Raw genomic sequence first — 115,343 nt, 5'->3', positions numbered from 1 at the left:
GACCGTGCCACCCGCGTCGAATGGCGCCACCGCATCGAAGACCATGACGGCGATATCGGCAGCGAAGGCGGCATCGAACGCTGGATCAAGCTGACCGAAGGCCTCGGGCTCGATACGGCCTATGTGGAATCGACCGAAGGCATTTTGCCGGCGACGCGCTTTGCCGTCGAAGCCTATGTGCACTATTGCCGCGAGAAGAGCCCGCTGGAGGCGATCGCGTCCTCGCTGACGGAACTGTTCGCGCCGAACCTGCACGAAGAGCGCATCTCCGGCATGTTGCAGCACTATGATTTCGTCAACCCCGACATCATGAGCTACTTCAAGCGCCGCCTGACCCAGGCGCCGCGCGACGCCAATTTTGCGCTCGACTATGTCAAGACACATGCGAGAACGCCGGAGGAGCGCGCATCGGTCTGCAACGCGCTGATCTTCAAGACCAACGTGTTGTGGGTGCAGCTCGATGCGCTCTACCACGCCTATGTCGAAGGCCACATCCCGCCGGGCGCCTTCGTGCCCAAAGGAAATTAGGAACGGCTAGGAACAGATCATGGCAGCGCCGCGTCACATCAGCGTCAGCGAGGCAAGCCGGCCGGTGCTGCCGCGGCATGCCAAGCTGAAATACGACGAGACCCGCAAGGTCTGGGTGATCCTGGCGCCGGAACGGGTGCTGGCGCCGGACGAAATTGCCGTCGAGGTCTTGCAGCTTTGCGACGGTGCGCGCAATGTCGGCAACGTGGCGGATCTGCTCGCGGAGAAGTATGCTGCCCCGCGCGAGGCGATTTTGACCGACGTGGTCGCCATGCTCCAGGATCTCGCCGACAAGGGCTTTCTCACCGAGGCACGCGAGAAGACACCATGAGTAAGACACCATGAGTGACGTGCTCAGCGATCGCAGCGTTCCCCCCACCGCAAGCGACAGCCTCGCGGTGCTGGAGAAGCAGCGCTCGACGGCGGAAACCTTTGGCATTCCGCTCGCCGTGCTGCTCGAGATCACGCATCGCTGCCCGCTGCAATGCCCCTATTGCTCCAACCCCGTCGAGCTCGACCGCGCCGGCCGCGAGCTGACCACCGACGAGTGGAAGAAGGTGTTGAGCGAGCTCGCCGAGATCGGCGTGCTGCAGATCCATTTCTCCGGCGGCGAGCCGACCGCGCGCAAGGATCTGGTCGAACTGGTCAAGCACGCCAGCGACGTCGGCCTCTACACCAATCTGATCACCTCGGCCGTGCTGCTGACGCGCGACAAGCTCAGCGATCTCGCCGATGCCGGGCTCTGCCATGTGCAGATCAGTTTCCAGGGCACCGAAGACGGCCTTGCCGACCGCGTCGCCGGCTACAAGGGCGCGCATCACAAGAAGATCGAGGTCGCGAAATGGACGCGCGAGCTCGACCTGCCGCTCACCGTAAACGCGGTGATGCACCGCCAGAACCTGCACCAGCTCCCCGACATCATCCAGATGTCGCTCGATCTCGACGCCGACCGGCTGGAGGTCGCCAATGTGCAATATTACGGCTGGGCGCTGAAGAACCGCGCCGCGCTGATGCCGACGGTGGCGCAGCTCGATGAATGTACCCGCCTCGTCGAGGAGGCCCGCGAAACTCTGAAGGGCCGGTTGACCATCGACTACGTCGTACCGGACTATTACGCGCTGCGGCCGAAGAAATGCATGGGGGGCTGGGGCCGGCAGTTCTTCAACATCTCGCCCGCCGGCAAGGTGCTGCCCTGCCACGCCGCCGAGAGCATCACCGGCCTCGAATTCGAATCCGTGCGCTCCAACCATTCGATCGCCTGGATCTGGCAGAACTCGGAGGCCTTCAACCGCTATCGCGGCACGGGCTGGATGAAGGAGCCGTGCAAGTCGTGCGAGTTCCGCGAGATCGATTTCGGCGGCTGCCGCTGCCAGGCCTTTGCGCTGACGGGCGATGCCGCCAATACCGATCCGGCCTGCGCGCTGTCGCCGATGCACGAGACCATCTTCAAGCAGGCCGAGCGCGAGGCCGAAGGCGAGACCAACCGCTTCCTCTATCGCAACTTTGCCGGCGGGACCCTGGAATCCGAGAATGGCGCCTGACGCCGATGCGGCGAGATCGGCGAACCGCGCCGATCCCTTTGCGCCGCTGACCTCCGAGATGCTCGCCGTCACCAACGGCCACGAGATTTATGTCGAGAGCGTCGGGCGTCCCGACGGCATTCCCGCGGTCTATCTGCATGGCGGTCCCGGCAGCGGATGCCAGCCCGATCATCGCCGGCTGTTCGATCCCGAGCGCTTCTGCGCGGTGCTGCTCGACCAGCGCGGCTGCGGCCGCAGCCGGCCGAAGGGGTCGCGCGAGCACAACACGCTGCCGCATCTGATCGCCGACATGGAAGCGGTCCGCGAAAAGTTCGGCTTCGACCGCTGGTTGGTGGTCGGCGGCTCCTGGGGCGCGACATTGGCGCTGGCTTACGCCGAGGCACATCCCGAGCGCGTCTCGGGCATCGTGCTGCGCGCAACCTTTCTCGGCACACGGGCGGAAGTCGAGGCCGGCTTCACCGTGCGATTGCCGCAATTCTACCCCGCACTGAACGAGGATTTTCTGAGCTTGCTCCCTCCGGAGGAGCGCAACCGGCCGGTCGAGGCCTATTGGCGCCGCATCCTCGATCCCGATCCGGCCGTGCACGGTCCGGCCGCGCGGGCCTGGCACGACACCGAGCGCACGCTGTCGGAGCACAAGCCGGCGCGCACGCGGATCGATCAGGCCTTGCTGAATTCGACGCGGCCGCTGCCAGCGACGCCGTTCATGGAAGCGTATTACTTCTCCAACGACAGCTTCATGACGCCGGACCAACTGCTGCGCAACGCGGACAGGCTCGCCGGCATTCACGGCATCATCATCCAGGGCCGCTATGATCTGTTGTGCCCGCCCGAAACATCGCAAGCGCTGGCGAAGGTCTGGCCGGGTTCCGAGATTCGCATCGTGGAAGAAGCCGGCCATTCGCTCTATGATCCCGGCGTGAGGGACGCCGTGATGCGCGCGATCGCCGACCTCGCTTCCGGGACACCACGATAGACAGGAGCGCAAAATGCCGCTCGCCGGGAGGGGGATGCTGCTGACGTCGATGGACATCGACGCCGAGCACGAAGCCGATTTCAACCGCTGGTACGACCGCGAGCATCTCGAGGAGCGCGTCGCGATCGACGGATTTCTGGAGGCGCGGCGCTATGTCGCGCACGCGGCCAATCCAAAGTATCTCTTCCTGTATTCCACCGCGACGATCGACGTTCTCGACAGCCGTGCCTATCGGGCGCGGCTGCAAAACCCCACCGACTGGTCGCGCCGGACCATGGCGCGCTTTCACAACATGGTGCGCGTGGTGGCGCGGATCACGATCAGCCACGGCACCGGGCGCGGGGTTGCGCTCGGCGTGGTGCGGCTGCGGCCCACGACCGACGGCACGCGACATCTGCGTGATGCGCTGCGGCAGAAACTCACCCCGGAAAGGCTCGACGGAATCATTTCCATGCATCTGCTGGAGAGCGACGCCGCCCTTTCGCGACCGACGGCCGAGATTCCGGCAGCGCAGAATCCCGGCGCGAGCGATTGGTTCATCCTGATCGACGGCACGAGCGTGAGCGCGGTCTCGTCCGTGATCGCAGAGCGCTTCACCGGGCCCGCGGCCTCGCCCTCATCAGTGCCTGTCTCCGTCGGCACGTATTGCCTGATGTGGGACCTCGCCAAGAGCGACATCAACCGCGACATCAACCGCGACATCGCACGCGGCTGACATCGCTCACACGCTGCGCGGGATGCTGCACCGCCGCATAATTTCCGCGCCATTAATGCTGTCCGCGCGCAGCTCCCATGAAAGCTGGAGATCGCCGAAATTTGCCTTTGTGCGGGGTTCGGAATGGTTCTAATAAGGTAAGCCTATGATCCAATTCAAAAACCATATCGACGCGTCCTAGGCGTTCGCAAGCTCAAGAAGGCCGCAGGGGTCCTTGAGCCCGTGCGGACAGGGTAGGAATGAAACCGACCGATATTGCGGCCCCCGACTACTTTCACAAGGTAGTCGATTGTCAGTGGGCCTGTCCTGCACACACCCCTGTTCCCGAATACATCCGTTTGATCGCGCAAGGCCGCTACAGCGACGCCTACATGATCAATTGGAAATCGAATGTGTTCCCAGGAATTCTGGGACGCACCTGCGACCGTCCATGCGAGCCGGCCTGCCGCCGCGGCCGCGTCGAGGAAACGCCGGTCGCGATCTGCCGCCTCAAGCGCGTCGCCGCCGACTTCAAGGACGACATCAAGCAGCGCCTGCCGCACCCCGCAGCGAAGAACGGCAAGCGCATCGCGCTGGTCGGCGGCGGCCCGGCCTCGCTGACCGTGGCGCGCGACCTCGCGCCGCTCGGCTATCACTGCACCGTGTTCGATGGCGATCCGGAAGCGGGCGGCATGATGCGCACGCAGATCCCGAAGTTCCGCCTGCCCAATTCTGTCATCGACGAGGAGACCGGCTACATCCTCAATCTCGGCGTCGACTTCAAAGGCGGTCACCGCATCGAGAGCATGAAGGCGCTGCTCGCGGAGAAATACGACGCGATCTTCGTCGGCTCCGGCGCGCCGCGCGGCCGCGAGCTCGACATTCCCGGCCGCAAGGAAGCCGCCGCCAACATCCATATCGGAATCGAATGGCTGGCCAACGTGTCGTTCGGCCATGTCGGCAAGATCGGCAAACGCGTCATCGTGCTCGGCGGCGGCAACACCGCGATGGATTGCTGCCGCACCGCGCGCCGGCTCGGCGGCGAGAAAGTCACGGTGGTCGTGCGTTCCGGCTTCGAGGAGATGAAGGCCTCGCCGTGGGAGAAGGAAGACGCGATCCACGAGGATATTCCGATCCTCAACTACATGGTGCCGGTGGCATTCAAGCATGTCGCCGGCAAGCTCATCGGCGTCACCTTCCAGCACGTCAAAGCCGAATACGACGCCAAAGGCCGCCGCAACCTGGTGCCTTCGGGCGACCCCGATCAGACCATTCCCTGCGACGACGTGCTGGTCGCGGTCGGCCAGGAGAACGCCTTCCCCTGGATCGAGCGCGATTGCGGCATCGAGTTCGACAAGTGGAACATGCCCAAGGTCGATCAGAAGACCTTCGCCTCGACCAATCCAAAGGTGTTCTTCGGTGGCGACGCCGCCTTCGGTCCGAAGAACATCATCTGGGCGGTCGCGCACGGCCATGACGCCGCAATGTCGATCCACCGACTGCTGTCCGGCGAGGATATCAACGAGCGGCCGCTCCCGGATGTGCAAATCTCCTCGCAGAAGATGGGCATCCACGAGTGGAGCTACGACAACGACATCTCCAACGACAAGCGCTTCAAGGTGCCGCATCGGGACAAGGTCGTCGCGCTGAAGGACATCCGCGCCGAGGTCGAGCTCGGCTATGATGTCAAGCTCGCGCTCGGCGAAGCGCATCGCTGCCTGAACTGCGACGTGCAGACCGTGTTCTCGACATCGCTCTGCATCGAGTGCGACGCCTGCGCCGACATCTGCCCGATGGATTGCATCACCTTTACTGACAATGGCGAGGAAAGCGACCTGCGCACGCGCCTGAAGGCGCCCTCGCCGCGTCCCGACCAGGACCTCTACGTCTCCAGCGATCTGAAGACCGGGCGCGTGATGGTCAAGGACGAGGATGTCTGCCTGCATTGCGGGCTGTGCGCCGAACGCTGTCCCACCGGCGCCTGGGACATGCAGAAATATTTCATCGAAATGACTCACGCGGGATCATCATGTCCGACAAAAAGCCGATCAGCAGCGTAAACGACTTCGTCGTCCGCTTCGCCAACGTCAACGGCTCGGGCTCGGCTTCCGCGAACGAGATGTTCGCGCGTTCGATCCTGCGCCATGGCGTGCCCGTCTCCCCCCGCAACATCTTCCCGTCCAACATCCAGGGCCTACCGACCTGGTACGAGGTGCGGGTGACCGAGGACGGCCATCTCGGCGCCCGCGGCGGCGTCGACATGATGGTGGCGATGAATCCGCAGACCTGGGACAAGGACGTCGCCGGCATCGAGCCGGGCGGCTATCTGTTCTACGATTCCACCAAGCCGATGCCGTCGACGAAGTTCCGCGACGATATCACCGTGATCGGCGTTCCCCTCACCGCGATCACCAACTCCACCTATACCGATCCGCGCCAGCGCCAGCTGTTCAAGAACATCATCTATCTGGGCAGCCTCTCCGCGCTGCTCGACATGGATCCTAAGCTGATCGAGCAGCTCATCGGCGAGCAGTACAAGGGCAAGGAAAAGCTTCTGTCCTCCAACGTCCACGCGCTGCATCTCGGACGCGACTGGGCGCTGCAGAACCTGAAATGCCCGATCGGGTTGCGGGTGAAGAAGTCCGACAAGGTCGGCGACCGCATCTTCATCGAAGGCAACAGCGCCGCCGCGCTCGGCGCCGTCTATGGCGGTGCCACCGTCTGCGCCTGGTATCCGATCACGCCATCCTCGTCGGTGGCGGAAGCCTTCACGGCCCACTGCAAGAAGTATCGTCACGATCCCGCGACCGGGAAGGCGAACTACGCCATCGTCCAGGGCGAGGACGAGCTGGCCTCGATCGGCATGGTGATCGGTGCCGGCTGGAACGGCGCCCGCGCCTTCACCGCGACCTCCGGCCCCGGCATCTCGCTGATGACGGAGTTCATCGGCCTGTCCTATTTCGCCGAGATTCCGGCCGTCATCATGAACATCCAGCGCGCCGGCCCGTCGACGGGCATGCCGACGCGCACCCAGCAATGCGACATCATCGCCTGCGCCTATGCTTCGCATGGCGACACCAAGCACGTGCTGCTCTTCCCCGAAGATCCGGCCGAAGCCTTCGAGTTCGCGGCCGCCTCCTTCGATCTCGCGGAGCGGCTGCAGACCACGATCTTCCTGATGCTCGACCTCGACATCGGCATGAACCACCGCCTCTGCCGCCCGCTGAAATGGGACGACGCTCGGCAATATGACCGCGGCAAGGTGATGACCGCGGAGATGCTGGAAGAGGGCCGCGATTTCGGCCGCTACCTCGACGTCGACGGCGACGGCATTCCCTACCGCACCTATCCCGGCACGCATCCGACCAAGGGCTCCTATTTCACCCGCGGCACGTCGCGCGACCGTTACGCGCGCTATTCCGAGGAAGGCCCCGTCTATGCCGACAACATGCAGCGGCTCGTGCGCAAGTTCGAGACCGCGCAGGATCTGGTGCCGCGTCCGTTGCAGGCCAATGCGGAGCGGCCGACCAAATACGGCGTGATCTACTTTGGCTCGACGTCACCGGCGATGGACGAGGCGATCGGGCTGTTGGAGGCGCGCGGGCATCAGCTCGACCGCCTGCGCATCCGCGCCTTCCCGTTCCACTCCAGCGTCGCGAGCTTCCTGGCCGAGCACGACTTCGTCTACGTGGTCGAGCAGAACCGCGACGGCCAGCTCCGTCAGCTCATCGTCAACGAGAACGGCATCGATCCGGTGCGGCTCGTGCCGATCCTGCACTATGACGGCTCACCGATCACCGCCCGCTTCATCGCAAAAGCCATTGGCGACCACCAGGATCACCTCAAGGTGACCCCGCTCCGCAAGGCCGTGTCATGACCTACGCTTTGCTCTCTCCACCGTCATGCCCGGGCATAGCCGTCCAAAGGACGGCGTCGCTTCCGCTCGCCTATGCCCAGGCATCCACGCCTTCCTTCTCTCCGGCCAAGACGTGGATGGCCGGGACAAGCCCGGCCATGACGAGCCTGGGACCGCAGGTGCGCGCATGACCTACATTGCAAAGCCGAAATTCCATCACCCCGGGCTGAAGAAGAACGAGCTCGGCTACACGCACCGCGACTACGAGGGCAAGATCTCGACGCTGTGCGCCGGCTGCGGTCACGACTCGATCACGGCCTCGATCATCGAGGCCTGCTACGAGCTCTCGATCGAGCCGCACCGGGTGGCAAAGATCTCCGGCATCGGCTGCTCGTCGAAGACGCCGGACTATTTCCTCGGCAATTCGCACGGTTTCAACTCCGTGCATGGGCGCATGCCGTCGGTACTGACTGGTGCCAACCTCGCCAACCGCGACCTGATCTATCTCGGCGTGTCCGGCGACGGCGATTCCGCCTCGATCGGCTTCGGCCAGTTCGCGCATTCGATCCGGCGCGGCGTCAACATGACCTATATTGTCGAGAACAATGGCGTCTACGGCCTGACCAAGGGCCAGTTCTCGGCGACCGCCGACCGCGGCTCGAAGTCGAAGAAGGGCGTCACCAACACCGACAACGCCATCGACCTCGTCGCGATCGCCTTGCAGTTGGGGGCGACCTTCGTCGCGCGCTCCTTCTCCGGCGACAAGACCCAGCTCGTGCCGCTGATCGCGGCCGCGATCCGCCACAAGGGCGCGTCCTTCATCGACGTCGTCAGCCCCTGCATCGCCTTCAACAATCATGCCGGCTCGACCAAGAGCTTCGACTATGTCCGCGAGCACAACGACGCCGTGAACCGGCTCGACGTGCTGGTCGGGCGCGACCCGATCGCGGTCGACTACGCGCCCGGCACGGTGCAGGTGGTCGAGCAGCATGACGGCACCCGACTCGCGCTGCGCAAGCTGGACGCCGACTACGATCCGCATGATCGCCTGGGCGCGATGACCTTCCTGCAGAAGCACGCCGCCAAGGGCCAGATCGTGACAGGCCTGCTCTATGTCGATCCCGACGCCGACGATATGCACGAGCACCTCAACACGGTTGAGACGCCGCTGAACGCGCTGGAGGCTGATACCCTCTGTCCGGGCTCGGCCGTGCTGGACAAGATCAACGCCAGCCTGCGGTAAGGCGCCACCGCTTGAACGGGTCGCGCCGGGGGTGCGACTAAGGAGCATCGGCCCCGTCCCGCCAGCGGTGACGGGATCATCCGTCGCTCACGCGTTCGAGGCGGTCATGAAGTTCCCCTTGCTCGTTGCCCTCACCCTAGCGGTGCTCACGGGTGCTGCACGCGCCGAGGATGACAACTACATTCGCCAAGCCACCAAGGCCGAGGCCGAGACCTTCAGCGCCCGGGTGTTTTCCGGCCCGCCCGAGCAGAAGCGCTTTGCCTGCTTCGTCCGCCGCTACGATGCCGATCACCTGGCGCAGCATCCGAAGCAGAAGGTCGCCACCATGAAGCTCCTGATGTCGACGGAATACGACAAGGAGGACAAGGAGCTGCACTATTCGTTCCGCCTTGGGTTCAAGTACCGCCAGCGCTCCGCGAATTTCGACTCGGCCGGCTCGTGTCACCACGCCGTGTTCGAGGACACTGGCAACGAGGTGCGTTTCGGCTGCGGCGTCGAGTGCGACGGCGGCGGGATCGGCGTGGCGCTGTCGCAAGACGACAAATCGGCCATCGTGCGCCTCGAACGTGTGCGGGCCTGGCAGAGCGGCAAGCAGGATGACGAGGGCGACGAATCCCTCGTCGCCGGCTCCGACGACAAGATGTTCCGCCTCGACCGCGCGCCCAACAGCGATTGCGCCTCGCTCGTGACCGACCGCAAGGAACTCGCCGCGCTTCGCCACAAATGATGGATTCGGGCAAGGAGCCCATCAGGGACCGTCGCAACATTTGTTGCGGACGGCCCTACCTCACCCGTACCGTGATCTTGCTGGAGACCACGAGGGGATCAAACGGATAGTGCTTCGCATCGCCCAACACGAGTTGGAGCGTGTGGGTCCCCGGCGGAAGCTCGAGATAGGTCTCGGTCTGCCCGGCTCCGAAATGCAGGTGCGACTTGTCCTGCGGAATCGGCTCCTTCGGATCAATCGGGGCGTCGACGTCGACCAGCAAATGATGATGACCGGCGTTCTGATAATCGTCGCCGGCATGGGTCACACCCATGTTGCGCAACCCGAACCGGCACCAGAACCCGCCTCTGATTTTCTGCCCGTCGCGCGGCGTGATGAAATAGAGCTTTGCGTCCTTCGGCGCGGCCTTGCCTTGCGCGCAAGCCGAACCCGGAACCAGTGCGAGCACCACCGAGAGCGCAACCCAGCGAGCGATCTTCATCTAAGCTACTCCAGCATTGCTTAAGGGCTGAGCGCCACGCGGAGTCCATGCGTCGGATAGCGAACATTCGTATCGTAACTGTCGCGGTTGGCGGATCGCACATACCTGGCGTCGTTCTTCCACGACCCCGAGCGCAGCACATGCGAAGTGCAGTCTCCGCTCATCCACGCCGAACCATCGGCAGGCGCGCCCTGATAATTCTTGTGCCAGCAGTCCTCGACCCACTGATCGACACTGCCGCCCATATCGTAGAGCCCGTATGGATTTGGCTTGTAACTTCCGACCTTGACCGGCTGCTCGGTCCGGATGTCGCCGCAATCCTTGCAGGCGGCCATGCCGGGCTGAAGCCTGTCGCCCCACCAATATTTCGTCTGCGCTCCGCCGCGGGCCGCATACTCCCATTCGGACTCGCTCGGAAGCCTGTACGGTTTCCTGGTCGCCTGCGCGAGCCAGGCAACATATTGCTTTGCGTCCGTCCAGCTCACATTGGTGACGGGCGCATCATCCGGTCCGATGGCCGTGAACCCGCATGCCTTTGCGGCCGCGCATTCATTCCACTCCTGAACGGTGACGGGAAATTTGCCGATGGCGAACGGCTTGATCGTCACCTGGTGGGGCGGCCTTTCGGTCGGATCATCATTGCTTCCCATCGCAAAGCTACCGCCGCGAATGGGCACCATCTCGGGCTCCCGGACCGATGCCGTCGATGGGGTTGGCGCGGGCGCCGGCGGCGGGGCCATTGCCGGTGACGGAGCCGGCGCGGGCGTGGGTGACGGAGCCATTGCCGGCGATGGAGCCGGCGCGGGTGTGGGCGACGGGGCTGTTGCCGGCGATGGAGCCGCCGAAGGCAAAGGCTGCGGCGGCACGGCCTGCGTCGCCCGCTCCTTCGGAGCGGGCGCGGGCTGCGGCGAAGCGGATGGAGCAGCGGTCGGAGCAGCGGTTGGTGCAGCGGTTGGTGCCTTGGCCAGTTGACCGGGCCCGCGTGTCTGCGAGAGCAGATACCAGAGCACACCGGCCGCGATCACGAGAAGCGCGAGGCTCAGGAGAAAGATCAGAATACTTTCGCGCCGCCCGCGGGTCCTGCCAACCGCACTGGCGTCCGGCAGCACACGGTAGATCCGCACGGGATCGGTGATGTTCTTGACCTTGCGATCGCCGAGCGACTCGTAGCCACATACCAGCTTGTGCTTGATCTGCTCGTAGATCGCACCGGAAATGTAGACCTGGCCGGGTTCGGCTATACCCTCAATGCGCGTGGCAATGTTGACACCATCGCCGTAGATGTCGTCCGGCTCCACGATGACGTCGCCGAGATTAACGCCGATACGGTACGCGATGCGTGAGTCCTTCGAGACCGACGCGTTGCGACCGACCATATTCTGCTGAATGACGATGCTGCACCGGACGGCCTCGACAGGACTGTCGAAGATGGCGATGAAGCCGTCACCGGTCGTCTTGACCAGCCTTCCATGATGTTCGGCTATGCTTGGCTCGATCAGATCGCGCTCGATCCGCTTGACGCGGCTGTGCGTGCCTTCCTCGTCATGCTGCATCAACCGGCTGTAGGATGCGATATCGCCAACGATGATCGCAGCGAGACGGCGCGGCATCGCATTGCCCTGCGGCGGCTCACCCTGATTCCCGGATTTGAAGTTGCGAATTTCACCCATTGCTGGGCTCCACGGACTGCAATCGGCAGCGTGCGCGTTCGACCTCAAATGCTCTCGTGCGTCGTGAAGGCTACCACATCGACGAGGCAGGACAAGTGAAGCGCGACCGAGGCCCGATCCGGATTCATCGACAAAAGGGGGCGACTCTATTGAACTTTCGCGATGCTGCGAGCGACTAATGCCCGGCATGGAACTCAACCGTTCGACTGCGTCGCCGGTGAGCGCCCGAGGGGGAACTCGCAGCGCTTCGCCGCAGATGATAGGTTCGGGCTGAAAAGGAGCCCTGCATGAATCGACGCAGCATCTTGTGGAGTGCACTCTCCGCTTTGGGAGGCGCCTTCGCTGCCTCGCGCGCCAGCGCCGCAACCGAATCCCCGCCGGCCGGCAGGCTGAAGGTGGTTTATCACCTCAGCGACGCCGAGAAGGTCAACTTCGTGCTCGGCAACATCCAGAACCACATCGACGGCGTCGGCGGCCCCGAGCACGTGACGATCGCGCTGGTGATCCACGGCCCGGCGCTGAAGCCGTTTCACGCGGAGAAGGCCAACCCCGACATCAGCAAGCGTGTCGGCGAGTTTGCCAAGGACGGCGTCGAGCTGGCCGCCTGCGGCAACACCATGAAGGCGCAGAACGTTACGCTGACGGATCTCTTGCCCGGCTTCGTCAGCGCGGAAAAAGGCGGCGTGGTGCGCCTCGCGGAGCTGCAATCGCGGGGATATTTGTATTTGCGGCCGTGAGGAGATCGAGGCAAGCGCCGCACTCTCTTCCCTTCTCCCCTTGTGGGAGAAGGTGGCGCGAAGCGCCGGATGAGGGGTCTCTCGCCGCGAATAAGCCGTGAGAGGCTCGCTCTTCGGAGAGAGACCCCTCACCCGTCTCGCCGCTACGCGGCGAGCCACCCTCTCCCACAAGGGGAGAGGGGACACGCACCGCTCTTTGAATAGTTACGCCGCCGCCGGGATCGGTCGCGGGCTCACGACGTATTCCCGCAAGACCTTGTCGTTGGCATCGACCTCGATCAGTGACACGTCATAGGTCCAGAGGTCGGCGAGGTGTTGCAGCACGCGCTTGGCGTCGGTCTCGTTGAGCTGCGCGCCCTTGATCACGTGATGATGCAGGATCAGGCGGCGGTCACCGGAGAGATCGACGTCGACTACCTCGATATTGGCGTCGATGAAGCCGACATCGTGCTGGCGCGCCAGCTCGCGGCGCACGCGGCGGAAGCCGCGCTCGTCGTGGATGGCGTCGACCCGGATACCGGCGCGCTCCTCAGGATCGTCGTGCAGATGGAACATGCGCAAGTGCCGCATCAGCTTCGGGCTCAGGAACTGGCCGATGAAGCTCTCATCGCGATAGTTCGCCCAGACGTCGCGCAGCACGCCCATCACGTCGCCCTTGCCGGCGATATCCGGGAACCACTCGCGGTCCTCGGCTTCTGGGTTGGTGACGATGCGCTCGATGTCCTGCATCATCGCAAAGCCGAGCGCATAGGGATTGAAGCCCGAGAAGCGCGGATCGTCGAATTCGGGCTGGAACACCACACTGGTGTGCGAGTGCAGGAATTCGAGGAAGTTGCCGTCCGAGATCCGACCCTGCTGATGCAGCGCGTTCATGATGCGATAGTGGACGTAGGTTGCCGTCCCCTCGTTCATCACCTTGGTCTGGCTCTGCGGATAGAAATACTGCGCGATGTGGCGGACGACGCGCAGAAGCTCGCGCTGCCACGGCGCCAGCCGCGGCGCGCTCTTCTCGAGGAAGTAGAGCAGGTTCTCCTGCGGCAGGCCGAGCAGCTTGCGACGGCGCTCGATGCTCAGCACGGTCCGGCTCTTGCGAGGTCCGGTCGGAACGGTACGCCAGAGATCGTTGAAGACCTCTTCCTCATGCTGGCGGCGGCGCCCTGCCCGCTTTTCCTCGGCGCGCAGATCGAGCTTCTTCTTGCCGGGGTAGCGATCGATGCCGTGCGACATCAGCGCGTGCGCGGCGTCCAGCGTGCGCTCGACCTCGGCACGGCCGTAGCGCTCCTCGCACTGTGCGACGTAATTCTTGGCAAAATCCAGATAGTCGAGGATGCCGTCGGCATCGGTCCACTGCTTGAACAGATAGTTGTTCTTGAAGAAGTGGTTGTGACCGAAGGCGGCGTGCGCGATCACCAGCGTCTGCATGGTCGCGGTGTTCTCCTCCATCAAATAGGAGATGCAGGGCGACGAGTTGATCACGATCTCATAGGCGAGGCCCATCAGGCCCTTGCGGTAGGACGCCTCGTGAAAGGCAAAGTGCTTGCCGAACGACCAGTGCTTGTAGAACAAGGGCATGCCGACCGATGAGTAGGCATCCAGCATCTGCTCGGCGGTGATGACCTCGATCTGGTTCGGATAGACGTCGAGCCCGAGCTGTTTGGTCGCGACGGCCTCGCAGGCATCATGGATGCGCTGCAATGTATGGAAGTCCCAGTCGGCGCCCTCGAACAGTCGTCGGGTCGTTTCCGTCATGGAGCGGCCTTCTCCTGAGTTTCGCGGCGCTGGAACAGATCGTGGAATACGGGGAAAATCTCGCTGCGCTCGCTGACCTTGCGCATCGAGAGCGGTGCGCCGCCATTGCGCAGACGCTCATAGAGCGTCCAGAGCGAGGAGTCGGAAAGATCGAAGGCGCTGCCGCCGGATTCGCCGACCTCGAGATAGGCGAAGAACTGGCAGACCGGCAGGATCTTATCGGTCAGAAGCATGCCGGCGAGTTCGCCGTCGGAATAGGAATTGTCGCCGTCCGAGGCCTGGGCGGCATAGATGTTCCAGTCCGCGGGATTGAAGCGCTCGCGCACGATGTCGCTCATCGCCTGCAGCGCGCTCGAGACCAGCGTGCCGCCGGAGGCCGGGCCGTAGAAGAAAGTCTGCTCGTCGACCTCCTCGGCGCGGTCGGTGTGGCGGATGAAGACGATCTCGACATGCTTGTAGCGGCGCTTCAGGAACACATAGAGCAGCATGTAGAAGCGCTTGGCGAGATCCTTCATGTGCTCGGACATCGAGCCGGAGACGTCCATCAGGCAGAACATCACGGCTTGCGCGACCGGCTTCGGCACTGTCTCGAAGCGGCGGTAGCGGATGTCGATCGGATCGATGAACGGAATGCGTTTGGACTTTGCCTTGAGCTTCTCGAGCTTGGCCACCAGTCCGGCGCGCGTCTCCTCATCGGTGCATTCGGCGATCTCGGCTTCCAGCTCCTCCATCTCGCCTTTGCGCGGACGTCGCAGCGCGATGCGCCGCGCCAGCGCGAGCTGCACGGTGCGGCTGACGGAGATGTTGGCGGGCGAGCCGGACGTGGTATAGCCGGCGCGCTGGACGCCTTCGCTTTCGGTCTGCGCGATCTTGCGCTTGGCCAGATCGGGCAGCTCGAGGTCGTCGAGGAAGAGATCGACAAACTCGTCGCGGCTCAGCACGAAGCGGAAGGCGTCTTCGCTGTCGCCCTCGCCGGGACCGGAGTCCTTGGCGCTGCCCTGGCCCTGGCGCTGAAGATAATCGCCCTCGATGAACTTCTTGTTGCCGGGCAGCACCATGTCGCGCGTGCCGCCTTCCCTGCGGAAGCGCGGCTCGTGCATGCCGTCCAGCGGGATAGTGACCTCTCCACCCTCCAGGACGTCCTTGATGTCGCGTTCCTGCGAGGTCTTCTTGACGGCGCCCTGCACCAGGGACTTGGCCCGACGCAAGAACCGCTGCCGGTTCTCAAGACTCTTGCCGCCTGGATTCAGGCGCCTGTCAATAATATGAATGGCCACTTTCGCATCCGCCTCAACCGGCCTGCTTCACGCGCATGTACCACTCGACGAGCCGGCGAACCTGACGCTCGGTGTAGCCGCGCTCCACCATGCGTGCGACGAATTCGCCATGCTTCTTTTCGGTCTCGCCGTCCTTCTTCGACCCGAAGGAGATCACCGGAAGCAGGTCCTCGACCTGAGAGAATATCCGCTTTTCGATCACATCGCGAATCTTCTCGTAGGAGGTCCAGGTCGGATTCTTGCCACCATGCTGTGCCCTGGCGCGTAACGAGAATTTGACCACCTCGTTGCGGAAGTCCTTCGGGTTGGCGATGCCGGCCGGCTTCTCGATCTTGGTGAGCTCCTGGTTCAGGAGCTCGCGATCCAGCAGCTGTCCGGTGTCGGGATCCTTGAAGTCCTGGTCCTCGATCCAGGCGTCGGCATAGTCGACGTAGCGATCGAACAGGTTCTGGCCGTAATCGGTATAGGACTCCAGATAGGCCTTCTGGATCTCGTTGCCGATGAACTCGGCGTAGCGCGGCGCGAGCTCCGCCTTGATGAATTCGAGGTAGCGCTTCTCGACCTCCTCAGGAAGCTGCTCGCGGCGGATCGACTGTTCCAGCGCGTACATCAGGTGCACCGCGTCGGCGGCGACCTCCTGCGGATCGTGGTTGAAGGTCGCGGCCAGGATCTTGAAGGCAAAGCGCGTGGACACGCCGTCCATGCCCTCGTCGACGCCGGCAGCGTCGCGGTACTCCTGGACGCTGCGCGCCTTAGGATCGGATTCCTTCAGACTCTCGCCGTCATAGACCCGCATCTTGGCAAACAGCGTCGAGTTCTCGTGCTTGCGCAGACGCGACATCACCGAGAAGCGCGCCAGCGTCTCCAGCGTCGACGGCGCACAGGGCGCGGCGGCGAGCTCGGAGCCCTGGATCAGTTTCTCGTAGATCTTCTGCTCCTCGGTGTATCGCAGGCAGTAAGGCACCTTGATCACGCAGATGCGGTCGATGAAGGCCTCGTTGTTCTTGTTGGCCTTGAAGCTCGCCCACTCGGCCTCGTTGGAGTGCGCGAGGATGATGCCGCTGAAGGGAATCGCGCCGATATTCTCGGTCCCGATGTAATTGCCTTCCTGCGTCGCCGTGAGCAGCGGATGCAGCATCTTGATCGGCGCCTTGAACATCTCGACGAATTCGAGAATGCCCTGGTTGGAGCGGTTGAGGCCGCCCGAATAGCTGTAGGCGTCGGGGTCGTTCTGCGCGTAGGTCTCGAGCTTGCGGATGTCGACCTTGCCGACCAGCGAGGAGATGTCCTGGTTGTTCTCGTCACCCGGCTCGGTCTTGGAGATCGCGATCTGGCGCAGCCGCGACGGCTGGATCTTGGCGACGCGGAATTGCGAGATATCGCCGCCGAAAGCCTCGAGTCGCTTGAAGCACCACGGGCTCATCAGGCCGGTGAGACGTCGGCGCGGAATGCCGTACTTCTCTTCCAGCATCGGCCCGAGCTGGTCGGGGTCGAACAGGCTGAGCGGGCTTTCGAACACGGGGCTCAGCTCGTCGCCGGCCTTGAGCACGTAGATCGGCTGCACTTCCATCAGCGACTTCAGCCGCTCGGCGAGCGATGATTTGCCGCCACCGACCGGGCCGAGGAGATAGAGGATCTGCTTGCGTTCTTCGAGACCCTGGGCTGCGTGGCGGAAGAAACCAACGATGCGCTCGATCGTTTCCTCCATGCCGTAGAAGCCTGCGAAGGCAGGATAGGTACGGATGGTGCGGTTCAAAAAAATACGGCCAAGGCGTGGGTCCTTGGCCGTGTCAATCGTCTGTGGCTCGCCGATCGCCGCTAGTAGTCGTTCGGCTGCGTTAGCGTATTTCATCGGATCGCTTCGACACGATTCCAGATATTCCGCCATCGACATGTCGCTCTGGCTTCTGGCCTCGAACGACCGAGCGAAAGCGTTGAACAAAGAATCGTTGTACATGATCCCTCTCCACTTATCTCCGCCGAGGCAACGATCCGTCTTACGGGAGTGTTCCTCGGATGTTTCGCGAATCAGCGTGAGCACATACGCGACATTGGACACCGGGCGAGGCAGCCTGCGCAACGCACAACGCAGGCACTTATTGAATTACAAACAGGCACCTGCCTCTTTTCTTAGCTATGTCGACGAATCCGCTTTTTAAGGTGGCGAGTTTTTAGTTAATGTATCCTTAACGCAACATCCGGGCGATACCGGGGATTTTCGCTTTCCGGCACTGCAGCAAAGCGGACAGGCGACAGCGCGCCTATGACGTTTGTGAGGCCGTTGTGTGCTCACAATCGTGCCTCTGCTGCAATGCGGCGTGCGCATCGCTCGCCGCGTGACAAAGTCCGGCAGGCTTGCGACAGGGTCGCGAAGTCGCTGCGCACCTGCCTTGATGCAAGACCGCCGTCGCTGGAGCGCCGGAGTGAGCGTCAGCACGACGCCGGCGATGCCCGCGGTCGCCTGATGTTCGCCGATCCCGGTCCACCACCCGAAGGCAAGGCTTGCGCTGAGCAGGGGACGAAGCCGACGGCGATCAGCGCCCCGAGGCGGGACGTCGCATAGCCGATTTCGAGATCCTGAGATGCATCCGGTTCGGCAACCCTTGTGTCCGCTCGCGAACACCCGCCGACACCCCGAAGACCAATCCATCGGCAACGCCATCCGAACGTGCGGCCAAGTCCCCCGGTCCCCCGCGCCGCGGTTCGACGAACCGCGACATTCCCTGCGGACCCGGTTTGAGCCCGCCGAGCCCAACTCCGTTGAGCAGCCCGCCGACGTTACGCAACAAGCTCCGGCCAAATTTGTCCGGCCAAACAACCTTCACGCAACAATACGGCCGGCAAGCCGGATCGCTATGATCACCCCGGAGTTATGCCGAGAGTATGACCCACGTGCCCTTGATTGGTTCCCTTCCCTGGTCATGTTAACAGAGCATAACGCGTCAGGACCGGCGCTGGAACCCTTCGCGTACCGGCTTGGAGAGAAACAGAGATCATGAATCCCGTCAAAGAACTGGAAAAGCACGGACAGGCGGTCTGGCTGGACTTTTTGGCCCGCGGCTTCATCGCCAAGGGCGACCTGAAGCAGTTGATCGAGACCGACGGCGTCAAGGGCGTCACCTCCAATCCGGCGATCTTCGAAAAGGCGATCGGCAGCTCCGACGAGTATGACGCACCGGTCGGCAAGGCGCTGAAGCGCGGCGACCGGACGGTGGCCGAACTGTTCGAAAAACTCGCCGTCGAGGACATCCGGAACGCCGCCGATGTGCTGCGCCCGGTCTACAACCGCCTCAAGGGCCGGGACGGCTTCGTCAGCCTGGAGGTATCGCCCTATCTCGCCAACGACACCGAGGGCACGGTCGCCGAGGCCCGGCACCTCTGGAAGGACGTCGACCGCAAGAACCTGATGATCAAGGTCCCGGCCACACCGGAAGGCCTGCCGGCGATCGAGCAACTGATCGGCGAAGGCATCAGCGTCAATATCACGCTGCTGTTCGCGCAGCAGGTCTATCGAGAGGTGGCCGAGGCGTATCTGGCGGGACTCGAAAAATACGTCGCAGACGGCGGCGACCCGTCGCATGTGGCGAGCGTTGCGAGCTTCTTCGTCAGCCGGATCGACACCATGGTCGACAAGCAGCTCGACGAGAAGATCGCCCGCGCCAACGACCCGAGCGAAAAGGAGCGGCTGGCCGCGCTCAAGGGCAAGGTCGCGATCGCCAATGCAAAACTCGCCTATCAGGACTACAAGCGCCTGTACGCGGGTCCCCGCTGGGAAAAACTCGCCGCAAAGGGCGCCAAGCCGCAGCGGCTGCTGTGGGCGTCAACCGGCACCAAGAACAAGGACTACAGCGACGTCCTCTATGTCGAGGAATTGATCGGCCCCAATACCATCAACACCGTGCCGCCGGCGACGCTGGATGCGTTCCGCGACCATGGCAAGTTGCGCGACAGTCTGGAAGAGAATGTCGACCAGGCCCGGACCGTTCTCGACGAGCTGGCGCGATCCGGCATATCACTCGACGCGATCACCGAGGATCTCGTCAGGGACGGCGTGAAGCAGTTTGCGGATGCCGCCGACAAGCTCTACGGCGCGGTCGCCTCCAAGCGCGCGACCGTGCTTGGGAATGGCGTCAATCGCCAGCAGCTCGGGCTCGGTGACGGGCTCGGCAAGGCCGTGACCAAAGCGACCGAGGAGTGGCGCGCATCCGCCAAGATCCGCCGGCTGTGGCAGCGCGACAAATCGGTCTGGACCGGCGCTGACGAGGACAAGTGGCTCGGCTGGCTCGACAGCGCGGCCAAGGCCGACGTCGCCGATTACGCCGACTATGCCAACCGGGTGAAGGGCCAGAATTTCTCCGATGCCGTCGTGCTCGGCATGGGCGGCTCGAGCCTCGGGCCGGAGGTGCTTAGCGAGACCTTTGCTAGGAAGCCGGGCTTCCCCAAACTGCACGTCCTTGACTCCACCGACCCCGCGCAGGTGCGGGCGATGGAGCAGCAGATCGACATCGCCAACACCGTGTTCATCGTCTCCAGCAAGTCCGGCGGCACGACCGAGCCGAACGCGATGAAGGACTATTTCTACGACCGCGTCGCCAAGGCGGTTGGCCCGTCCGTGCGGACCGGCCACCGTTTCATTGCGGTCACCGATCCGGGCTCCTCGCTGGAGAAGGACGCCAAGAAGCTCAACTATGCGCGTATCTTCCACGGCGATCCCTCGATCGGCGGGCGCTATTCGGTGCTGTCGCCCTTCGGCCTCGTGCCGGCCGCGACCGCCGGCATCGACGTCTCCAGCTTCATCGGCCATGCGCTCACGATGATCCGCTCCTGCGGGCCTGACGTGCCGCCGCATGAAAATCCGGGCGTGCAGTTCGGCCTCGCGATGGGCCTCGCAGGCCTCGAAGGCCGCGACAAGGTGACGATCTTCTCATCGAAGAAGATTGCCGATTTCGGCGCCTGGGCCGAGCAGCTCATTGCCGAATCGACCGGCAAGGAAGGCAAGGGCCTGATCCCGATCGAGGGCGAGCCGCTCAACGACTACAGCGTTTATGGCAACGACCGTTTCTTCATCGACATCCGTACTGAGGGTGAAGCTGATACCGTCCATGACGGGATGCTTTCCGCGCTCGAGAAGGCCGGCCATCCCGTGGTGCGCATCCTCATGAAGTCGGTCGAGCATCTCGGCCAGGAATTCTTCCGCTTCGAGATGGCCACCGCGGTTGCGGGCGCGGTCCTCGGCATTAATCCGTTCGACCAGCCGGACGTGGAGGCTGCCAAGATCAAGACGCGCGAGCTCACCTCCGCCTTCGAGAAGACCGGCGCGCTGCCGGCCGAACGGCCCGTCGTCAGCACGGCCGACGCCGATCTCTACACCGACGAGGCCAACGCTGCCGCGTTGCGCGCCGCCGGTGCGAACGGCGATCTCGGCTCCTGGATCAAGGCGCATCTGTCGCGCTCGCAGGCCGGCGACTATGTCGCCCTGCTCGGCTACTTCGAGCGCGACAACGCCACCATCGGCGCGCTTCGGAAGATGAGGATCGCGGTGCTCGAAAAGCGCCATGTGGCGACCGCCGCCGAATTCGGGCCGCGCTTCCTGCATTCGACCGGCCAGGCCTACAAGGGCGGGCCCGACAGCGGCGTGTTCCTCCAGATTACCGCCGACGACGCCAAGGATCTGCCGGTGCCGGGCCAGAAGGCGAGCTTCGGCGTCATCAAGGCAGCGCAGGCGCGCGGCGATTTTGACGTGCTCACTGAGCGCGGGCGCCGTGCGCTCCGCGTGCACCTGAAGGGCGGGCTGAAGAAGGGCCTCGCGGCCCTGAACGCGGCGATCTCCGACGCGCTGAACTGAAGGGAACGCCGGCATGCAACTCGGGATGATCGGCCTCGGCCGGATGGGCGGCAACATCGTCCGCCGGCTGATGCGCCACGGCCATTCGGCCGTGGTCTATGACAAGGACGCCAAGGCCATCGCCGGCCTTGCGGCCGATGGTGCGGCCGGCGCGACCACGCTCGAAGAATTCGTCGCCAAACTGGAAAAGCCGCGCACGGCCTGGGTGATGCTGCCCGCGGGCCACATCACCGAGACGACGATCGACACGCTTGCGAAGCTGATGGAGGCCGGCGACGTCATCATCGATGGCGGCAACGCGTTCTGGCAGGACGACGTCCGCCGCGGCAAGGCGCTGAAGGAGCGCGGCATTTCCTATGTCGACGTCGGCACATCAGGCGGCGTCTGGGGGCTGGAGCGCGGCTATTGCATGATGATCGGCGGCGACAAGGCCGTCGTCGATCGGCTCGACCCGATTTTCAAGACGCTCGCGCCCGGCATTGGCGACATTCCGCGCACGCCGGGCCGCGAGGGCCGCGATCCCCGCATCGAGCAGGGCTACATCCATGCCGGCCCGGTCGGTGCCGGGCATTTCGTCAAGATGATCCATAACGGCATCGAATATGGCCTGATGCAGGCCTATGCCGAGGGCTTTGACATCCTGAAGAATGCCAATCTCGAGGCGCTGCCGCCGGATCACCGTTTCGATTTCGATCTCGCCGACATCGCCGAGGTCTGGCGTCGCGGCAGCGTGATTCCGTCCTGGCTGCTCGACCTCACCTCTACCGCGTTCGCCGACAGTCCGGCGCTGTCGGAATATTCCGGTTTCGTCGAGGATTCCGGCGAAGGCCGGTGGACCGTGAATGCTGCGATCGACGAAGCGGTGCCGGCGGAGGTGCTGACCGCGGCGCTGTTCGCCCGCTTCCGCTCGCGCAAGGTACACACCTTTGCCGAAAAGATTCTCTCGGCGATGCGCGCAGGCTTTGGCGGCCACAAGGAGCCGAAGAAGCCCTAGATTCTTAATTTGACGCGTTTTCCCGACGCGAACCGGCATCCACTTCGCTCGAAAACGCTTTGAAACGGAAGGCCTGCAATTCGTGAAAGACCCGCAACCGCAACGAAGACCTGAAAACTGCGCCTTCGTCATCTTCGGCGCCAGCGGCGACCTTACCCATCGGCTCGTGATTCCCTCGCTCTACAATCTCGCGGCGGAAAAACTGCTGCCGGAAAAGTTCTGCGTCGTCGGCGCCGCCCGCAAGTCGATGTCGAACGAGGGGCTGCGGGACAGCCTGATGAAGGGGCTGCGCCAGTTCGCCACCCGTCCGGTCGACGACGATGTGGCCCAGCAGCTCCTGCAATGCGTGACCTTCGTCGAGGCCGACCCGAAGGACCCTCCCTCCTTCGACGAATTGCGAAAACATCTCGACGCGCTCGAATGCTCGCGCGGCACCGGCGGCAACCGCCTGTTCTATCTGGCGACGCCGCCGGCCGCCTTCGCGCCGACCGCCCGCGAGCTCGGCCGCACCGGCTTGTTGAAGGAGGACAACGGCGCCTGGCGCCGGCTCGTAGTCGAAAAGCCTTTTGGCACCGATCTGGCTTCGGCGAAGGCACTGAATGCCGAGCTCTTGAAGATCATGGAGGAGCACCAGATCTACCGGATCGATCACTATCTCGGAAAAGAGACGGTGCAGAACATTTTGGTGCTGCGCTTTGCCAACGGCATGTTCGAACCGATCTGGAATCGCAACCACATCGACCACATCCAGATCACCGTGGAGGAGCGGCTCGGCGTCGGCCATCGCGGCGGCTTCTACGATGCGACCGGTGCGCTGCGCGACATGGTGCCGAACCATCTGTTCCAGTTGATGTCGCTGGTTGCGATGGAGCCGCCGACCCGTTTCGACGCCCATTCCGTGCGCTCCGAAAAGGCCGATGTGCTCTCCGCGATCCAGCAGCCGAGCGAAGCGGAAGCGCTGCACAGTTCGGTTCGCGCGCAATATCTCGCCGGCCGCATCGGCGACGACGAGATTCAGGACTATCGCAAGACCGCGGACGTCAAGCCCGGCAGCACCACCGAGACCTATGTCGCGCTCAAGCTGATGATCGACAATTGGCGCTGGGCCGGCGTCCCCTTCTACTTGCGCACCGGCAAGGCGCTGGCGCACAAGCGCACCGAGGTCGCGATCAAGTTCAAGCAGGCGCCGCTCGCCATGTTCAGCGGCACCACGATCGAACGCCTCTCGCAAAACTTTCTCACCATCGGCATCGCGCCGACCGAGACCATCGAGCTCCAGTTCAACGCAAAAATTCCGGGACCGAGCGTCACCATCGACGGCGTCGAGATGAAGTTCCGTTACGGCGACTATTTCAGAGCCGACCCGAGCACCGGCTATGAGACGCTGATCTACGACTGCATGATCGGGGACAACATCCTGTTTCAGCGTGCCGACGGCGTGGAAGCGGGCTGGCAGGCGGTTCAGCCGTTCCTCGATGCCTGGAAGAAAGCCGGCCCCAACGGCATCGAGACCTACCCGGCCGGCAGCGACGGTCCGGCCTGCGCCGACGAACTTTTGCGTCGCGACGGACGAAGCTGGCGGAAGTTCACCTGATGGCGCCGACGGACAAGCCACAGCTCATCGTCGCGCCCGATGCCGACACGCTTGCACGCATGGCGGCGGAGCGCGTGATGGCGCAGATCGCCGCCAACCCCGGCCGTATTGCGATCTGTCTCACCGGCGGATCGAGCCCAAGGCTCCTGTATCGGCTGCTCGGCTCCGAGGCCTATCGCGGCAAGATTCCGTGGGAGCGGGTACACTGGTTCATCGGCGACGAGCGCTTCGTGGCCGAGAGCGATCCCCTCAACAACATGACGGTTGCGCGCGAGGTCTTGCTGAACCGCAACGCTCCGCCGGCCAACGTCCATCCGATCCCGACCACGACCGAAGGTCCCGACGCGAGCGCGGAAGCATATGCGCGCGAGCTGCAGTCCTTCTACGGCGGCGCGGATCTCGATCCGGCGCGGCCGCTGTTCGACCTCGTGCTGATGGGCGCGGGACCCGACGGTCATACGGCCTCGCTCTTCCCTGACTATCCCGCGCTTGAGGAAACCGAACGCTGGGTCGTCGGCGTGCCAAAGGCCAATGTCGCGCCCTTTGTGCCGCGGGTCACGCTCACCCTGCCCGTGCTTGCCTCCTGCCGCGAAATGCTGTTCGAGATGGCGGGGCCGGAAAAGCGCGCGATCTTGACGCGCCTTCTCAATGGCGAGAACCTGCCGGCGGTGCGCGCGCGTTCGACCGGCGAGACGGTCTGGCTGGTCGATGAAGCGGCGCTTCCGGAGGGTTTTGGTGGCGGGCGCTAAGGCACCATGCGCGCTGATCGTGATGGGCGTATCGGGCTCAGGCAAGAGCACGGTCGCCGACGCGCTGGCGCGACGTCTCGGCTGGCGCTTCGAGGACGGCGACAGGTTTCATCCCGCCGCCAATGTCGCGAAGATGAGCGCCGGCCATCCGCTCACCGACGAGGACCGCTGGCCCTGGCTCAACGCCATCGCCGATGAGATCGAGCGGACCTGCAAGGCGGGCGCGCACATCATCATCGCCTGCTCCGCGCTCAAGCACAGCTATCGCGACGTGCTCTTGCGCGGCCGCGACGACGTCCGCTTCGTCTTCCTCAGGGGTACGCAGGAGCTGATCGCCGAACGGTTGGCCCGGCGCAAGGGACATTTCATGCCGCCCGGCCTGCTGACCAGCCAATTCAAGACGCTGGAGCCGCCGGATAGTGCCGAGCACGTCGTCACGGTCTCTATCGATGCCCCGGTCGAGGCTATCGTGAACGATGCCTTGCGGCAGCTGAACCTCAGGACCTCTTCATGACTCCCATCTCGCTCCTCGTATCCGACGTCGACGGCACCCTGCTCACCAAGGACAAGACCCTGACCGACCGCGCCAAGGCGTCGGTGCGGCGGCTGCACGAGGCCGGCATCGGCTTCACCATCACTTCGAGCCGCCCGACGATCGGCATGACGTTCTTGATCGAACCTCTTGCGATCACGCTGCCGGTCGGCGCCTTCAACGGCTCCTCGATCGTCGATCCCCGGCTCAATCCGATCGAGCAGCACCTGATCCCGCCGGCGGCCGCCGAACGGTCCCTGCAAATCCTGAACGAGTTCGGCGTAGACATCTGGCTCTTCACCAACGACAAATGGCTGACGCGCAATCCCGACGGCGACTATGTCCCGCATGAGAAGCGCGCGATCCGCGCCGATCCGACCATCGTGACGGACTTTGCGCCTTATCTGGCGAGCGCCTGCAAGATCGTCGGCGCGAGCGCGGACGCGCCGCATCTGGAGGCCTGCGAAAAGGTGATGCAGCAAGCGCTCGGCCGCGAGGCGACCGCGATCCGCTCGCAAACCTACTATCTCGACATCACCCCGCCCGGCCACGACAAGGGCACCTTCGTGCAGGCCATCGCACGGCGGCTCGGCCTTTCCACCGATGCGGTCGCGACCATCGGCGATATGCAGAATGACCTCGCGATGTTCCGCACGAGCGGATTGTCGATCGCGATGGGCAACGCAGCCGACAACGTCAAGCGAGAGGCGAGCTACGTGACCTCGACCAACGAGCAGGAAGGCTTTGCCAATGCGGTCGACATGATCCTGAAGCGGAACGGGATTTCCTGACAGCTATTTCGACCGCTGCACGGCCGGCTTCTCGCTGCGCTTCCGCGCGGTGGAGAGATTGTGCGCGGTGTTGATCAGCGCGATGTGGGTCAGCGCCTGCGGAAAATTTCCGGTCTGACGCTGCGCAACCGGATCGTACTCCTCGGCCAACAACCCGACGTCGTTGGCGATACCGCAGACGCGGTCGAACAGCACCTGCGCCTTGTCGAGATCGCCGGCGAGCACATGGGCATCCGCAAGCCACAGGCTGCAGGCCAGGAACGCGCCTTCAGCCGGCTGTTTCTCCTCGGAGACCTCGCGCGGATCGTGTCGCAGCACAAAACCGCCGCGCATCATCTCCCTCTCGACCGCCGCGATCGTTCCGCGCACGCGCGGATCGGATGGCGGCAGGAAGCCGACCGAAGGCAGCAGCAGCACGCTGGCATCGAGCAGTTTTGAGCCATAGGACTCGACGAAGCTGTTCGTCTCCGGATCAAAACCCTTCTCGCAGACGTCGCGGCAAATCGCATCGCGCAGGGTTCGCCAGTGCAGCAGCGGCGCCTTGAAGCCGAAGGTTTCGGCGCTCTTGATGCCGCGGTCGAAGGCGACCCAGGTCATCACCTTGGAGAAGACGTAATGCTTCGCCTCGCCTCGGCGCTCCCAGATGCCGTGGTCGGGGTGATCCCAGACCTCGGCCAGGTGCTGGAGTACGGCGCATTCCAACGCCCAACTCTCGTCGTCGAGCTTCAGCTTTGCCATGCGCGACTGGTGGAAGGCATCGATCAGCTCGCCATAGACGTCGAGCTGCAATTGCGCATGCGCGGCATTGCCGACGCGCACCGGCTGCGCGCCCTCGTAGCCGTCGAGCCAGCCGGCCTCCCATTCGAGCAGCCGCCGCTGGCCCCAGATGCCGTACATGATCTGCATCCGGGACGGCGCGCCGGCCGCAGCGCGCAGCAGCCAACTGTGCCAGGCCGAGGCCTCCTCGGTATAGCCGGAGTTCATCAGCGCCAGCAGCGTGAAGGTGGCATCGCGCAGCCAGCAGAAGCGATAATCCCAGTTCCTGGTGCCGCCGAGCTTTTCGGGCAGCGACGTGGTCGGCGCGGCCACGATGCCGCCGGTCGGTGCGAAGGTCAGCGCCTTCAGCGTGATCAGCGAGCGCATGACGAGATCGCGATACGGTCCGTCGCGCGTGGAGCGACTGCACCAGTCCTTCCAATACGCCTCCGTCTCCTGCAAGGCGGCGTCCGGATCGATCGGCCCCGGCGGATCGATATGCGAGGGGCCGTAGGTCAGCACGAACGGCACGGTCTCGCCGGCCGTCACCTCAAACGCGGCAACCGTGGTCAGATCCTTGCCGCGGGTCTCCACCGGCGACCGCAGCACGGTCATGTCCTGCCCGCAGATCGCGAGCAGCGCATTGTCTTCCGTCCGGCGCACCCAGGGAATGTCGACGCCAAAACCGAAGCGGATCACGAGCTCCATTTCGAGCTTCACGTGGCCCGTGAGGCCGCGAACGAGACGCACGATGTCGGAGGCCTTGCCGCGCGGCGGCATGAAGTCGATCAGCGCCACGCTGCCCTCAGCCGTCTCGAAGCGCGTCTCGAGGATCAGCGTGTTGCCGACATAGCGCCGCGAGATGCGGGTGACATCGCCGCTCGGCGCGATCAACCAGCGGCCATTCCGGTTGGTGCCGAGAATGGCGGAAAAGCAGGCGTCGGAATCGAAGGCCGGCCAGCACAGCCAGTCGATCGAGCCGTCGCGGCCGACAAGGGCCGCGGTCTCGCAATCGCCGATCAGCGCATAATCTTCGATCTTCTGTGACAATTCCGTGTGACCAAAATTGTCGACTTTAAAGCGTTAACCGCGCGAGCGTTCCCGCGTCGCCGCCTTCAAAGCTGCGAGATCGATCGTCGCGGCAATCTTCTCCAGCGCCACGGGCAACCGCTGGCGCCAGTTCGGATGCTCGTCGATCGTGCCGGGGATGTTGGGCTGATCGACCACGCCGAGCAGATCCTCGAGCGACACGGCGAGCAACCGCGAGGGCGTGCGCGACAGGAAGCGCAGCACCGAATAGAGATCGTTGGCGTGGATGGCGTTGTGCCGCAAAATCTCGTCGAGCATACCGAGCGCGTGCCAGCGCGCCTCGTCATTCTCGCCGGGATCGAGCCCGAGCGAAACCTTCATCTTGAGATCGCTGAAGGTCCGCCAGCCGGCATAGGTCGAGAGGTCGTGCGTGTTCAGCGTGACCAGCGCATTGGACCGGTAGTGGTCGACATTGCGGAAGCGGCCGGCATCGTCGCGCTCGAACATCATCACGAGGTACGACCAGATTCCCCAGTCCTGCATGGTCTCGCGAAAACCTTCCGGCACGGTGCCGAGGTCCTCGCCGATGACGATGCAGCGATGCCTGGCGCTCTCGCGCGCGACGGTGGCGAGCAGCGCATCGAACGGCATGTGCACATAGGCGCCGTTATCGGGCTTGAAGCCGCGGGGCACGAGATAGAGCCGCTTCAGGCCAAGCACATGGTCGAGCCTGATGGCGCCGGAGTGGCGCATCGACGCGCTCAGCATCTCCGCAAACGGCACAAAGGACTGCGCCTCCAGGCCGCCGGCGTTGAAGCCGGCGAGGCCCCAGTCCTGGCCAACGGTGTTGAGCACATCGGGCGGCGCGCCGACCGCGAGGTGGCGGGAGATCGCACCCTGCTCGTTCCAGGCATCGAACCCGTCGGACTGCACGCCGACCGCGACGTCGAGATAGAGCCCGACCTTCATGCCGAGCTGGCCGGCAAGGTCTTTCGCCGCGTGCAGCTGCGCCTCTGCAGTCCATTGCACGAATTCGACGAACTCGATCTCGCGCTTGTCGGGACCGGCGCGCAGCTCCGCACATCTCGCCTCGTCAGGCTGTCGCCATTCCGCGGGCCATTCCCACCAGGGACGTCCGGTGAAGCGATGGCGCAGCACCTCGAAACAGGCAAAACGCTGCAACAGCGGCGTGCGTTCAGCGCGGAAGGCGTCGAACTCCTTCCGGCGCGCCGCGCTGGCCTTGGCCATGAACGCATCGAAGGCGGCACGCAAGCCGCGCCATTTCAGCGGCGCCACGTCGCGATATCTGACGCGATCGCCTTCGCGCAAGGCCTTCGCGGCCGCGCGCGCATCGGGCAGCAGATCGGCAGAGAAATCCGGAATCGCCTCGATGTCGACATAGAGCGGGTTGAGGAACAGGCGGCTGTTCGGCGAATAGGGGCTGCAATCCGAGGGACGGTCGTCGAACAGCACGTGCAGGGGGTTGAGCCCGACACCGTCGGCGCCGAGCTCGTTTGCGAGCCGGACGAGATCGGCGAGATCGGTGAAATCGCCGATGCCCCAATTGCGCGCGGAGCTGATACTGTAGAGCTGCACGGCGAGCAGCCAGCCTCGGTCGAAATCGCCGGTGAAGGCGCGCTCGGGCGCGACGATCAGCGGCGCCTCTTCCTTCACGCCTTTGGCATCGGTCAAGCTCAGCCGAAAATAACCGGTCGGCAGGCCCGCGGGCCAGGCGATGGATCGCGCGTGTGTCTCGCCCTCACTGACTATTTTGGCGCCATCGAGAATCCGCCAGCGCAGCGGAAGCGCCGCGGCCCCGGTCAGCCCGGTGAGGGCATCCACGCCTGATCGAACCACGACAGCGCCACTGACAAAGCGATAGGCATGCTTGTCCGGCAGCGCGGCCAGGATCGATTGGAGCGCGTCAGGTGCGGTGACCCGGAGCTTTCCCAGGGCGTCGATGAATTCGGCCTGGATTCCCTTAGTTTTGGCTTGGGCTAGAAGTTCCATTCGGCACGCAGCTTGCACGCCACCTTCAATCGGGCGGCATCGGTTTTCATGAGGCGGAGGAATAAGATAGTCGGCTCTAACTCACTGACCGCCGCCGTCGTTCCAGAGCGGAACTAATGACACACAAGCGGCTTTCTATATAGGTACCAAGGGTCGGTTCCCCTTCAGGGGACACGAGACGCTGCTTTCTTGTCAATGGCATCACCGTGAACAAGACAATTCAAACTGTCGAGAGTGCCGCAACCGGCGGCGCTTTGATTATTGAAGACGTCTATCCGCTGGTCGACGGCGGCCGCTTCCCGGTCAAGCGGATCGCGGGCGAGCGCGTGGACGTCTGGGCCGACATCTTTCGCGGTGGCGATGACGTGATCGGCGCCAATCTGCTCTGGCGTCACGAGCCGGACCGGGACTGGCAGCGCGCGCCTATGACCCACCACGGCAATGACCGCTGGTTTGCGTCGTTCGTGCCATCAGAGCCGGGCCAGTACACCTATGCCATCGAAGCCTGGACCGACGAATTCGCGACCTGGCGCCACGAGCTGGAACTGCGGCGGCAAGCCGGCGCCGACGTGACGCTCGATGCGATCGAGGGAGCCGGCCTTTTGACCAAGGCCTATGGCGCACGGCAGGAGGCAGCGGCCGTCATCGCCAGGCAGTGCGAGGACTATCTCGAATCGGGCGACGTCGCCCCGCTGCTTGCGCATGAGCTCAGGGACGCCATGGCCGAGAGCCAGTTGCGGCCGGACCTGACCCGCTCGCCCCTGTTCCCGCTCGTTGCCGACCGCGACAAGGCGGGTTTTGGCGCCTGGTACCAGATGATGCCGCGCAGCCAGGGAAAGTTCGTAGGCGAGGTGGTGAGACAGCACGGCACGTTGCGCGATTGTATCGCGCGGGTGCCCGACATCGCCGCAATGGGATTTGACGTGCTCTGTTTCACGCCGATCCACCCCATCGGCCGCACCTACCGCAAGGGCCGCAACAATTCACCGGCCGCGGCAGCTAGCGACCCCGGCAGCCCCTATGCCATCGGCTCCGCCGAGGGCGGACACGACGCGCTGCATCCCGAGCTCGGCACCATCGAGGATTTTCGCGCGCTGGTCGCGACCTGCATGGAATATGGCCTCGAGCTCGCGCTCGACTTTGCGGTGCACTGCTCGCCCGACCATCCCTGGCTGCGCGAGCATCCCGAATGGTTCAAATGGCGGCCGGACGGCTCGATGCGCGCGGAAGGCCCGTCGGGGAAGTATCGGGACATCGTCACGCCGGACTTCGACTGCGTCGACCGCGCCGCGCTGTGGAACGCGTTGCGCGACGTCATGCTGTTCTGGATCGATCACGGCGTGACGATTTTTGCGCTCGACAACCACGACACCGCGCCGCTCGCCTTCTGGGAATGGCTGATCGCTGACATCCGCCGCCGGCATCCCGACGTGATCCTGTTCTCGAAGACCTTTGCCCGGCCGAAGTTGATGAAGGCCCTCGCCAAGCTCGGCTTCGCGCAGTCCTTCAGTTATTTCCCCTGGTGCACCCAGGCATGGGAGCTGGAGCAGCATCTGCGCGAGCTGACGCGCCATCCCGAGCGCGAGTTCTATCGGCCGAACCTGTTCGTCAACACGCCTGACGTCCTGCCCTATCATTTGCAGGGCGGCGAGCCCTGGATGTTCAAATCGCGCGTGGCGCTGGCGGCAACGCTGTCCGGCAATTACGGCATCTACAGCGGATTCGAGCTGCTCGAGCACGAGGCCGTGCCCGGCCGCGAAGAGTACCTCAACTCGGAGAAATACGAGATCAGGGTTCGCGACTGGGACCACGCCGGAAACATCAAGTCGTATATCAGCGCGCTCAATCGTATCCGTAGCGAGAACGGCGCGCTTCAACAAACGGCGAACCTGCGCTTCGTCGGTGTCGAAGACGGCGGAGTGATCGCCTTTGTGAAGGAGGCTCCCGATCGGGGCAACATGGTACTGATTGCAATTGCGCTGTCACGTAACGTGCATGAATTCTGGTTACCGCTCGGCGATATCACACGCGATGTCGATGGCGATCGCCGCCATGTCTCGGCGGTGGAAAACCTCGTGACCGGCGAGCAAACTTCAATCGAATGGGGCGGCATCCGCCTGCGGATCGACCCGTATCACGATCCCGCCCTGATCTTCCGCTGCCTGGCTTGAGGAGCGCGCCATGAACGTTCTCTCCTCTGTCGATGCCAAGAAGGCGCAGGCGGCCAATGTCGCGGACGAGCTTTGGTACAAGGACGCGATCATCTACCAGCTCCACGTCAAGGCCTTTGCCGACAGCAACAATGACGGCATCGGCGACTTCGTCGGATTGACGGAGAAGCTGCCCTATCTGCAGGATCTCGGCGTCACCGCGCTGTGGCTGTTGCCGTTCTACCCCTCGCCCGGCCGCGACGACGGCTACGACATCGCCGACTACGGTTCGGTCAATCCCGATTTCGGGACGATGAAGGACTTCAAGCGCTTCATCCAGGAGGCGCAGCGGCGCGGCTTGCGGGTCATCACCGAGCTCGTCGTCAACCACACCTCCGACCAGCACCGCTGGTTCAAGCGCGCGCGCCGCAGCCCGCCGGGCACCAGCGCCCGCAACTGGTATGTCTGGAGTGACACCGACCAGAAATATCAGGGCACGCGGATCATCTTCACCGATACCGAGAAATCGAACTGGACCTGGGATCCGGAGGCCGGCGCGTTCTACTGGCACCGCTTCTTCTCGCACCAGCCTGATCTCAACTTCGACAATCCGCGCGTCGTCAGCGCCCTCATCCAGGTGATGAAGCGCTGGCTGGACGCCGGCGTGGACGGCTTCCGCCTCGACGCCATCCCCTATCTCTGCGAGCGCGAGGGCACCTCCAACGAGAACCTTCCGGAGACGCATGCCATCATCAAGCGGCTGCGCCAGGAGCTCGATTCCTACTCCAAGGGCAAGCTGCTGCTGGCCGAAGCCAATCAATGGCCGGAGGACGTGCAGGAATATTTTGGCCGCGGCGACGAGTGCCACATGGCCTACCACTTCCCGCTGATGCCGCGCATCTACATGGCGATCGCGCAGGAGGACCGCTTCCCGATCACCGACATTTTGCGCCAGACGCCGGATATCCCGGCGAGCTGCCAATGGGCGCTGTTTTTGCGCAACCATGACGAGCTGACGCTGGAGATGGTGACCGACGTCGAGCGCGACTATCTGTGGTCGACCTATGCCAACGATCCGCGCGCCCGCATCAATGTCGGCATCCGCCGGCGCCTCGCGCCGCTGATGGACAACGACCGGCGCAAGATCGAGCTGATGAACTCGCTGCTATTGTCCTTCCCCGGCACACCGATCGTCTATTACGGCGACGAGATCGGCATGGGCGACAACATCTATCTCGGCGACCGCAACGGCGTGCGCACGCCGATGCAATGGAGCCCGGACCGCAATGGCGGCTTCTCGCGCGCCGATCCGGCACGTCTCTACGCGCCGCTGATCATGGACCCCGTCTACGGCTACGAGGCTGTCAACGTCGAGGCGCAGTCGCGCAGCCTGTCCTCGCTGCTGTCAGCCACCAAACGGCTGATCTCGGTGCGCAAATCGACGCTCGCCTTCGGCCGCGGCACCATGACCTTCATCCGCCCGGCCAACCGCTCCGTGCTCGCCTATATCAGGCAGTATCGCGACGAGATCATCCTCTGCGTCGCCAATCTGTCGCGCGCCGCGCAGGCGACCGAGCTCGATCTGTCGCCGTGGAAGGACCGGATTCCGCTGGAGATGCTCGGACGCACGCGCTTCCCCGCGATCGGCGAGCTGCCCTACATGATCACGCTCGGGCCCTACAGCTTCTACTGGTTCCAGCTTCAGGAGCGCGACAAGTCCGAGCCGGTGACGCCGCGGGCGGTGCCGGAATTCGAAACGCTGGTGGTGCCCGTCAACTCGACCTGGGTGTCGCTGGCGCGCGAGCGCAGCGTGTTCGAGCGCGACGTCCTGCCGGACTTCCTGTCGCGCATGCGCTGGTATCCGGAACGCAGCGCCAAGCAGATCCAGCCCAAGCTGACCTCGGCGGTGCCGTTCTGCGACATCGGCGACAACCGGCCATGGCTCGCCTTCTTCGAGGCGACGCAGCACGGCACCAGCGCGCGCTACGTCATGCCGATGCAGATCGAGTGGGTGCGCTTCGATCGCGAGCGCTTCAACCCGAAGGCGCTTGCCGCCGTACGCCAGGGCGCGCGCGAAGGCACGCTGCTCGACGTTGCGACCGACCAGATCTTTATCGGCCTGTTCTTGAGGAATCTCAGTCAATCGCTGGTCGTCGAGGAAAACGATTTGCGGCTCGACTTCAGGCCGACCAGCCGCTTTGCTGAATACGCGGTCAAGCAGCCGGAGCAGATCCGCGCGGTCGAGCAGGCCAACAGCACCGCGCTGGTCGACAATCTCTACGTGACCAAGATCTACCGGCAACTCGACGTCGGCACCAATCCCGAGATCGAGATCGGCCAATACCTCACCGAGGTCGCGCGCTTTGCCAATGTGCCGGCGCTACTCGGGACCGCGGAGCTGGTCGAAGGCAACCAGCGCAGCGCGATCGGCGTCGTGCATGCCTATGTGGCGAACCAGGGCGACGGCTGGGCCGTCACCGCGGGCTATATCGACCGCTATATCGACGAGCAGCGACTGCTGCCGATCAGCGAGACGCCGCGCGAGATCCAGGAGCAGGCGCCCTATCTGCATTACCTCGCCCAGACGGGCAAGCGCCTCGCCGAGCTGCATCTGGCACTGGCGGCCGCCGAGTCCGCCGATTTCGTGCCCGAACCGATCGACCCCAGCCAGATCAGGCTCTGGACCGGCGAACTCGAAGCGCGCGCCGATCGGATCTGCGAATTGCTAAGCGAGCGCCGCGACGGCCTGAAGGAGGCCGACCGTTCGCTGATCGACCGGCTACAGGCCGCGCGCCAGGGCCTCGCCGACCGGCTGACGGCGCACTTGCCATCTGACATCGGCGGGTTGAACATCCGTCATCATGGCGATTTCCGCCTCGGGCAGGTTCTGATCGTGAAGGACGATATCTTCATCATCGATTTCGACGGCGATCTGCGTCGTCCGCTCGCCGAGCGGCGGCGCAAGGCGCCCGCGGCGCGCGACGTCGCCGGCCTGATCCGGTCGATCGACCTGGCGGTGAATGCCGCTCTGGGCCGCGCGCTCAAGGGCGCGCCGGACGAACAGGGCCGGCTCACGACTGCGCTCGGCGAATGGCGCGAGCGCGCCGCCGCGACCTTCTTCACTGCCTATCGCGAGGCCATGACCAACAGCCGTCTGTGGCCGGCCGATCAGGCCTCGCAGGAAGGTCTCGTCAACTTCTTCCTGCTTGATAAAGCGTTCGATGAGGTGGAGTACGAACTGTCCCACCGGTCAAACGGGCTCTCCGTGCCGCTGACCGGGCTGCTTCGCATTCTGTCCAATGCCGAGAGCGAAGCTCATGCCTAAATTGTCTGCCGAGGCCTATGCAATCATCGAGGGGCGCCATTCCGACCCCTTCCACTATCTCGGCCTGCATCCCGAGGGCGACAAGAGCGTGGTGCGCGCGTTCCTGCCCGAGGCGTCCAATGTCGAAGCGGTCGGCGAGCATGGCGAAGTGGCAAAGCTCGACCGCATCCACGAATCCGGCTTGTTCGCAGGCAGCCTGCCCAACGGCGCCAAGCGCTACCAGTTGCGCGCAAAATTCGGGGACAATGTCGTCGAGCTCGAGGACCCCTACCGCTTCCCGCCGATCCTGACCGATTTCGATCTCTATCTGCTCGGCGAAGGCACGCATCAGCGGCTTTACGACAAGCTCGGAGCACATCCGATGACGCTCGATGGCGTCGACGGCATTGGCTTCGTGGTGCTGGCGCCGAACGCGCGGCGCGTCAGCGTGGTCGGCGATTTCAATTTCTGGGATGCGCGGCGCCATCCGATGCGCGTGCGCGGCGTCGGCTATTGGGAGCTGTTCATCCCGCACGCCAAGGCCGGCGATCACTACAAGTTCGATATCGTCGGGCCCCACGGCCATAATCTGGCGCTGAAATCCGATCCGTTTGCGTTTGCGACCGAGGTGCGGCCGAAAACGGCGTCGATCGTGTTCGACGAGGCGCATTTGCCGCGGCCGCGGCCGGCACCCGACGGCATCAACGCGCTGTCGGCGCCGATGTCGATCTACGAGGTCCATCTCGGCTCATGGCGGCGCAAGGATGACAACGAGTGGCTGACCTATCGCGAGCTCGCGGAGCAGCTTCCCGCCTACGCCCGCGACATGGGCTTTACCCACGTCGAATTCCTCCCCGTGAGCGAGCATCCCTTCGACGGATCCTGGGGCTACCAGCCGACCGGCCTCTACGCGCCGACCAGCCGCTTCGGCTCGCCGGAGGATTTTGCAGCACTGGTCGATGCCTGCCATCGCGAAGGCATCGGCGTGCTGCTCGACTGGGTGCCCGGACACTTCCCCGATGATCCACACGGGCTCGGCCATTTCGACGGCACCGCGCTCTATGAGCACGCCAACCCCTTGCAGGGCCGGCATCTCGACTGGGGCACGCTAATCTACAATTACGGCCGCACCGAAGTGACGAACTTTCTGGTGTCGAACGCGCTGTTCTGGCTCGAACGATACGCCATCGACGGGCTGCGCGTCGATGCGGTGGCCTCGATGCTCTATCTCGATTACAGCCGTCCGCCCGGCGGCTGGATTCCCAACCAGCATGGCGGACGCGAGAACCTGGAGGCCATCGCCTTCCTGCGCCGCTTCAACAGCGAACTGTTCGCGCGCTTCCCGCAGGCGACGACGGCGGCGGAAGAATCCACCGCCTGGCCGCAGGTGTCGCGTCCGGTCGAATTCGGCGGGCTCGGCTTCGGCTACAAATGGAACATGGGCTGGATGCACGACACGCTGAGCTACATCAGCAAGGATCCGATCCATCGCAAATACCATCACGGCGACATCCTGTTCGGCCTGCACTACGCCTTCTCGGAAAACTTCATTTTGCCGCTGTCCCATGACGAAGTCGTGCACGGCAAACGCTCGATCCTCGGGCGCATGCCGGGCGACGAATGGCAGCGCTTTGCCAATTTGCGCGCCTATTACAGCTTCATGTTCGGCCATCCCGGCAAGAAGCTGCTGTTCATGGGCGGCGAGATCGCGCAGAGCCGCGAATGGAATCACGACCAGTCGCTCGACTGGCACCTGCTCCAGCACAAGACCCATTCCGGCATCCAGTCCCTGATCCGCGACCTCAACCGGCTCTATCGCGCGGTGCCCGCGCTGCACCAGATGGACTGCGAGCAGGCGGGGTTCGAATGGGTCATCACCGACGATGCCAACAACAACGTGTTCGCCTGGGTCCGCAAGGGATTTGAAGACCGCGCGCGCTGTCTCGTGGTGGTGAATTTCTCCCCGAACGTCTATCGCAACTATCGCGTGCGCGTGCCGTTCGCCGGCAAATGGCACGAGGTGTTCAACTCCGACTCCGCGCACTACGGCGGCAGCAATGTCGGTAATATCGGCGAGGTGCACACCCAAGGCGGCAAGACGCCCGAGCTCAGCCTGACCCTTCCGCCGCTGGCCGCGATCTTCCTCGTTCCGGAAAGCTGACCCATGCGATTGACCGCCGGATCGCCTGCTCGCCTCGGCGCAAGCTGGGACGGAAGAGGTACCAACTTTGCGCTGTTCTCGGCGAATGCGCAAAAGGTCGAGCTGTGCCTGTTCGACAGCCAGGGCCGGCGCGAGCTCGAACGCATCGAGCTGCCGGAGCGCACCGAGGACGTCTGGCACGGCTATCTCAACGACGTCTCGCCGGGCCAGCTCTACGGCTACCGCGTGCACGGGCCGTACGAGCCGGAGCACGGCCACCGCTTCAATGCCAACAAGCTGTTGCTCGATCCCTACGCCAAGCGCCTCGCCGGCCGCCTGGTGTGGAGCGATGCCCATTTCGCCTATCGCACCGGCAGCCCGCGCGAAGACCTCTCCTTCGACCGGCGCGACAATGCGCGCGGCATGATCAAGGCCGTCGTGGTCGACGAGACCTTCAACTGGGGCCGGCGCGAGATCCGTCCCAACGTGCCCTGGGAGGACACCGTGATCTACGAGGCCCACATCAAGGGCCTGACCCAGAAGCGCGAGGACGTGCCGCCGAATTTGCGCGGCACCTATGGCGGACTTTCCTCGCCCGCGATGATCGAGCACCTCAAGCGCCTGGGCGTCACCACCGTCGAGCTGCTGCCGATCCACGGTTTTGTCGACGACCGCGTGCTCGTGGAGAAGAAGCTCGTCAATTATTGGGGCTACAACACGCTGTCCTTCTTCGCGCCGGAGCCGCGCTACGCCCAGGACAATACGCTCGATTCCTTCCGCACCACCGTGGCGCGGCTGCACGATGCTGGCATCGAGGTGATGCTCGACGTCGTCTACAACCACACCGCCGAAGGCAACCATTTGGGGCCCACGCTGTGCTTCCGTGGCATCGACAACGCGTCCTACTACTGGCTGAACCGCGAGAACCCGCGCTTCTACGACGATTTTACCGGCTGCGGCTCATCGGTGAACCTCACCCATCCACGCGTGCTGCAGATGGTGATGGACTCGCTGCGCTACTGGGTCGAGGTCTGCCATGTCGACGGCTTCCGCTTCGATCTCGCCACCACGCTTGCGCGCGGGCCCAACGGCTATGACCGCGGCGCCTCGTTCCTGACCGCCGTGCGCCAGGACCCGGTGCTCGCCAACGTCAAGCTCGTCGCCGAACCCTGGGATCTCGGCATGGGCGGCTACCAGGTCGGCGCGTTTCCCTCGCAATGGTCCGAATGGAACGATCGGTATCGCAGCGCCATGCGGCGCTACTGGAGCGGCGAAGGCAGCCTGATCGGCGACATTTCCTCGCGCATGACGGCGTCGTCCGATCTGTTCAACCATGACGGACGGCGGCCGCGCGCCTCGATCAACCACATCACCGTCCATGACGGGTTCACGCTCGCCGACCTCTTCGGCTATAACCAGAAACACAACGAGGCCAACGGCGAGGACAATCGCGACGGCTCCAACGACAACCACAGCAACAATTGCGGCATCGAGGGCCCGACCGACGATCCAAACATCCTCGCCTTGCGCCGGCAGCTCCGCAAGAACGTGCTGGCCTGCCTGATGCTCGCACAGGGCACGCCGCTGCTGCTCGCCGGCGACGAGGTCGGCAACACCCAGAACGGCAACAACAACGCCTATTGCCAGGACAACGAGACCGGCTGGGTGTTGTGGGACAATCTCGGCAAGGAGGGCGAGGACATGGTCGACTTCGTCGCCCATCTTGCCGACATCCGCCGGCGCTTCTCGCAGCTCCGCAGCCATCGCTGGCTCGACGGCCGGCGCGCCGATGGCTCCTACGGCGTGCTCTGGCTGACGCCCGCCGGCGAGGAGATGAAGGAGAGCGACTGGAATTTTCCGGAAGGCAGGTTCCTCTCCTATGTGATGGGGTCGCTGGAACCCGGCGGCTCCGCGATCTTTATCGTCCTGAACGCCGCACCCGAAGAGATCGCATTCAAATTGCCAAGAATGACCGAATACAAGAGCTGGCAGCAGATCCTGAACACGACCGAGGCCAGGCTGAACAGCGTCGACTTCCCGCCCGGCGCCGACAGCAAGGCGGCGCCGCGCTCGGTGCTGGCGTTTGCGGGCGCGCTATGAGGCCATCCTTCGGGGCGAGGCTGACCAGGGAGGGCGTCTCGTTCCGCCTTTGGGCGCCGGCGGCCCGACGCGTCGATCTCGTGCTCGACAAGCCCTACGCCATGCAGCGGCGCGACGACGGCTGGTACGTGGCCGAGATTTTCGGCCTGACGGCCGGCGCCCGCTATAAGTTCCGGATCGACGACGAGCTCGACGTGCCCGATCCCGCCTCCGCATTTCAGCCGGACGACGTGTTCGGTCCGGGCGAGGTGATCGATCACACGAGCTTCGAGTGGCGCGCAAAGGACTGGCGCGGCCGTCCCTGGCACGAGACGGTGCTGCTGGAGGCCCACGTCGGTACCTTCACGCCGCAAGGCAGCTATCGCGCGATGATCGAAAAACTGGATCATCTCGTCGCGACCGGCATCACTGCACTCGAGCTGATGCCGCTGGCGGATTTCGCAGGCAAGCGCGGCTGGGGCTATGACGGCGTGCTCTGGTATGCGCCGGACAGCGCCTATGGCCACCCCGAAGACCTGAAGACGCTGATCGACGAGGCGCATCTGCGCGGCCTCACGGTGTTCCTCGACGTCGTCTACAATCATTTCGGCCCCGAGGGGAATTATCTCGGCCGCTACGCGCCAAGCTTCTTCACCGACGCGCACACGCCCTGGGGCAGCGCGATCGACTATCGCGTGCCGCAGGTGCGCGCCTTCGCGATCGAGAACGCGCTGTCCTGGCTCAGCGACTACCGTTTTGACGGCCTGCGCCTGGACGCCGCCAACCACATCATGGCGATCCCGGGTGAACAGTCGCTGCTCCATGAGCTCAGCGTCGCAGCCGGCCAGCTTGCCGCGGCGACCGGCCGGCACATCCATCTCGTGCTGGAGAATGGCGACAATCGCGCGAGCCTGCTCGATCCCGCGCAGGAGCCGCCGAACGGCAAGTATCGCGCCCAGTGGAACGACGACTACCACCACGTCTGGCACGTGATGCTGACGGGCGAATCTGCCGGCTACTACGGCGACTATCAGGGGACGTGGCGCATCGATCTCGCCCGTGCGCTGGCCTCAGGCTTCGTCTACCAGGGCGAGACGTCGGCCTTCTGGGGCAACAAGCCTCGCGGCGAGCCGAGCGGGGCGCTGTCGCCTGTGACCTTCGTCAACTTCCTGCAAAACCACGACCAGATCGGCAACCGCGCGCTCGGCGATCGCCTCGAAAGCATCGCATCGCCGAAGGCGATCGAGGCCGCGCTCGCTATCCTGCTGCTCGCGCCTCAGGTGCCGATGCTGTTCATGGGCGAGGAATGGGGCTCAAAAGCGCCCTTCCCGTTCTTCTGCGATCTCCATGGTGACCTCGCCACCGCCGTCCGCAAGGGCCGGCGCCAGGAATATGCCTGGGCCTATGCGAAATACGGCCACGAGGTCCCAGACCCGCTCGATCCCGCCACGCCGCAATCGGCCGTGCTCGATTGGGAGCACCGCACACCCGAGGAAGATGCACGGCTGGTGCTGGTGCGAAACCTGCTTGCCGTCAGGCACAAGGAGATCATGCCGCGGCTCGGCAACGTCGCGTTCGGCGATGCCAATGTGGCCGACAATGGCCTGCTCTCCGCGCATTGGCGCATGGCCGACGGCACGACGCTGCGCCTGACCGCCAATCTGTCGGATCAGGACATCGCTGTAACAGACACCATCACCGGCGCGCCGATCTGGGGCGGCGACACCGGTGACCGACTCTCGCCCTGGTCGGTATTTTGGCGCATCGGAGGATGACATGCCTCCCGCCATCCCGCTTGCCACCTACCGCCTGCAACTGACGGCCGATTTTGATTTCGAGGCCGCGACCGCGATCGTGCCTTACCTGAAGGCGCTCGGCATCACGCATCTCTATACCTCGCCGGTGATGAAGGCGCGCAAGGGTTCGACCCACGGCTACGACACCGTGGACCACAGCCGGCTCAGCCCCGAGCTCGGCGGCGAAGCCGGCTTTGCGCGCCTGAGCGACGCGCTGAGGGAGCACGACATCGGCCTGATCATCGACTTCGTGCCGAACCATGTCGGCGTGCATTTTGCCGACAATCCGTTCTGGCTCGACGTGCTGGAATGGGGCCCGGCCTCGCCGCATGCCGTCTCGCTCGACATCGACTGGGAACTACTGCCCTATCGCGCCCGCGGCGGCGTGCTGCTGCCGATCCTCGGCGCGTCATATGGCGACGCGCTGGAGCGCGGCGAGATCGAGCTGCGCTACGATGCCGACGAAGGCAGTTTTTCGGCCTGGTATTTTGAGCATCGCCTGCCGATCGCGCCGGAGCGCTATGGCGAGATGCTCCGGATGATCGTGAGGGAGGCCGGTGCGGAAACGAGCCAGGCCGGCACGCGCCTGCTCGCACTTGCCGAGCGTTACAAGGGATTGCGTCATCCGAACCGCAAGGAGGCACCGGCCTTCAAGGCCGAACTGAAAGAGATTGGCGCCACTGACATCATCGCGCGCGGGCTTGGCGCCTATCGCGCGGCAAGAGATCGCCCATCGCGGACTTTGGCGCTGCATCATCTGCTGGAGCGCCAGCACTACAAGCTCGGCCACTGGCGGCTCGCCTCCAGCGACATCAACTATCGCCGCTTCTTCGACGTCAACGGCCTCGCGGGCCTCAGGGTCGAAGATCCCGGCACGTTCGAGGCCACGCACAGGCTCGTCAAGCAGTTGATCGCCGACGGCAGGCTGCAAGGCATCCGCCTCGACCACATCGACGGGCTGCGCGATCCCGCGCAATATTGCCAGCGGCTGCGCCGCTTGGTCAGCAGCGCGCAAGGCGCGACAAAACCCTTCTACACCGTGATCGAAAAGATTTTGTGCGAACACGAGCGCCTGCCCCATTTCGCCGGAATCCAGGGCACCACCGGCTATGAGTGGATGAACGTCATTACCCACATCCTGGTCGACGCCAAGGGACTGGACGCGCTTGATGAAACCTGGCGCCAGATCAGCAACCGGGCACCGCGGCTCGCGCCCTACGTGATGGAAGCCAAGCGGCGGGTGCTGGAGACGCTGCTGACGAGCGAATTCACCGTGTTGACGCGGCTGCTGGCGCGCATTGCGAGCGGACATTATTCGACGCGCGATTTTTCCACCGACAGCCTGCGGCAGGCGCTCGAGCTCTACGTGCTGCATTTTCCGGTCTACCGCACCTATATCACGGCTGCCGGCCCGACCGCGCATGATCGCAAACTGATCGACGAGACCATCGCGCGTGCGCGCGCCGAATGGTTTTCCGCCGATGAAGGCATTTTCGATTTTCTGCGCGATGCCCTCACCATGGACCTGCTCAAGCCCGGCCGCCCTCCGCACAGCGCGCCGCGCGTGCGTCGCTTTGCGCTGAAGGTGCAGCAATTCACCGGGCCAATGATGGCAAAATCGCTGGAGGATACCGCCTTCTATCGCTACCACCGCCTGCTGGCGCTGAACGAGGTCGGCGGCGATCCGTCCGCCCATGGGGTGTCGGTCCCGGCCTTTCATCAGGTGATGCAGGCGCGGGCGAAGGAATGGCCGCATGGCATGACGGCCACCGCCACGCACGACACCAAGCGCGGCGAGGATGCCCGCACCCGGCTCGCCGCGCTCAGCGAGATCCCCGGCGAGTGGACCAGCGCGGTTGCGCGCTGGAAGGTATTGAACGCGCCGCACATCACGACCGATGGCAACATGCGCGCGCCATCGGCAACGTTCGAATACATGCTCTATCAGACCCTGCTCGGCGTTTGGCCGCTCACTGCGCCAGATGCCGGCCTCATTAAACGCATCCAGGCCTACGCCCTCAAGGCCGCGCGCGAGGGCAAGGAGGAAACGAGCTGGCTCAATCCGCACCAAGCTTACGAGGCCGGCGTGCGCGACTTCATCGCTGGGATCCTCGATCCCGCTGTCTCGGCCGAATTCCTGGATTCGCTGCAACTTCTGGCCCAGCGCCTCGCGCGCCTCGGCGCGCTGAACTCGCTGAGCCAGGTGACGCTGAAGGCGACCCTACCCGGTGTCCCGGACTTTTATCAGGGTACGGAGTTCTGGGATCTGTCGTTGGTCGACCCTGACAACCGCCGGCCCGTGGATTTTGCCGCGCGAGGCAAAATGCTCGGGGCGCTCGAGCGTCCGGACTGGAACGATCTGATCCGGAACGCGCCGGACGGACGGCTGAAACTTGCCTGGACAAGGCATTTGCTCGCGCTGCGCGCGAACCTGGGCGATGTCTTTGCGCTCGGCGACTATCAGCCGCTCGAAGTGAGCGGGCCGCATAGCGACCACGTCATCGCCTTCGCCCGCCGGCACGGACGCGACGCTGCGATCATCGTCGCCGGCCGGCTGTTCGGACCGCTCACGCAAGGCGGCCGGGAATGGCCGGACGCCAAAACTCTCGACGCAGCGGTGAATGTGAAGGGCTATGCGATCGACGGCGTCGATGGCCATGAATTGCCGACATCGCAGGCGTTCCGCGATCTTCCGGCGGCCGTCTTGCGCGCGCGGACCGCGACCGCATCGAAACCGGTGCGCCGGCGCGCACGCGCCTGAGCACTATTTGCCGTCGCCCTTGGTCAGCAGCAATTGTCCGCGCTTGCGAATGGTCGCCTGCGCCATCTCGGCAAAGCGCTGCAGCAACCAGGGCAGCACCACCTCGACCCGCACGTGATCCTCGGCGACGTCGACATTGCCGGTCGCGATCTGCCCGAGCGCGCGGATGCGAAAGTTCATGCGGTCGCCCTCCCAGCGCTCCTCCTCGACCTGCATCACGGGGATGCTGGCGGCGGCCCGGCCGAGACCGGTCTTGAGACGCCGCGCCGCTTCCTCGCGGCCCAGGCGATGCGGGATTGAAACGACGAGCGGTGCTGACATGGCCCAGCCTCCAATGATCCGTCCTCACATAATCAGGCGCGAAATCCCCGCAATAGTTCCAGCAGCCGCGGCCTTCTTATGGTGTTGCATCACAGGAACTTTCATTTGTGCGGCAAGTTGCCCCGGCGAAATCAGGATTCACAAAGCAACCCTTGTCAGAGGGCTGGAGGAGACTCGCATGACAATCGGTACCATCATTCTGATCATTCTGGTCATTGCGCTACTTGGCGGCTTCAGCGGCATCGGCGGCGGCCCGTTCTACGGCACCGGCTACTACGGCGGCGGCGGCCTGGGGCTGATCATCGTCATCCTGCTGATCTTGCTGCTGCTGGGGCGGATCTAGCCGAGCGCTCGGTGCGTAGGGTGGGCAAAGGCGCATCGCGCCGTGCCCACCTCTTCTGCCGAGAAGCTGAAAGATGGTGGGCACGCTTCGCTTTGCCCACCCTACAACGTCAACATTTGCGGCGAGCCGCGTAGCTACCTCACCTTCCCCACCAGCTTCTTCATCGCCGCCTTGATCGACGACGCCGCATCCTCGTAGCCATCCCACGCCTTCGAGCGCGCCAACAGTCCCGGCACCGTCCGCATCGTGTAGCGCTTCGGGTCGAGATCGCCCTTCACCTGCGCCCAGGTGACCGGCATCGACACCGTCGCACCGTCGCGCGCGCGCGGCGATAGCGGCGCGACCGCCGTTGCCAGGCGATCGTTGCGCAGATAGTCGAGAAAGATCTTTCCGTCGCGCAGCTTCTTGGACATGTTGAGCAGATAGCGCTCGGGCTCGTCGTTGGCCATCCACTGGCAGACACTTTGGGCAAAGCCCTTTGCCTCCTTCCAGCTCACCTTGTCCCTGGCGCCGTGCAGCAGCGGCACCACGACATGCAGGCCCTTGCCGCCGGTGGTCTTGCAAAAGCTCTCCATGCCGACATCAGCCAGGCGCTGGCGCATCTCCTTGGCAGCCTCCACCACATCGGCAAACGCCACATCCGGCGCGGGATCGAGATCGAATACCAGCCGGCCCGGCGTATCGTAGGCATAAGGCGCGCAATTCCAGGGATGCAGCTCGACACCACCGATCTGCGCGACCGCCGCGAGCCCCTCGACCCGGTCGATCTGCAAATAGGGTTTTCGTTCGCCGGAGGCTTTTACCAGCTGCAGCAGGCTCGAGGTGCCCTGCATGGCGTGGCGCTGGAAGAATTTTTCGCCGCCGATGCCGTCGGGCGCCCGGATGATCGAGCACGGCCGCCCCTTCAGATGCGCGATCATCCAGTCGCCGACCGCCTCGAAATAGCGCGCAAGGTCGAGCTTGGTCACGCCCTCGCCGTCGCCGCCGTCCGGCCACAGCTCCTTGTCGGGCTTGGAGATGACGACGCCCATCACTTCGGCTGCCCCGGTCTGCTTCAACCGCTTTCCGGACTTAGCCACACTCTTGGCCGCACCCTTGCGTGCGACCGGCTTGGCGAGCACGGTCTTCCTGGGCGTTTCCGCCTCCACCTCCTCGGCCGGCTTGTCCTGCCGCAATCCCTTGAACCCGGCCTGGCGGATATTGCCATCGGCGGTGAAGCCGGCGAACTCGATCTCGGCAACGAGCTCCGGCTTCAGCCAGTGCACGTCGCGGGTCTTCTTGGGCGCGTTCTTGCCGCCGAAGGGGCTCTCATCAGCTTCCGCCGCCTTCAACAGCGGCATGATGCGCTTGACCTTGTCGGCACCGAACCCTGTACCGACCATACCGACAAAGGCGAGGTCATCGCCACGGTGCACGCCGGCCATCAGCGAACGGAATTTGCCGTTGGTGGTCTTGTAGCCGCCGATCACGACCTCATGGCCCGCGCGGCATTTTGCCTTGGTCCAGCCCTCGGTGCGGCCGGAGCGGTAGGGACCATCGAGCTTCTTCGACACCACGCCTTCGAGCTCGAGCTTGCAGGCAGATTGCAACACCGCATCGCCGCCACTCTCAAAATGCTCGACATAGCGGATCTGGTGCGACTTGCCCTTGCGCGCCTCCAGCAATTCCTTGAGCCGTTCCTTTCGCTCGCCGAGCGACAATCTCCGCAAGTCGAGTCCATCGGCGAACAGCACGTCGAAGGCGAAGAAGGTGAGCGCGTCGGTCTTGCCATCGGACAATGCCGCCTGGAGCGACGAAAAATTCGGGGCGCCATCGTGATCGAGCGCGACGATCTCGCCGTCGATCATCACATCGGGCAAGCCGGTCCCTTCCTTGGCGATGGCGGTAAACTTGTCGGTCCAGTCGAGCCCTTTGCGGGTCTTCAGCGTTGCCTTGCCGCCTTCGACCCGAAGCTGAACGCGATAGCCATCGAACTTGATCTCGTGGCACCAGCCATCGCCGGACGGCGGCCGCTCCACCGGCGTGCAGAGCTGCGGCGCGACGAAGTCCAGCATCTCGGACACCTTCGTGGCGTTCGTGGCCGTCGTCGCCTTGCCCTTCTTCAGCGCCGCACGCGGCGCCGGCTTGATGGTGCGTGTCGCCGACTCCTCCGCGCGATTGGACTGCCAGACCGCGTCCGCCTTGCCCTTGGCACCCTTCGCCAGCATGAACGGTTTTGGCGCGCGCCCCTTGCCTCCAGCGATCTGCTGCATCGCCCGGCCGGAAGCGACCGACTTGTCCTCCTTCAGGATATCCTCGCCCTCGCTGGCGTATTCATCGCGATGCTTGATCAGGAGCCAGTTGGTGCGCTTGCCGCCGTTGCGGTCGTTGCGCATGCGGACCAGCACCCAGCTGCCATGCAGCTTTTCGCCGTGCAGGGTGAATTTCAGATCGCCTTTCTTGAAGCCGCGCTCAGGGTCGTCGGATTCCCAGGTGCCGCGATCCCACAGCATCACGGTGCCGCCGCCATACTGTCCCTCGGGAATGGTGCCCTCGAAGTCGCCATAGTCGAGCGGATGATCCTCTACCTCGACCGCGAGGCGCTTGTCATGCGGATCGAGCGAGGGCCCGCGCGTCACCGCCCAGGACTTGAAGACACCGTCGAATTCGAGCCTGAAGTCGTAGTGCAGCCGTGTTGCGTCATGCTTCTGGATCACGAAGCGCCGCGCCTTCGACGGCGCGACCCTGGCCTCGCCGGACGGCTCGGGGGTCTTCTCAAAATCCCGCTTCCTGCGATAGGTGGAGAGGTTTCTCAGCACGTCTGACCCTGCATTTTCGCGCGCGAATTCAAGCCTATCACGCCAAGACTCCCTCCCGGAACCAAAACCCCCAACATGGGTTGGGGTTCCAAATCGTATTGAAATCGCTGGAGAATGGAATGGCCCCGCGCGCCTATTGGAAGGGAATGTTGAAGCTGTCGCTGGTCAGTTGCCCCGTCCTGCTCTACCCCGCCACGACAGCCGCAGAGAAGACCCGGTTTCACATGATCAACCGGGAGACCGGCAACCGGCTGAAGCAGCAGATGATCGATGTCGAGACCGGCGACGTCGTCGAGAGCAATCAGAAGGGTCGCGGCTACGAGCTTCGCAAGGGCAAATATGTCGAGATCGAACCTGAGGAGCTCGAGGCCGTCCAGATCGAGAGCAACCACACCATCGACATCGACAGTTTCGTGCCGCGGGACGAAATCGACCGGCGTTACCTCAATCATCCCTATTACATCGCGCCCGACGGCAAGGCCGCGATCGATGCCTTCGCGGTCATCCGCGACGCCATGAAGGACGAGGAGCGCGTGGCGCTTGCCAAGATCGTGCTCACCAACCGCGAGCACGTCATGGCGATCGAGCCGCTCGGAAAGGGGCTGCTCGGCACCACGCTGCGCTTTGATTATGAGCTGCGCGACGAAGGCCAGTTCTTCGACGACATCAAGACCCCGAAGATCACCAAGGACATGGTCGAGCTCGCCGGCCATATCCTGCACAAGAAGGCGTCGCATTTCGATCCGTCAAAGTTCAAGGACGAATACGAGAATGCGTTGAAGGCCCTGGTGAAGCGGAAGGCGAACGGCAAGACAATCGAGCTGGCCGAGCCGGAAGAGCGGCCGAGCAACGTCGTCAGCCTGATGGACGCCCTGAAGCAGAGTCTGAAGGGGCGTGGCAAGGCATCGCGATCCGCCAGGTCTCACGCCCGCCGCGCGACCGGACGGCAGCGCAGCGCGCGGAAGGCGCGTCGGTCGACGACACGGCATCGCAAGGCGAGTTAGCGCACTCCGTCATTGCGAGGAGCCCTTGCGACGAAGCGATCCAGACTGCCTCCGTGGATCGGATCTGGATTGCTTCGCTGCGCTCGCAATGACGATGTTGATGCAGGTTCGCCCCACATACTCAGTCGTCAAGCCCGGGCTTGTCCCGGCATCCACGTCTGGCGTCGCGTGCGGTGGCTCGTGGATGGCCGGGACAAGCCCGGCCATGACGGAGGCGCAGCGAGCCTAATCCCCCGCCTTCAACCGGTACCCGATCCCCGTCTCGGTCAGGACATATTGCGGACGCTCCGGATCGGCCTCGATCTTCTGCCGGAGCTGGCGCACATAGACGCGCAAGTATTGCGCGTCGGTCAGTTCGTCCCACAGCTCCTTCAGCAGGAAGCGATGGGTGAGCACCTTGCCGGCATGTTGCACCAGCACGCGCAAGAGGTCGTACTCCTTCGGCGACAGCTTGATATCCTTCTCGCCGACCTTGACGATGCGGCGGACCAGATCGACGGAGAGATCGCCGGTGCGGAACACCGGCCGTTCGCCCTTCACCTGCAACTGGTGCCGCAGCGCCGCGCGCATGCGCGCCAGCAGCTCGTCCATGCCGAACGGCTTCGTCAGATAGTCGTCGGCGCCGAGATCGAGCGCCTGCACCTTGCCGGCCTCGTCGCCGCGGCTCGACAGCACCACGATCGGCACGCTCTCGTTCCGCGCGCGGATCGTCTGCAGCAGCTCATGCCCGCCGATGTCTGGAAGCCCGAGATCGAGAATGATCAGCGCAGGACCTTCAGTGAGCTTCTCCAGCGCGATCTTGCCGTTCGAGGCTTCCAGGATGTCGTAGCCCTGCGTCGACAATCCCATCCGCAGCAATTTGCGGATCGGCGGCTCGTCATCGATGATCAACACCTTGATCGGGGCAGCGCTCATGCGGCGGTATCCAATGCGTGGGTCTGTGCCGGAATGGGCAGGCGTATGGCCAGCACCGCCCCGCTTCGGTCGGCTCTGTTGGCGGCCGAGATCGTGCCGCGCATCGCCTCGACAAAACCGCGGGAGATCGCGAGCCCGAGGCCCGTGCCCGGGCGGACGTGGTCGCCCTTCTGCACGCGATAGAACTTGTCGAACACGCTTTCGAGCTCGCCGGGCGGAATGCCGTCGCCCTCATCCGCGATCGTCAGGACGACATGGTCCCTGTCGCGCTGGCTGCGGATCGAGATCGTGGTGTTATCAGGCGAATATTTTGCGGCGTTATCCAGCAGATTGAAAAGCACCTGCTCGAACAGCACCGCATCGAGCTCGAGCATCGGGAGGTCGGCCGCGAGCTCGAGGGTGACCTTATGGCCCGTCAGGATCTTGCTCGCACGGCGGAGCGCGCTGCCGACGATCTCGCCGAGGTCGTGCAGCGCAGTCTTCGGCACGATTGCGCCCGACTCCAGCTTGGTCATGTCGAGCAGATTGGCGATGAAGCGGTTGAGCCGCTCGGACTCGTCGATCACGGTGGCGAGCAGATCGCGCTTCTCGGTGTCGGACAAGGCGCCGGCGAGATCGCGCATGGTCGAGGCCGCACCCAGCACGGAAGCGAGCGGTGTCTTCAGATCGTGCGAGATCGAGGTCAGGAGCGCCGAGCGCAGGCGCTCGGATTCCACCGTGCGCTTGACGCGATCCATGTCCTCGACCAGCAGCACGCGTTCGATCGCCAGCGCGCCCTGGTCGACCAGCGCGTCGAGCAGCCGGCGCTGGTCCGGCGTCAGCAACGGACCGGTGCGGTCGTTGTCGATGCCGATGACACCGATCGGTCCGCGCCCGGTGCGCATCGGCAGGAACAGGCGTTTTGCGCCCGGCAGCGTGTCCGAGCCGCGGCCTGCGGAACGATCGTTGCTCCAGGCCCAGTTGGCGGCGGCAAGATCCGCCTGGTCAAGGTCGTCCTCCGGCGGATAACCCGACTTCACCGTGAGAACGCCGTCCTCGGGCAACAGCAGCACCACGCGCACCTTCAGCATCAGCGCGATCTGGTAGGCCGTCGCCCACAACACGTCGTCGAGCGTCGCGGTGCCAGCGAGCTTGCGGCTGAACGCATAAAGCTGCTCGGTCATCCTGATCCGGCCGATCGCCGTGTCGGCCTGGATGCGCACGCGCGCGGCAACATTGGAGACCAGCAGCGCCACCACCATGAACAGAACGAAGGCGGCGACATTGGTCGGATCGGTGATCGTGAAGGTGTAGACCGGCGGCAGGAAGAAGAAATTGTAGGACAGCGAGGCCGCGACCGTTGCCAGCAACGACGGCCACAGGCCGTAGCGCACAGCGACCGCGACCAACCCCGTCAACAGCACGAGATCGACGTTCTCGATGCCGAAATAGGGCTGAAGCATTCTGGCCGCGCCGAGGCTGACCAGTACGATGCCGAGCGCCTTCAGATAGGGCAGCGGATCGAACGGCTCGGCACGCGCGGCGGTCTGCACCGTGCTCTTCGGCGCCGCTTCAACGGGAAGCTCGTCGCCGGCAATCACATGCACCGTGATGTTGCCGGAGCGGCGGACCAGATCGTGCACGACCGAGCCGCGCGTCATCTCGAACCAGCGCGAGCGGCTCGACTTGCCGATCACGATCTGGGTGACGTTGTTGCCTTGCGCAAAGTTGACGACGTCGTCGGCGATGCGGCGGCCGACGGCAGGGATCGTCAGCGCCTCGCCGCCGAGCGATTCGGCAAGCCGCAGCGTATCGGCAAGCCGGTCGCGCTCGGTGTCCGAGAGCTGCAGCGAGCGCCGCGTCTCGATCGAGATCGCCGTGAACGGCGCATGCAGCCGGTCGGCCAGCCGCTTGGTGTAGCGCACTAACCCCGCCGCGCGCGGGTCCTCACTGACGCAAACCAGAATGCGCTCGCCCGCGGCCCAGGGGCCGGCAATCGCATTGGCCTGCATGTGGGTGAGCAATTGCTCGTCGACCCGCTCGGCGGTGCGCCGCAGCGCCAGCTCGCGCAAGGCCGTGAGATTGCCCGGCGAAAAATAATGCTCCAGCGCGCGCTCGGCCTGCCGCGGCACATAGACCTTGCCCTCCTTCAGCCGCTGGATCAGATCGTCGGGCGTGAGGTCGATCAGCTCGATCGCGTCGGCGCGGTCGAACACGGAGTCCGGCACGGTCTCGCGCACCCGCACATGGGTGATCTGGGCGACAACGTCGTTCAGGCTCTCGATGTGCTGAATGTTAACGGCGGTGTAAACGTCGATGCCATGCGACAGCAGCTCTTCGACGTCGAGATAGCGTTTTGGGTGGCGGCTGCCCGCCGCATTGGTGTGGGCGAGCTCGTCGACGAGCGCGATCTGCGGGCGGCGCGCGATGACCGCGTCGAGGTCCATCTCCTCCAGCATCTGGCCGCGATAGTCGAGGCCCTTGCGCGGGATCACCTCGAGCCCGTGCAAGAGCGCCTCGGTCTCGGCACGGCCATGGGTCTCTATGTAGCCGACCACGACGTCGACGCCGGCCTTGCGCCTGGCATGGGCGCTCTGCAGCATCTCATAGGTCTTGCCGACGCCGGGGGCGGCGCCGACGAATATCTTGAGTTTTCCGCGCGCGCTCTCCTCGCGGCGGGCGGCCTCCAGCAGCGCCTCCGGCGAGGGACGTTGTTCGGGATCGCGGCGCTGTTGAACCATCAGCCCATTATAATCATCCGTACGTGGTCAGCCTAGGCCGCTACTTCGCGGCCTTGTCGAGCACGAGGTTTAGCGCCAATACGTTGACGCGCGGCTCGCCGATCAGGCCGAGCAGGCGGCCCTCGGTGTTGGCGGCCACGATTTGCCGGACCGACTCCTCTGACATGCTGCGGACCTTCGCCACCCGCGGCACCTGGAATTGCGCGGCCTCCGGCGAGATGTGCGGATCGAGACCGCTGCCGGAGGTCGTGACGAGGTCGACCGGCACCGCGACGTTCGGGTTCTCCGCCTTCAGCCTGTCCACGTCTTCCTTGAGCCGGTCGGCCAGCGCCTTGCTGGTCGGGCCAAGATTGGAGCCGCCCGAATTGGCAGCATTGTAGGGCGCGGACACCGTCTTGGTCGAATCAGCCGGGTCCGGTGCCAGCGTCGCCGAGGGACGACCGTGAAAGTATTTGTCATCCTCGAACTCCTGCCCGATCAGGGTGGAGCCGATGACCTTGCCGTCCTTCTCGATCAGGCTGCCTTGCGCCTGCGTCGGAAACAGCACGCCGGCAATGCCGGTCATCGCCAGCGGATAGGCCAGTCCCGTGATCGCGGTGAGCGCAAGCAGCAGGACAATGGCGGGGCGGATTTCTCTGAGCATTCTTGTCTCCTATTTCTTTCTCCGTCATTCCAGGGCGATGCGCAGCATCGAACCCGGAATGACGACTAGGCCAAATGCAAGGCGGTGACGACGAGGTCGATCGCCTTGATGCCGATGAAGGGAATGACGATGCCGCCGAGGCCGTAGACCAGCAAGTTCCGACGCAGCAGCGCGCCCGCGCCGACGGCACGATAGGCCACGCCCTTCAGCGCCAGCGGAATCAGCCCGATGATGATCAGCGCGTTGAAGATGATCGCCGACAAAATGGCGCTCTGCGGGCTCGACAGGCTCATGACGTTGATCACGCCAAGCTGCGGGTAGAACGCCAGAAACATCGCCGGGATGATCGCAAAATATTTTGCAACGTCGTTGGCGATCGAGAACGTGGTCAGCGCACCGCGCGTCATCAACAGCTGCTTGCCGATCTCGACCACCTCGATCAGCTTGGTCGGGTTGGAGTCGAGGTCGACCATGTTGCCGGCTTCACGCGCGGCCTGCGTGCCGGTGTTCATGGCGACACCGACGTCGGCCTGCGCCAGCGCTGGCGCGTCGTTGGTGCCGTCGCCGCACATCGCGACCAGCTTGCCCTTGGCCTGCTCGTCGCGGATGAGTTTTAGTTTGTCCTCGGGCGTTGCCTGCGCCAAAAAGTCGTCGACGCCGGCTTCGGCGGCGATCGCGGCTGCCGTCATCGGGTTGTCGCCGGTGATCATGATGGTGCGGATGCCCATGCGGCGCAGCTCCGCAAAGCGCTCGCGGATACCGCCCTTGACGATGTCCTTGAGCTGGACGATGCCGAGCAGACGGCCGTCTTTTGCCACGGCGAGCGGCGTTCCGCCGGATTTCGACACCTCGTCGGCGATGAGCTGGACTTCCCGGCCGACGTCGGACAGTGCCGCGGGCTGCATGGCGCGCGCCGTATTGCCCGAGGCGACCATGAGCGGTGCGCCGCCGATATAGTTGAGCATGGCGTCGACCGCGCCCTTGCGCACCGACGAACCCCCGGCGTCGACGCCGCTCATGCGGGTCTGCGCCGTGAACGGGATGAAGGTGGCGCCCAGCTCGGCCATGTCGCGGCCGCGGATGCCGTACTTTTCCTTGGCGAGCACGACGATGGAGCGGCCCTCCGGGGTCTCGTCGGCGAGCGAGGCGAGTTGGGCTGCATCCGCTAGCTCTTGCTCGGTCACGCCGCGCACGGGGCGGAAGGCGGTGGCCTGGCGGTTACCGAGCGTGATGGTGCCGGTCTTGTCGAGCAGCAGCGTGTCGACGTCGCCAGCGGCTTCGACCGCGCGGCCGGACATCGCCAGCACGTTGAAGCGCACCAGGCGGTCCATGCCGGCGATTCCGATCGCCGAGAGCAGCGCGCCGATCGTGGTCGGGATCAGCGTCACGAACAGCGCGACCAGCACGATCACCGAGATCGAGCCGCCGGCATAGGCGGCGTAGCTCGGAATGGTGACGGTGGCGAATACGAAGATGATGGTGAGGCCGGCGAGCAGGATGTTGAGCGCGATCTCGTTCGGCGTCTTCTGCCGCTCGGCGCCCTCGACTAGCTTGATCATGCGATCGATGAAGGTCGAGCCCTGGGCGGCCGTGATGCGCACCCGGATCCAGTCGGACAGCACCTGCGTGCCGCCGGTTACCGCCGAGCGGTCGCCGCCGGATTCGCGGATCACCGGCGCGGACTCGCCGGTGATGGCGGCTTCGTTGACGGAGGCGACGCCCTCGATCACCTCGCCGTCGGAAGGAATGGTGTCGCCGGCTTCGACCAGCACGATATCACCGACCTTCAGGCTGGTCCCCGCGACCTGCTTGAAGATCTTGTCCGATCCGGTGACGAGCTTGGCCTGGCTCTCGGTCCGGGTCTTGCGCAGCGAATCGGCCTGCGCCTTGCCGCGGCCTTCGGCAACCGCCTCGGCGAAATTGGCGAACAGCACGGTGAACCAGAGCCAGAGGATGATCTGAAAGGTGAAGCCGAGCCCGCCACCGCCGGTGACGAGATCGCGCAAGAAGATCACTGACGTGAGCGCCGCCACGATCTCGACCACGAACATCACGGGGTTCCTGATCATCGCCCGCGGATCGAGCTTGACGAAGGAGGCGCGGATCGCGGGGACCACGACCTTGGGGTCGAGCATCGCCGAGACGGAGGCGCGCTTTTGCAGTTTCATGGTGTCCATGGAGGTCACTCCGAAAAAGTTCGATCAGAAGATTTGGCCGGCATTCATCGCGAGATGCTCGACGATGGGGCCGAGCGCGAGCGCCGGGAAGAAGGTCAGGCCGCCCATGATCAGGATCACGCCGACGACCAGGCCGACGAACAGGCCGCCCGTGGTTGGGAACGTGCCCATCGACGGCGGGATCGACTTCTTCTCGGCGAGCGAGCCTGCGATCGCCATCGCCGGCACGATCATGAAGAAGCGGCCGACGAACATCGAAAGGCCGCCGGTGATGTTGTAGAACGGCGTGTTGCCGGTGAGGCCCGCAAAGGCCGAGCCGTTGTTGCCGGTCTGCGAGGTGTAAGCATAGAGCACCTCGGTGAAGCCGTGCGGGCCGGCATTCGCCATCGAGGCCACCGCCGACGGCAGCACCACCGCAACCGCGGTCCAGCCCAGGATCATCAGCGGCAGCACGAGGATCGCGAGCATCGCCATCTTGACCTCGCGCGCCTCTATCTTCTTGCCGACATATTCCGGCGTGCGGCCGACCATGAGCCCCGCGACGAAGATCGCCAGGATGACGAACAGCAGCATGCCGTATAGGCCGGCACCGACGCCGCCGACGATGATCTCGCCGAGCTCGATGTTGATCAGCGGGATCATGCCGCCGAGCGCGGTAAAACTGTCATGCATGGCGTTGACGGCGCCGCAGGAGGCTGCCGTGGTGACCACGGCGAACAATGAGGAAGCGACGATGCCGAAGCGGACCTCCTTGCCCTCCATGTTGCCGCCCGTGAGCCCAAGTGCCTGAAGCGTCGTCGTACCGCTGGCCTCGGCCCAATAGGTCACGGCGACGCCGGCGAGGAACAGCACGCCCATCACGGAGAGGATCGCCCAGCCCTGACGCTGGTTGCCGACCATGCGGCCGAACACGTTGGTGAGCGCAGCGCCAAGCGCGAAGATCGAGATCATCTGCACGAAGTTGCAGAGCGCCGTCGGGTTCTCGAAGGGATGGGCGGCATTGGCGTTGAAGAAGCCGCCGCCATTGGTGCCGAGCATCTTGATCGCGACCTGTGAGGCGACCGGGCCGACCGCGATGGTCTGCTTGGCGCCTTCCAGCGTCGTCGCCTCGACATAGTCACCGAGCGTCTGCGGGATGCCGTCCCAGACCAGGAACAGGGTGTAGACGATGCAGATAGGCAGCAGCACGTAAAGGGTGCATCGCGTCACGTCGACCCAGAAATTGCCGACGGTGCGCATCGACGCCCGCGAAAAGCCGCGGATCAGCGCCACCGCCAACACGATGCCGGTTGCCGCTGACAGGAAATTCTGGTGGGTCAGGCCAAGCATCTGGACCAGATAGGACAGCGTGCTCTCGCCGCCGTAGTTCTGCCAGTTGGTGTTGGTGATGAAGGAGATCGCGGTGTTGAAGGAGAGGTCTTCCGCAACCGCGCCCTGCCCGGCCGGATTGAACGGCAGCACGCCCTGCATCCGCATCAAGCCGTAGATGATGAGGAAGCCGCCGACGTGAAACAGCAGCATGGCGACCGTGTAGGTCAGCCAGTGCTGCTCGCGCGTCTCATCGACGCCGGACATCAGGTAGAGGCCGGATTCAACCGGTCGCAGCACCGGCGACAGGAAGGTGCGCTCGCCGTTGAAGACGAGCGTCATGTACCAGCCGAGCGGTTTTGCAAGCGCGACGATGATGGCGCAAAAGAGAATGATCTGGAGCCAACCGATGACAGTCATGGTAGTTCAACCTTTCAAAGCGTGACGCGTGCGCAGGAGGGCCGCGACCATCGCCAGCAGCAGCGCGACGAGCACGGCGTCCGCCACGAGCAGCTTGAGGAGCAGGAGCACGGCTCAGAACCGCTCAGGCCGCAGCAGCGCGTAGGTGAGATAGATGAGGAGGCCGAGCGAGACGGCACCGGCGAGCGAATAGTCGAAGATCATGACCGCTCTCCCGTCACAGCCGCTCGCAGGCGGAGGTGTAGCCGGCGGCAAGGGCAAAGAAGCCGAAGCCCATAGCCAGCATGATGATGTCGAACATGGATGTCCCTGTACGGCAAGGCGCGGCGAAGAATCGGAATGCCGAGCGATCGGGTCGACAAGTGCCACCCGAGGCATAGGTTTTCGAGATGAGGCCTGTGGCGACGTTATAGGAATCTCATAAAGGCGGGGACGATGGGCCCGCGCTGCGGCCACACAAAGCACCGTCGTCCCGGACAAGCGCGGCCTTAAGCCCACAACTTCTCCCTGGGGTTATGGGTCCTGGCCTTCGCCGGGACGACAGTTGGGGATTTGGCAAACGCTTGCGCCCCTCACGCGCGCCCAATTCCCCACTTATGAAATCCTTATATCTCTCCCCCCGCCCTCCCCTCGTTTTCAAATGCTGTCCCGGCCCATCTTTGGCAGCGAAGGCCACCTCGCGTGGCCCACACGGCTATGGGACACTGCCATGTCCACGACGACCCAACACTACGATCCCGCCTCGCTCGGCGCCCGGCTGCGCAACGCGCCGGTCATGACGCGGCCGCTGATGCTCGCCGTCATCGACAGCGCCTGCCGGCGCATTCCCTCACTCGGACAGAGCGAACAGTTCGCGCGCCTCGCACGCCTGATCGACGCCGAAGCCTGGGCCGACGCGGCGCTGGCGCTGATGGCGCTGGAGCTGCCGCTGTGGCAGGTCCGCCGCATCGCCTATGACGACGGCGAATGGCACTGCGCGCTGTCGCGGGAACGCGAGCTGCCGGACTGGCTCGACAGTGCGATCGAGGCCCGGCATCCGGATCTCGCGATCGCCCTGCTCTCGGCCTTCGCAGAGGCCCAGGCGCTGGCGGCGGCAGCGAGCCGCCCGAGCGTGCCCTCGGTGAGGCCGGCCATAGACCCGCTCTACGAGGCGGTGGCCTGCGATCATTTCGGCTAGTTAGCCCACACACCCGGGAAGGACAACACCATGTCGATGCTCACGCATCGCCTCGAACGGTCGATTCATTCGGCCGACCACGCGCCCGACCTCGGCGCTCTGCTACTGCTCGCGCTGGCGATCCTCTCGATGGGCAGCGTGCTCACCCTCCTGATTGCGCTGAGGACCGCCGTCTATCTCTGGCGTTTCCACTCCTGATCGGCCACGCCCGCGGAACCGTCTTTATGACTTTCCTATATGAAGCCGGCACCGGCCCTCTCGCATTCCTATGGCGCAGCGCCGCAATGTGGCGACCGGCACCGCGTCACGCGGCTTCTTGACGAGCAGGGCTCCCGGACATGATCGAGCTGAAGATCATCCTCATGATCGGCCTGATGGCCGCGTTGCTGTTCGGCATGCGCGTCGTTGCGCGTCGAGGCAACTGACATGAAGCTCGCGAAGGCAAATCTCGAGCAGGTCGTCACCACGACCATTTTAACGGTGACGCTCAGCCTGATCTGGGGCGCCGTGCTGACGCTTCTGGTCACACTGCTCGCGCGCGGCCTTGGCGTCTAGCAGGCTGTTGAAGAAGTCTGTGAACGGCGTGCGATGAATGGGATGTTGTCGCCGTTGAGAAGGCAGATCTCGCCTTCGAGTGAGCCGTCATCCTTTAGTTCGGCCCAACCGTCACCTTCGGCTGGGTCCATTTCGTCGTTTCCTTGCCAGCCGAACTCGACGGCATCGCCGTGGCTGGCTCCACAAATGGAGCCAGTGAGGCAATCGAAGGCGAATTCGCCGCGGGCCTCATCGAACAGGATGTAGGCGTCCGCCAAGGCCATGTCGTAGCCCGGCGTCTCGACGACCTGCCATCTGCCCCGAATGCTCATGCCGGTGCCGCCAGAAGCTTGGGAAGCCGGATCAGATTGTAGGCTGCAAGCGCCAGGACGAAGACGGCATCCACGCGGTCGCGGCCTCGCAGCTTGACCTTGGCCAAGCCAGCGGAACTCTTGATCCAGCCGAAGACTTCTTCGATGCGTTTGCGGCAGCGTTGGCTGACGTCGTAGCCGCTGTGACGCGTGGTACGCGCGTCGATCGCTGTCTTGCGCCGCTTGCCGGTCTTACTCAGATGTCCATCAATCGCGATATGCGGGGTAACCGATCGATCTCTCAGGTCGTGCACGAACTGCGTGACATCATAGGCCTTATCCGCCCCCAGAGTGATCCGCTTCGCGGCTCCCCGCCTGTCGATCATGGCAAGCGCAATCTCCCGTTCGGCAGTGCCCGTCGCTTGGCTCACCCCACCCAAAACCGCTAAACCATTGCGGTTTTCCATCAGAGCATGGCCCATATAGCTCAGCTTGGCCGGTTGGCCGTCACCCTTCTTGTAGAGCCGCGCCTCAGGATCGGTCGTGCTCGCATGGGTCTCGTTGGATCGCTTCTCCTTGTGGAAGCTGCGCTCGGCGTTGCGTCCCGGACCATCCTCGTCTTTGTCGCTGCCATCCTTTTTCCGGAAGCTCTTGATCGAAGCCCAGGCTTCAATCAGCGTCCCATCCACCGAGAAGTGATCGCTCGACAGCAGACGCTTGACCCTTGGCTGCGCCAAAAGCGCGTTCAGGAACTTGGCCGCAATCTCGCCCTCGAGCAGCCGGTCGCGGTTCTTCGAGAAGGTCGAATGGTCCCAAACCGCATCGTCCACCCCAAGCCCAACGAACCAGCGGAACAGAAGATCGAACTCTATCCGTTCCATTAGATGCCGTTCCGAGCGAACCCCATAAAACGCCTGGAGGAGCATTGCTCGAAGCAACTTCTCCGGTGCGATCGAGGGGCGACCGAAGTCCGTATAGAGCTTGCCGAACTCCCCAGAAAGGTCGCCCAGCGCTGCATTCGCCAAGTCTCGGATCACCCGTAGCGGATGGTCGACGCGAACTCGAGCCTCCAGGTCCACATAACTGAAAAGCGAGCCGGACCGTTCGTCACTCCCCCGCATCGTGCTCCCCAAGCCAAATCCTGGCCCAAGAGAATCACGATACGAAACGCTTCGCTACCGACTTCTTCAACAGCCTGCTAGATCTTCAATAAGCTGCGCTAACCGTTCGCAGGTCAACGGATCGGTCGGTTCCAGTGCCAGCCTTCGGGTTTGCGCAAGTTTGTGTTCTAGCTCTTTACGCACGCGGCGCGTCATTTTCAGCGCTCCTATCGACAAAGGGCTTAATCGTCAAATTGATCAATAGAAGTTCACAACTCGTTAACGCGGGTTTGCTCCTTGGCCATGCGTAATGGGTAAACACGCCCGGCATTGGCGGCAGGTCGCCGACATGGCGATTGATCACCCGAACCAGGTTGATGATCGCGGCTTGGTTCGTGGTGATCGAGTAGAGATTGTACACAGGCGTCAATCACTTCAATTCTGCAGAAGGTTCAGCGAGTGCAAGCTTGAGGAAGGTCTCCGCGAGATCGCGTCGATAAAGCCACTTCGGGCCTCCGTGCTGCCAATCGCTGGTGAACCATCCATATGAGCCTCTCACAGTGCTGAAGCCGGTCGGCAGGATCAACGCCCTGTTGGGGTCGGATCGATCATACGTCGAGACATCGATGATGCCGTCGGCGTAAGGCAGGGTGAACATCTGTAGAGGCGCTTCCAGCTTGCGATCCCGCTGAAGCTCGAACTTTTCGAGGGGAACGCGAACCAACTCCAGATCGTGCAGGAGTTGATCGAGGTCGGGCGCGGCGAAGACCCTTGCGATATTACCTTGCGAATTCCGCTGTTCGCGATCACGCAGGGCGCGGACCACTGCGTACATTCCGCCGACGAAGCCGCAGATAGCACTGCTAAATTGTTGGCATGCAAATCGGGCTTGCCACTCGAAGACGTTCTCGCTCCTCATCTTCGAGTGCTCGCGAAAGAATGTCAATGCGCCCCATGTCATGCACTTTCTTCGAGACCATCGTGCCGATCATCGCGCTTTCGACCCTGTACGACGCAGCGGTCCACTGAATAGCCAACGATGGATAATTGGCATCTGCCATCGCGAAGGCCGTTTGGATGAGTTGAGAGACGGTCACCTGCATTGTTTATCTTTCTCCCGGCCACCAAGTTGACGGCGGATCGCTCGCGCTGATCTTGGTCGCGCGCAGCGCCACCAGATGGCTGCGTTTGTATGGATAGCCGCGCACCGCCGAGCAATCCTTGCAGCGCATGTAGCGCTCCAGCTCATGAACCGGCGTGCACTTCTGGTTCAAACGGTGCCTCAACTCGTCACCATTGCCGAGCGGCTCGGGGTGCTCAATCCGGAGGATGCGCCCCGCGCCGACTAGGCGTTGCGCCTGGCCTTTGCCCCTGCCGCGCTTAAACTCGTGAACGGCGTTCTGCCAAGGCGATGATGGCGGACGCTCTGCAGGTGTCGTCGCCATCCTTGACTGCCGAGACCGGCTTCGCGGCCTGCAGTCTCGGTCACGGAGCGGAACCATGATCCAGATCAAGATGGGCGCTCGACAGCCGCCCAAGAAATTCGCGCAGTAAGTTGCTCAACCCGTTCTCTGGGCTGGACGCTTCGCGGCTGGGTCGCCTCGCTGGTGTGTGCGGTCGGCCACCGCGAACCCCACGCCGCCGCCGCTTGCTGTTCGGTGACCTGGAGCATGTCACCAATGAAACGCTGTCTCGCTGCTTTCGCAATCGCCGCCAGCCTGTTCGCATCAGTCGCGAAGGCCAACGATGCCTTGGAAGCCAAGGTGCGGGCCTACGTTCCGGTCGTCTCCCTCGCCAAAGTATGTGACATCAGCATCAATGACTCCACCTTGGGTGACCACCGTACCATGCTCGAAGCGGTGAAATCCGACCCGAACGCCGACAAACTCGCTTACCGCGTCCATTACGAAGCGCAGACGGCCTACATCAAGGCCCGCGACGGAGGTCAACGGGTCGCGTTCTGCAGGGACTTCATCGCAGCCAACAGCCAATACGCCAAGGCGCGCTTCAGCGCCGTGGTCGAGGACCACATGAGCGATGTCAGCACTAGTGTGCAGAAAGCGATTGCCCACAACGTCTGCGGTGCGCCCCCCGTCAAGCTGTCCAAGGCCGACTGGAAACCGTACGCGCACATCAAAAAGATGCTTCAGAACGAGCAAAAGTTGGCCAAGGAAAACGCCGAGACGAACGGCTGGAACGTCACCGAGGAAACGGCGGCGGTCACAGAACAGTTCTGCGCGGCGGTAAGAACCCGATGAGCATCACCGCCGCCAAAGTCCGAGCCCGCGCAGCTTGGTCAGGATCAGCCAAGGGACGCTCGTTGGTGAATTTCATGCCTCCGCCTCGTCTTCCTTGTCATCGTCGCGCATCGCGATCCTGAGCGCCTGAGGGACGTCCCGTGGCGCGTGTCTGCGCTGTCATAGCCGGGAAGCGGCCGGTCCAGTCATGGCCATTGCGCGTGAAGCAGCGGACCCGCGCGCCATTCCGGCGAACCATGAGCCGATAGCCGTCGAACTTTATTTCGTGAACCCATAGCGGCCCGGAGGGCGGCAGCGCGACCTTCGACGGCAGGCACGGTGCGATGAAGCCAGACGAATGCCGCACGATCATGGCGAGGCGATGCGGTTGCGGTGGGATGAGCCTGCCCAGTGCGTCATCTTCATTGGTTCAGGTCACTCTTCCATCAACGGCTTCGCCAGCGCGCGCCATTCGTCCTCTGTCTTGCAGGAAGCGTCGCGCACGTTGCACATCATGGTCCGACCATCGAGGGAAAAGAAACTGCCGATTTCCCTGTTTTCGTGAAGGTCAAACAGCCGAAGGCTCTTGTTCGCCTTTTTCTCCTTCGCATGAAGCATGGTGGTGCTCTCCAAGTACAAGCACTTGTTGAGCCGCGCGTTATAGTGATTTTCAAAATTCGCGAGCGTCTGACCGTCCTTTGTGTTTACGACGTTGCCGCCCCACTCCTTTTGAAAAGTTTCCGATGTCTGTTTGCCACAACGCTCTTGCAGTCGATAAAGCACCTCATTCGGCTCAGCATGCGATCCACCGATCATCACAGCGGCGACGATCCCGACGACAATGCTCTGCTTTATGCTCACGACCCCATTTCCTCCGCTCATTGGATCCCAGCAAGATGCGATCCGTCCGCCAAGTCGGACGCACTCGCGATACCGCCGCGGCTCGATAAAGCTGCCAGACCACAAGCCGCGTTCACCCCGCCGAGCCTGATCCTGAGCCGCCGCATAGTGTCCACGACTGTATCGCGGCCAGTCCAACGCGCGCCCCTTGCGCACAAGCCAGTCGCCAAGATCAGTCCCGCCTGCCGCGCAGGATGCGACTGTGCGCCTGTATCGGTCGAGTGTCAGCGGCGAACGCACTAGAGAACGCTGATCACACATTGCAAAAGACTGACCGTTTGATCTTTGGCGACTGGGAGATTGAAGTACATGGTATCGCGGTTCTTCTGCGTAAGGACGGGCGCATTGCGCTTTCCGTCCGCATCAATGTATTCGTGCATCCGGTGGTTCATGTCTACCAATCGCCCGAGAACCACCACGAGAAGTCGCGCTAGGTCGCGCCCAGCGGCAGACCGCGCCGTAGTCACGTTGTCCATCACGACCTTCGCATCATCGTGGAATTGCAGCGCCGGATAATAGCGCCGGCTGGCAACGGCGTTAAAGCGTGCTCGATTTCGTAGTTCGAGAGCAGTACGTGCTTCGGTGCGCATGTATTCAGCCTCATCCGGTGGGACCGCCTCAACAGAGTTGATCACCCAACGGATGCTCTTAATTATCCCGTCAACCTGCACAGAGGTGAATTGTTGATCTTTGCACCGCTGATCACCAACCATCTGCGCGAAGGCATGTGACGGCATCATTAGAAAAATAAGAAGTACTACGGTTCGGGGCATGGCGATTATTCTTGGTCTCCGGGTTCGGTTCGGGGGCGGCGGTCGGACCACGCGGGAGAGTGCAACGATGGCAGCTTGGTTGGTCGTGATGCTGTAGAGATTGCACATGCGGATCAGACCACCTGCCTTTCGATCCGCAGGCGGGAGAGTGTAAGCCGTTCTCGAAGCTTCAAAGTCGTTTCAGGGTGAGGCACCACATCCCCTCGCCAATATCGCCGGGCCCACTCGTTTGTATTGTCGTAGGGCCCTGTACCTTTCCAATCGGCCTCGTGCGTCGGGGCGCCATCGTCAATCAGCGCTACTTCGTAAAGGAGGGAGAGTTTGGCAAAGTTCGCAGTATAGTACTGTGCCTCATCCAACTCATCTATAACGAACGCACTTTCGAGCCGTGAAGGCAGGATCGGGAATTCGGTCTTTCGAATATCCTCCAAGATTATCTCGCGCTGCCAGTCACGATGAGCGGGGCCAATCAGCCGGACAATTCTGCCCCAATTGCCCGGGCGTACTATCGAGCCCTGATTGAGCATCATCGTGCAGGCGAAAAATGGCATTCCGCTAAACCTCAACTTACCAATGCTGGACGATCCAGAATTTGATTACATTTCAGGTTAGCCGGGGCGGACTGACAGTTTTGGCCGTGTCGGCCAGGGGGCATCCGTGTGCTTACCCACCGTGAGTTTAAACCTTAATGCAAAGGCAAATTCGCGCATTTTCTTAATCTGCTGCTCGTAATGAGCGTATTCCGCAAGGACATCTCGCCCATCGAGATGTTTGGCATTGCGATTACCTGGACCCGGCACGGATAGCAGTTTGTGCTTTCCGTCGATCTCAAACAGGGCGTTCAACGGCGCATGTATGCCAACGTTTCTTTGCTGCGCGAGAAGAGTGTCCGTCTTGTTCAGCAACCACAAGAGTTCTTCTAAGCCCTTCTTATCGTGGTGAAGGTAGGTCTCAGCAGCGGCACGAAGCAGTCGCCTCTGTGTTCTGTCGTTATCCAGACAATGCCAAATCGCGAGTGTTGTAGTGAAGTGAGATTTCGTAAAGAGGCTTGCGAACAAGTTTCCCAGCAGTTCGTGATACTCGTTCCATGCCATGGCGATCTTACCGATCGCGAGGGCATGCGCATCCCTTGCTTCCCCGTTCGTCATGAAATGACCCAACCGGCTGGTATCGTCAAATCTATATCGGCTTGACGAAGCACAAAGTCTGCTCAGCTGGGCGATTGTCAATCACGCAGCCATTCGCCTTCGCGAAGTCGTACGCCGCCTTCCTTGCGCTGTCGTCAGGTTCACCGGGCGGAAAAAGATCGGCAAATGTGTCGTGGTGAATGCAACAGGCTGTACCTGGCGCTAGTGCATTCAACTCCGCTTCTAGATCAGTCAAGGTAAAGGCCACAAACAATCCCTCATTTATAACGCGAGTTTTTCCAATCGCGCAACTCGTACGTCTAGCCCGTTGTTAGATGGCGTGCAAATTTAGGCTCTACGATCGCCCCTTCCAGCCGGTCGAGAACGGGACAGCGTGGCTGGTCATGTCATGCCAGTTCGGTACGATGTTCACCGAGCCCGCCGCGCCGCATTCCTTGCAGACTAGGCACCAGCCGACGCGCGACCAAGGCCGGTCTTGGGGTAGGCTATCCAGCCTGACATCGACCTTGCGATTGCAGGCGCCGCCACGGCACTGAATGTTGCAGGTGACGTGCCCTCCGGCGACCCAATCGGCAGGGCTTCCTGGCGGGTAGTGACCAGCCCATTTCGTGTATCGACACTGTCCCATGCCGCGATCAAAGCGGTCCGCGGGCGGTCTGCCAAATTATCAATCCCTCGCGGGTCGGAGCGGCGTGAGCCCACTGTCGGTCGTGGCTGTGGAAAAACCACGAGCGACCCGATCTCGGCGCGACTGGGCGCGGGATCAGCGAGCACAGCGCGTTGCCGCGCGGGCACCAGAGGCCCTAGTTAGTTTTCGGGTCCCCTGGGGCCGGGCCAAACGCGGGGAACGCGGGACCGCGTCACTTCAGCATATTTGCAATTTTCGTTTTTTGATTTTCCTTTGCACGCCATGGCTGCGGGCCCGGCAAAATGCCCCCTTGAGGCAATCGGGCTCCTGCTATTACGGCTCACAGGTGCGCCACAAAGTGCTAGGGTCCCTTTTCCCGGGCGTGGTTTGTCCGGTGGGCCGGAGGGCGCTGTGGCGGAGCAGCGGGTTCAAAGGCGACTGGCGGCGATCTTGGCCGCTGACGTGGTCGGCTACTCCGCGTTGATGCAACGCGCTGAGGAAGCCACCTACGCCGAGTTCGAGCGGCTGAAGCGCGAAATAATCGAGCCGAGCCTCTCCTGCCACGACGGGCGACTGATCAAGACCACGGGTGACGGCGCGTTGGCCGAGTTCGCAAGTCCGTCGGCGGCGGTGCGATGCGCGGTCGAGATACAGGAAGGCATCGCATCAGGCCGAAGCTCCCTTAAGCTGCGTATTGGGGTCAATCTCGGGGAGGTTATCGTCGCGGCTGACGGCGATCTTTTTGGCGACGGGATCAACATTGCGGTCCGGCTGGAGGGGGTCGCCGATCCGGGCGGCATCTTGATTTCCGAAAAGGTGTACAGCGAGGTCGAGGGCAAGCTGGACGCTGGCTTCGAGGACCGGGGCGAACAGCAGCTGAAGAACATTGCCAAGCCGGTCCGCGCTTTTGCGGTGCGCGAGGGATCGTTTAGCGCGCAGAGCGATAGGCTGGGTGTGGCCCCGCCACTGCCGGACAAGCCCTCCATCGCTGTGCTGCCGTTCGAGAACATGAGTGGCGATCCCGAGCAGGAATACTTCGCGGACGGAATGGTTGAGGAGATCATCACCGCACTCTCGCGGTTCAAATCGTTGTTCGTAGTCGCTCGCAATTCGAGCTTCACCTTCAAAGGTCGAGCCGTCGACGTAAAGGAGGTCGGACGCAGGCTCGGCGTGCGCTATGTCCTTGAGGGGGCTGTACGCAAGGCAGCCGGGAAAGTTCGCATCACCGGGCAATTGATCGATGCGATTACGGGCGCACACATTTGGGCGGACAGGTTCGAACGTGACCTGACAGATGTTTTCACCCTGCAGGACGAAGTGACGGTCGCTGTGGTCTCAGCCATTCAGCCAAAGTTGCTTCAAACAGAAATTGCACTGGCGGCGCGGCGGCGACCGGAGAACCTCACCGCCTATGATTTTTACCTCCGTGCGCTGCCGCAGCTTTACCTGGCGACCCGCGAAGCGGTGGCCGAGGCGATGAGGCTTGCCTATCGCGCCTTGGAGCTTGACCCTCGGTTCGGACTTGCCGCTGCTCTGGCAGGTAGCTGTCACGCGCTCAACGTCCTTTGGGCCTATGGTGTCGATCCTCAATTTGACCGCAAGGAAGCAATTCGGCTTAGTCGCTTGGCATTGCGCATCGACGATAGTGATCCGGAAACGTTAGCGTGGGCTGCCTTTATCTCGGCTTACATGGTCGGCGATAGTGAAAGCGAAATCGAAATGGCCGACCGCGCGGTCGCGCTCAACCCCAATTCATTTTACGCATGGAACAGCAGAGGCTGGGTCTATAGAGTTGCAGGGCTGCCGGAGGAGGCGATCCAGAGCTTTGAACGCGCCATTCGCGTGAGCCCGATAGATCCGCAGCTATACCGGCCGCTTACTGGGATGGGGTATGCCCTGATTGAGCTTGGTCGCTTTGACGAAGCAATCGTCGGAGGGAAGAAAGCTCGACGTCAGAACCCCTCCTATGCGTCAGCATACCGCTGTCTCGCGTCCGCTTTCGCCCACCTCGGACGCGATGCGGAGGTACGTGAGGCCGTGGCGCGTCTGCTTGAGACCGATCCCGCCTTTACAATATCCGCGTATATCGCCCGGGGCGGCCAATCAAACGCAAAGCTGTTGATTGAGGGCCTTCGGAAAGCAGGGTTGCCCGAATGAGTGGTGGACCGCTGCAGGGCATTGCGGTTGTTAAGCAGGACACGCCGCGTTCCCTGTAACTGCAACCGTGGATTTTCTCGCACCAGATGTCCTCAATAAGTGCCGTCGCGCAGTCCCCGCGCCGGTCCACAGGCGACGGCGAACGTCAGACGCCGCAGGAAGGCCCTACAGCGCGCCGGGCGGCAGGCTATAAGGGACATAGGGGGCCGCGCCAGTACATCGGCAGGCCCGCTCCAGAGCCTGTCGGGCATTCCAGAAGCCTTTCGGGACACAACGGGGGACACAAAAAACCTATCTAATTAATTTCGTTATGTTTTTTCGCATGATAAGGCTCCCACAAGGGGAGAAGGAAGAAGGCTGTCCAATTTGTAATCGTCATTCACCGAACCGTTCTCTTCCTTGCCTGCGACCGATCAACAAGGGCGCTCGCAAGAGGAGAACGATTGATGCAACGTCTCAGCCTGATCGCCGCGCTGCTTATCGGCGGCACCGTCGCGGCGCATGCCGACACTGACATCTGGACCAACATGCTGAAGCAGCCGCGCGGCGACGACGCGCTGCACATGGACAGTGCCGTCTGCGACGCGCAACTCGGCAAGCCGCAGAATGGAGCCGCGACATCGAGCGCCTACAAGCGCTGCATGCGGGCGCGCGGCTGGCGCTTCAGCCGCACAGTTCATGAAAAGGATGACGGCTATCCCGATTCCGACAATCCCGGTCTCGTGTGCCACGATTTCAAGATCGGCGGCATCACCGGGTCGTCGTGCTCGAATTTCTAGCGCATAGGAGAGGTCAAACGAAACGCCCGACGGCCGACGAGCGGTACAGCCGGGCGATCCACAAATCCGTTGATGACAAATTGGCTAGATCACGCCGAGCACGATTGCTCCGACAAAGGCCATTGCGAGGTAGGCGGTAACAACGCTCAGTCTGGGGACGAACGTCATGCAAGGCTCCCTCTGTTGCGCTGCTTTCGCGCAGTTCCAATGGTTAACAGAGAGTCTCTGTCCCAAAAAGCCAGTGTTGCTGTCGCGGGTTCCGCTGCGGCGCAGCAAACGTGGTTAAAGAAGCGTGAAATCAACGCGTTGAAGAGTCCTTAAATAAATTCGCCGAACGTGCGCGCATGACGCGCGGAGTTCGTTTGTATCTCGTCGGCTCCATCGTCCTTGTATCGTTAGCGGGTTGTGGACGCGGCCTCTTCCAGGCCGAGCGCGAGCCGTGGCGGGGCGAGGCGGAAGCCGCTTGCCTGAAATCGGGCGCGGTGAAAGAGAGCGCCGACATCGTCCGCATCGACCCGATCTCCGGGCCCGGCATGTGCGGCGCGGACTATCCCTTCAAGGTTGCAGCGCTCGGCGAAGCCAGTGGCAGCTTTGGTTTTGCCGACGAGACCTTGCGTCCGCCGGGCGCGATCGGCAATCAGCCGCGCTGGCCGACGTCGCAGCCGCAATCCGCCTACCCGCGCACGTCGAACTATCCCGAAGCCGCGGTGCGCCCGCCGTCCGGCTATGGCGGTACGTCCGGCCCGATCTCGCTCAGCGCGCCCGGCGTCGCCCCGCAGGAGGACGAGATCGACCTGCCGGCCGACGGCACCGATGCTGCGGGCGCCGCGCGCTACATGAACGCGCCGAGCTATCCGACGCGTCCGGCCGCCTCGTCGCCGCCTTCCTATTCGCAGCGTCCGGAGCAGCAGCCCTTGCCGCGCCTCGGTCCCGGCCCTGCGCAGGGCTCAACCGTCAGTGCGGTCGGTCCCGTCGCGATGAAGCCTGCGGCAACGCTGGCCTGTCCGATCGTCTCGGAACTCGATCGCTGGCTGGCCGACACGGTGCAACCGTCGGCGATGCGATGGCTTGGCCAGCGCGTGGTCGAGATCAAGCAGATCTCCGCCTATTCCTGCCGCGGCATGAACGGCAATCCGCACGCCCACATCTCCGAGCACGCGTTCGGCAACGCTCTCGACATCGCCGCCTTCACGCTCGCCGACGGCCGTCGCGTCACCGTCAAGGACGGCTGGCGCGGCATGCCGGAAGAGCAGGGATTCTTGCGCGACATCCAGGCCGGTGCCTGCGCGCATTTCACCACCGTGCTCGCGCCGGGCTCCAACGTCTATCATTACGATCACATCCACGTCGATCTGATGCGCCGCGCCAGCCGCCGCCTGATCTGCCAGCCGGCCGCCGTCTCCGGCGAAGAGGTTGCCGCGCGCGCCAGCTCGCGCAACCCTTACGCCTCGCGCGAGTCCTACGTCACCGGCTCGCTCGGCCGCAACACGCGCCACAAGCGCGACAAGGTGAACGAGGAAGACGAGTTCGCGGACGATTAAGAGCACGCCCCGAACTCAACGCGTCACGTCGCGGTCCGCTTCGACGGCGAGGGGGCGAGCCCCATGCACAGTTGCACCTCGCCTGGGACGTTGTAGGTGCGCATGATGTGCCGGGTGTCGCGCAGGCCGCTCGCCTCGCGCTGAACCACGAACATCCAGAGCGCTTGGCCTGCCTCCAGCACCAGCTTGCGCCTGCCCGGCTGTTTTGAAGCCGGCGTCTCGGATGCTGCATGAGCAGCATCGAACTCGCGCAAACGCGCAAGCGCCTCTTCGAGCGCGCCACCCATCCGCCCAAGCGCAGAGGCCTGTTCCTGGACGATCTCGTAGTGGAGGATGTCGACGGGCGGGCGCAGGTCACGGGACATTCCGCGAATATAATGTCACGCGGTGCGCCTTCGCAACGCGTGGAGCCTGTTCCGGCGCTGCCGCTATTTCGCGCGATACGCCGCCAGGAACATCCGCGTTGCGCTGTCGATCACTTTTGCGATGCGCTCTTCCGACGGCACAGGCGCGGCCTGGAAGACGAAGGGCAGGAACAGCGAGGCCTTGCACACTTCCATGAACTGGGCGGCGGCAAGCGGGCAGTCGTCGATGGCGAGATTGCCGGCGCCGACTTGCGCGCTGAGATAGTCGGCGAGGCGGTTGATGCTCTTCTCCAGCACGCGCTCGTAGTAGCGCCGGCCGACCTCCGGCATCCGTTCGGCGATCGCCATCACGGTGCGGATCGCCGATCCGCCGCCGGGCCGGCAGAGCAGCTGGATGTAGGCGCGGCCGAACTCCTTCAGCGTTGTCTCGGCGTCGCGTTCGGGATCGAAGGTGAACACGACCTGGCCGTACTGGAGCGCCTCCTCCTCGAGGATGGCTTCGAACAGGGCGCATTTGTCGGCGAAGTAGACGTAGAGCGTGCCCTTGGAGACGGCGGCCGCGCGTGCGATCTCGCCCATGCTGGCGCCGTCGAAGCCCAGGTCCATGAAGACCTTGCGGGCGCCATCCATGATCTGGCGGCGCTTCGAGCTGTCCTCTTCCGAGACGACGTGAAGGGTGTGACGATCTGCTGCAACCATTGGTTTAGGTTTTCGAGAGGTTTTCAGGAGTGGAAACCCAAAGAAAGGAATCGGGCCCCTAGGGTCCGCTTGGGGCGCAAGATATATTGACCGAACCGTTCGGTCAATGATACTTGTGGGGACAGCGAGGGGAGGGGCCGTCAGGCGGCCCGCTTCGGTTCGCGAGTTTTTGAGCGGGAGGCCGTAATGGCCGTATCGAGAGACCAGGCTGCGCGCGTCCTTCGCGAGTCATCCGACGCGGAAGGCGCGAGCGACAACGCAGCTTTGGGCGAGCAGCTTCGTTCGCACGTCGCTGAAGAGACCAAGCGCCGCACCAGCGAGGCGCCGGACAAGCCCGTGACCGACAAGCCCGCGCCCGGTGTGCCGCCCGCCGCTGCCGGCGCAGCAAAATCCGGCAAGCGCAAATTCGTCATGATGGGTGTCGTCGCGCTGCTCGCGCTCGCCGCGGCAAGCTATGCCGGCTACTACACGCTGGTCGGCCGCTTCTACGTGTCCACCGAGGACGCCTATGTGCGCGCCAACAACACCATGCTCGGCGCGCGCGTCGCGGGCCACATCTCCTCGATCCTCGCCGGCGACAATACGGTCGTGCGCGCGGGCGACATTGTCTTCCGCGTCGACGACGGCGACTACAAGATCGCGGTCGACGCCGCCAGCACGAAGATCGCGACCCAGCAGGCGACCATCGATCGCATCGGCCGCCAGGTCGCAGCGCTGGAAAGCCAGGTCGGGCAATCCAAGGCGCAGCTCGCCTCCGCCGAAGCCGGATTGAAGCGCGCCGATCTCGATTTCGAGCGCCAACAGGCGCTCAACACCAAGGGTTTTGCCTCGCGCGCCACCTTCGAAGTGTCGGAAGCCGGACGCGACCAGGGCGCGGCAGCCGTCAAGGCCGCGCAGGCCGCCTATGATGCGGCCGTGAGCAATGTCGACGTCGCCAAGGCGCAGCAGGCCGAAGCGCAGGCGCAATTGGCCGAGCTGAAGACCGCACTCGCCAAGGCCGAGCGTGACCTCAACTTCACCTCGGTGCGTGCGCCGGTCGACGGCATCTTCTCCAACCGTCTCGTCAACACCGGCGACTTCGTCACGGTCGGCCAGCGGCTCGGCAACATCGTGCCGCTCGACGAGGTCTTCATCGACGCCAACTTCAAGGAAACCCAGCTCAAGCGGATCCGTCCCGGCCAACCGGTGACGATCAAGGTCGATGCCTACGGCATGCGCAAATTCGCAGGCGTCGTCGACAGCATCGCGGCGGGCGCGGGCTCGGTGTTCACGCTGCTGCCGCCGGACAATGCGACCGGCAATTTTACCAAGATCGTGCAGCGCGTGCCGGTCCGCATCCGCGTGCCGAAATCGGTCGCCAAGCAGAACCTGTTGCGCGCGGGCATGTCGGTCTACGCCACCGTCGACACCAACAGGGGTGCGGAGAACGCCGATAGCGATATCGACCTCGACGACCCCACCATGATCCACCCGAAATAAGCGGCCTCGCGCGCCCGGGATCAGACGATGGCGAACGCGACGACCGCATCCCCTGCCATGTTGGCGAACCCGGCCGATGAACGCATCGCGCCGAAGCGGCTCGCCGCGTTCATCATCATGGTGTTCGGGATGTTCATGTCCATCCTGGACATCCAGATCGTCTCGGCCTCGCTGAGCGAGATCCAGGCGGGGCTCTCGGCAAGCCAGAGCGAAGTCTCCTGGGTCCAGACCTCCTATCTGATCGCCGAGGTGATCGCGATCCCGCTGTCGGGATTCCTGTCGCGTGCGCTCGGCACGCGGCTGCTGTTCGCGATCTCGGCCGCCGGCTTCACCATCTCGAGCTTCCTGTGCGGCTTCGCCTCCTCGATCGAGGAGATGATCCTCTGGCGCGCGTTCCAGGGATTTTTGGGCGCCGGCATGATCCCGACGGTGTTCGCCTCGGCCTACACCGTGTTTCCGCGCACCAAATTCCACATCGTCGGCCCGATCATCGGCCTCGTGGCGACGCTGGCGCCGACCATCGGGCCCACGGTCGGCGGCTACATCACGGACGCGACGTCGTGGCATTGGCTGTTCTTCATCAACATCGTGCCCGGCATCGGCATCACCATCGGCGTGCTGGCGCTGGTCGATTTCGACGAGCCGCATTTCGAACTGCTCGACCGCTTCGACTGGTGGGGCCTCCTGTTCATGGCGGGCTTCCTCGGCTCGCTCGAATATGTGCTGGAGGAAGGTCCGCAATATGAATGGCTTCAGGACACCTCTGTCGCGATCTTCGCCTGGGTCTGCGGCATCTCGGGGATCGCCTTTTTCTGGCGCGTGTTCACCGCGGCCGAGCCGATCGTCAACCTCCGTACCTTCAGCAATCGCAACTTCGCGGTCGGATGCGTGCTGCAGTTCTGCATCGGCATCGGCCTCTATGGCCTGACCTACATCTATCCGCGCTATCTCGCGGAGGTGCGCGGCTACAGCGCGCTGATGATCGGCGAGACCATGTTCGTCTCCGGCGCCACCATGTTCCTGATCGCGCCGCTGGTCGGCCGGCTCATGCTCAAGTACGACATGCGCTACCTCATCGCGTTCGGGCTGATCGTGTTCGCGATCGGCTCGTACCAGATGACCTGGATCACCCGCGACTACGATTTCTACGAGCTGCTCGTGCCGCAGGTCCTGCGCGGCATCGGCATGATGTTTGCGATGGTGCCGACCAACAACATCGCGCTCGGCACGCTGGCGCCTGACAGGGTGAAGAACGCCTCGGGCCTGTTCAACCTGATGCGCAATCTTGGCGGCGCGGTCGGACTCGCGGTCATCAACACCGTGCTCAACCAGCGCACCGACCTGCACATCACGCGCCTGCAGGAGCGCGTGAACTGGGCTAACGCAACGGCGACAGAGACGCTCAATATGTTCATGCAGAAATTCCAGGGCATGGGCGATGCCGCGCTGATGGCGATGAAGCAGCTCTCGCAGATCGTCCACCGCCAGGCCGTGGTCATGGGCTATGGCGACGCCTTCTTCATGCTGACGGTGTTCTATTTGGGTCTGAGCCTGCTGGTCATGCTGCTGAACAAGCCGGCCTCGCTGGCCGGCGGCGGCGACGCGCACTAATTTGCAACACTTGCGCGTGATCTGCGCAGGGTGTGTTGCAAATCGAAGGCGATACATCTATAAAGCGCGCCTTCATTGCTCGAACCGGGAGGGATTTGCATGATTTGGTCGCTTTCGCAAATCGCGCGCTCGCGTTCGATGTTCAAGCTCGACGTGTGCTCGACCCGCTAGGGTCCCCTGTCGCCGGCTCCGCCCGGGCCTGATGTCCCGGTCGCTTCGCTTCCCAAGTCAAGATCAGTTTTAACGACGCTGCTTTCGGCTCTTTTGGCCGGCGTGCGTCCATCGATGGAGTCGGACCGCGCCCGAGGCGTGGCCGGATAACGCCATGACCGCACTATCAAAAAAGCCCGCCGCGATCCGCGTGGTGCTGCCTTTCGTCTTCCGCCACTGGCTGAACCAGCCGGCGCGGGGCCTCACCGTCGTGGGCGGCCTTTTGGGCGCGACCGTCGCCGACCTGTTCATGCCTGTTTACTCCGGCCACCTGATCGATGCGCTGACGCTCGGTCCGTCCGATCCGGCTGCGCGGCGTGCGGCGCTGATCGCTTTCGGCGCGATCGTCGCGCTGGGCGCAGCCTCGGTGGTGATGCGGATGATCGGGCTCCAGGCGATCGTGCCGTTCACGCTGAAGGTCATGTCCGACGTCGCGCAGGACGCGTTCATGCGCGTGCAGCGCTTCTCGACCGACTGGCACGCCAACTCCTTCGCCGGCTCCACCGTCCGCAAGATCACGCGCGGCATGTGGGCGCTTGACCTGTTGAATGACACGATCCTGCTGGCGCTGCTGCCGTCGCTGGTGGTGCTGGTCGGCTCGACCATCCTGCTTGCCGTGCACTGGGTGTCGCTGGGCGCGGTGATCGCGTTCGGCGCGATCCTCTATGTCGCGATGATGGTGGTGTTCTCCACGCGCTACATCGCGCCGGCCGCGCGTGTCTCCAATGCCTGGGACACCAAGGTCGGCGGCACGCTGGCGGATGCGCTGACATGCAACGCGGTCGTGAAATCGTTCGGCGCGGAAGTGCGCGAGGATGCGCGGCTGGCGCGTGTCGTCAATCGCTGGCGCGTGCGGGTACGGCGGACCTGGCTGCGCTACAACGCGACGGCCGCGACGCAGTTCGCCGTGCTGCTGTGCCTGCGCTCGTCCGTGATCGGCGGCTCGGTGCTGCTTTGGATGGCGGGGCGCGCCTCGCCGGGCGACGTCACCTATGTGCTGACGAGCTACTACATCATCCACGCCTACTTGCGGGACGTCGGCATGCACATCAACAACCTGCAGCGTTCGGTGAACGACATGGAGGAGCTGGTAGCGATCCATGACGAGCCGATCGGGATTGCGGATGCACCCGATGCGCGGCCGATCATGATCGAGGGCGGACGGATCGAATTCGACAACGTGACGTTCCACTATGGCGGCCATCGCGCGCCGCTGTATGACGGTTTGTCGATCGACATCCGCGCCGGTGAACGGGTCGGCCTGGTCGGCCGCTCCGGCTCCGGCAAGACGACCTTCGTCAAGCTGGTGCAGCGGCTCTACGACGTCTCTGATGGCCGCATCCTGATCGACGGCCAGGACATCGCCGAGGCGACGCAGCAATCGCTGCGCAGCCAGATCGCGATCGTGCAGCAGGATCCGATCCTGTTCCACCGCTCGCTCGCCGAGAACATCGCCTATGGGCGGCCCGGCGCGAGCCTGGAGGCGATCGAGCAGGCGGCGCGGTTGGCGAATGCGCACGACTTCATCCTGCGGCTGCCCAAGGGCTACGGCACGCTGGTCGGCGAGCGCGGCGTAAAACTGTCGGGCGGCGAACGGCAGCGCGTGGCGCTGGCGCGGGCCTTCCTGGCGGACGCGCCGGTGCTGATCCTGGACGAGGCGACATCGAGCCTCGACTCGGAGTCCGAGGCGCTGATCCAGCAGGCGATGGAGCGGCTGATGAAGGGACGCACCTCGATCGTGATCGCGCACCGGCTGTCGACGGTGCGCAGCCTCGATCGAATCCTGGTGTTCGACCGCGGCGAGATCGTCGAGCAGGGCACCCACAAGGCGTTGACGGCGCGGCCGGGCGGCATCTATCGCGGCCTGTTCGAGCGTCAGGTGATCGAGTTCGATCACAGCGCCGCGGCGGGATGAGCAAGGGCGCGTGGCTGACGGACGCAAAATCCGGACAGCCACGCCGCCAGGGATGGAATGATATGAAAGACCTGACACACGGCTCCATCGTGAGACACATCCTGGCCATGTCGCCGCCGATCATGGTCGGCATGGTCACGATCATGATCTGCCAGCTCGTCGATCTGTACTTCGTGTCGGAACTGGGCGATGCCGCGGTGGCCGGCGTGGCCGCGGCCGGCAATGCCGGCTTCCTCGTCAACGCGCTGATGCAGGTGCTCGGCGTCGGCACGGTCGCGCTGATCGCGCATGCCGTGGGGCGCAAGGATCGGGCAGACGCCAATCTGATCTTCAACCAGTCGGTCGCGCTGTCGGTGCTGTTTGGCCTGCTGACCCTGGCTGCAGGCGCTGCGCTCTCGCGTCCCTACATGCGGTCGATCGCAGCCGATCAAGCCACGATCGGGGAGGGGACCACCTATCTGTTGTGGTTCATGCCGGCGCTCGCGTTGCAGTTCGCGACCCAGGTGATGGGGTCGGCGCTGCGCGCCACCGGCATCGTGCGTCCCGTCATGATGGTGCAGGTGCTTGCGGTCGCCATCAATATCGCGCTGGCGCCGGTGCTGATCGTCGGCTGGGGAACCGGCCACGCGTTCGGCGTCGCCGGCGCGGGGCTGGCGAGCTCGATCGCGGTTGCGCTCGGCGTCCTGATTCTGTTCGCGTATTTCCGCAGGGTCGAGCGCTATGTCGCCTTCGATGCGGCGCAATGGCATCCGCAGCCGCGCCACTTGAAGCGCATCCTCAATGTCGGTCTGCCCGCCGGCGGCGAATTCATGATGATGTTCATCTTCATGGGCGTGGTCTATTTCGTCCTGCGCGATTTCGGGGCGGCAGCACAGGCAGGCTTCGGGATCGGGCAGCGCGTGCTCGGCCTGATCCAGATGCCGGCGCTCAGCATCGCGCTCGCAGCCGGGCCGATCGCCGGTCAGAATTTCGGCGCTGCGAAGGGTGCGCGCGTCAAGGAAACCTTCGTCAAGGCGGTGCTGATCACCACTTTGGTGTCGATCGGCTTCATGATCCTTGCGCAGTTCAAGCCGGAGCTTCTGCTCGCCGGGTTCTCGAACGACCAGGAGACCATGGCTATCGCCTTCCTGTTCTTGCGGATCATCTCGCTCAACATGGTGGCGCAGGGTCTGATCTTCACCTGCTCCAGCATGTTCCAGGGCCTCGGCAATACCAAGCCGGTGCTGCTCAGTTCGGCGACGCGCGTGTTTACCTATTCGCTGCCGGCGATCTGGCTGTCGACGTGGCCGGGTTTCAGGATGGAGTACGTCTGGTACCTGTCGATCGCAGCGACCACGCTGCAGGCCGCCTTAAGCTTGTGGCTGCTGCGCCGCGAGTTCAGGAAACGCTTGGCGGCGCCCGTGACGTCGGAGCAGGCCGGGTCCGAGCCGGTCGCGCCGTCCCCGCGCGCACCCGTCGCCACCACGGCGGCGGAATAGGCGGCCGCCCGCTTGTCCCTCACCCGCGGCTCCGGCTAAGTTGCCGGAGTCGTGGGGCCGGAATGATTGAGAGTTTGAGCAAGCCGCCAGGCAAGTCCTGGCTCTCGGTCATCGCTTCGGCGCGGCATGACCCGGCTGCCCGCATCTTCAATGTCGATCTGTGCGCGGCCCTGGTCGCGATCCTGCTGCCGTGGTCGACCACCGGCACGACGATCGCAATCGGGATGTTCGTCGTTGCGCTGCTGTTCACCGACCTGCGCGCGCTGCCGCAATCGCTCTCGCGCCCGATCTCGCTGCTGCCGGTCGCGCTGTTCGTGCTGGCCCTGATCGGCACGCTCTGGTCGGAGGCGGCCTGGCCCGCGCGCCTGCACGGCGTCGGGCCGGCGGCAAAGCTGTTGCTGCTGCCGCTTCTCTTCTACCACTTCGAGCGCTCGCCGCGAGGCGTCTGGATCTTCGTGGCATTCCTGGCCTCGTGCACGCTCTTGATGGTGGTGTCCTTTGCCGTCGCGCTCGAGCCCAGCCTGTCGCTGAAGCTCTACCTCTCGCGCGGGCCGTACAAGGTCGAGAGCGGGATCGCGGTGCGCAACTATATCGACCAGAGCCAGGAGTTTGCGCTCTGCGCCATCGCGCTCGCCCTGCCGATCGCGGCGCTGTTTCGCGCCGGCAGGATTCGCCTTGCCGCGCTGCTGGCGCTATTGACGCTCGGCTTCCTCGCCAACATGACCTTCGTCGTGGTCTCGCGCACCACGCTGGTGACGCTGCCCATCCTGCTCGCGGTGTTCGCCCTGCTGCATCTGAGGTGGCGGACGGCGCTGCTCGCCGTTGCCGCGATGGCCGCGCTCGTGGCGGTCGCGTGGAACGTTTCACCGTCTTTGCGCAACACGGTCGGCAAGTTCACCGGCGACTACGAGCTCAGCATGGTCCAGAACGAGGTCAGCGGCATGGGCGCGCGGCTGGAATTCTGGCGGAAGTCGCTGCGCTTCATTGCTGATGCACCGCTCATTGGCCATGGCACGGGCTCCACCCGCGGCCTGTTCGAGCGCGCCGCCGCCGGCGAGAGCGGACTGCGCGCGCAAATCGTCGGCGATCCCCACAACCAGCCCCTCAACGTCGCCGTGCAGTGGGGCGCGCTCGGTGTCGTCATCCTCTACGCGATGTGGCTTGCGCATCTCCTGATGTTTCGCGGCGAGGGGCTGGCGAATTGGGTGGGCCTATTGGTCGTGGTGCAGAACGTCTTGTCCTCGCTGTTCAACTCGCATCTGTTCGACTTCAGCGAGGGCTGGCTCTACGTGCTCGGCGTCGGCGTCGCCGGCGGGATGACGCTGGCGAGACGGCCACAGCGCCAGGGCGCGGCCTCATGAGCACGCAGCCAGATTCGGATGATGCGAGTTTGGCGAATGCCAGATAGTTGGCAGCGCGCTGCTATAGCGAGTCGCGATACGCCGACAATGTTCTGAATTCAATTCCGCTCTCGGCGGCATGGCGGACTTGGCCGGACTTGCTAACGGCTCGCCCTGGTCATGAATGACCCCAAGCAGACCTGCCGCCGACATCGCTGCGGCCCAGTTGCCGTCTAGCTCCTGTTAACAAAATGACAATAGGATCCGGAACCCCAGGGGGCGGCTGGGGGAAACCGGGCGATTTGGTGCTTTGCGTGATGCAAAAGATGGATGGTCAATGCCTCAGCACGCGACCGACGCATACGATGCGCAAATGTGGGCCTATCGCGACCATCTCCGCGGATTGAACCGCCGGCTGGCGGAAGACTACGCTCGCGAGAATATTCAGCACGTAGTGGTGGCTATCGAGGAGTTGGCCCAGGCAGCTCCAGTTACTCTTGCGATAGCCGAGCTTCACGAAGCAATTCGTCGCTCGCCGGCGAAAAACTTCTGGCCCGTGATCCGCCGAACAAAAGGCGTGCTGCTCCTTCGATCACCTAACGTCGGCGAGGGTTGCCCGTGGCCATGGCAACGAACAAACTCCGGGAACCTGCGCTACAGGCTGCCGGGACATCTGCTCTTTTCTCCGTGGCCCCCGAATGTTCGCCGCAGCGTTCGAAATCGTACGCTCGAACTTCAGCGAATGATCGATCGACTCCAAGCACTGCCAGACATAAGTCACTTCTTGGACGAAGTCCTTGCCGGTTCCATACAATACAAGACGCGGCAAGCCATTTGGCTCATTAACGGGATCAAAGCGCTCCAAGGGATTGCGATGCCGGACAGCATTGCGGCTCTGGACCGATGGTCCGATAAACCACGGCCCGACTCGAATGTCGTGTTGCGGATTTCGCGAGGAGCACTCGTCTATCACGACGGCCCCGATCGTTGCGAGATCGAAATTCCCGCCGCGCTCACTAAACCTCTCCGGGTACCCTCGACGCACGACCGCGCGTTGGAGCGGCATTTGGTCCGCGCCGGACCGCGATCCTATTACCCTTGAGCGACGTCCGCTTCTGGCCCGTCGCGACATATTGCGCCGCCACACGATTTCAGTCGCCAACGGAGCAAAGCGGAAGTTGATAGGCCGCCACCCGTCGCAGTGGAGACTGTAAAGGCACCGCCGCCTTCTCCCATTTTTTGAATGGTGCGGGGGTCCGGACCTGCGGGATCGCCCCCCTCCGCCGAGGCCCGCATTGTTCACCTCCGCCGTGGCGTGAAGACTAAAATCTGCATATGATGAGCTCGCCGTCAAACGCCGGAGAACACAGCGTCATGACGCCACACGATCCGAGCCAACAGCGTACGAAGAGGCGGCGCACACCTGAGTCCAGGGCTCGCAGGGCGTCAAACATAGGCGCATCCACAGCCAATCTTGAAGCGCAACTTGAGCGGCTGGTGCGCGAGCGCGACGAGGCGCTGGAGCAATATCGCGCCACTTCCGAGGTGCTGCGCGTGATCTCAAATTCGCCAACCAACCTTCAACCGGTCTTTGACACGATCGTGAAGTTTGCACCTCGCCTGTGCGGCGCGAACCATTGCGTGCTCTACCGATTCGATGGTGAGCTCCTGCATCTGGTCGCCCACCACAACCTGCCTGGTGAACTTCTCGAAATGTTGCGGCGCCTCTACCCAATGAGACCAAGCCGCATGCATGCGGCGGGCCGGGCAATCATGAGCGCCGCCGTGGTTGAGATCGCGGACACGCTCAGCGACCCGGAATATCAACAGAAGGTGGCGGTGCTGGGCGGGTGGCGCAGCATGGTTGCCGCCCCCGTGCTGCGTAACGCCATTCCGATCGGGATAATCGTTATCCAGCGGGCCGAGGCAGGCAAGTTCCCTGAGGGACAGATTGCGCTGCTCAAGACCTTCGCCGATCAGGCGGCGATCGCGATCGAGAACGTGCGCTTGTTTGACGAAGTCCAGACGCGCACGCGCGAGCTCGCGCGATCGGTCGAGGAATTGCGCGCGCTCGGCGAGGTGACTCAGGCGGTGAATTCGACGGTCGACCTTGAAACCGTCCTGACCACGATCGCAGTCAAGGCGGCCCAGCTCTCCAGCACGGAAGCCGGTGCCATTTATGTGTTCGACGACGCGAAACAGGAATTTCGGCTGCGGGCGACCTATGGACTGGATGATGCGGTGGTTGCCCAACTCAAGCGTAGTCATCTCGGTCTCCGTAGACCGCTGGCGATTAGTGATGCCGTGAAACGGCGCGCGCCAATCCAAATTCCGAACCTTCAGGACGATCCATCGGCCGCAGTAGATATTATCGTCCGTGCCGGCTTCCGCGCGCTGCTTGTCGTGCCGCTTCTCAGTGTCGACCGTATCGTTGGTGCGCTCGTCGTCCGCCGCAAGCAGCCAGGAGAGTTTCCCAAGAGCATCATTGAACTGCTGCAGACCTTCGCGGGGCAATCGGTCCTGGCGATCCAGAATGCCCGGCTCTTTGAAAGCGTGGAGGCCCGTACGCGCGAATTGACTGCCTCGCTGGAAGATTTGCGCACCACACAGGACCGCCTCGTCCAGACGCAGAAACTTGCTTCCCTTGGCCAACTCACCGCCGGTATCGCGCACGAGATCAAGAACCCGCTCAATTTCGTCAATAATTTCTCCGCTCTTTCATCAGAGCTGACCGACGAACTCAATAACGTGCTGATCAAGGAGAGGCTCTCCCCCGAAGGCCGCGAGGAAGTGGACGAGTTGACGCGCCTGTTGAAGGAGAATCTCGAAAAAGTCGCGCAGCACGGGAAGCGCGCTGACTCTATCGTCAAGAGCATGCTGTTGCATTCGCGCGAGAGTTCGGGCGAACGTCGGTCCGCCGACATCAATGCGCTGGTCCAGGAGAGTCTCAATCTCGCGTATCATGGTGCCCGGGCGGAGAAGGCCGACTTCAGCATCACCCTGAAGCACGAGCTCGACCCCAATGCGGGCGCGCTCAACCTCTATCCGCAGGAGATGATCCGGGCGCTCCTGAACCTGGTTTCCAACGGCTTCTACGCCGCGAACAAGCGCAAGATAGAAGCAGGCGACGAGGCCTTTGAGCCTGTCGTAAGCGCCGCCACCAGAAACCTCGGCAAGACGGTCGAAATCAGAATTCGAGACAACGGGACCGGTATCCCGCCCGAAGTCAGAGAGAAGATGTTCAATCCCTTTTTCACGACCAAGCCAACCGGGGAAGGGACAGGGCTCGGCCTCTCGATGACCCACGACATCATCGTGAAGCAGCATGGCGCAAGAATCGATGTCGAAACCAAGCTCGGTGAATTTACCGAGGTCATCATTACATTGCCACGCGACAGGCTCGCGACTTCTGGTATGGAGCCGGAATAATCGCCTCTGGTCCCTCGCGCCACATCGCGGCGATGCTGCGCTTCGATCGCTTTCGGGCCGGAGCAGACATCAGATCCGTCGGAAATGACCCATCGCGTCGCTTCGCTGAACTGCGGAATTTGGTCGCTATCGGAGAATTGCGGACTCGCACGAGCTGTCCGCCCGGCAGATTTATGGGTTCGCTAGACTAGTTCGCGCCAAAACTGTTCCAGACGAGGCCGCAGCCGGACAGGAACAACAGGCCGAGCACGACGTCGCCAAAATGCTTGTCGCTGAGTGCGTGATAGACACGCGCGCCCGCCCAGGCGCCGACCAGCGTTCCCGGGAAGGCGACCAGCGCCAGCCAGATCACCTTGCTCTCGACCAGGCCCGAGGCCGTCTGCAACGCCAGTGCGGCCGCGAGCACCGTGAAATTGAAGAGCTGGAAGATACCGCGCCGTTCATGCTTGTTCCAGCCGCGGATGTTGGCCCACAGGATCGGCAGCGGGCCCGACAGGCCGGCCAAGCCGCCCAAAATGCCGCCGGCGAATCCGATTGCGCCATCGGCGAACTTGCCGCCGAAGGTGACGGCGAGCGGCCGCTTGTTGAGATAGAGCGCGGTCGAGAAGATCAGGATCAGGACGCCCACGCTGAGCTTGAACACTTTTGGATCCGCCGAAGCGATCATCATGGTGCCGAGCGGCACGCCGAGGAGGCCGCCGATCAGGAACGGCCACACCAGCGTGAGATCAAAACTCTTCCACATTGTGGGCAGCGTCGAGGTCTGCGCGATCACCGAGCAGATCAGGACCAGCGGCACCGCGAGCGAGGGCGGCAGGACATAGAGCCAGATGCCGAGCGCCATCAGCGCCGTGCCGAACCCGGCGAGGCCCGAAACGAAGCCGCCGGCCAGCGCGCCAAAAAGCAGCAGCGCGTAGGTGAGTATTTCCACCAATTCTTCCTTGTATTTCTCGGCGTGGCACCGTGCGATCCCGAAATCCCGATCGCCGCGGACGGCATAGCACAGGCGCGGCAATGGAGGTCAATGGCCCGTCGCATGAGAGCGTGATCTGTGCCTAGAGCATGATGGCGTTTGGTTGAACCGGTTTGTCCACGGGCGCAGTTCACCCCTCCCCAGCGGGGATAGGTGAATTCCCGATGCCGCACCAGTACAACCTAATCTCATCTCGCTCTAGACGATCTGCCTGGTGTCGGCAGGCCTTTGCAGCGCGCCGACCAGAATCTGAAGCGCCTGCGTGAGCTCGGCGCGATTGCGGGCGGCGCCGAGTGACAGACGCGCGGCGTGGGGCGATTTTCCATCGACGACGAACGCATCGCTCGCGATGACGGCAAGGCCGTTTTGCAAGAGATGCGCGGAGAGCTCCTGCCTGCCCCAGCTCTCCGGCAGACGCAGCCACAGATGGTGCGCGGCAGGCTTTGCCAGGAACTGAAATTCTTTCAGGATGCGTTGCGCGAGTTGCTGCCGCCCGACCGCTTCGTTGCGAATCGCAGTGATGATGCGATCGGCAATGCCGGTCTCGAGCCAATGCGTCACCAGCGCGACCATCAGCGGCGCGGGCATCTGCACCGTCGCCTGGAGATAGGTCCGCATCTGCTGTTGCGCGGCGCCGTCGGGCGTCACGAGATAGGCGACGCGCAGCGCCGGCGCGATGCATTTCGACAGCGTGGTCGCCAGATATGTCCGCTCCGGAATGAGGTTCGCGATCGGCGAGGCCGCGCGATCGAGCAAGCCATAGGCGTCGTCTTCGATCAGGGTGGTGTCGGCGTCGCGCACGATCTTTGCGATGGCGCCGCGCCGCTCGGCTGAGAGCGTCGCGGTGGTCGGATTGTGCAGCGTCGGAATGAGATAGACGGCCTTCGGCCTGTGCTCGCGGCAGGCCTTTGCCAGCGCGTCCGGCAAAATACCGCCCTCATCCATGGCGACGCCGATTAGCCTGACGCCGAGCCTCGTGGCGACGGCCTTGATGCCGGGGAATGTGAGCGTCTCCGTCAGCACGACGTCACCGGGCTGCGCGACATAGGCGAGGAGATTGAACAGGATCGCCTGCGTGCCCGGAAAGATCACGAGACGGTCGGGGCGAACATGCGGAACGCGGCCGCGCATCCATTTGGCGGCGATCTCCAGCTCGCGCGCGCTGCCGCCGGGCGGCTGATAGTTCAAAAATGCCGTCAGTCCGGATTGCTGGCGCAGGGCTTCCATCCCTGTGAGGATGCGCTCGTCGAGCTGGGCTTCAAGCGGATGCGGCGGTACGTTCATCGACAGGTCGATTGCGACCGGATGCGGCAGGTCGACGGCGCGCCGCGCTGATGTCTCCGAAACGAACGAGCCCTGGCCGACCCGAGCCTCCAGAATCCCGCGGCGCCGCGCCTCGCTGTAGGCGCGCGTCACCGTGGTGAGATCGATCCCGAGCGCCTTGGCGAGCGCGCGCTGCGTCGGCAATTGCTGGCCGCGCACCAGCCTCCCTGCGGCGATGTCGGCCTCCATGGCATCGACGATGCGCTGATAGCGGGGGCCCGAGAGCTCCGCGATTGTAGGGGTCCAATCCATGCAATTAGGGCCAATGTCCTTTGAATGTATGGATGCAGGATATTATTGTATGGATCGTCGAAAAGGAAGAGGTGTGGTCATGACGACCGGCTCAGTCTCTCTGGCAAAGGCGATGTGGCGGGGTTTTAGGGGCAAGTGTCCGAACTGCGGTGAAGGGCACATGTTCGGCCGCTTCCTGAAGGTCGCCGATAGTTGCAATCACTGTGGCGAGGAGCTGTTTCACCAGCGCGCCGATGATTTTCCGGCCTATCTCGTGATGGTCGTGGTCGGCCATCTCGTGGTGCCGGCGATCCTCGCAGTCGAGACCGCCTACGCGCCGCCGGTCTGGCTGCAATTGGCGGTGTGGCTGCCGGTCACGCTGTTTGGCTCGCTCGCGCTGCTACAGCCGACCAAGGGCGCCATCGTCGGATTGCAATGGCAGCTCGGCATGCACGGTTTTGAGGACAGCAAGCATCGGCGGGACGCCGAGCAGCTTGCGCCGGTCGAGATTGGGACGACGCCGCGCGCGGTTTGAGATCGTGCCAAATGGTGAGGGGTCCGATGCGTTAGCATCGAACCCCTCGTTGGTAGACATCAGCCGGCCTGTAAGCCGGGTTCTGTAGGGCACCACCCGCTTGCGCTGATGATACGTGACGGCCATTCCTCTGGGGCCATGTTTGCACATGGCCTCGAGCAACCTACCCGGACGGCGGGCCTGACATCGCCCCGCGGCGTTATCGCTTGCGCGAACTGCCCGCTTAAGCCGTCCCTATTCGGTTTTGCTCCCGGTGGGGTTTGCCATGCCGGCTCCGTTGCCGGAATCGCGGTGCGCTCTTACCGCACCTTTTCACCCTTACCTCGCCAAAGCCCCGAAGGGGCGACGGCGGGCGGTTCGTTCTCTGTGGCACTTTCCCTAAGGTCACCCTCGCCGGACGTTATCCGGCACCGCATGTCAAGGGAGCCCGGACTTTCCTCCCCGGCGGCCTTTCGGCACTTGCAGGGGCGGCCGTCCGGCCGACTGACGCCCTACGCATGGGCCATTTATGGCGCTTTCGTCAAGGCGATATGGCCTCCGCAGGAACCGGGAGAATGATTTATCCTGAAGATGTCGTTTGGTGCGGGCCCCGTTCGACTGGATGTCGGCGATCAAGCCAAAGCAACAGGAGTGAGCGATGCAATATTTGCTGATGATCTACCAGAACGAGGCCGAGTACGCGAAGATTGACACGGGGACGACCACGAAGATGTCGGCGGAGTATGAGGCCTTCACAAAATCCATCATCCAGAACGGCAATTTCAAGGCTGGCGACCGGCTGCGGCCGACCACGACCGCGACCACGGTGCGCGTGCGCGATGGCAAGACGCTTACGACCGACGGCCCGTTTGCCGAAACGCGCGAGCAGCTCGGCGGCTACTATCTGATCGAGGCCAAGGATCTCAATGCGGCGATCGAGATCGCGGCGCGGATCCCGAGCGCGCGCGTCGGTTCGATCGAGGTGCGGCCGATCTGGGTCTACGACAAGTGATGGCAACGCGCGCGGCCGCCGCATGACCCCGGTCGAGATCGAAAACATCTTCCGCGACGAGGCGGGGCGGGCGCTGGCTACGCTGATCCGCCTCGTCGGCGACTTCGATCTCGCCGAGGACGCGCTGCAGGACGCGTTCGCCGTCGCGCTGGAGCGCTGGTCGGCGCGCGAGGTGCCCGACAATCCGCGCGCCTGGCTCGTCAACGTCGGGCGCAACAAGGCGATCGACCGCATCCGCCGGCAGGCCACCTTCCGCGGCAAGCAGCGGCAACTCGCGCATGAGCTCGAGCTGAACGCGCAGGCGCCGGACGAGCCGAGCGCGGTACTCGACGACGACATGCTGCGGCTGATCTTCACCTGCTGCCATCCGTCGTTTGCGACTGATGCTCAGGTCGCGCTCACGCTGCGCACGGTGTGCGGTCTCACCACCGCGCAGATCGCACGGGCCTTTCTCATCGGCGAGGAGGCGATGGCGCAGCGGCTCGTCCGCGCCAAGCAGAAGATCAGGCTGGCCGGCATTCCCTATGAGGTGCCCGAGCGCGACGCGCTGGAGCCACGGCTGCGCGGCGTGCTTGCCGTGATCTATCTCGTCTTCACCGAAGGCTATGTCGCAACATCAGGCGTGGATTTGATGCGGCCCGACCTCGCGGTCGAGGCGATCAGGCTCTGCCGGCTGCTCGATCGCCTGATGCCGGATCGCGGCGAGGTCAAGGGATTGCTCGCCCTGATGCTGCTGCACGATGCGCGCCGCGCGGGCCGCGAAACCGCAGCCGGCGACATCGTGCTGCTGGAGGAGCAGGACCGTACGCTCTGGGATGGCGCGCAGATCGAAGAGGGATTGATGCTGGTCGAAGCGGCGCTCCGCGCGCCGGGGCGTCCGGAATCCTATGCCGTGCAGGCCGCGATCGCCGCGTTGCATGCGCGCGCGCAAAACTATGAGGCGACGGATTGGCCGCAGATCGCCGGCCTCTACCAGGTGCTGTTGCGCATCAGCCCGTCGCCGGTGATCGACCTCAACCATGCCGCCGCGGTGTCGATGGTCGACGGTCCCGCGCGCGCGCTCGATCTCGTCAACGCCATTGCCGCACGCGGCGGGCTCGATGGTTATGAGCTGCTGCCTGCGGTGCGGGCCGATCTGTTGCGAAGGCTGGGCCGGAAGGACGAAGCGCGCGCGGCCTATGTCGAGGCAACAGCGGCGACGCAGCTCGAGCCATTGCGGCGGCTCTATGCCCGGCGGATGAAAGAGCTCGAAAACTAGGTTCGTCATGGCCGGGCTTGTCCCGGCCATCCACGCACTTCCTTTTCGTTGCAGCCAAGACGTGGATGCCCGGGACAAGCCCGGGCATGACGGAGCAAGAGGATTCGGGCGGGTCTATTTCGAAGCCACCGCGGTCGGCTCTTGCGGCAGGCTCGCCAGCAGCGCCTGCAATGTAGACAGTGTCGAATGATCCGCGACGCCGTCGAGCCGCGCGGGACGAAAATGGCGCTGGAAGGCGGTGACGACTTCCATGGTCGCGGCATCGTATTTGCCGGTGAGCGGCACGCCGTAGCCATATTTGGCGAGCGCCTGTTGCAGGCTCAGCACTTCGTCGCTGATGGTGCCGAGCATCAGGCTCTCGCCGCGCACGACCGGCGCCGGCGTCACCCAGTGGCCGACGCCGGAATTCGCCAGCGAATGCCACGGAAACTTTTCGCCGGGATCCTTCTTGCGCGCGGGCGCGACGTCGGAATGCGCGAGCACGCGATGCGGCGGCACTTTTCGGCGAAGCATGATGCCGCGGCACAGCGCGATGACGGCTGCGATCTGGCGCAGCGGAAACTCCGGATAGCCCCAGTCATGGCCGCGGTTGACGATCTCGATGCCGATCGAGCAGGAATTGACGTCGTCTTCGCCGGCCCAGGAGGAGACACCGGCGTGCCAGGCGCGCTTGGCTTCCTGCACGCATTGCACGATGCGCCCGTCCTCCAGCACGACATAGTGCGCTGACACCTCGGTGCCGGCAGTGCACAGCCGCGCCAGCGCGCCCTCCACGTCGGGCATGCCGGTGTAGTGCAGGACGATCATGTCCGGCAGCCGGCCCTTGCTGCGCTCGCCGTAGTTCGGTGACGGGATGATGTCGGAGGCGATCGAGGAATCGGGGTCGAACGTCCGCATGCTCGCCGCGGTCTTCGGAACCGGGAGGACGCGTTGGCGCTTCGAATCAGATCCAGGTGACGCGGGCGAACCGGACGACATAAGGTAGCTCGGGACTAGAGGACGGAGGGCCCTTCACGCCCTTAACTTTACTATTCCTTTACCCTTGCTGCCGCGCAATCGCGCAACGTGGCTAACGGGTGCATTTTGGCCCGACTGTGTGGATGACGCATCACCACCCGGCCGCCTTTTCGACATGTAACCAAGTCATCAACGCTTTCTTAACGCTAAGGGCCGTTACTGAGTGGTGAAGAGCCGACCCGTGTCCGGAGGCGGCCAAGGCGCTTTTGTGCTCGAAATCCCATGGCTGCCCGACAAATTCCGCTGGGAAAACAGGGTTTGCGGCCTGGGATATCAGGGCCTTGCAAGCGCGCTGTGCAGGGGTTGAGCCGTGGAACCGCCGCGACGCGGAACTATCTTGGGCGTTATGGGCTCGTCCGCCATCGGCTCCGTGTCGATCGGGCGCGGCGCATGACTTCGGCTGCCCATATTCCCGTTCTCGGGCGCGAGGCGATCGAGCATCTCGCGCCGCGCGCGGGCGGCGTTTACGTCGACGCGACTTTCGGCGGCGGCGGCTACAGCCGCGCCATTCTCGATGTGCCGGGAACCCGCGTCATCGGCATTGACCGCGACCGCACGGCGATCATGGGCGGATTCGATCTGGTCGACAGCTCCGAGGGGCGGCTGACGCTGGTCGAGGATCGTTTTTCGAATCTGGCCGAAATCTGCGCCGCGCAAGGGCTCGACGCCGTCGACGGCGTCGTCATGGATGTCGGCGTCTCCTCGATGCAGCTCGACCAGGCCGGACGCGGCTTCTCCTTCCGCCTCGACGGTCCGCTTGACATGCGCATGGGGCAGGCCGGGCCGACGGCGGCCGATGTGGTTGCGACCGCGTCCGAAGGCGATCTCGCCGACGTCATCTATCTTCTCGGCGAAGAGCGGCACTCGCGGAAAGTGGCCCGCGCCATCGTCGCCGCCCGCAAGGACGCGCCGATCACGACCACGCGGGCGCTGGCCGACATCGTCGCGCGCGTGGTGCGCGCCAAGCCCGGCGACATCCACCCGGCGACGCGGACGTTCCAGGGGCTGCGTATCCTCGTCAATGAAGAGCTCGATGAGCTCGAGACCGCACTTGCCGGCGCCGAGCGTGTGCTCAGGCCCGGCGGCCGCCTCGTGGTGGTGTCGTTCCATTCGCTGGAAGACCGCATCGTCAAGAACTTCCTCAACGCACGCGCCAGGACCGGTGGCGGCTCGCGGCATCTGCCGGAGGTCGCACAAGTCCCGCCGAGCTTCCAACTGCTGACGCGGCGGCCGGTCGTCGCCGGCGAAGAGGAGGTCACGCACAATCCGCGCGCGCGGTCGGCAAAGCTGCGCGCCGCCGAGCGGACCGCCGCTTCCGCGCATCCCGGCGACGAGGAGTCGTCCTGGCCAAGCTTGTCCTCCGTCATGAGGGGTGGCTAGCGCATGCGCATCATCCACCTCCTGGTCATCGGCGCGCTGATTTTTGCCGCGGCCTATGTCTACCGGATCAAGATGGAATCCACCGCCCGCACCGAACGCGTGCTGCGGCTGCATGCGGAAATCCGCGAGCAGCGCGACGCGATCGCGGCGTTGCGCTCCGAGTGGGCAAAACTCGATGCGCCGCTGCGGCTGCAGGGGCTGGCCGAGCGGCACCTGCCGCTTAAGCCGCTCACTGGCACGCAATACGATCAGCTCAAGAACCTGCCGGAGCGTCCGCCGCGGCTGGTGAAGCCCGGCGAGCCCGATCCGATCGGCGCCATGATCAACACCATCGAAGCCGTGGCCGGTTCCGATACCGTGACGGGCTCCGTACCTCAGCCGGGGAACAAGCGATGAGCGCTGACAATCCGGCCAAACCAAACAACAAGCCGGCCGAACCCTGGCGCCAGCGGCTGATCCGCAGCCTGCTCTACGGGCGCAACGTCGATCGCGCCGCGAAGGCGCGCGCGCGCGTCGGCTTTGCCATCCTCGCCTTTGCTGCGATCTATTCGGTGATCGGCGGCCGCCTCGTGATGTTCGCGATCGGCGCCGACGCCCACGGTGCGCGCCGTGCCGCCTCGCAGGACGTGATCGCGACCGCGCGCCCCGACATCGTCGACCGCAACGGCGAAGTGCTCGCAACCGACGTCAAGGCGCCGAGCCTGTTCGGCGAGCCGCGCCGCATCATCGACAAGGACGAGGCCATCGAGCTCCTGACCGCGACCGTGCCCGATCTCGACACCGGCGAGGTGCGCGAGCGGCTGTCGTCGCGAAAGGGCTTCGTGTGGCTGAAGCGCGAGATCACGCCGAAGCAGCAGCAGGACATCCACAAGCTCGGCATTCCCGGCATCGGCTTCCTGCGCGAGAACAAGCGCGTCTATCCGACCGGCAACGAGGTCGCCCACCTCATCGGTCTCGTCAATATCGACAACCAGGGCATCGCCGGCATGGAGAAGTGGCTCGACAGCAACGGGCTCGCCGATCTCCACCGCGCCGGCTTTGCCACCGACCGCTTGCAGAAGCCGATCGAATTGTCGGTCGATTTGCGCGTCGAGCACGCGCTGCGCGACGAGCTTCTGAAGGCCAAGGAAAAGTATAAGGCCAAGGCGGCTTCCGGCCTCGTCTCCAACGTCAAGACCGGCGAGATCGTCGCGCTGGTGTCGCTGCCCGACTTCGATCCGAACAACCCGAAGGAGGCGCACGATCCCGATCGCATCAACCGCCTTACAACAGGCGTGTTCGAGATGGGCTCGACCTTCAAGACGCTCACGCTGGCGATGGCTCTGGACTCCGGCAAGGCCTCGCTCAACACGCTCTATGATGCGCGCGGTGCGCTGCATTACGGCAAGTTCGCGATCCACGACACGCATCCGCTCGGACGCTCGATCTCGCTTTCGGAAGTCTTCACCTTCTCGTCCAACGTCGGCGCGGCGCGCGTTGCGCTGAGCCAGGGCGTCGAGGCGCATCGCGCGTTTCTGAAGAAGGTCGGGCAGCTCGACCGTCTCCGCACGGAATTGCCGGAGAGCGCCTCGCCGATCGTGCCGAAGCGTTGGGGCGAGCTCAACACCATTACCATCGCGTTCGGCCACGGTATCGCGGTGGCGCCGCTGCAGGCCGTGATGGGCATCAATGCGATGGTCAATGGCGGCTATCTGATCCCGCCGACCTTCCTCAAGCGCTCCGAGGAAGACGCCAAGGCGGTGGCCAAGAAGGTGATCCGCCCCGAAACGTCGGAGAAGATCCGCTATCTGATGCGGCTCAACGCCGAGGTCGGAACCGCCAAGAAGGCCGACGTCGCCGGCTACTATATCGGCGGCAAGACCGGCACGTCCGAGAAGGTGGTCGGCGGCCGCTATTCCAAGAAGCAGGTGCTCAACTCCTTCACCGCGATCCTGCCGGCGGATAATCCGCAATTCCAGCTCCTGGTCATGCTGGACGAGCCGAAGGCGATTCCGGAAACCATGGGTTTCATCACCTCGGGCTGGAACGCGGTGCCGACGGGCGGCAAGGTGATCGCCCGGATCGCGCCGCTGCTCGGGATCGAGCCCCGCTTCAATCTGCCGCCGTCCGACCGCCTTATTCTTGCGACATCCAGGACAACCCAGTAAGCCGTACCGGTGCTGCCCTGAGTCGTTTTTCACGGGGTTTTCGGCTCGGCGCCTGGACTGGAAGACCATGAAACTGCGCGACCTCCTAGGTCAGGAATTTCTGGGCAATGATGCCGCAATCGAGCCTGCTGCCGCGGCGCTCGATGTGACGGGGCTTGCGTTCGACAGCCGCGTGGTCAAGCCGGGCGACCTGTTCTTCGCGCTGGCCGGCAGCAAGACCGACGGCGCACGCTTCATCGAGGCTGCGATTGCCGCCGGCGCCGTTGCGGTGGCCGGCGATCATCCGCCGCAGAACGGCTGCAAGGTCCCCTTCATCGTTGTCGCCAATCCGCGCCGCGCGCTGGCGCTGGCGGCGGCAAAATTCTTCCCGCTCCAGCCGGCGACGATTGCGGCGGTGACCGGTACCAGCGGCAAGACCTCGGTCGCCGCGTTCACGCGGCAGATCTGGGAGCGGCTCGGGCACAATTCCGCGAGCATCGGCACCATCGGCCTCGTGTCGCCAAAACGTACGGTCTATGGCTCGCTGACGACGCCGGACCCGATCGAGTTGCACCGGCAGCTCGACGAGATCGCGCGCGACGGCGTCACGCATCTGGCCTTTGAAGCGTCCTCGCACGGGCTCGACCAGTATCGTCTCGACGGCGTGCGCGTGTCCGCCGGCGGCTTCACAAACCTCACGCGCGACCATATGGACTATCATCCAACCGTTGCGCATTACCTCGCTGCCAAGCTGCGGCTGTTTCGCGATCTCATTCCGCCGGGTGGCGCCGCCGTGATATCAGCCGATCATGATTGCTCGGCGGAAGCAATTGAAGCAGCGCGCACGAAGGGCTTGCGTGTGATGGCGGTCGGTCGCAACGGCGACGGGGCAGGCGAGGGCATTCGCCTCGTCGATGCTGAGGTCGACGGCTTTACGCAAAAACTTGCTGTTGAGCATCGCGGCAGGCGTTGTTCGATCCGGTTGCCGCTGGTCGGCGAATTCCAGATCGAGAACGCGTTGGTGTCGGCCGGCCTTGCGATCGGCACCGGGAGCGATGCGGCCAATGTCTTTGCGAGCCTCGAACATCTCGAAGGCGCGAAGGGTCGGCTCGAACTCGTCGGCGAGCGTAACGGCGCGCCGATCTTCGTCGACTACGCGCACAAGCCGGATGCGTTGGTCAAGGCACTTCAGGCTCTCCGACCCTATGCCAAGCGGAAGTTGATCGTCGTGTTCGGCGCCGGCGGCGATCGCGATGTTGGCAAGCGCCCGATCATGGGCGCGATCGCGGCCGAACATGCCGACGGCGTCATCATCACCGACGACAATCCGCGCAGCGAGAAGCCGGAAGCCATTCGCGCCGCGATCCTCGCGGAAGTAAAGGGCGCGAAGGAAATCGGCGACCGCGCCGCCGCGATCCGCGCCGCGATCGATGATCTCCAGCCGGGCGATGCGTTGTTGATCGCCGGCAAGGGCCACGAGAGCGGGCAGATCGTCGGCGACCGCGTGCTGCCGTTCAGCGATCACGAGGCGGTCGCCGCCGCACTAACGACGAGGGGTGCATGAGCGCGCCATTGTGGACGGTTGCCGAGGTCGCGCGTGCGCTGGGGCTGACGGGATCTTTTCCGGACACGCCGATCGATTTCATTACGCAGGACAGCCGCCTGGTGAAGCCGGGCAGCCTGTTCGTCGCGCTCAGCGGCACGCCGAGCGGCGGCTTCATCTCCAGCTTCGCCAGTGCGCGCGACGGCTGGGAGTTTGCCGACAAGGCGCAAGCCGCTGGTGCCGCAGCGATCATCGTGCCGCACGAGATCGCGGGCCTGCGCATTCCCCAGCTTGTCGTCAAGGACACGCTGATCGACGGCCTCTGGGGCCTCGCGCGCGCCGCCCGTGCGCGCTTCAAGGGCGAGGTGATCGGGCTGACCGGCAGCGCCGGCAAGACCAGCACAAAGGAATATCTCGCGGCCTATCCGAATGCCTATGCGAGCCCGTCGAGCTTCAACAATTTTTGGGGCGTGCCGCTGACGCTGGTGAATGCGAAGCCGGACGCCAGCCTCTGGGTCGTCGAGATGGGCATGAACCAGACCGGCGAGATCGCGCGGCTCAGTGAATTGACGCGGCCGACCGTCGCTCTGGTCGTTAATGTGCAGCCAGTGCATCTGGAAAAGCTCGGCTCGCTCGAAGCCATCCGGCGCGAGAAGGTGTCAATCGCGCAAGGCCTGCCGAAAGACGGCGTGCTGGTGCTGCCGGCGGAGATCGCAGCGCCCGAATGGAGCGGCAAGGTCGTGCGCTTCGGCGAGAACACCGAGGTGCGCGAGCTGAAACACACGCCGCAGGGCGAGAGCTGGCGGGTCAGCGCCGACGTTGCAGGCAAGACGATCGACTTCGGCCTCACGCCCGGCGCGCCGCATCGCGTCCAGAACGCGCTCGCCGCGCTTGCTTCGATCCATGCCGCGAGCCTCGATGCATCAGCACTTGCAGCGCGGCTCGATGGCGTCGGCATCATGACCGGGCGCGGCGTCGAGCAGACCGTCGGCGGCGTCACCGTGATCGACGACAGCTTCAATGGCAATCCCGCCAGCATGGCGGCGGCGCTGGAAAGCCTCAAGGCGCGCCCGGTGAGCGGTGGCCGCCGCATCGCGGTGCTCGGCGACATGCTTGAACTCGGCAGCGATGCTCCGGCCTATCACAAGGATCTCGCCAAATATCTTGCCGGGATCGACGGCGTCTACTGCGTCGGTCCGCTGATGCACCACCTCCATGGCCTGCTGCCGGCGGACCAAAACCTCGGCTGGCATGACGACCCTGCGACACTCAAGCCCCAGGCCGTAGCAGTGCTGCTGAAGGCAGGCGATGTCGTGGTTGTCAAGGGCAGCAAGAAGATGTTCTGGGTCAACAAGTTTGTGCCCGCCCTAGTGGCCGCGTTGCAGGCAAAGGCGTAAACTGCTTGTTGCGTCGCCGCCTGATCCAGCTTCCCGCCACGCACCGTGCGACGCGTTCGGTTTATTGGGGTCGCCTGACCGCCAGACGAATTGGGCGATGCGTCGCGAGGCGCCTCCGAAATAGCCGCTAGCAGGAGCGGCATGGGACTGTCTGAATGTTTTACTGGTTGATCGAGCTTTCCAATACGGTTCCGGGCTTTGGTGCGTTTCGCGCCCTCCTGAACGTCTTCCGCTACATCACCTTCCGCACCGGCGGTGCCGTCGTCACCGGTGCCCTGTTCGTGTTCCTGTTCGGTCCCTGGATCATCGACCATTTGCGCATCCGCCAGGGCAAGGGCCAGCCGATCCGCACCGACGGCCCGCAATCGCATCTGGCCAAGAGGGGTACGCCCACCATGGGCGGGTTGATGATCCTGTCGGGTCTCACCGTCGGCACCGTGCTGTGGGCCAACCCGCTCAACCCTTACGTCTGGATCGTTCTCGCGGTGACGCTCGGTTTCGGCTTCGTCGGCTTCTATGACGATTACCTGAAGGTGACCAAGCAGACGTCGAGCGGTTTTGGCGGCAAGCTCCGCCTCGGCATCGAGGCCATCATCGCGCTGGTGGCCTGCTACGCCCTCGTGCGGCTGAACCGCGATCCCGCGTCCACCGCGCTGACGATTCCCTTCCTGAAAGACACCGTGCTGCATTTCGGCTGGTTCTTTGTCGTCTTCGGCGCCTTCGTCATCGTCGGCGCCGGCAATGCAGTGAACCTCACCGACGGTCTCGACGGTCTCGCCATCGTGCCGGTCATGATCGCGACCGCCAGCTTTGCGATGATCGCCTATCTCGCCGGCAACGCCGTGTTCGCCGACTATCTCCAGATCAAATATGTCGCCGGCACCGGCGAGCTCGCCGTGCTGTGCGGAGCGCTATTGGGCGCGGGTCTCGGCTTCCTCTGGTTCAACGCGCCGCCGGCCTCGATCTTCATGGGGGACACCGGCTCGCTTGCGCTCGGCGGCATGCTGGGTGCGATCGCGGTCGCGGTGAAGCACGAAATCGTGCTCGCGGTCATCGGCGGCCTGTTCGTGCTGGAGGCCGTCTCCGTCATCGTGCAGGTCGTTTCGTTCAAGCTCACGGGCAAACGCATCTTCAAGATGGCGCCGATCCATCATCATTTCGAGCAACTGGGCTGGACCGAGCCGCAGATCGTGATCCGTTTCTGGATCATCTCGGTGATGCTGGCGCTCGCCGGCCTCTCCACGCTGAAGCTGCGGTGATCCCTCGATGATCCCCGTCACGTCCTTCGCGGGCAAGACCGTCGCCGTCTTCGGCCTCGGCGGCTCGGGGCTCGCCTCCTGCCACGCGCTGAAGGCGGGCGGTGCCGAAGTGATTGCGGGCGATGACAGTGCTGACAACGTTGCCAAGGCCGCGCAGGCGGGCTTCATCACCGCGGACTTGCGCAGCGTGTCGTGGGCGAACTTTTCAGCGCTCGTGCTCGCGCCGGGCGTGCCGCTCACCCACCCGGCGCCGCATTGGAGCGTCTTGAAGGCGCGCGAGGCCGGCGTCGAGGTGATCGGCGACATCGAGCTGTTCTGCCGCGAGCGGCGGCGCCATGCGCCGGATGCACCGTTCGTCGCCATCACCGGCACCAACGGCAAGTCGACCACGACGGCGTTGATCGCGCACTTAACGAAAGTCGCCGGCTACGACACCCAGATGGGCGGCAATATCGGCACCGCGATCCTGTCGCTCGAGCCGCCGCGCATGGGCCGCGTCCACGTCATCGAGATGTCGTCCTATCAGATCGACCTTACACCCTCGCTCGATCCGTCCGTCGGCATTTTGCTCAATGTCAGCGAGGACCACATCGATCGCCACGGCACGATCGCGCACTACGCCGCGGTGAAGGAGCGTCTCGTCGCCGGCGTTCAGGCGAAGGGCACCGCGATCGTCGGCGTCGACGACGGTTTTTGCCGCGACATCGCCGACCGGCTGGACCGCGGCGGCAAGAACGTGGTGCGGATCTCCGTCAAGAACCCGGTGGCATCAGGCATCTATGTCGAGCACGGAACGATCGTGCGCGCTGCGAGCGGCGCCAAGAGCGAGGTCGCAAGACTCGGCGGGATCGGCTCGCTGCGCGGCCTGCACAATGCGCAGAACGCAGCCTGTGCTGCGGCCGCAGCACTCGCGATGGGCATCGATCTTGAGACCTTGCAAAACGGCTTGCGCGGCTTCCCCGGCCTCGCACACCGCATGGAGCAGGTCGGCCGTCGCGACAATGTGCTGTTCGTCAACGACTCCAAGGGCACCAACGCGGATGCCGCCGCGCACGCGCTGTCGTCCTTTGCCGACATTTTCTGGATCGCCGGCGGCAAGCCGAAGATGGGCGGCATCACCAGCCTGACCGGTTTCTTCCCGCGCATCCGAAAAGCCTATCTGATCGGCGAGGCCGCGCAGGAGTTTTCGGGCACGCTGGGCACGCAAGTGCCGCACGAGATCAGCCAGACGCTCGATGTCGCGGTCGCGAATGCCGCGCGCGATGCGGAGGCGTCCGGCCTGCAGGACGCGGTGGTGCTGCTGTCGCCGGCCTGTGCGTCGTTCGACCAGTACCGCAATTTCGAGATCCGCGGCGCGAAGTTTCGAGAACTGGTCCAGGCACTGCCGGGCGTGAAGCCGGTGGTGTGAGGGGCGCTTGTTCCTCATTCTCCGCTGTCGTCGCCCGGCTTGACCGGGCGACCCCAGTATTCCAGAGACCGTGCTTGAGCCGAGAAGCCGCGGCGTACTGGATACCCCGCTCTCGCGGGGTATGACGCTCGTTTGTGGTAGCTCCGTGCGCTATCTCCAAAGTTATCGATCCCATTAACCTCCCGGTAACCAACCTCGGCGACCAATGGTCTGACCTCTGTCCGAAGGCCGGCCGCCCATGCTCTCCCGCGAAGAACGCACCCCATTTTCCGAGTGGTGGTGGACCGTCGACAAGCCGCTGCTCGGCGCCATCATGGCGCTGATGCTGTGCGGGGTCATCCTGTCGCTGGCGGCGAGCCCGCCGGTGGCGACACGCATCGGGCTCGATCCCTTCCACTTCTTCAGCCGGCACGTGATGTTCCTGGCTCCGTCCTTCATGGTGCTGATCGGCGTCTCCTTCCTGTCGCCGCGCGCGATCCGGCGCTCTGCGCTCATCATTTTCGCGGTCAGCATTGTCCTGATCGTGCTGACGCTGGCCATCGGTCCTGAAGTGAAGGGCTCGCGGCGCTGGATCACGCTGCTCGGCGTCAACATCCAGGCCTCTGAAGCGGCAAAGCCATCCTTCGTCGTCATCGCGGCCTGGCTGTTCGCGGAATCGACCAAGCGGCCGGAGATGCCGGCGACCTCGATGGCGATGGTGCTGCTGTTGATGCTGGTCTCGCTGCTGGTGATGGAGCCGGACTTCGGCCAGACCATGCTGATCCTGATGGTGTGGGGCGCGCTGTTCTTCATCGCGGGCATGCGCATGATCTGGGTGGCGGGCCTGGCGGGCGCGGCGGCCGCCGGCCTGTTCAGTGCCTATCTCTTCGTTCCGCATGTCGCGGGCCGTATCAAGCGCTTCATGAACCCGGCCTCTGGCGACACGTTCCAGGTCGATACCGCGATGGAAGCTTTTTACAACGGTGGCTGGCTCGGGCTTGGGCCGGGCGAGGGCATCGCCAAGCGCAGCCTGCCGGACAGTCACACCGACTTCGTGTTTGCGGTTGCCGCCGAAGAGTTCGGCATCGTGCTGTGCCTCGCCATGCTGGCGCTGTTTGCCTTCGTCGTGATCCGCACGCTGTCGCGCGCCTATGCCAATGAAGACATGTTCTCGCGCTTTGCGGCCTCCGGCCTTGCGATCCTGTTCGGCGTGCAGGCCGCGATCAACATGTCGGTCAACCTCCAGCTCATCCCGGCCAAGGGCATGACGCTGCCTTTCATCTCCTACGGCGGCTCCTCCATCGTGTCGCTCGCCTACGGCGTCGGCATGATGCTGGCGCTGACGCGGCTCCGTCCGCGCACCGAGGTCGAGGCAAGCGGCCGCGCCGACGCCATGCGCAGCTACGCGTAATTCGGCCGCGCGGGCGCGGCTCGCAATGACGGAAAAGTCCCTGTAAAAGGGGCCCCGCCATGGACACACCCCCCTTGATTCTGCTCGCCGCGGGCGGCACCGGCGGCCATCTGTTTCCGGCCGAGGCGCTCGGCGTCGAATTGATCCGCCGCGGCTTTCGCGTGCGGCTGGTGACGGACGAGCGCGCGCTCAAATACAGCGGTCTCTTCACCAAGGACATGATCGATGTGGTGGCAAGCGAGACGGCGCGCGGCCGCAATCCGCTGCAGCTCGCCCATGCTGCCATCACGCTCGCCACCGGCACTTTGTCCGCCTTCAACCTGATGCGCCGCCTGAAGCCCGCAGCGGTGATCGGTTTTGGCGGCTATCCGACCCTGCCGCCGCTGATCGCGGCGCGGCTCGCCGGCGTGCCCGGCATCATCCACGATGCGAACGCGGTGCTTGGCCGCGCCAATCGCTTCCTGTCGCGCCATGTGCGCGCCATCGCGACATCCTTGCCGGGCGTGCTCGATCGCGATCCTGCACTGGCCGGCAAGACCGCGACCGTCGGCACGCCGATGCGGCCCGCGATCCTTGCGGCGGCCGCGGTGAAATATGTAGCGCCCGAGACTGGCGGGCCGTTGCGCCTGCTTGTCGTCGGCGGCAGCCAGGGCGCGCGCATCATGGCCGATATCGTGCCGGGCGCCATCGAGCGCCTCGAGCCGGTGCTGTGGAGTCGGCTGGCGCTGACCCAGCAGGTGCGCGAGGAGGACATGACGCGCGTCCGCGCGGTCTACGACAGGCTCAAGATCAATGCCGAGCTTGCGCCGTTCTTCACCGATCTGCCGGCGCGGCTCGCTTCGAACCATCTGGTGGTGTCGCGCTCCGGTGCCGGCACTGTGGCCGAGCTCGCCGCCATCGGCCGGCCCTCCATCCTGGTGCCCTTGCCGGGCGCGATCGACCAGGACCAGTTCGCCAATGCCGGCGTGTTGTCGCAGGTGGGCGGCGCGCTACGGATACCGCAGACCGAGTTCACCTCCGACCGGCTGGCCGCCGAGATTTCCGCATTGGCCGCCGAGCCGGCGCGCCTCGCCGCCATGGCCGAGGCCGCCCGCGGCGCCGGCCGGCTCGATGCCGCCGAACGCCTGGCCGATCTGGTGGTCAAAGTCGCGGGAATCTGACGCGAAACGCGGAATTTCCATAGTTTTACCGTCATGGCCGGGCTTGTCCCACCAAGTCGGATTTATCCGACTTGGTTCTTTAAAAAGTGACGGCACTCGGTATACCGAGTGCCTATGCATCCACGTCTTGCAAGAAGGACGCTGGGATTCGTGGATGCCCGGGACAAGCCCGGGCATGACGACGGGAACACGGGATACGCCATGAGACTGCCGCGCGAGATCGGACCCATCCACTTCGTCGGGATCGGCGGGATCGGCATGAGCGGCATCGCAGAGGTGCTGGCCAATCTCGGCTACACCGTGCAAGGCTCGGACGCGTCAGACAATTACAACCTCGATCGCCTGCGCAAGAAGGGCGCAAAGGTCTCGGTCGGCCACAAGGCGGAGAATGTCGACGGCGCCGACGTCGTCGTGGTGTCCTCCGCGATCAAGCGCGACAATCCGGAACTGATGGCGGCACGCGCGCAGCGCATTCCGGTGGTGCGCCGCGCCGAGATGCTGGCCGAGCTGATGCGGCTCAAGAGCTGCGTCGCCATTGCCGGCACCCATGGCAAGACCACCACGACGACGATGGTCGCAACCCTGCTCGATGCCGGCGGCCTCGATCCGACCGTGATCAACGGCGGCATCATCAACGCCTATGGCTCCAATGCGCGGCTGGGCACCGGCGAATGGATGGTGGTGGAAGCCGACGAAAGCGACGGCACGTTTTTGAAGCTGCCGACGGATGTCGCGATCGTCACCAATGTCGACCCCGAGCATCTCGACCACTTCAAGACTTTCGAAGCCGTGCAGGACGCGTTCCGCCTGTTCGTGGAGAACCTGCCATTCTACGGCTTTGCCGTGATGTGCATCGATCATCCGACCGTGCAGAGCCTGGTCGGCAAGATCGAGGACCGCCGCATCATCACCTATGGCGAGAATCCGCAGGCCGATGCACGGCTGCTCGATCTCACGCCGATGGGCGGCGGATCGAAATTCAAGGTCGCGATCCGCGATCGCAAGACCGGCCGGACGCACGAGATCGCGGACCTCATGCTGCCGATGCCGGGACGTCACAACGCGTCGAATGCGACGGCGGCGATTGCGGTCGCGCATGAGCTCGGTGTCTCCGACGACGCGATCCGAAAATCGCTCGCAAGCTTTGGCGGCGTCAAGCGCCGCTTCACCAAGACCGGCGAGTGGAACGGCGTCACTGTGATCGACGATTACGGCCATCACCCCGTCGAGATCGCAGCCGTGCTGAAGGCGGCGCGGGAATCCACCAACGGCAAGATCATTGCCGTCGTGCAGCCGCATCGCTTCACCCGCCTGCAATCGCTGTTCGAGGAGTTTTGCACCTGTTTTAACGACGCGGATGCGGTGATCGTCGCGGAAGTCTATGCCGCCGGCGAAACGCCGATCGAAGGCATCGATCGCGATCATTTCGTCGCGGGCCTGCGTGCGCACGGCCATCGTGAGGTGATCCCGCTGCCGCAATCCTCGGAGCTTGCCGGCATAGTCAAGGGCCTCGCGAAATCCGGCGACCTCGTCGTGTGCCTGGGGGCCGGCAACATCACGCAATGGGCCTACGCGCTGCCCGGCGAATTGAAGGCGCTGGGATGAGGGCGGTGAGCTTTCCCGACATCACGCCGGAGCTGAAGGCCGCGATGCCTGACCTGCGCGGGCGGCTGCTCGCGAACCAGTCGCTGGCGGAGCTGACCTGGTTTCGCGTCGGCGGGCCGGCGCAGGTGCTGTTCACGCCCGCGGATGAAGATGATCTCGCCTACTTCCTCGCGCATCTTGCGCCCGAGATCCCGGTCTATGTCGTCGGTGTCGGCTCCAATCTCATCGTGCGCGATGGCGGCATTGCGGGCGTGGTGATCCGCCTGTCGCCGCGCGCCTTTGGCGATGCGAGCGCGAGCACTGACGTCGTGACGGCGGGTGCCGCCGCGCTCGACAAGCGCGTGGCGGAAGTGGCGGCGAGCGCCAATATCGGCGGACTTGAATTCTTCTTCGGCATCCCCGGCACGATCGGCGGCGCGTTGCGCATGAATGTCGGCGCCAATGGCGGCGAGACCAAGGACGTGCTGATCGAGGCCACCGGAATCGGCCGCGACGGCAACAAGCACGTCTTCTCCAATGCCGACATGAAGTTCGTCTACCGCAACAGCGGCGTCGACCCCTCCATCATCTTCACGTCAGCACGCTTCCGCGGCGAGATCAGGGACGCAGAGGCAATCCGCGCGCGGATGGCCGAGGTGCAGGCCCATCGCGAGACCGCGCAGCCGATCCGCGAGAAGACCGGCGGCTCGACCTTCAAGAACCCGCCCGGCACCAGCGCCTGGAAGCTGATCGACGCTGCCGGCTGCCGTGGCCTGCGCGTCGGCGGCGCGCAGGTCTCGGAGATGCACTGCAACTTTTTGATCAACACCGGCGATGCCACCGGCCACGACATCGAGACCCTTGGCGAGACGGTGCGTGAGCGGGTGAAGGCCAATTCCGGAATTGAGCTACACTGGGAAATCAAGCGGATCGGGATTCCCATCTAATTGTCATTCCGGGGCGATGCGAAGCATCGAACCCGGAATCTCGAGATTCCCCGATGCGCAATTGCGCATCTGGGGTCTGGTCCTTCGGACCATCCCGGAATGACGGAAGGCGAGGCAACGCAGCATGCGCATCACCATTCTCTTCGGCGGCTCCAACAAGGAGCGTCTGGTCTCGGTCGCAACCGCCCAGGCGCTGCATCAGGCACTGCCCGAGGCCGATCTCTGGTTCTGGGACGTCGAGGACAACGTCCATGTCGTCCAGTCAAAACAGCTCCTCGAGCACGGGCGGCCGTTCGAGGACGAGTTCAAGCCCGGCACGCGCGGCAAACCGCTCGCGCAGGCGCTCGACCAGGCCAGGGACGAGGACCGCGTGCTGGTGCTCGGACTGCATGGCGGCAGCGCCGAGAACGGCGAATTGCAGGTGATGTGCGAATCGCGCGGCGTTCCCTTCACCGGCTCCGGCTCCGCATCCTCGCACCTCGCCTTCGACAAGATCGCCGCGAAACGTTTTGCCGCGCTCGGCGGCGTGACGCCGCCGGAAAACATCGCGCTCGCGGATATCGACGACGCCTTCGCCGAATACGGCCGTCTGATTGCAAAGCCGGCGCGCGACGGGTCGAGCTGCGGCCTCATCTTCGTCAACGCCAGGCAGGATCTCGTTGCCGTCCGCAATGCCGCGAAGCTCGAAGAGTATGTCATCGAGCCCTACGTCGCGGGCGTGGAGGCGACCTGCGGTGTGCTGGAACGGTCCGACGGATCGATGATGTCGCTGCCGCCGATCGAGATCATTCCTGGCGAAGGCAACTTTGACTACGCCGCGAAATATCTTTTGAAGTCGACGCAAGAGATTTGCCCCGGCCGCTTTTCGCCGGAGATCACGGCGGCGCTGAAGGAGCAGGCGATGCGCGCGCATCGGGCGATGTCCTGCACCGGCTATTCGCGCTCGGACTTCATCGTCTCCGCCAAGGGCCTCGTCTACCTCGAGACCAACACCTTGCCCGGACTGACGAAATCCTCGCTCTACCCCAAGGCGCTGAAGGCGGAAGGCATCGAATTCGTCGACTTCCTGCGCGACCTGATCGTGCTGGCGGGGCGGCGGGCCGGGAAATAGTTAGCGGTGGTTAATGGCCGGACGGGCGAAACGGCCCGGTTTGGAACCCAAAACCGGTAAAATGCCGGGGATTGCGGCATAAATACCTCACAGCACGGGGCAAAAAGCGCCGGCCGTTAACGAAGTTTACCTTTTGTTTACCAGGAAGCCCGAAGGTTAACGCTGGCGGCGCATTTGGCGTTTTGGCTGCCGGCGCGTGAGCTGTCGCGGATGTTCCAGCGGCCAGCCCTACGCCCGTTGAAGGGGAGAGGCTTCTTCTGCTGAAGACCAGGACCCGACCCGGCAAGTCCGAGACGTCATGGGCGCCAGACCCCGCGCGATTTCGCGGGCAAACTGTTGACGAGCTCGTGCAATGGATGGTGAAGGCAGCCTCGTTCGATCGGCACAGCGATCGCTGAGGCCCCAAGCTGACCTGAAGGCGGCCGCTATCGGAGCGGTCGTGCTTCTGCGCGAGTGGTTCGAACAGAAGCGTGACGAGAAACGCGCTCGCGCCAAAGCCAAGATCAAGGCCGTTCCGGAGCGCGAACCGCCGCCGCGTGTCGTCGCGCTGGCCGAGCGCTATCTGCCGCGCCGCGTCGGCATCAGCATGACGCTGCTCCTGCTCGTCGCCAGCGCCGGTTTCGGCGTCGTCAAGGGCGGTCATCTCCAGGATTTCATCGTTGCCGTCAGCGACGCCCGCAACGCGCTTGCCAATTCGGCTGGCTTCCGCATCACCACGGTTGCGATCAACGGCCGCAAGCAGCTGACCCAGGATGAGATCCTCGCTATCGGCGGCGTCAGCGGCCGCTCCTCGCTCCTGTTCCTCGATGCCGAAGGCGTTCGCGATCGTCTCAAGGCCAATCCGTGGATTGCGGACGCGACCGTGCTGAAGCTCTATCCGGGCCAGCTCCAGATCGACATCACCGAGCGCAAGGCGTTCGCGCTGTGGCAGGCGGCCGGCCGGCTCTCCGTCATCGCGGACGATGGCGCCGTGCTCGAACCCTACGTATCGCGGCGCTTCCTGACGCTGCCGCTCGTGGTCGGCAAGGGCGCCGATACCCGCGCGCGCGACTTCCTGGCGCTGCTGTCGCGCTATCCGCAGGTTCAGCAGGTGACCAAGGCCGCGATCCTGATCGGCGAGCGGCGCTGGAATTTGCGGCTGAAGGACGGGCTCGACGTCCGCCTGCCCGAGCAGGACGTCGGCAACGCGCTCGCTGCGCTCTCCAAGCTCGACAAGGACGAAAAGCTGTTCTCCCGCGACATCGTCGCGGTCGACATGCGCCTGCCGGATCGTCTGGTGGTGCAACTGTCCGACGATGCGGCCAAGGCCCGCGAAGAGCTGTTCAAGGACAAGAAGCCCAAGAAGAAGTCCGGTGAACCCGCATGACCGGCCTCGATCGCAATCAGACCCCGAAGACGCGCCAGATGCCGCACAAGCGCGGCGGTCTCGTCGCGTGTCTCGACATCGGCACCAGCAAGATCGCCTGCATGATCGCGCGGCTGAAACCGTCGCAGCCGAGCGAGGCCTTGCAGGGCCGGACCCATGCGGTCGAATTGATCGGCTACAGCCAGATCCAGTCGCGCGGCATGAAGGCCGGCGCGGTGATCGATCTCGCGCAATGCGAGCAGGCGGTGCGCCAGGCCGTTGGTCTCGCCGAGAAGATGGCCAAGGTCCGCGTCGAGTCCGTGCTGCTGTCGGTCTCCGGCGGCCGGCTTGCGGGCCAGCTCGTCGAGGCCGCGGCCGACATCCGCGGCGGCGCCGTGACGCCGGCCGACGTTACCCGCGTCACCTCCACCGGCATGCACCATGCCACCGGGGAAGGCCGCACCGTGCTGCATGCGCTCCCGGTCGGCTACACGCTCGACGGCGTCAAGGGCATCCGCGATCCCCGCGGCATGGTCGCGCGCCAGTTCGGCGTCGACATGAATGTCGTCACCTGCGATGCGACGGTCGCGCGCAATCTGATGCTGGCGGTCGAGCGCTGCCACCTCAACGTCGAAGCAATGGCCGCCAGCGCCTATGTCGCGGGTCTCTCGGTGCTCACCGACGACGAAGCCGATCTCGGCGCCGCCGTCGTCGAGATGGGCGCGGGCACCACGACGATGGCGATCTACTCCGCCGGCCGTTTCGTCCACGCCTCCGGCTTTGCCGTCGGCGGCCAGCACATCACGATGGATCTCGCGCGCGGCCTGTCCGCCACCATTGCCGACGCCGAGCGCATCAAGACCCTGTACGGGACGGTGATCACCGGCGGCTCTGATACGCGCGAGCTGATGTCGGTGCCGACCGCCGGCGACGAGCAGGATCTGCCGCAGATCGTGTCGCGCGCCACCATCGCCAACATCGTCAAGCACCGTGCCGAGGAAATCTTCGAGATGGTGCGCGATCGCCTGAAGGACTCGCCCTTTGCGGCCGAGCCCAAGGGGCGCGTCGTCCTGACCGGCGGCGCCTCGCAGCTCACCGGGCTCGTCGAGCTCGGAACGCAAATTCTCGGCCGGCCCGTGCGGATCGGACGTCCGCTCGGCTTTGGCCGCTTACCCAACGAGGCGAAGAACGCCGCCTTCGCGGTGCCCGCCGGACTTCTTGTCTACCCGCAATATGTTCACCTCGAGCATGTCGAACCGCGGCATACGCGGCAGGTCAAGACAGGGACCGGCGGCTATTTCGGAAAGGTCGGACGATGGCTTCGCGAGGGCTTTTAATGACACATTTCCGCAATCCCCGAATTTCACCAACTCCCGCGGCCGCCGGCCGGGGCGAAACCACGCGCGTGTGATCGAGAGGCAACCATGACCATCAGCATCAATGTTCCTGATATTCACGAATTGAAGCCGCGGATCACCGTGTTCGGCGTCGGCGGCGCCGGCGGCAACGCCGTCAACAACATGATCACGGCGGGCCTCCAGGGCGTCGACTTCGTGGTCGCCAACACCGACGCGCAGGCGCTGACGATGTCGAAGGCGCAGCGCATCGTGCAGATGGGCACGGCGGTGACGCAAGGCCTCGGCGCCGGCTCGCAGCCGAACGTCGGCGCAGCGGCGGCTGAGGAAGTGCTCGACGAGCTGCGCGACCATCTCTCGGGCGCCAACATGGTGTTCGTCACCGCCGGCATGGGCGGCGGCACCGGCACCGGTGCTGCTCCTGTCATCGCCAAGACCGCGCGCGAGATGGGCATCCTCACCGTCGGCGTCGTGACCAAGCCGTTCCACTTCGAGGGCGGCCGCCGCATGCGCACCGCCGAAGCCGGCATCGCCGAGCTGCACAAGGTGGTGGACACGCTGCTGATCATCCCGAACCAGAACCTGTTCCGGGTCGCCAACGAGAAGACCACCTTCGCCGACGCCTTCGCGATGGCCGACCAGGTTCTCTATTCGGGCGTCGCCTGCATCACCGACCTGATGGTCAAGGAAGGCCTCATCAACCTCGACTTCGCCGACGTGAGAGCGGTGATGAGGGAAATGGGCAAGGCGATGATGGGCACCGGCGAAGCCTCCGGCGACAAGCGCGCGCTGACCGCCGCGGAAGCCGCGATCGCCAACCCGCTGATCGACGATTCGTCGATGAAGGGCGCCAAGGGCCTGCTGATCTCGATCACCGGCGGCAAGGACCTCACCCTGTTCGAGGTCGACGAGGCCGCGACCCGCATCCGCGAGGAAGTCGACCAGGACGCCAATATCATCGTCGGCGCGACCTTCGACGAAGCGCTCGACGGCCTGATCCGCGTCTCGGTCGTGGCGACCGGCATCGAGAAGGATGCGATCGCCCGCAACAGCCAGGCGACCAGCGCGCCGGTGGCCGCCGTCGCTGCTCCGCAGGCACCTGCGGCTGTCGCGGAAAGCCGCCTTGCCGATCTCACCGCACGCCTGCGCGCCGACAATCAGCGCCTCGCCGAACGCGCCCAGAAGCTGGAAACGCAGGCGGCTCCTGTCGCTCACGCGCCGGTCGCTGCCGCCCCGGTTGCGCCGCCGCGCTCGAACGTCGAGCGCGCCGCGCTCGCGGCGATTGCCGCGGCCGTTGCTCCCGACGTGCCGCAGGCGCCCGCGCCGATGCAGCCGGCCTCCTATGGCGACGTCACCGTGCGTCCGATCGCCCAGAAGCCCACGCTGTTCCCGGAGCCGGAGGCAGTACCGGTGGCGATGAACGAGCCGATGATGCCCGAGACCTTCATCCCGCCGCAGGCCGAGCGGGGGCCGGTGCGGACACCGCGGATGCCGAACTTCGAGGACCTGCCGAAGCCGGCCCAGGCCGAGATTCGCCAGGCCCGCGGCGAGATGGAGGAGGAGACCCCGCAGAAGCGCCTGTCGCTGCTCCAGCGGCTCGCCAATGTCGGCCTCGGCCGTCGCGACGAGGAGACCGAGGCGCCGATCGCGGCCCGCAGCGCGGGTCCCGCGATGCCGCCGCTGCCCGAACGCAAGCCGCAGCGCTCCGTTGCCCAGCAGATCGCGTCGCACGAGCCGGTATCCGAGTATGCTCGCCGGCCCGCGCCGCAAGGTTTGGATGCCCATGGACGCCCCGCACCTGTTGCGCCGACGCCACAGGGTGACGACCATCTTGATATCCCAGCCTTCCTGCGGCGGCAGGCAACCTGAGAAATTGTTACATCGCGGTTGTGGAAAAGGTCCCGGCGAGACGGTCGCCGGGACCTTTGCTTTTGCCCCGTAGCATCCCGGGTTGTTCATCCAACCAGCTGATTCTAAATGATTAATTATGTATTCGGTGGTGAAATATGGTTGCCAAAAACAGGCCCCGCCGCGCCGTAATTTGGTTAAGCCTTGGCGCGAATGCGGCAGAGTTGGGGTAACAATTGGTAAAAAAGCGTGAGTTGGCGCTGTTTGGGGCTGTGATTATGGTCTGCCGTGACTTGGGGATACAGAGATTCGAACGGGCGATCTCGGTCGGTTAGTTGAGTCCTGTATAAGTCGTAGTGGGGCAGTTCCTGATGAAATTCAGCCGGCAAACAACGCTTCGTGCGCATGCCAGTGTGGCTGGCGTCGGCGTTCATTCCGGTCTCCCCGTCACTCTGACCTTGGGGCCTGCCCCGATCGATGCGGGTTTTATTTTCGTCCGCACCGGTCTCGACGGCTGTGATCGCGAAGTGCAGGCGACCGCCGATCAGGTGATCTCGACCGAATTCGCGACGGTGCTGGGCGATGCCGAAGGCCCGCTGGTCTCTACCGCGGAGCACGTGCTGGCAGCATTGCGCGGCATGGGCGTGGACAACGCCACCATCGAAATCGACGGTCCCGAAGTGCCGATCATGGACGGCAGCGCGGCGGCCTTTGTCGCAGCGATCGAGCAGGCCGGCATCGTCAGCCAGTCGGCGCAGCGCCGGTTCATCCAGGTTTTGAAGCCGATCTCGGTTGCGATCGGCGACTCCTTCGGCGAGATCAGGCCCAACGCCAGCGGCTTCCGCGCCGAGGTCGAGATCGACTTCGCCAATCCCGTCATCGGCAAGCAGAGCTATGCGTTCGAGCTGAGCCCGGAGCGCTTCCGCCGCGAGGTCTCCCGCGCCCGCACCTTCGGCCTGATGGCCGACGTGGCGCGCCTGTGGGGCGCGGGCTTTGCGCTCGGCGCCTCGTTCGAGAACACCGCGGTGTTCGACGACGAGCGGCTGCTCAATCCCGAAGGCCTGCGCTTCGCCGACGAATGCGTGCGCCACAAGGTGCTGGACGCGGTGGGTGATCTGGCGCTGGCCGGACTGCCGCTGCTCGGCACCTATCGCTCGGTTCGCGGCGGCCACAAGCTCAACCACGCCGTCCTGACCGCGCTGCTCGCCGACCGCACTGCCTGGCGGGTGGTCGAGGGCGAGGCGGTCCGCCGGCCCGCGCGGCCCGTGGTCGAGGTCGGCAGCGGTATCGTCGGCGGCCGGATCGCCGCCGCCTACGGCCCGGACGTGTCCTGAGGACCTGTTGCCGCAGGCCGTTTCGGGCCTGCTTGGCCACAAGCGAAACTCTTGGTAACCATGATTGGCTAGCATCTGTCCGCTGCCGCCTTAATCCGGGCGAAATGCCTGCCTATCCCACTGGTTAACGATTGTTTTTCCGATACACCGGCCTCGTCGCATGGCAGCGTGCCGCGGCTCGGTGATTTTGCACGGGGCATTCTCGCGTCCATGACCGGAGTCATAAGGGGCGGGTACCGCATCACAGGGCGTCAGGTCTTAAACTCATGTCGGCACAGCGTATGACGCGCGAACTATCCAGGGAGCCATCCAAGGCTTCGGCTCGGCGGCTGTTGCAGGCGGCTGCGCTGTTCGTGTTCGCGTTGCCGCTGGCCGGCTGCGGTACCGGCGAGCTTTGGGACAAGTTCACCGCCAAGGACGACACTTTCGTCGAGGAACCCGCCGACAAGCTCTACAATCAGGGCTTGTACCTCATGAACGAAAAGAAGGACATGAAGGCGGCCAACAAGAAGTTCGAAGAGGTCGATCGTCAGCACCCCTATTCGGACTGGGCCCGCAAATCGCTTCTGATGTCCGCCTATGCGTCCTACCAGAGTGGCGACTACGATGGCTGCATCGGCGCTGCGACGCGCTACGTGACGCTGCACCCGGGCAGCCCGGACGCCTCTTACGCGCAGTACCTGATCGCAGCCTCCCATTACGACCAGATCCCGGACATCAGCCGCGACCAGGGCCGGACCGAGAAGGCGATCGCCTCGCTCGAGGAAGTGGTGCGCAAATATCCGAACTCGGAATATGCCACCTCCGCCAAGGCCAAGATCGAGGGTGCGCGCGACCAGCTCGCCGGCCGCGAGATGAATGTCGGCCGCTACTACATGCAGAAGCGCGACTACACGGCCGCCATCAACCGCTACAAGGCCGTCGTCACCCAGTACCAGACCACGCGCCATGTCGAGGAGGCGCTGTTCCGGCTCACTGAGGCCTATATGACGATCGGCATCGTCGGCGAGGCCCAGACGGCGGCAGCCGTGCTTGGGCACAATTTTCCCGACAGCCGCTGGTACAAGGACGCCTATAATCTTGTAAAATCCGGCGGTCTCGAGCCGAGCGAGAATCAGGGTTCCTGGATGAGCAGGGCCTTCAAGAAGATAGGCCTATAGGTCTCGGCTAGGAAATTTGGTTCCATGCTGGCGCGTCTGTCGATCCGTGACATCGTCCTGATCGAACGGCTCGATATCGAATTCGCCCGCGGGCTTGCGGTTCTGACCGGCGAGACCGGCGCGGGAAAATCCATCCTGCTCGATGCCTTTGCGCTGGCGCTCGGCGGCCGCGGCGACGCCGGTCTCGTGCGCCACGGCGTGGAGCAGGGGCAGGTCACCGCCGTCTTCGATGTGCCCAAGGGCCATCCGGCGATGAAGATCCTCGCCGAGAACGGGCTGGACGATACGAGTTCAGAAGATTCTTGCGAGCTGATTCTGCGCCGGGTGCAGCTCGCCGACGGCCGCACCCGCGCCTTCATCAACGACCAGTCGATCAGCGTGCAGACGCTGAAGGCGGTCGGGACGGCGCTGGTCGAGATCCACGGCCAGCATGACGAACGCGCGCTAGTCGATGCCTCCACCCACCGCCGCCTGCTCGACGCCTTTGCGGGCCTCGAAAGGGACGTCGCCGCGGTCGAGGACCTCTGGGAGGCGCGCCGCACCGCGAATACCGCGCTCGACGAGCATCGCGCCAGCATGGAGCGCGCCGCGCGCGAGGCCGACTATCTGCGCCACGCCTCCGACGAGCTGAAGCAGCTTGCGCCAAAGGACGGCGAGGAGACCGCGCTCGCCTCGCGCCGCACCACCATGATGCAGGGCGAGAAGATCGCCTCTGATTTGCGCGAGGCGCAGGAGGCCGTCGGCGGCCACCATTCGCCGGTCGCGAACCTCTCCGCAGCCGTGCGCCGGCTGGAGCGCCGCGGCGTCAATGCGCCGGCCCTCGTCGAGCCCGCGGTGAAGGCGATCGATGCCGCGATCAACGCGCTGGAGGAGGCCGACCAGCATCTCCAGGCCGCACTTGCCGCGACCGATTTCGATCCCGCCGAGCTCGAACGCATCGAGGAGCGCCTGTTCGCGTTACGCGCGGCCTCCCGCAAATATTCGACGCCGGTCGATGGCCTCGCTGCGCTCGCCGCCAAATACGTCGCCGATGTCCGGCTGATCGATGCCGGGGCCGAGCAGTTGAAGAAGCTGGAGCGGGCCGCCATCGAGGCGGATGCGCGCTACGGCGCTGCCGCGAAGAAGCTGTCGGCGGGGCGGCAGAAATCGGCGGAGAAGCTCAACAAGGCGGTCAATGCCGAGCTTGCCCCGCTCAAGCTCGAGCGCGCGAAATTCATGACGCAGGTCGACACCGACGAGACCGCGCCGGGACCGCAGGGCTTTGATCGCGTCGAGTTCTGGGTCCAGACCAACCCCGGCACCAAGCCGGGTCCGATGATGAAGGTCGCCTCCGGCGGCGAGCTGTCGCGTTTCCTGCTGGCGCTGAAGGTCGTGCTGTCCGACCGCGGCTCCGCGCCGACGCTGGTGTTCGACGAAATCGACACCGGCGTGGGCGGCGCGGTGGCGGATGCCATCGGTGGACGGCTGGCGCGCCTCGCCGGCAAGGTCCAGGTGATGGCCGTGACCCATGCGCCGCAGGTCGCCGCCCGCGCCGACCAGCATCTGCTGATCTCCAAGGACGCCCTCGACAAGGGCAAGCGCGTCGCCACCCGCGTCAACGCACTCGCCGCCGACCACCGCCGCGAAGAGATCGCGCGGATGCTGGCAGGCGCGGAGATCACGGCGGAGGCGCGGGCCGCGGCGGAGCGGTTGCTCAGGGCGGCGACGGCTTAGTTTTCAACACACCGGAGCAGGGCGTCCGCTTTTGCTCTCACGCCGCGTCTGCAATATTGATCGGCCATGGCAAGAGCAGCAAAATCCAAACCGCTTCCTGATGTCGCCGGCCTCACCAAGGCCCAGGCCAAGGTCGAGCACATGCGGCTCGCGCTGGAACTTGAAGGCCACGACAAGCGCTACTACCAGGACGACGCTCCGACCGTTTCCGATGCGGAGTATGACGCGCTGCGCCAGCGCTTCAACGCGATCGAAAAGCGCTTTCCCGAATTCGTCAGTGCTGAGTCGCCATCGCAGAAGGTCGGTGCCGCGCCGTCCGGCCGCTTCAAGAAAGTCCGGCATGCCATTCCGATGCTGTCGCTCGACAACGCCTTTGCCGAAGAGGACGTGCGGGATTTCGTCGGCCGCATCGTGCGCTTCCTGAAGCTCGACGACGACAGGATCAATTTCTCGGCCGAGCCGAAGATCGACGGCCTGTCGATGTCGCTGCGCTACGAGGGCGGCGAGCTGGTCACGGCCGCGACCCGCGGCGACGGCGCGGAAGGCGAGGACGTCACCGCCAATATCCGCACGCTGCACGACGTGCCGCAGAAGCTGAAGGGCCGCAACGTCCCTGATGTCTGCGAGGTGCGCGGCGAGGTCTACATGACCAAGAAGGCGTTCCTCGCGCTCAACGAGCGGCAGAAGGCCGAAGGCAGCACCATCTTCGCCAATCCGCGCAATTCGGCTGCGGGCTCGTTGCGCCAGAAGGACCCGACCATCACCGCCTCGCGCCCGCTCGGCTTCTTCGCCTATGCCTGGGGCGAGATGAGCGCGATGCCGGAGGACACGCAGAGCGGCATGATCGGTTGGTTCGAGCGTTGCGGCTTCACCACCAATCCGCTCACGAAGCTCTGTCACTCGATCGAAGAGCTGCTCGCGTTCCACCACAAGATCGAAGAACAGCGCGCCACGCTCGACTACGACATCGACGGCGTCGTCTACAAGGTCGACCGCATCGACTGGCAGGAGCGGCTCGGCTTCGTCACGCGCACGCCGCGCTGGGGCATCGCGCACAAATTTCCCGCCGAGCGGGCCATGACGGTCTTGCGCGACATCGAGATCCAGGTCGGCCGCACCGGCTCGTTCACGCCGGTCGGCAAGCTCGAGCCGGTCGGCGTCGGCGGCGTGATCGTGCAGAACGTCACGCTGCACAACGAGGACTACATCCGCGGCATCGGCAACAAGGGTGAGGAGCTGCGCGAGGGCCGCGACATCAGGATCGGCGACACCGTCGTGATCCAGCGCGCCGGCGACGTCATTCCGCAGGTGGTCGACGTCGTCCTCGACAAGCGGCCGAAGGGCGCCAAGGAGTTCCACTTCCCGAAGAAGTGCCCGTGCCCGCTGCACACCGACGTGGTGCGCGAGGAGACGGCTGCCGGCGAGGAGGGCTCGCGCGCCCGCTGCACCGGCGAGTTCGCTTGTCCCTATCAGAAGATCGAGCACCTGAAACTGTTCGTGTCGCGCCGCGCGTTCGACATCGACGGTCTCGGCGAGAAGCAGCTCCAGTATTTCTTCGACGAAGGCTTTGTGAAGGAGCCCGCCGACATCTTCACGCTCCAGCAGCGCAACAACAAGCTGAAGCTGGAAGAGATCGAGGGTTATGGCGAAACCTCGGTGCGCAATCTGTTTGCTGCGATCGAGAGCCGTCGCAGAATCGCGCTCGAACGTTTCGTCTACGCGCTCGGCATGCGCCATGTCGGAGAGACGACGGCGCTGGCGCTTGCGCGCGGTTACGGCTCCTGGGACGCCTTCCACGATGCCTGCCTCAAGGTGGCCAAGGGCGACGAGGAGGCAAGCGCGGAGATGGACGCGCTCGACCAGATCGGCGACACCGTGATCAAGAGCATCGCCGACTATTTTGGCGAGAGCCACAACCGCGGCATCGTCGAGCGGCTGACCAAGGAGGTCGAGATCGTCGACGCCGAGAAGCCGAAGAGCAATTCGGCGGTCGCCGGCAAGACGGTCGTGTTCACGGGCGCGTTGGAGCGCATGACGCGCGACGAGGCCAAGGCCACTGCCGAACGGCTTGGCGCAAAAGTCTCCGGCTCGGTGTCGAAGAAGACCGATCTCGTCGTCGCCGGCCCCGGCGCGGGCTCGAAGCTCGCGGAAGCCAACAAGCACGGCGTCAAGGTGCTGACCGAAGACGAGTGGCTGAAGCTGATCGGGGAGTGATAGGTCTTCTTTCCTTCCCCCCTTGTGGGAGAAGGTGGCGCGGAGCGCCGGATGAGGGGGTGCTTCTGCGAATTATGACGCGACAAATCTAAGCGCGGAGAGAGACCCCTCACCCGACTTCGATGCTACGCATCGAAGCCACCCTCTCTCACAAGGGGCTAAGGGATGCCCGAAAGTGATTCCCGAGAATTTGGGAATGTGATTCAAGGCCTTTCGACCTGTTTGGGACGGGAGGCATGGGATGTCTTTTGGCGATATTCGGGTTGCTGAGC

At 64.1% G+C, this 115,343-nt stretch carries 91 protein-coding genes, 1 other RNA gene and 2 pseudogenes (1 of these 94 running past the window's edge); 60 read left to right on the top strand and 34 right to left on the bottom strand.

What is annotated here, in order from left to right; translation table 11 throughout:
• The 9 genes from pqqC to JQ632_RS12785 form a co-directional block, all read left to right on the top strand.
• On the top strand, nt 1-528 hold the 3' portion of the coding sequence (gene pqqC, locus JQ632_RS12825) for a pyrroloquinoline-quinone synthase PqqC (RefSeq protein WP_249151878.1). The gene continues 228 nt to the left of window position 1, outside the view; the window shows 528 of its 756 coding nt (coding positions 229-756); the start codon falls outside the window, past its left edge; it ends in the stop codon at nt 526-528.
• A gap of 19 nt (nt 529-547) precedes the next feature.
• Nucleotides 548-859 carry a pyrroloquinoline quinone biosynthesis peptide chaperone PqqD gene (gene pqqD / locus JQ632_RS12820; RefSeq protein ID WP_212402687.1) on the top strand — a complete coding sequence of 104 codons (312 nt, stop codon included), beginning with the start codon at nt 548-550 and terminating at the stop codon, nt 857-859.
• A 10-nt stretch (nt 860-869) separates the two neighbouring features.
• A complete protein-coding gene (gene pqqE / locus JQ632_RS12815; protein WP_212402686.1) occupies nt 870-2,069 on the top strand; it encodes a pyrroloquinoline quinone biosynthesis protein PqqE in 1,200 nt (399 codons plus the stop codon).
• Nucleotides 2,059-3,045, top strand: coding sequence for a prolyl aminopeptidase (gene pip, locus JQ632_RS12810; RefSeq protein WP_212402685.1), 987 nt, complete (start codon nt 2,059-2,061; stop codon nt 3,043-3,045). Before pqqE ends, pip begins: the two co-directional genes overlap by 11 nt.
• Nucleotides 3,046-3,058: 13 nt before the next feature.
• Nucleotides 3,059-3,760, top strand: a complete 702-nt coding sequence (locus tag JQ632_RS12805; RefSeq protein WP_212402684.1) for a DUF4286 family protein — start codon at nt 3,059-3,061, stop codon at nt 3,758-3,760.
• Between the two features lie 239 nt (nt 3,761-3,999).
• Nucleotides 4,000-5,799 (top strand): FAD-dependent oxidoreductase, encoded by a 1,800-nt coding sequence (locus JQ632_RS12800; RefSeq protein WP_212402683.1) that lies wholly within the window; start codon nt 4,000-4,002, stop codon nt 5,797-5,799.
• On the top strand, nt 5,769-7,616 hold the full coding sequence (locus JQ632_RS12795; protein ID WP_212402682.1) for a 2-oxoacid:acceptor oxidoreductase subunit alpha: 1,848 nt from the start codon (nt 5,769-5,771) through the stop codon (nt 7,614-7,616). Before JQ632_RS12800 ends, JQ632_RS12795 begins: the two co-directional genes overlap by 31 nt.
• Nucleotides 7,617-7,782: 166 nt before the next feature.
• A complete protein-coding gene (locus JQ632_RS12790; RefSeq protein ID WP_212402681.1) occupies nt 7,783-8,838 on the top strand; it encodes a 2-oxoacid:ferredoxin oxidoreductase subunit beta in 1,056 nt (351 codons plus the stop codon).
• Between the two features lie 106 nt (nt 8,839-8,944).
• Nucleotides 8,945-9,565 (top strand): hypothetical protein, encoded by a 621-nt coding sequence (locus tag JQ632_RS12785; RefSeq protein WP_212402680.1) that lies wholly within the window; start codon nt 8,945-8,947, stop codon nt 9,563-9,565.
• A gap of 55 nt (nt 9,566-9,620) precedes the next feature.
• On the opposite strand, the gene JQ632_RS12780 is transcribed toward JQ632_RS12785, so the two are convergent.
• Complete coding sequence (locus JQ632_RS12780) at nt 9,621-10,046, bottom strand: DUF4399 domain-containing protein (protein ID WP_212402679.1); 426 nt, start codon at nt 10,044-10,046, stop codon at nt 9,621-9,623.
• A gap of 20 nt (nt 10,047-10,066) precedes the next feature.
• Nucleotides 10,067-11,716, bottom strand: coding sequence for an SUMF1/EgtB/PvdO family nonheme iron enzyme (locus JQ632_RS12775; protein WP_212402678.1), 1,650 nt, complete (start codon nt 11,714-11,716; stop codon nt 10,067-10,069).
• A 287-nt stretch (nt 11,717-12,003) separates the two neighbouring features.
• Here JQ632_RS12775 and JQ632_RS12770 point away from each other — a divergent pair, with 287 nt between their 5' ends.
• Nucleotides 12,004-12,453: a DsrE family protein gene (locus JQ632_RS12770; RefSeq protein ID WP_212402677.1), complete on the top strand. Its 450-nt coding sequence runs from the start codon at nt 12,004-12,006 to the stop codon at nt 12,451-12,453.
• 204 nt (nt 12,454-12,657) lie between these two features.
• On the opposite strand, the gene JQ632_RS12765 is transcribed toward JQ632_RS12770, so the two are convergent.
• Genes JQ632_RS12765 through JQ632_RS12755 form a run of 3 tightly spaced genes read right to left on the bottom strand, consistent with a single transcriptional unit; the run spans nt 12,658 to nt 17,436 of the window.
• A complete protein-coding gene (locus JQ632_RS12765; RefSeq protein WP_212402676.1) occupies nt 12,658-14,202 on the bottom strand; it encodes a SpoVR family protein in 1,545 nt (514 codons plus the stop codon).
• A complete protein-coding gene (locus JQ632_RS12760; protein ID WP_212402756.1) occupies nt 14,199-15,473 on the bottom strand; it encodes a YeaH/YhbH family protein in 1,275 nt (424 codons plus the stop codon). Before JQ632_RS12760 ends, JQ632_RS12765 begins: the two co-directional genes overlap by 4 nt.
• Before the next feature lie 19 nt (nt 15,474-15,492).
• Nucleotides 15,493-17,436, bottom strand: a complete 1,944-nt coding sequence (locus JQ632_RS12755) for a PrkA family serine protein kinase (RefSeq protein ID WP_212402675.1) — start codon at nt 17,434-17,436, stop codon at nt 15,493-15,495.
• A gap of 1,038 nt (nt 17,437-18,474) precedes the next feature.
• Here JQ632_RS12755 and JQ632_RS12750 point away from each other — a divergent pair.
• From JQ632_RS12750 to JQ632_RS12725, 6 genes are all read left to right on the top strand, one after another.
• Nucleotides 18,475-21,324, top strand: a complete 2,850-nt coding sequence (locus JQ632_RS12750) for a bifunctional transaldolase/phosoglucose isomerase (protein WP_212402674.1) — start codon at nt 18,475-18,477, stop codon at nt 21,322-21,324.
• 13 nt (nt 21,325-21,337) lie between these two features.
• Nucleotides 21,338-22,318, top strand: coding sequence for a phosphogluconate dehydrogenase (NAD(+)-dependent, decarboxylating) (gnd, locus tag JQ632_RS12745; protein ID WP_212402673.1), 981 nt, complete (start codon nt 21,338-21,340; stop codon nt 22,316-22,318).
• Between the two features lie 82 nt (nt 22,319-22,400).
• Nucleotides 22,401-23,912, top strand: a complete 1,512-nt coding sequence (zwf, locus tag JQ632_RS12740; RefSeq protein ID WP_312015602.1) for a glucose-6-phosphate dehydrogenase — start codon at nt 22,401-22,403, stop codon at nt 23,910-23,912.
• Nucleotides 23,912-24,661 (top strand): 6-phosphogluconolactonase, encoded by a 750-nt coding sequence (gene pgl, locus JQ632_RS12735; protein WP_212402672.1) that lies wholly within the window; start codon nt 23,912-23,914, stop codon nt 24,659-24,661. Before zwf ends, pgl begins: the two co-directional genes overlap by 1 nt.
• Nucleotides 24,648-25,175: a gluconokinase gene (locus JQ632_RS12730; protein ID WP_212402671.1), complete on the top strand. Its 528-nt coding sequence runs from the start codon at nt 24,648-24,650 to the stop codon at nt 25,173-25,175. Before pgl ends, JQ632_RS12730 begins: the two co-directional genes overlap by 14 nt.
• A complete protein-coding gene (locus tag JQ632_RS12725; protein ID WP_212402670.1) occupies nt 25,172-25,984 on the top strand; it encodes an HAD family hydrolase in 813 nt (270 codons plus the stop codon). The genes JQ632_RS12730 and JQ632_RS12725 overlap by 4 nt, the downstream gene beginning before the upstream one ends.
• A gap of 3 nt (nt 25,985-25,987) precedes the next feature.
• Here the strand turns inward: JQ632_RS12725 and JQ632_RS12720 are convergent, their stop codons facing one another.
• Together JQ632_RS12720 and malQ are read right to left on the bottom strand one after the other, a co-directional pair.
• On the bottom strand, nt 25,988-27,790 hold the full coding sequence (locus JQ632_RS12720) for a glycoside hydrolase family 15 protein (protein ID WP_212402669.1): 1,803 nt from the start codon (nt 27,788-27,790) through the stop codon (nt 25,988-25,990).
• A gap of 33 nt (nt 27,791-27,823) precedes the next feature.
• Nucleotides 27,824-29,779: a 4-alpha-glucanotransferase gene (gene malQ, locus JQ632_RS12715; RefSeq protein ID WP_212402668.1), complete on the bottom strand. Its 1,956-nt coding sequence runs from the start codon at nt 29,777-29,779 to the stop codon at nt 27,824-27,826.
• A gap of 206 nt (nt 29,780-29,985) precedes the next feature.
• Between malQ and JQ632_RS12710 the strand changes: the two genes are divergently transcribed.
• The 6 genes from JQ632_RS12710 to treY are packed head-to-tail and all read left to right on the top strand — an operon-like array spanning nt 29,986 to nt 44,009.
• On the top strand, nt 29,986-31,950 hold the full coding sequence (locus JQ632_RS12710) for a maltotransferase domain-containing protein (RefSeq protein ID WP_212402667.1): 1,965 nt from the start codon (nt 29,986-29,988) through the stop codon (nt 31,948-31,950).
• Between the two features lie 10 nt (nt 31,951-31,960).
• Complete coding sequence (gene treS / locus JQ632_RS12705; protein WP_212402666.1) at nt 31,961-35,254, top strand: maltose alpha-D-glucosyltransferase; 3,294 nt, start codon at nt 31,961-31,963, stop codon at nt 35,252-35,254.
• Entirely contained in the window at nt 35,247-37,394 is a 2,148-nt protein-coding gene (gene glgB / locus JQ632_RS12700; RefSeq protein ID WP_212402665.1) for a 1,4-alpha-glucan branching protein GlgB, read from the top strand. The genes treS and glgB overlap by 8 nt, the downstream gene beginning before the upstream one ends.
• 3 nt (nt 37,395-37,397) lie before the next feature.
• Nucleotides 37,398-39,473 carry a glycogen debranching protein GlgX gene (gene glgX, locus JQ632_RS12695; protein WP_212402664.1) on the top strand — a complete coding sequence of 692 codons (2,076 nt, stop codon included), beginning with the start codon at nt 37,398-37,400 and terminating at the stop codon, nt 39,471-39,473.
• The gene (treZ, locus tag JQ632_RS12690) at nt 39,470-41,227 is read left to right on the top strand and encodes a malto-oligosyltrehalose trehalohydrolase (protein WP_212402663.1); all 1,758 of its coding nucleotides are present in this window, start codon (nt 39,470-39,472) and stop codon (nt 41,225-41,227) included. The genes glgX and treZ overlap by 4 nt, the downstream gene beginning before the upstream one ends.
• Nucleotide 41,228: 1 nt before the next feature.
• Nucleotides 41,229-44,009, top strand: a complete 2,781-nt coding sequence (gene treY, locus JQ632_RS12685) for a malto-oligosyltrehalose synthase (protein ID WP_212402662.1) — start codon at nt 41,229-41,231, stop codon at nt 44,007-44,009.
• 3 nt (nt 44,010-44,012) lie between these two features.
• On the opposite strand, the gene JQ632_RS12680 is transcribed toward treY, so the two are convergent.
• Entirely contained in the window at nt 44,013-44,330 is a 318-nt protein-coding gene (locus tag JQ632_RS12680) for a polyhydroxyalkanoic acid system family protein (protein WP_212402661.1), read from the bottom strand.
• A 178-nt stretch (nt 44,331-44,508) separates the two neighbouring features.
• Between JQ632_RS12680 and JQ632_RS12675 the strand changes: the two genes are divergently transcribed.
• Nucleotides 44,509-44,673 carry a DUF3309 family protein gene (locus tag JQ632_RS12675; RefSeq protein ID WP_212402660.1) on the top strand — a complete coding sequence of 55 codons (165 nt, stop codon included), beginning with the start codon at nt 44,509-44,511 and terminating at the stop codon, nt 44,671-44,673.
• Nucleotides 44,674-44,807: 134 nt separating this feature from the next.
• Here the strand turns inward: JQ632_RS12675 and ligD are convergent, their stop codons facing one another.
• Nucleotides 44,808-47,471, bottom strand: a complete 2,664-nt coding sequence (ligD, locus tag JQ632_RS12670; RefSeq protein WP_212402659.1) for a DNA ligase D — start codon at nt 47,469-47,471, stop codon at nt 44,808-44,810.
• Nucleotides 47,472-47,590: 119 nt separating this feature from the next.
• On the opposite strand from ligD, the gene JQ632_RS12665 reads away from it, so the two are divergent.
• A complete protein-coding gene (locus JQ632_RS12665) occupies nt 47,591-48,475 on the top strand; it encodes a Ku protein (protein ID WP_212402658.1) in 885 nt (294 codons plus the stop codon).
• Between the two features lie 225 nt (nt 48,476-48,700).
• Here JQ632_RS12665 and JQ632_RS12660 read toward each other — a convergent pair whose 3' ends face one another.
• From JQ632_RS12660 to JQ632_RS12635, 6 genes are all read right to left on the bottom strand, one after another.
• The gene (locus JQ632_RS12660) at nt 48,701-49,390 is read right to left on the bottom strand and encodes a response regulator (RefSeq protein ID WP_212402657.1); all 690 of its coding nucleotides are present in this window, start codon (nt 49,388-49,390) and stop codon (nt 48,701-48,703) included.
• Nucleotides 49,387-52,110 carry a sensor histidine kinase KdpD gene (locus tag JQ632_RS12655; RefSeq protein WP_212402656.1) on the bottom strand — a complete coding sequence of 908 codons (2,724 nt, stop codon included), beginning with the start codon at nt 52,108-52,110 and terminating at the stop codon, nt 49,387-49,389. Before JQ632_RS12655 ends, JQ632_RS12660 begins: the two co-directional genes overlap by 4 nt.
• A 40-nt stretch (nt 52,111-52,150) precedes the next feature.
• Nucleotides 52,151-52,753 (bottom strand): K(+)-transporting ATPase subunit C, encoded by a 603-nt coding sequence (locus tag JQ632_RS12650; RefSeq protein WP_212402655.1) that lies wholly within the window; start codon nt 52,751-52,753, stop codon nt 52,151-52,153.
• A gap of 65 nt (nt 52,754-52,818) precedes the next feature.
• A complete protein-coding gene (gene kdpB / locus JQ632_RS12645) occupies nt 52,819-54,930 on the bottom strand; it encodes a potassium-transporting ATPase subunit KdpB (protein ID WP_212402654.1) in 2,112 nt (703 codons plus the stop codon).
• A gap of 24 nt (nt 54,931-54,954) precedes the next feature.
• Nucleotides 54,955-56,658 (bottom strand): potassium-transporting ATPase subunit KdpA, encoded by a 1,704-nt coding sequence (kdpA, locus tag JQ632_RS12640; RefSeq protein WP_212402653.1) that lies wholly within the window; start codon nt 56,656-56,658, stop codon nt 54,955-54,957.
• Nucleotides 56,659-56,772: 114 nt separating this feature from the next.
• Nucleotides 56,773-56,862, bottom strand: coding sequence for a K(+)-transporting ATPase subunit F (locus JQ632_RS12635; protein WP_042340291.1), 90 nt, complete (start codon nt 56,860-56,862; stop codon nt 56,773-56,775).
• A gap of 505 nt (nt 56,863-57,367) precedes the next feature.
• On the opposite strand from JQ632_RS12635, the gene JQ632_RS12630 reads away from it, so the two are divergent.
• The 3 genes from JQ632_RS12630 (at nt 57,368) to JQ632_RS40050 (ending at nt 58,390) form a co-directional block, all read left to right on the top strand.
• Nucleotides 57,368-57,835, top strand: a complete 468-nt coding sequence (locus JQ632_RS12630) for a hypothetical protein (RefSeq protein ID WP_212402652.1) — start codon at nt 57,368-57,370, stop codon at nt 57,833-57,835.
• 30 nt (nt 57,836-57,865) lie between these two features.
• On the top strand, nt 57,866-58,033 hold the full coding sequence (locus tag JQ632_RS12625; RefSeq protein ID WP_212402651.1) for a hypothetical protein: 168 nt from the start codon (nt 57,866-57,868) through the stop codon (nt 58,031-58,033).
• Between the two features lie 228 nt (nt 58,034-58,261).
• On the top strand, nt 58,262-58,390 hold the full coding sequence (locus JQ632_RS40050; protein WP_283817670.1) for a hypothetical protein: 129 nt from the start codon (nt 58,262-58,264) through the stop codon (nt 58,388-58,390).
• Here JQ632_RS40050 and JQ632_RS12620 read toward each other — a convergent pair.
• From JQ632_RS12620 to JQ632_RS12600, 6 genes and pseudogenes are all read right to left on the bottom strand, one after another.
• Nucleotides 58,387-58,701 (bottom strand): hypothetical protein, encoded by a 315-nt coding sequence (locus JQ632_RS12620; protein ID WP_212402650.1) that lies wholly within the window; start codon nt 58,699-58,701, stop codon nt 58,387-58,389. The two genes, JQ632_RS40050 and JQ632_RS12620, sit on opposite strands and share 4 nt — an antisense overlap.
• Nucleotides 58,698-59,801 carry an IS5 family transposase gene (locus JQ632_RS12615; protein WP_212402649.1) on the bottom strand — a complete coding sequence of 368 codons (1,104 nt, stop codon included), beginning with the start codon at nt 59,799-59,801 and terminating at the stop codon, nt 58,698-58,700. The genes JQ632_RS12620 and JQ632_RS12615 overlap by 4 nt, the downstream gene beginning before the upstream one ends.
• A gap of 277 nt (nt 59,802-60,078) precedes the next feature.
• Nucleotides 60,079-60,201: pseudogene (locus tag JQ632_RS40265) on the bottom strand (SOS response-associated peptidase); the annotation flags it as partial.
• A 9-nt stretch (nt 60,202-60,210) separates the two neighbouring features.
• Complete coding sequence (locus JQ632_RS12610) at nt 60,211-60,606, bottom strand: hypothetical protein (protein WP_212402648.1); 396 nt, start codon at nt 60,604-60,606, stop codon at nt 60,211-60,213.
• Between the two features lie 37 nt (nt 60,607-60,643).
• On the bottom strand, nt 60,644-60,883 hold the full coding sequence (locus tag JQ632_RS12605; protein ID WP_212402647.1) for a hypothetical protein: 240 nt from the start codon (nt 60,881-60,883) through the stop codon (nt 60,644-60,646).
• 3 nt (nt 60,884-60,886) lie between these two features.
• On the bottom strand, nt 60,887-61,225 hold the full coding sequence (locus tag JQ632_RS12600) for a hypothetical protein (protein ID WP_212402762.1): 339 nt from the start codon (nt 61,223-61,225) through the stop codon (nt 60,887-60,889).
• Nucleotides 61,226-61,459: 234 nt separating this feature from the next.
• On the opposite strand from JQ632_RS12600, the gene JQ632_RS12595 reads away from it, so the two are divergent.
• A complete protein-coding gene (locus tag JQ632_RS12595) occupies nt 61,460-62,038 on the top strand; it encodes a hypothetical protein (RefSeq protein ID WP_212402646.1) in 579 nt (192 codons plus the stop codon).
• 97 nt (nt 62,039-62,135) lie between these two features.
• On the opposite strand, the gene JQ632_RS40045 is transcribed toward JQ632_RS12595, so the two are convergent.
• From JQ632_RS40045 to JQ632_RS12570, 6 genes and pseudogenes are all read right to left on the bottom strand, one after another.
• A complete protein-coding gene (locus tag JQ632_RS40045; protein ID WP_212402645.1) occupies nt 62,136-62,390 on the bottom strand; it encodes a hypothetical protein in 255 nt (84 codons plus the stop codon).
• A gap of 62 nt (nt 62,391-62,452) precedes the next feature.
• Entirely contained in the window at nt 62,453-62,878 is a 426-nt protein-coding gene (locus JQ632_RS40260; protein ID WP_312015603.1) for a hypothetical protein, read from the bottom strand.
• Between the two features lie 156 nt (nt 62,879-63,034).
• A pseudogene (locus JQ632_RS40255) lies at nt 63,035-63,178 on the bottom strand (thermonuclease family protein); the annotation flags it as partial.
• Nucleotides 63,157-63,690 (bottom strand): hypothetical protein, encoded by a 534-nt coding sequence (locus tag JQ632_RS12580; RefSeq protein WP_212402643.1) that lies wholly within the window; start codon nt 63,688-63,690, stop codon nt 63,157-63,159. The gene JQ632_RS12580 and the pseudogene JQ632_RS40255, both read right to left, overlap by 22 nt.
• Before the next feature lie 113 nt (nt 63,691-63,803).
• The gene (locus JQ632_RS12575) at nt 63,804-64,241 is read right to left on the bottom strand and encodes a DUF2441 domain-containing protein (RefSeq protein ID WP_212402642.1); all 438 of its coding nucleotides are present in this window, start codon (nt 64,239-64,241) and stop codon (nt 63,804-63,806) included.
• Nucleotides 64,242-64,298: 57 nt separating this feature from the next.
• Nucleotides 64,299-64,838 (bottom strand): hypothetical protein, encoded by a 540-nt coding sequence (locus JQ632_RS12570; RefSeq protein ID WP_212402641.1) that lies wholly within the window; start codon nt 64,836-64,838, stop codon nt 64,299-64,301.
• A gap of 1,039 nt (nt 64,839-65,877) precedes the next feature.
• Here JQ632_RS12570 and JQ632_RS12565 point away from each other — a divergent pair.
• From JQ632_RS12565 to JQ632_RS12555, 3 genes are all read left to right on the top strand, one after another.
• The gene (locus JQ632_RS12565) at nt 65,878-67,623 is read left to right on the top strand and encodes a tetratricopeptide repeat protein (RefSeq protein ID WP_312015601.1); all 1,746 of its coding nucleotides are present in this window, start codon (nt 65,878-65,880) and stop codon (nt 67,621-67,623) included.
• Between the two features lie 446 nt (nt 67,624-68,069).
• A complete protein-coding gene (locus JQ632_RS12560) occupies nt 68,070-68,402 on the top strand; it encodes a hypothetical protein (RefSeq protein WP_212402640.1) in 333 nt (110 codons plus the stop codon).
• A gap of 344 nt (nt 68,403-68,746) precedes the next feature.
• Entirely contained in the window at nt 68,747-69,943 is a 1,197-nt protein-coding gene (locus JQ632_RS12555; protein WP_212402639.1) for an extensin family protein, read from the top strand.
• 23 nt (nt 69,944-69,966) lie between these two features.
• Here the strand turns inward: JQ632_RS12555 and JQ632_RS12550 are convergent, their stop codons facing one another.
• The gene (locus JQ632_RS12550; RefSeq protein ID WP_212402638.1) at nt 69,967-70,308 is read right to left on the bottom strand and encodes a DUF6665 family protein; all 342 of its coding nucleotides are present in this window, start codon (nt 70,306-70,308) and stop codon (nt 69,967-69,969) included.
• 63 nt (nt 70,309-70,371) lie between these two features.
• On the bottom strand, nt 70,372-71,007 hold the full coding sequence (locus JQ632_RS12545; RefSeq protein ID WP_212402637.1) for a TetR/AcrR family transcriptional regulator: 636 nt from the start codon (nt 71,005-71,007) through the stop codon (nt 70,372-70,374).
• Nucleotides 71,008-71,193: 186 nt separating this feature from the next.
• Between JQ632_RS12545 and JQ632_RS12540 the strand changes: the two genes are divergently transcribed.
• Complete coding sequence (locus tag JQ632_RS12540) at nt 71,194-72,486, top strand: HlyD family secretion protein (protein WP_212402636.1); 1,293 nt, start codon at nt 71,194-71,196, stop codon at nt 72,484-72,486.
• Between the two features lie 20 nt (nt 72,487-72,506).
• On the opposite strand, the gene JQ632_RS40040 is transcribed toward JQ632_RS12540, so the two are convergent.
• Nucleotides 72,507-72,629 carry a hypothetical protein gene (locus JQ632_RS40040; RefSeq protein WP_283817673.1) on the bottom strand — a complete coding sequence of 41 codons (123 nt, stop codon included), beginning with the start codon at nt 72,627-72,629 and terminating at the stop codon, nt 72,507-72,509.
• Here JQ632_RS40040 and JQ632_RS12535 point away from each other — a divergent pair.
• From JQ632_RS12535 to JQ632_RS12510, 6 genes are all read left to right on the top strand, one after another.
• Complete coding sequence (locus JQ632_RS12535; RefSeq protein WP_249151868.1) at nt 72,604-74,097, top strand: DHA2 family efflux MFS transporter permease subunit; 1,494 nt, start codon at nt 72,604-72,606, stop codon at nt 74,095-74,097. The two genes, JQ632_RS40040 and JQ632_RS12535, sit on opposite strands and share 26 nt — an antisense overlap.
• A 325-nt stretch (nt 74,098-74,422) precedes the next feature.
• On the top strand, nt 74,423-76,222 hold the full coding sequence (locus JQ632_RS12530; protein WP_212402634.1) for an ABC transporter ATP-binding protein: 1,800 nt from the start codon (nt 74,423-74,425) through the stop codon (nt 76,220-76,222).
• Nucleotides 76,223-76,284: 62 nt separating this feature from the next.
• On the top strand, nt 76,285-77,700 hold the full coding sequence (locus JQ632_RS12525) for an MATE family efflux transporter (RefSeq protein ID WP_212402633.1): 1,416 nt from the start codon (nt 76,285-76,287) through the stop codon (nt 77,698-77,700).
• A gap of 62 nt (nt 77,701-77,762) precedes the next feature.
• On the top strand, nt 77,763-79,061 hold the full coding sequence (locus JQ632_RS12520; RefSeq protein WP_212402632.1) for an O-antigen ligase: 1,299 nt from the start codon (nt 77,763-77,765) through the stop codon (nt 79,059-79,061).
• Nucleotides 79,062-79,377: 316 nt separating this feature from the next.
• Nucleotides 79,378-80,142 carry a hypothetical protein gene (locus tag JQ632_RS12515; RefSeq protein ID WP_212402631.1) on the top strand — a complete coding sequence of 255 codons (765 nt, stop codon included), beginning with the start codon at nt 79,378-79,380 and terminating at the stop codon, nt 80,140-80,142.
• 395 nt (nt 80,143-80,537) lie between these two features.
• Entirely contained in the window at nt 80,538-82,469 is a 1,932-nt protein-coding gene (locus JQ632_RS12510; protein WP_212402630.1) for a GAF domain-containing protein, read from the top strand.
• Between the two features lie 187 nt (nt 82,470-82,656).
• Here the strand turns inward: JQ632_RS12510 and JQ632_RS12505 are convergent, their stop codons facing one another.
• Nucleotides 82,657-83,400, bottom strand: a complete 744-nt coding sequence (locus tag JQ632_RS12505) for a sulfite exporter TauE/SafE family protein (protein WP_212402629.1) — start codon at nt 83,398-83,400, stop codon at nt 82,657-82,659.
• A 240-nt stretch (nt 83,401-83,640) separates the two neighbouring features.
• Nucleotides 83,641-85,017, bottom strand: a complete 1,377-nt coding sequence (locus tag JQ632_RS12500) for a PLP-dependent aminotransferase family protein (protein ID WP_212402628.1) — start codon at nt 85,015-85,017, stop codon at nt 83,641-83,643.
• A 49-nt stretch (nt 85,018-85,066) separates the two neighbouring features.
• On the opposite strand from JQ632_RS12500, the gene JQ632_RS12495 reads away from it, so the two are divergent.
• Nucleotides 85,067-85,531, top strand: coding sequence for a DUF983 domain-containing protein (locus tag JQ632_RS12495; RefSeq protein WP_212402627.1), 465 nt, complete (start codon nt 85,067-85,069; stop codon nt 85,529-85,531).
• Nucleotides 85,532-85,586: 55 nt separating this feature from the next.
• On the opposite strand, the gene rnpB is transcribed toward JQ632_RS12495, so the two are convergent.
• Nucleotides 85,587-86,018: RNase P RNA component class A (gene rnpB / locus JQ632_RS12490), an RNA gene on the bottom strand.
• Between the two features lie 150 nt (nt 86,019-86,168).
• Between rnpB and JQ632_RS12485 the strand changes: the two genes are divergently transcribed.
• Nucleotides 86,169-86,522, top strand: a complete 354-nt coding sequence (locus JQ632_RS12485) for a YciI family protein (RefSeq protein ID WP_212402626.1) — start codon at nt 86,169-86,171, stop codon at nt 86,520-86,522.
• 22 nt (nt 86,523-86,544) lie between these two features.
• Complete coding sequence (locus JQ632_RS12480; protein ID WP_212402625.1) at nt 86,545-87,780, top strand: RNA polymerase sigma factor; 1,236 nt, start codon at nt 86,545-86,547, stop codon at nt 87,778-87,780.
• A 114-nt stretch (nt 87,781-87,894) separates the two neighbouring features.
• On the opposite strand, the gene JQ632_RS12475 is transcribed toward JQ632_RS12480, so the two are convergent.
• Nucleotides 87,895-88,677 (bottom strand): N-acetylmuramoyl-L-alanine amidase, encoded by a 783-nt coding sequence (locus tag JQ632_RS12475; protein ID WP_212402624.1) that lies wholly within the window; start codon nt 88,675-88,677, stop codon nt 87,895-87,897.
• Between the two features lie 510 nt (nt 88,678-89,187).
• On the opposite strand from JQ632_RS12475, the gene rsmH reads away from it, so the two are divergent.
• From rsmH to ligA, 19 genes are all read left to right on the top strand, one after another.
• Nucleotides 89,188-90,177: a 16S rRNA (cytosine(1402)-N(4))-methyltransferase RsmH gene (gene rsmH / locus JQ632_RS12470; protein WP_212402623.1), complete on the top strand. Its 990-nt coding sequence runs from the start codon at nt 89,188-89,190 to the stop codon at nt 90,175-90,177.
• A gap of 3 nt (nt 90,178-90,180) precedes the next feature.
• Nucleotides 90,181-90,573, top strand: coding sequence for a hypothetical protein (locus JQ632_RS12465; RefSeq protein WP_212402622.1), 393 nt, complete (start codon nt 90,181-90,183; stop codon nt 90,571-90,573).
• On the top strand, nt 90,570-92,324 hold the full coding sequence (locus tag JQ632_RS12460; protein WP_212402620.1) for a penicillin-binding protein 2: 1,755 nt from the start codon (nt 90,570-90,572) through the stop codon (nt 92,322-92,324). The genes JQ632_RS12465 and JQ632_RS12460 overlap by 4 nt, the downstream gene beginning before the upstream one ends.
• Nucleotides 92,325-92,391: 67 nt before the next feature.
• A complete protein-coding gene (locus JQ632_RS12455; RefSeq protein ID WP_212402619.1) occupies nt 92,392-93,867 on the top strand; it encodes a UDP-N-acetylmuramoyl-L-alanyl-D-glutamate--2,6-diaminopimelate ligase in 1,476 nt (491 codons plus the stop codon).
• A complete protein-coding gene (murF, locus tag JQ632_RS12450; RefSeq protein WP_212402618.1) occupies nt 93,864-95,243 on the top strand; it encodes a UDP-N-acetylmuramoyl-tripeptide--D-alanyl-D-alanine ligase in 1,380 nt (459 codons plus the stop codon). Before JQ632_RS12455 ends, murF begins: the two co-directional genes overlap by 4 nt.
• 155 nt (nt 95,244-95,398) lie before the next feature.
• On the top strand, nt 95,399-96,502 hold the full coding sequence (gene mraY / locus JQ632_RS12445) for a phospho-N-acetylmuramoyl-pentapeptide-transferase (protein WP_212402617.1): 1,104 nt from the start codon (nt 95,399-95,401) through the stop codon (nt 96,500-96,502).
• A 7-nt stretch (nt 96,503-96,509) separates the two neighbouring features.
• Nucleotides 96,510-97,910, top strand: coding sequence for a UDP-N-acetylmuramoyl-L-alanine--D-glutamate ligase (gene murD, locus JQ632_RS12440; protein ID WP_212402616.1), 1,401 nt, complete (start codon nt 96,510-96,512; stop codon nt 97,908-97,910).
• A gap of 238 nt (nt 97,911-98,148) precedes the next feature.
• The gene (gene ftsW, locus JQ632_RS12435) at nt 98,149-99,300 is read left to right on the top strand and encodes a putative lipid II flippase FtsW (protein ID WP_212402615.1); all 1,152 of its coding nucleotides are present in this window, start codon (nt 98,149-98,151) and stop codon (nt 99,298-99,300) included.
• Nucleotides 99,301-99,359: 59 nt separating this feature from the next.
• Nucleotides 99,360-100,460, top strand: a complete 1,101-nt coding sequence (gene murG, locus JQ632_RS12430; protein WP_212402614.1) for an undecaprenyldiphospho-muramoylpentapeptide beta-N-acetylglucosaminyltransferase — start codon at nt 99,360-99,362, stop codon at nt 100,458-100,460.
• Between the two features lie 201 nt (nt 100,461-100,661).
• Entirely contained in the window at nt 100,662-102,065 is a 1,404-nt protein-coding gene (murC, locus tag JQ632_RS12425) for a UDP-N-acetylmuramate--L-alanine ligase (protein ID WP_212402613.1), read from the top strand.
• 5 nt (nt 102,066-102,070) lie between these two features.
• Nucleotides 102,071-102,991, top strand: coding sequence for a UDP-N-acetylmuramate dehydrogenase (gene murB, locus JQ632_RS12420; protein ID WP_212402612.1), 921 nt, complete (start codon nt 102,071-102,073; stop codon nt 102,989-102,991).
• A 124-nt stretch (nt 102,992-103,115) separates the two neighbouring features.
• Nucleotides 103,116-104,102: a D-alanine--D-alanine ligase gene (locus JQ632_RS12415; protein ID WP_212402611.1), complete on the top strand. Its 987-nt coding sequence runs from the start codon at nt 103,116-103,118 to the stop codon at nt 104,100-104,102.
• 352 nt (nt 104,103-104,454) lie between these two features.
• Entirely contained in the window at nt 104,455-105,468 is a 1,014-nt protein-coding gene (locus JQ632_RS12410) for a cell division protein FtsQ/DivIB (protein WP_212402610.1), read from the top strand.
• The gene (gene ftsA, locus JQ632_RS12405) at nt 105,465-106,784 is read left to right on the top strand and encodes a cell division protein FtsA (protein WP_212402609.1); all 1,320 of its coding nucleotides are present in this window, start codon (nt 105,465-105,467) and stop codon (nt 106,782-106,784) included. The genes JQ632_RS12410 and ftsA overlap by 4 nt, the downstream gene beginning before the upstream one ends.
• Nucleotides 106,785-106,871: 87 nt before the next feature.
• Nucleotides 106,872-108,671, top strand: coding sequence for a cell division protein FtsZ (ftsZ, locus tag JQ632_RS12400; RefSeq protein ID WP_212402608.1), 1,800 nt, complete (start codon nt 106,872-106,874; stop codon nt 108,669-108,671).
• A 350-nt stretch (nt 108,672-109,021) separates the two neighbouring features.
• The gene (gene lpxC, locus JQ632_RS12395) at nt 109,022-109,984 is read left to right on the top strand and encodes a UDP-3-O-acyl-N-acetylglucosamine deacetylase (protein WP_212402607.1); all 963 of its coding nucleotides are present in this window, start codon (nt 109,022-109,024) and stop codon (nt 109,982-109,984) included.
• 266 nt (nt 109,985-110,250) lie between these two features.
• Entirely contained in the window at nt 110,251-111,144 is an 894-nt protein-coding gene (locus tag JQ632_RS12390) for an outer membrane protein assembly factor BamD (RefSeq protein ID WP_212402606.1), read from the top strand.
• A gap of 24 nt (nt 111,145-111,168) precedes the next feature.
• The gene (recN, locus tag JQ632_RS12385; protein WP_212402605.1) at nt 111,169-112,857 is read left to right on the top strand and encodes a DNA repair protein RecN; all 1,689 of its coding nucleotides are present in this window, start codon (nt 111,169-111,171) and stop codon (nt 112,855-112,857) included.
• Between the two features lie 66 nt (nt 112,858-112,923).
• A complete protein-coding gene (gene ligA / locus JQ632_RS12380; protein WP_212402604.1) occupies nt 112,924-115,071 on the top strand; it encodes an NAD-dependent DNA ligase LigA in 2,148 nt (715 codons plus the stop codon).
• Nucleotides 115,072-115,343: the final 272 nt, after the last annotated feature.

The sequence above is a fragment of the Bradyrhizobium liaoningense genome (assembly GCF_018130955.1).
Taxonomy (GTDB): Bacteria; Pseudomonadota; Alphaproteobacteria; order Rhizobiales; family Xanthobacteraceae; genus Bradyrhizobium; species Bradyrhizobium liaoningense_C.
The sequence above is the reverse complement of the archived record's forward strand: the minus strand, read 5'-3'. Positions and strand labels throughout refer to the sequence as shown.

What these genes read in the sequence shown, in the direction of transcription:
- pqqD (WP_212402687.1), top strand. Translation starts at nt 548, where the DNA reads ATGGCAGCGCCGCGTCACATCAGCGTCAGCGAGGCAAGCCGGCCGGTG.
- pqqE (WP_212402686.1), top strand. Translation starts at nt 870, where the DNA reads ATGAGTGACGTGCTCAGCGATCGCAGCGTTCCCCCCACCGCAAGCGAC.
- pip (WP_212402685.1), top strand. Translation starts at nt 2,059, where the DNA reads ATGGCGCCTGACGCCGATGCGGCGAGATCGGCGAACCGCGCCGATCCC.
- JQ632_RS12805 (WP_212402684.1), top strand. Translation starts at nt 3,059, where the DNA reads ATGCCGCTCGCCGGGAGGGGGATGCTGCTGACGTCGATGGACATCGAC.
- JQ632_RS12800 (WP_212402683.1), top strand. Translation starts at nt 4,000, where the DNA reads ATGAAACCGACCGATATTGCGGCCCCCGACTACTTTCACAAGGTAGTC.
- JQ632_RS12795 (WP_212402682.1), top strand. Translation starts at nt 5,769, where the DNA reads ATGTCCGACAAAAAGCCGATCAGCAGCGTAAACGACTTCGTCGTCCGC.
- JQ632_RS12790 (WP_212402681.1), top strand. Translation starts at nt 7,783, where the DNA reads ATGACCTACATTGCAAAGCCGAAATTCCATCACCCCGGGCTGAAGAAG.
- JQ632_RS12785 (WP_212402680.1), top strand. Translation starts at nt 8,945, where the DNA reads ATGAAGTTCCCCTTGCTCGTTGCCCTCACCCTAGCGGTGCTCACGGGT.
- JQ632_RS12780 (WP_212402679.1), bottom strand. Translation starts at nt 10,046, where the DNA reads ATGAAGATCGCTCGCTGGGTTGCGCTCTCGGTGGTGCTCGCACTGGTT.
- JQ632_RS12775 (WP_212402678.1), bottom strand. Translation starts at nt 11,716, where the DNA reads ATGGGTGAAATTCGCAACTTCAAATCCGGGAATCAGGGTGAGCCGCCG.
- JQ632_RS12770 (WP_212402677.1), top strand. Translation starts at nt 12,004, where the DNA reads ATGAATCGACGCAGCATCTTGTGGAGTGCACTCTCCGCTTTGGGAGGC.
- JQ632_RS12765 (WP_212402676.1), bottom strand. Translation starts at nt 14,202, where the DNA reads ATGACGGAAACGACCCGACGACTGTTCGAGGGCGCCGACTGGGACTTC.
- JQ632_RS12755 (WP_212402675.1), bottom strand. Translation starts at nt 17,436, where the DNA reads ATGTACAACGATTCTTTGTTCAACGCTTTCGCTCGGTCGTTCGAGGCC.
- JQ632_RS12750 (WP_212402674.1), top strand. Translation starts at nt 18,475, where the DNA reads ATGAATCCCGTCAAAGAACTGGAAAAGCACGGACAGGCGGTCTGGCTG.
- gnd (WP_212402673.1), top strand. Translation starts at nt 21,338, where the DNA reads ATGCAACTCGGGATGATCGGCCTCGGCCGGATGGGCGGCAACATCGTC.
- pgl (WP_212402672.1), top strand. Translation starts at nt 23,912, where the DNA reads ATGGCGCCGACGGACAAGCCACAGCTCATCGTCGCGCCCGATGCCGAC.
- JQ632_RS12725 (WP_212402670.1), top strand. Translation starts at nt 25,172, where the DNA reads ATGACTCCCATCTCGCTCCTCGTATCCGACGTCGACGGCACCCTGCTC.
- malQ (WP_212402668.1), bottom strand. Translation starts at nt 29,779, where the DNA reads ATGGAACTTCTAGCCCAAGCCAAAACTAAGGGAATCCAGGCCGAATTC.
- treS (WP_212402666.1), top strand. Translation starts at nt 31,961, where the DNA reads ATGAACGTTCTCTCCTCTGTCGATGCCAAGAAGGCGCAGGCGGCCAAT.
- glgB (WP_212402665.1), top strand. Translation starts at nt 35,247, where the DNA reads ATGCCTAAATTGTCTGCCGAGGCCTATGCAATCATCGAGGGGCGCCAT.
- glgX (WP_212402664.1), top strand. Translation starts at nt 37,398, where the DNA reads ATGCGATTGACCGCCGGATCGCCTGCTCGCCTCGGCGCAAGCTGGGAC.
- treZ (WP_212402663.1), top strand. Translation starts at nt 39,470, where the DNA reads ATGAGGCCATCCTTCGGGGCGAGGCTGACCAGGGAGGGCGTCTCGTTC.
- treY (WP_212402662.1), top strand. Translation starts at nt 41,229, where the DNA reads ATGCCTCCCGCCATCCCGCTTGCCACCTACCGCCTGCAACTGACGGCC.
- JQ632_RS12680 (WP_212402661.1), bottom strand. Translation starts at nt 44,330, where the DNA reads ATGTCAGCACCGCTCGTCGTTTCAATCCCGCATCGCCTGGGCCGCGAG.
- JQ632_RS12675 (WP_212402660.1), top strand. Translation starts at nt 44,509, where the DNA reads ATGACAATCGGTACCATCATTCTGATCATTCTGGTCATTGCGCTACTT.
- JQ632_RS12665 (WP_212402658.1), top strand. Translation starts at nt 47,591, where the DNA reads ATGGCCCCGCGCGCCTATTGGAAGGGAATGTTGAAGCTGTCGCTGGTC.
- JQ632_RS12660 (WP_212402657.1), bottom strand. Translation starts at nt 49,390, where the DNA reads ATGAGCGCTGCCCCGATCAAGGTGTTGATCATCGATGACGAGCCGCCG.
- JQ632_RS12655 (WP_212402656.1), bottom strand. Translation starts at nt 52,110, where the DNA reads ATGGTTCAACAGCGCCGCGATCCCGAACAACGTCCCTCGCCGGAGGCG.
- JQ632_RS12650 (WP_212402655.1), bottom strand. Translation starts at nt 52,753, where the DNA reads ATGCTCAGAGAAATCCGCCCCGCCATTGTCCTGCTGCTTGCGCTCACC.
- kdpB (WP_212402654.1), bottom strand. Translation starts at nt 54,930, where the DNA reads ATGGACACCATGAAACTGCAAAAGCGCGCCTCCGTCTCGGCGATGCTC.
- kdpA (WP_212402653.1), bottom strand. Translation starts at nt 56,658, where the DNA reads ATGACTGTCATCGGTTGGCTCCAGATCATTCTCTTTTGCGCCATCATC.
- JQ632_RS12635 (WP_042340291.1), bottom strand. Translation starts at nt 56,862, where the DNA reads ATGATCTTCGACTATTCGCTCGCCGGTGCCGTCTCGCTCGGCCTCCTC.
- JQ632_RS12630 (WP_212402652.1), top strand. Translation starts at nt 57,368, where the DNA reads ATGTCCACGACGACCCAACACTACGATCCCGCCTCGCTCGGCGCCCGG.
- JQ632_RS12625 (WP_212402651.1), top strand. Translation starts at nt 57,866, where the DNA reads ATGTCGATGCTCACGCATCGCCTCGAACGGTCGATTCATTCGGCCGAC.
- JQ632_RS40050 (WP_283817670.1), top strand. Translation starts at nt 58,262, where the DNA reads ATGAAGCTCGCGAAGGCAAATCTCGAGCAGGTCGTCACCACGACCATT.
- JQ632_RS12620 (WP_212402650.1), bottom strand. Translation starts at nt 58,701, where the DNA reads ATGAGCATTCGGGGCAGATGGCAGGTCGTCGAGACGCCGGGCTACGAC.
- JQ632_RS12615 (WP_212402649.1), bottom strand. Translation starts at nt 59,801, where the DNA reads ATGCGGGGGAGTGACGAACGGTCCGGCTCGCTTTTCAGTTATGTGGAC.
- JQ632_RS12605 (WP_212402647.1), bottom strand. Translation starts at nt 60,883, where the DNA reads ATGCAGGTGACCGTCTCTCAACTCATCCAAACGGCCTTCGCGATGGCA.
- JQ632_RS12600 (WP_212402762.1), bottom strand. Translation starts at nt 61,225, where the DNA reads ATGGCGACGACACCTGCAGAGCGTCCGCCATCATCGCCTTGGCAGAAC.
- JQ632_RS12595 (WP_212402646.1), top strand. Translation starts at nt 61,460, where the DNA reads ATGAAACGCTGTCTCGCTGCTTTCGCAATCGCCGCCAGCCTGTTCGCA.
- JQ632_RS40045 (WP_212402645.1), bottom strand. Translation starts at nt 62,390, where the DNA reads ATGATCGTGCGGCATTCGTCTGGCTTCATCGCACCGTGCCTGCCGTCG.
- JQ632_RS12580 (WP_212402643.1), bottom strand. Translation starts at nt 63,690, where the DNA reads ATGCCCCGAACCGTAGTACTTCTTATTTTTCTAATGATGCCGTCACAT.
- JQ632_RS12575 (WP_212402642.1), bottom strand. Translation starts at nt 64,241, where the DNA reads ATGCCATTTTTCGCCTGCACGATGATGCTCAATCAGGGCTCGATAGTA.
- JQ632_RS12570 (WP_212402641.1), bottom strand. Translation starts at nt 64,838, where the DNA reads ATGACGAACGGGGAAGCAAGGGATGCGCATGCCCTCGCGATCGGTAAG.
- JQ632_RS12560 (WP_212402640.1), top strand. Translation starts at nt 68,070, where the DNA reads ATGCAACGTCTCAGCCTGATCGCCGCGCTGCTTATCGGCGGCACCGTC.
- JQ632_RS12555 (WP_212402639.1), top strand. Translation starts at nt 68,747, where the DNA reads ATGACGCGCGGAGTTCGTTTGTATCTCGTCGGCTCCATCGTCCTTGTA.
- JQ632_RS12550 (WP_212402638.1), bottom strand. Translation starts at nt 70,308, where the DNA reads ATGTCCCGTGACCTGCGCCCGCCCGTCGACATCCTCCACTACGAGATC.
- JQ632_RS12545 (WP_212402637.1), bottom strand. Translation starts at nt 71,007, where the DNA reads ATGGTTGCAGCAGATCGTCACACCCTTCACGTCGTCTCGGAAGAGGAC.
- JQ632_RS12540 (WP_212402636.1), top strand. Translation starts at nt 71,194, where the DNA reads ATGGCCGTATCGAGAGACCAGGCTGCGCGCGTCCTTCGCGAGTCATCC.
- JQ632_RS12535 (WP_249151868.1), top strand. Translation starts at nt 72,604, where the DNA reads ATGGTGTTCGGGATGTTCATGTCCATCCTGGACATCCAGATCGTCTCG.
- JQ632_RS40040 (WP_283817673.1), bottom strand. Translation starts at nt 72,629, where the DNA reads ATGGACATGAACATCCCGAACACCATGATGATGAACGCGGCGAGCCGC.
- JQ632_RS12530 (WP_212402634.1), top strand. Translation starts at nt 74,423, where the DNA reads ATGACCGCACTATCAAAAAAGCCCGCCGCGATCCGCGTGGTGCTGCCT.
- JQ632_RS12525 (WP_212402633.1), top strand. Translation starts at nt 76,285, where the DNA reads ATGAAAGACCTGACACACGGCTCCATCGTGAGACACATCCTGGCCATG.
- JQ632_RS12520 (WP_212402632.1), top strand. Translation starts at nt 77,763, where the DNA reads ATGATTGAGAGTTTGAGCAAGCCGCCAGGCAAGTCCTGGCTCTCGGTC.
- JQ632_RS12515 (WP_212402631.1), top strand. Translation starts at nt 79,378, where the DNA reads ATGCCTCAGCACGCGACCGACGCATACGATGCGCAAATGTGGGCCTAT.
- JQ632_RS12500 (WP_212402628.1), bottom strand. Translation starts at nt 85,017, where the DNA reads ATGGATTGGACCCCTACAATCGCGGAGCTCTCGGGCCCCCGCTATCAG.
- JQ632_RS12495 (WP_212402627.1), top strand. Translation starts at nt 85,067, where the DNA reads ATGGATCGTCGAAAAGGAAGAGGTGTGGTCATGACGACCGGCTCAGTC.
- JQ632_RS12485 (WP_212402626.1), top strand. Translation starts at nt 86,169, where the DNA reads ATGCAATATTTGCTGATGATCTACCAGAACGAGGCCGAGTACGCGAAG.
- JQ632_RS12480 (WP_212402625.1), top strand. Translation starts at nt 86,545, where the DNA reads ATGACCCCGGTCGAGATCGAAAACATCTTCCGCGACGAGGCGGGGCGG.
- JQ632_RS12475 (WP_212402624.1), bottom strand. Translation starts at nt 88,677, where the DNA reads ATGCGGACGTTCGACCCCGATTCCTCGATCGCCTCCGACATCATCCCG.
- rsmH (WP_212402623.1), top strand. Translation starts at nt 89,188, where the DNA reads ATGACTTCGGCTGCCCATATTCCCGTTCTCGGGCGCGAGGCGATCGAG.
- JQ632_RS12465 (WP_212402622.1), top strand. Translation starts at nt 90,181, where the DNA reads ATGCGCATCATCCACCTCCTGGTCATCGGCGCGCTGATTTTTGCCGCG.
- JQ632_RS12460 (WP_212402620.1), top strand. Translation starts at nt 90,570, where the DNA reads ATGAGCGCTGACAATCCGGCCAAACCAAACAACAAGCCGGCCGAACCC.
- JQ632_RS12455 (WP_212402619.1), top strand. Translation starts at nt 92,392, where the DNA reads ATGAAACTGCGCGACCTCCTAGGTCAGGAATTTCTGGGCAATGATGCC.
- murF (WP_212402618.1), top strand. Translation starts at nt 93,864, where the DNA reads ATGAGCGCGCCATTGTGGACGGTTGCCGAGGTCGCGCGTGCGCTGGGG.
- mraY (WP_212402617.1), top strand. Translation starts at nt 95,399, where the DNA reads ATGTTTTACTGGTTGATCGAGCTTTCCAATACGGTTCCGGGCTTTGGT.
- murD (WP_212402616.1), top strand. Translation starts at nt 96,510, where the DNA reads ATGATCCCCGTCACGTCCTTCGCGGGCAAGACCGTCGCCGTCTTCGGC.
- ftsW (WP_212402615.1), top strand. Translation starts at nt 98,149, where the DNA reads ATGCTCTCCCGCGAAGAACGCACCCCATTTTCCGAGTGGTGGTGGACC.
- murG (WP_212402614.1), top strand. Translation starts at nt 99,360, where the DNA reads ATGGACACACCCCCCTTGATTCTGCTCGCCGCGGGCGGCACCGGCGGC.
- murC (WP_212402613.1), top strand. Translation starts at nt 100,662, where the DNA reads ATGAGACTGCCGCGCGAGATCGGACCCATCCACTTCGTCGGGATCGGC.
- JQ632_RS12415 (WP_212402611.1), top strand. Translation starts at nt 103,116, where the DNA reads ATGCGCATCACCATTCTCTTCGGCGGCTCCAACAAGGAGCGTCTGGTC.
- JQ632_RS12410 (WP_212402610.1), top strand. Translation starts at nt 104,455, where the DNA reads ATGGATGGTGAAGGCAGCCTCGTTCGATCGGCACAGCGATCGCTGAGG.
- ftsA (WP_212402609.1), top strand. Translation starts at nt 105,465, where the DNA reads ATGACCGGCCTCGATCGCAATCAGACCCCGAAGACGCGCCAGATGCCG.
- ftsZ (WP_212402608.1), top strand. Translation starts at nt 106,872, where the DNA reads ATGACCATCAGCATCAATGTTCCTGATATTCACGAATTGAAGCCGCGG.
- lpxC (WP_212402607.1), top strand. Translation starts at nt 109,022, where the DNA reads ATGAAATTCAGCCGGCAAACAACGCTTCGTGCGCATGCCAGTGTGGCT.
- JQ632_RS12390 (WP_212402606.1), top strand. Translation starts at nt 110,251, where the DNA reads ATGTCGGCACAGCGTATGACGCGCGAACTATCCAGGGAGCCATCCAAG.
- recN (WP_212402605.1), top strand. Translation starts at nt 111,169, where the DNA reads ATGCTGGCGCGTCTGTCGATCCGTGACATCGTCCTGATCGAACGGCTC.
- ligA (WP_212402604.1), top strand. Translation starts at nt 112,924, where the DNA reads ATGGCAAGAGCAGCAAAATCCAAACCGCTTCCTGATGTCGCCGGCCTC.